Source organism: Bacillus sp. 05T21 (assembly GCF_056396785.1).
In genome coordinates this window covers 115,343-230,685 of record NZ_JBFTMD010000006.1, presented here as the reverse complement: position 1 = coordinate 230,685, position 115,343 = coordinate 115,343, and the positions used below count along the sequence as shown (strand labels likewise).

Annotated in this window: 115 protein-coding genes and 1 pseudogene (2 of these 116 running past the window's edge); 89 read left to right on the top strand and 27 right to left on the bottom strand. The window is 35.6% G+C overall.

The features are described from left to right. The 7 genes from AC1DKZ_RS14840 to AC1DKZ_RS14810 all read left to right on the top strand — a co-directional run. Positions 1-1,343 carry the 3' portion of an ABC transporter ATP-binding protein gene (locus AC1DKZ_RS14840; protein WP_476996531.1) on the top strand. 421 nt of this gene lie to the left of the window's left edge, so the window shows 1,343 of its 1,764 coding nt (coding positions 422-1,764); its start codon lies off the left edge, out of view; its stop codon occupies positions 1,341-1,343. Positions 1,344-1,543: 200 nt separating this feature from the next. Then, the gene (locus AC1DKZ_RS14835) at positions 1,544-2,590 is read left to right on the top strand and encodes a GH25 family lysozyme (protein WP_476996530.1); all 1,047 of its coding nucleotides are present in this window, start codon (positions 1,544-1,546) and stop codon (positions 2,588-2,590) included. Positions 2,591-2,729: 139 nt separating this feature from the next. Beyond that, positions 2,730-3,764, top strand: a complete 1,035-nt coding sequence (locus AC1DKZ_RS14830) for an NERD domain-containing protein (protein ID WP_476996529.1) — start codon at positions 2,730-2,732, stop codon at positions 3,762-3,764. Positions 3,765-3,888: 124 nt separating this feature from the next. Continuing rightward, the gene (locus AC1DKZ_RS14825; RefSeq protein WP_431182442.1) at positions 3,889-4,458 is read left to right on the top strand and encodes a hypothetical protein; all 570 of its coding nucleotides are present in this window, start codon (positions 3,889-3,891) and stop codon (positions 4,456-4,458) included. 220 nt (positions 4,459-4,678) lie between these two features. Beyond that, positions 4,679-6,406 (top strand): S-layer homology domain-containing protein, encoded by a 1,728-nt coding sequence (locus tag AC1DKZ_RS14820; RefSeq protein ID WP_476996528.1) that lies wholly within the window; start codon positions 4,679-4,681, stop codon positions 6,404-6,406. Positions 6,407-6,571: 165 nt separating this feature from the next. Then, positions 6,572-6,718 carry a BC1881 family protein gene (locus AC1DKZ_RS14815; protein WP_002033491.1) on the top strand — a complete coding sequence of 49 codons (147 nt, stop codon included), beginning with the start codon at positions 6,572-6,574 and terminating at the stop codon, positions 6,716-6,718. Positions 6,719-6,826: 108 nt separating this feature from the next. Continuing rightward, positions 6,827-7,582, top strand: coding sequence for a sulfite exporter TauE/SafE family protein (locus AC1DKZ_RS14810; protein WP_002128564.1), 756 nt, complete (start codon positions 6,827-6,829; stop codon positions 7,580-7,582). Positions 7,583-7,902: 320 nt separating this feature from the next. Here the strand turns inward: AC1DKZ_RS14810 and AC1DKZ_RS14805 are convergent, their stop codons facing one another. Next, a complete protein-coding gene (locus AC1DKZ_RS14805) occupies positions 7,903-8,103 on the bottom strand; it encodes a DUF3903 domain-containing protein (protein WP_476996527.1) in 201 nt (66 codons plus the stop codon). A 141-nt stretch (positions 8,104-8,244) separates the two neighbouring features. Here AC1DKZ_RS14805 and AC1DKZ_RS14800 point away from each other — a divergent pair, with 141 nt between their 5' ends. Next, positions 8,245-8,658 carry an NUDIX hydrolase gene (locus AC1DKZ_RS14800; RefSeq protein WP_242248016.1) on the top strand — a complete coding sequence of 138 codons (414 nt, stop codon included), beginning with the start codon at positions 8,245-8,247 and terminating at the stop codon, positions 8,656-8,658. Between the two features lie 13 nt (positions 8,659-8,671). On the opposite strand, the gene AC1DKZ_RS14795 is transcribed toward AC1DKZ_RS14800, so the two are convergent. Both AC1DKZ_RS14795 and AC1DKZ_RS14790 read right to left on the bottom strand, forming a co-directional pair. Further along, on the bottom strand, positions 8,672-9,349 hold the full coding sequence (locus tag AC1DKZ_RS14795) for an LrgB family protein (RefSeq protein WP_002137763.1): 678 nt from the start codon (positions 9,347-9,349) through the stop codon (positions 8,672-8,674). Next, positions 9,346-9,711 carry a CidA/LrgA family holin-like protein gene (locus AC1DKZ_RS14790; RefSeq protein ID WP_000872360.1) on the bottom strand — a complete coding sequence of 122 codons (366 nt, stop codon included), beginning with the start codon at positions 9,709-9,711 and terminating at the stop codon, positions 9,346-9,348. The genes AC1DKZ_RS14795 and AC1DKZ_RS14790 overlap by 4 nt, the downstream gene beginning before the upstream one ends. Before the next feature lie 151 nt (positions 9,712-9,862). Between AC1DKZ_RS14790 and alsR the strand changes: the two genes are divergently transcribed. The 4 genes from alsR (at position 9,863) to AC1DKZ_RS14770 (ending at position 13,546) form a co-directional block, all read left to right on the top strand. Then, on the top strand, positions 9,863-10,771 hold the full coding sequence (alsR, locus tag AC1DKZ_RS14785) for an acetoin biosynthesis transcriptional regulator AlsR (RefSeq protein WP_002033496.1): 909 nt from the start codon (positions 9,863-9,865) through the stop codon (positions 10,769-10,771). A gap of 253 nt (positions 10,772-11,024) precedes the next feature. After that, positions 11,025-11,600 (top strand): ABC transporter permease, encoded by a 576-nt coding sequence (locus AC1DKZ_RS14780; RefSeq protein WP_476996526.1) that lies wholly within the window; start codon positions 11,025-11,027, stop codon positions 11,598-11,600. A 94-nt stretch (positions 11,601-11,694) separates the two neighbouring features. After that, complete coding sequence (locus tag AC1DKZ_RS14775) at positions 11,695-12,606, top strand: ABC transporter ATP-binding protein (RefSeq protein ID WP_002014392.1); 912 nt, start codon at positions 11,695-11,697, stop codon at positions 12,604-12,606. Next, a complete protein-coding gene (locus tag AC1DKZ_RS14770) occupies positions 12,599-13,546 on the top strand; it encodes an ABC transporter permease (RefSeq protein WP_002128553.1) in 948 nt (315 codons plus the stop codon). The genes AC1DKZ_RS14775 and AC1DKZ_RS14770 overlap by 8 nt, the downstream gene beginning before the upstream one ends. Positions 13,547-13,567: 21 nt before the next feature. On the opposite strand, the gene AC1DKZ_RS14765 is transcribed toward AC1DKZ_RS14770, so the two are convergent. Beyond that, positions 13,568-14,728 carry a M20 peptidase aminoacylase family protein gene (locus AC1DKZ_RS14765; RefSeq protein ID WP_476996525.1) on the bottom strand — a complete coding sequence of 387 codons (1,161 nt, stop codon included), beginning with the start codon at positions 14,726-14,728 and terminating at the stop codon, positions 13,568-13,570. Positions 14,729-14,816: 88 nt separating this feature from the next. Further along, positions 14,817-15,725, bottom strand: coding sequence for an EamA family transporter (locus AC1DKZ_RS14760; protein ID WP_002033502.1), 909 nt, complete (start codon positions 15,723-15,725; stop codon positions 14,817-14,819). A 492-nt stretch (positions 15,726-16,217) separates the two neighbouring features. On the opposite strand from AC1DKZ_RS14760, the gene ccdA reads away from it, so the two are divergent. Next, positions 16,218-16,925: a cytochrome c-type biogenesis protein CcdA gene (gene ccdA / locus AC1DKZ_RS14755; RefSeq protein WP_001152684.1), complete on the top strand. Its 708-nt coding sequence runs from the start codon at positions 16,218-16,220 to the stop codon at positions 16,923-16,925. Between the two features lie 90 nt (positions 16,926-17,015). Continuing rightward, positions 17,016-17,522, top strand: coding sequence for a CcdC family protein (locus AC1DKZ_RS14750; RefSeq protein WP_002014224.1), 507 nt, complete (start codon positions 17,016-17,018; stop codon positions 17,520-17,522). A 551-nt stretch (positions 17,523-18,073) separates the two neighbouring features. Here AC1DKZ_RS14750 and AC1DKZ_RS14745 read toward each other — a convergent pair. Further along, positions 18,074-18,505 carry a DUF2621 domain-containing protein gene (locus AC1DKZ_RS14745; RefSeq protein WP_002165260.1) on the bottom strand — a complete coding sequence of 144 codons (432 nt, stop codon included), beginning with the start codon at positions 18,503-18,505 and terminating at the stop codon, positions 18,074-18,076. 103 nt (positions 18,506-18,608) lie between these two features. Beyond that, entirely contained in the window at positions 18,609-18,905 is a 297-nt protein-coding gene (locus AC1DKZ_RS14740; protein ID WP_476996524.1) for a hypothetical protein, read from the bottom strand. A gap of 254 nt (positions 18,906-19,159) precedes the next feature. Here AC1DKZ_RS14740 and AC1DKZ_RS14735 point away from each other — a divergent pair, with 254 nt between their 5' ends. Beyond that, complete coding sequence (locus tag AC1DKZ_RS14735) at positions 19,160-19,735, top strand: AAA family ATPase (protein ID WP_002137753.1); 576 nt, start codon at positions 19,160-19,162, stop codon at positions 19,733-19,735. Then, on the top strand, positions 19,732-20,304 hold the full coding sequence (locus tag AC1DKZ_RS14730; RefSeq protein WP_002137752.1) for a DJ-1/PfpI family protein: 573 nt from the start codon (positions 19,732-19,734) through the stop codon (positions 20,302-20,304). The genes AC1DKZ_RS14735 and AC1DKZ_RS14730 overlap by 4 nt, the downstream gene beginning before the upstream one ends. 13 nt (positions 20,305-20,317) lie before the next feature. On the opposite strand, the gene AC1DKZ_RS14725 is transcribed toward AC1DKZ_RS14730, so the two are convergent. Further along, positions 20,318-21,265 (bottom strand): class I SAM-dependent methyltransferase, encoded by a 948-nt coding sequence (locus AC1DKZ_RS14725; RefSeq protein ID WP_476996523.1) that lies wholly within the window; start codon positions 21,263-21,265, stop codon positions 20,318-20,320. Positions 21,266-21,467: 202 nt separating this feature from the next. Here AC1DKZ_RS14725 and hutP point away from each other — a divergent pair, with 202 nt between their 5' ends. The 11 genes from hutP (at position 21,468) to AC1DKZ_RS14670 (ending at position 34,570) form a co-directional block, all read left to right on the top strand. Beyond that, the gene (hutP, locus tag AC1DKZ_RS14720; RefSeq protein ID WP_000926519.1) at positions 21,468-21,908 is read left to right on the top strand and encodes a hut operon transcriptional regulator HutP; all 441 of its coding nucleotides are present in this window, start codon (positions 21,468-21,470) and stop codon (positions 21,906-21,908) included. A 102-nt stretch (positions 21,909-22,010) separates the two neighbouring features. After that, complete coding sequence (gene hutH, locus AC1DKZ_RS14715; protein ID WP_063219752.1) at positions 22,011-23,528, top strand: histidine ammonia-lyase; 1,518 nt, start codon at positions 22,011-22,013, stop codon at positions 23,526-23,528. Positions 23,529-23,551: 23 nt separating this feature from the next. Then, positions 23,552-25,210 (top strand): urocanate hydratase, encoded by a 1,659-nt coding sequence (hutU, locus tag AC1DKZ_RS14710; protein ID WP_002033512.1) that lies wholly within the window; start codon positions 23,552-23,554, stop codon positions 25,208-25,210. 12 nt (positions 25,211-25,222) lie between these two features. Beyond that, complete coding sequence (gene hutI / locus AC1DKZ_RS14705; RefSeq protein WP_000887529.1) at positions 25,223-26,494, top strand: imidazolonepropionase; 1,272 nt, start codon at positions 25,223-25,225, stop codon at positions 26,492-26,494. Further along, positions 26,473-27,444: a formimidoylglutamase gene (hutG, locus tag AC1DKZ_RS14700; RefSeq protein WP_476996522.1), complete on the top strand. Its 972-nt coding sequence runs from the start codon at positions 26,473-26,475 to the stop codon at positions 27,442-27,444. Before hutI ends, hutG begins: the two co-directional genes overlap by 22 nt. Positions 27,445-27,736: 292 nt before the next feature. Continuing rightward, a complete protein-coding gene (locus tag AC1DKZ_RS14695; RefSeq protein ID WP_170935206.1) occupies positions 27,737-28,198 on the top strand; it encodes a CarD family transcriptional regulator in 462 nt (153 codons plus the stop codon). Between the two features lie 601 nt (positions 28,199-28,799). Then, a complete protein-coding gene (locus AC1DKZ_RS14690) occupies positions 28,800-29,927 on the top strand; it encodes an alkene reductase (RefSeq protein ID WP_404443956.1) in 1,128 nt (375 codons plus the stop codon). Between the two features lie 71 nt (positions 29,928-29,998). Continuing rightward, entirely contained in the window at positions 29,999-31,573 is a 1,575-nt protein-coding gene (locus AC1DKZ_RS14685; RefSeq protein WP_476996521.1) for a glutamate synthase-related protein, read from the top strand. A gap of 484 nt (positions 31,574-32,057) precedes the next feature. Further along, complete coding sequence (locus AC1DKZ_RS14680; protein ID WP_476996520.1) at positions 32,058-32,996, top strand: ring-cleaving dioxygenase; 939 nt, start codon at positions 32,058-32,060, stop codon at positions 32,994-32,996. 27 nt (positions 32,997-33,023) lie between these two features. Beyond that, positions 33,024-33,638 (top strand): alpha/beta hydrolase, encoded by a 615-nt coding sequence (locus tag AC1DKZ_RS14675; protein WP_002087830.1) that lies wholly within the window; start codon positions 33,024-33,026, stop codon positions 33,636-33,638. Between the two features lie 137 nt (positions 33,639-33,775). Next, positions 33,776-34,570, top strand: a complete 795-nt coding sequence (locus AC1DKZ_RS14670; protein ID WP_476996519.1) for a phosphotransferase — start codon at positions 33,776-33,778, stop codon at positions 34,568-34,570. A 114-nt stretch (positions 34,571-34,684) separates the two neighbouring features. Here AC1DKZ_RS14670 and AC1DKZ_RS14665 read toward each other — a convergent pair whose 3' ends face one another. Beyond that, entirely contained in the window at positions 34,685-36,217 is a 1,533-nt protein-coding gene (locus AC1DKZ_RS14665; protein ID WP_476996518.1) for a BA3702 family sensor histidine kinase, read from the bottom strand. 236 nt (positions 36,218-36,453) lie between these two features. On the opposite strand from AC1DKZ_RS14665, the gene AC1DKZ_RS14660 reads away from it, so the two are divergent. Continuing rightward, the gene (locus AC1DKZ_RS14660; RefSeq protein ID WP_242310463.1) at positions 36,454-36,825 is read left to right on the top strand and encodes a VOC family protein; all 372 of its coding nucleotides are present in this window, start codon (positions 36,454-36,456) and stop codon (positions 36,823-36,825) included. A 20-nt stretch (positions 36,826-36,845) separates the two neighbouring features. On the opposite strand, the gene AC1DKZ_RS14655 is transcribed toward AC1DKZ_RS14660, so the two are convergent. Further along, positions 36,846-37,655, bottom strand: a complete 810-nt coding sequence (locus AC1DKZ_RS14655; RefSeq protein ID WP_219303314.1) for a YitT family protein — start codon at positions 37,653-37,655, stop codon at positions 36,846-36,848. A gap of 143 nt (positions 37,656-37,798) precedes the next feature. Here AC1DKZ_RS14655 and AC1DKZ_RS14650 point away from each other — a divergent pair, with 143 nt between their 5' ends. The 12 genes from AC1DKZ_RS14650 to AC1DKZ_RS14595 all read left to right on the top strand — a co-directional run bounded on the left by AC1DKZ_RS14650 (position 37,799) and on the right by AC1DKZ_RS14595 (position 46,063). Then, the gene (locus AC1DKZ_RS14650) at positions 37,799-38,602 is read left to right on the top strand and encodes a protein phosphatase 2C domain-containing protein (protein ID WP_427327467.1); all 804 of its coding nucleotides are present in this window, start codon (positions 37,799-37,801) and stop codon (positions 38,600-38,602) included. A 15-nt stretch (positions 38,603-38,617) separates the two neighbouring features. After that, positions 38,618-39,070, top strand: coding sequence for a peptidoglycan recognition protein family protein (locus AC1DKZ_RS14645; RefSeq protein WP_404443967.1), 453 nt, complete (start codon positions 38,618-38,620; stop codon positions 39,068-39,070). Positions 39,071-39,087: 17 nt separating this feature from the next. Next, the gene (locus tag AC1DKZ_RS14640; protein WP_002033529.1) at positions 39,088-39,339 is read left to right on the top strand and encodes a DUF2164 domain-containing protein; all 252 of its coding nucleotides are present in this window, start codon (positions 39,088-39,090) and stop codon (positions 39,337-39,339) included. A 139-nt stretch (positions 39,340-39,478) separates the two neighbouring features. Beyond that, positions 39,479-39,781, top strand: a complete 303-nt coding sequence (locus tag AC1DKZ_RS14635) for an urease subunit gamma (RefSeq protein ID WP_001241327.1) — start codon at positions 39,479-39,481, stop codon at positions 39,779-39,781. Between the two features lie 14 nt (positions 39,782-39,795). After that, on the top strand, positions 39,796-40,125 hold the full coding sequence (locus tag AC1DKZ_RS14630; protein ID WP_427327465.1) for an urease subunit beta: 330 nt from the start codon (positions 39,796-39,798) through the stop codon (positions 40,123-40,125). Between the two features lies 1 nt (position 40,126). Beyond that, complete coding sequence (gene ureC, locus AC1DKZ_RS14625; RefSeq protein WP_476996517.1) at positions 40,127-41,839, top strand: urease subunit alpha; 1,713 nt, start codon at positions 40,127-40,129, stop codon at positions 41,837-41,839. 18 nt (positions 41,840-41,857) lie between these two features. Further along, positions 41,858-42,313, top strand: coding sequence for an urease accessory protein UreE (locus AC1DKZ_RS14620; protein ID WP_000582803.1), 456 nt, complete (start codon positions 41,858-41,860; stop codon positions 42,311-42,313). Next, positions 42,291-42,989: an urease accessory protein UreF gene (locus AC1DKZ_RS14615; RefSeq protein ID WP_427327477.1), complete on the top strand. Its 699-nt coding sequence runs from the start codon at positions 42,291-42,293 to the stop codon at positions 42,987-42,989. Before AC1DKZ_RS14620 ends, AC1DKZ_RS14615 begins: the two co-directional genes overlap by 23 nt. A 14-nt stretch (positions 42,990-43,003) precedes the next feature. Then, positions 43,004-43,621: an urease accessory protein UreG gene (gene ureG / locus AC1DKZ_RS14610; protein ID WP_476996516.1), complete on the top strand. Its 618-nt coding sequence runs from the start codon at positions 43,004-43,006 to the stop codon at positions 43,619-43,621. After that, positions 43,618-44,439: an urease accessory protein UreD gene (locus AC1DKZ_RS14605; RefSeq protein WP_002087810.1), complete on the top strand. Its 822-nt coding sequence runs from the start codon at positions 43,618-43,620 to the stop codon at positions 44,437-44,439. Before ureG ends, AC1DKZ_RS14605 begins: the two co-directional genes overlap by 4 nt. A gap of 18 nt (positions 44,440-44,457) precedes the next feature. Continuing rightward, a complete protein-coding gene (locus AC1DKZ_RS14600) occupies positions 44,458-45,090 on the top strand; it encodes an AmiS/UreI family transporter (protein WP_002087808.1) in 633 nt (210 codons plus the stop codon). Then, positions 45,077-46,063, top strand: a complete 987-nt coding sequence (locus AC1DKZ_RS14595; RefSeq protein WP_002128522.1) for a HoxN/HupN/NixA family nickel/cobalt transporter — start codon at positions 45,077-45,079, stop codon at positions 46,061-46,063. Before AC1DKZ_RS14600 ends, AC1DKZ_RS14595 begins: the two co-directional genes overlap by 14 nt. Positions 46,064-46,151: 88 nt before the next feature. On the opposite strand, the gene AC1DKZ_RS14590 is transcribed toward AC1DKZ_RS14595, so the two are convergent. Beyond that, the gene (locus AC1DKZ_RS14590) at positions 46,152-46,355 is read right to left on the bottom strand and encodes a CsbD family protein (protein ID WP_476996515.1); all 204 of its coding nucleotides are present in this window, start codon (positions 46,353-46,355) and stop codon (positions 46,152-46,154) included. 171 nt (positions 46,356-46,526) lie between these two features. Then, positions 46,527-47,063, bottom strand: a complete 537-nt coding sequence (locus AC1DKZ_RS14585; protein WP_219303306.1) for a GNAT family N-acetyltransferase — start codon at positions 47,061-47,063, stop codon at positions 46,527-46,529. Positions 47,064-47,215: 152 nt separating this feature from the next. Here AC1DKZ_RS14585 and AC1DKZ_RS14580 point away from each other — a divergent pair, with 152 nt between their 5' ends. The 6 genes from AC1DKZ_RS14580 to AC1DKZ_RS14555 all read left to right on the top strand — a co-directional run bounded on the left by AC1DKZ_RS14580 (position 47,216) and on the right by AC1DKZ_RS14555 (position 53,766). Further along, positions 47,216-47,419 (top strand): hypothetical protein, encoded by a 204-nt coding sequence (locus tag AC1DKZ_RS14580; RefSeq protein WP_012261408.1) that lies wholly within the window; start codon positions 47,216-47,218, stop codon positions 47,417-47,419. A 456-nt stretch (positions 47,420-47,875) separates the two neighbouring features. Then, positions 47,876-48,664 carry a helix-turn-helix domain-containing protein gene (locus AC1DKZ_RS14575; RefSeq protein ID WP_476996514.1) on the top strand — a complete coding sequence of 263 codons (789 nt, stop codon included), beginning with the start codon at positions 47,876-47,878 and terminating at the stop codon, positions 48,662-48,664. A 170-nt stretch (positions 48,665-48,834) separates the two neighbouring features. Then, the gene (locus AC1DKZ_RS14570; RefSeq protein WP_476996513.1) at positions 48,835-50,448 is read left to right on the top strand and encodes a long-chain fatty acid--CoA ligase; all 1,614 of its coding nucleotides are present in this window, start codon (positions 48,835-48,837) and stop codon (positions 50,446-50,448) included. Positions 50,449-50,571: 123 nt separating this feature from the next. After that, entirely contained in the window at positions 50,572-51,147 is a 576-nt protein-coding gene (locus tag AC1DKZ_RS14565; RefSeq protein WP_476996512.1) for a biotin transporter BioY, read from the top strand. A gap of 65 nt (positions 51,148-51,212) precedes the next feature. Next, positions 51,213-52,676 carry an acyl-CoA synthetase gene (locus AC1DKZ_RS14560; RefSeq protein ID WP_476996511.1) on the top strand — a complete coding sequence of 488 codons (1,464 nt, stop codon included), beginning with the start codon at positions 51,213-51,215 and terminating at the stop codon, positions 52,674-52,676. Beyond that, positions 52,669-53,766 carry an acetyl-CoA C-acyltransferase gene (locus AC1DKZ_RS14555; protein ID WP_476996510.1) on the top strand — a complete coding sequence of 366 codons (1,098 nt, stop codon included), beginning with the start codon at positions 52,669-52,671 and terminating at the stop codon, positions 53,764-53,766. The genes AC1DKZ_RS14560 and AC1DKZ_RS14555 overlap by 8 nt, the downstream gene beginning before the upstream one ends. A gap of 8 nt (positions 53,767-53,774) precedes the next feature. Here the strand turns inward: AC1DKZ_RS14555 and AC1DKZ_RS14550 are convergent, their stop codons facing one another. Continuing rightward, positions 53,775-54,356 (bottom strand): DUF6434 domain-containing protein, encoded by a 582-nt coding sequence (locus AC1DKZ_RS14550; RefSeq protein WP_002137719.1) that lies wholly within the window; start codon positions 54,354-54,356, stop codon positions 53,775-53,777. Between the two features lie 104 nt (positions 54,357-54,460). On the opposite strand from AC1DKZ_RS14550, the gene AC1DKZ_RS14545 reads away from it, so the two are divergent. Next, positions 54,461-54,889 carry an NUDIX hydrolase gene (locus AC1DKZ_RS14545; RefSeq protein WP_476996509.1) on the top strand — a complete coding sequence of 143 codons (429 nt, stop codon included), beginning with the start codon at positions 54,461-54,463 and terminating at the stop codon, positions 54,887-54,889. Between the two features lie 208 nt (positions 54,890-55,097). Here the strand turns inward: AC1DKZ_RS14545 and AC1DKZ_RS14540 are convergent, their stop codons facing one another. Then, complete coding sequence (locus tag AC1DKZ_RS14540; protein WP_476996508.1) at positions 55,098-56,300, bottom strand: alanyl-tRNA editing protein; 1,203 nt, start codon at positions 56,298-56,300, stop codon at positions 55,098-55,100. Positions 56,301-56,433: 133 nt separating this feature from the next. Here AC1DKZ_RS14540 and AC1DKZ_RS14535 point away from each other — a divergent pair, with 133 nt between their 5' ends. Together AC1DKZ_RS14535 and AC1DKZ_RS14530 are read left to right on the top strand one after the other, a co-directional pair. Beyond that, the gene (locus tag AC1DKZ_RS14535; protein WP_002137716.1) at positions 56,434-56,826 is read left to right on the top strand and encodes a hypothetical protein; all 393 of its coding nucleotides are present in this window, start codon (positions 56,434-56,436) and stop codon (positions 56,824-56,826) included. An 84-nt stretch (positions 56,827-56,910) separates the two neighbouring features. After that, the gene (locus tag AC1DKZ_RS14530) at positions 56,911-58,149 is read left to right on the top strand and encodes an MDR family MFS transporter (RefSeq protein WP_002014277.1); all 1,239 of its coding nucleotides are present in this window, start codon (positions 56,911-56,913) and stop codon (positions 58,147-58,149) included. A gap of 58 nt (positions 58,150-58,207) precedes the next feature. On the opposite strand, the gene AC1DKZ_RS14525 is transcribed toward AC1DKZ_RS14530, so the two are convergent. Beyond that, positions 58,208-58,588: an Hsp20/alpha crystallin family protein gene (locus AC1DKZ_RS14525; RefSeq protein ID WP_002014278.1), complete on the bottom strand. Its 381-nt coding sequence runs from the start codon at positions 58,586-58,588 to the stop codon at positions 58,208-58,210. A gap of 125 nt (positions 58,589-58,713) precedes the next feature. Then, a complete protein-coding gene (locus AC1DKZ_RS14520) occupies positions 58,714-58,857 on the bottom strand; it encodes a small acid-soluble spore protein P (protein WP_002014281.1) in 144 nt (47 codons plus the stop codon). 121 nt (positions 58,858-58,978) lie between these two features. On the opposite strand from AC1DKZ_RS14520, the gene AC1DKZ_RS14515 reads away from it, so the two are divergent. Next, positions 58,979-59,242, top strand: a complete 264-nt coding sequence (locus AC1DKZ_RS14515; RefSeq protein WP_002014282.1) for a hypothetical protein — start codon at positions 58,979-58,981, stop codon at positions 59,240-59,242. Positions 59,243-59,287: 45 nt separating this feature from the next. Continuing rightward, positions 59,288-60,013 (top strand): polysaccharide deacetylase family sporulation protein PdaB, encoded by a 726-nt coding sequence (gene pdaB, locus AC1DKZ_RS14510; protein WP_002066634.1) that lies wholly within the window; start codon positions 59,288-59,290, stop codon positions 60,011-60,013. A gap of 37 nt (positions 60,014-60,050) precedes the next feature. Here the strand turns inward: pdaB and sspO are convergent, their stop codons facing one another. Beyond that, positions 60,051-60,200, bottom strand: coding sequence for an acid-soluble spore protein SspO (gene sspO / locus AC1DKZ_RS14505; RefSeq protein WP_000518057.1), 150 nt, complete (start codon positions 60,198-60,200; stop codon positions 60,051-60,053). Between the two features lie 279 nt (positions 60,201-60,479). Between sspO and acnA the strand changes: the two genes are divergently transcribed. Together acnA and AC1DKZ_RS14495 are read left to right on the top strand one after the other, a co-directional pair. Further along, entirely contained in the window at positions 60,480-63,203 is a 2,724-nt protein-coding gene (gene acnA, locus AC1DKZ_RS14500; RefSeq protein WP_002014285.1) for an aconitate hydratase AcnA, read from the top strand. Positions 63,204-63,272: 69 nt separating this feature from the next. Next, positions 63,273-64,987: pseudogene (locus tag AC1DKZ_RS14495) on the top strand (ABC transporter ATP-binding protein). 22 nt (positions 64,988-65,009) lie between these two features. Here the strand turns inward: AC1DKZ_RS14495 and AC1DKZ_RS14490 are convergent. Together AC1DKZ_RS14490 and AC1DKZ_RS14485 are read right to left on the bottom strand one after the other, a co-directional pair. After that, the gene (locus tag AC1DKZ_RS14490; protein WP_476996507.1) at positions 65,010-65,333 is read right to left on the bottom strand and encodes a YmzC family protein; all 324 of its coding nucleotides are present in this window, start codon (positions 65,331-65,333) and stop codon (positions 65,010-65,012) included. Between the two features lie 21 nt (positions 65,334-65,354). After that, positions 65,355-65,573, bottom strand: a complete 219-nt coding sequence (locus tag AC1DKZ_RS14485) for a hypothetical protein (RefSeq protein ID WP_002137707.1) — start codon at positions 65,571-65,573, stop codon at positions 65,355-65,357. A gap of 481 nt (positions 65,574-66,054) precedes the next feature. Between AC1DKZ_RS14485 and AC1DKZ_RS14480 the strand changes: the two genes are divergently transcribed. The 4 genes from AC1DKZ_RS14480 (at position 66,055) to sspN (ending at position 68,253) form a co-directional block, all read left to right on the top strand. After that, positions 66,055-66,630, top strand: a complete 576-nt coding sequence (locus AC1DKZ_RS14480; RefSeq protein ID WP_002087785.1) for a TlpA family protein disulfide reductase — start codon at positions 66,055-66,057, stop codon at positions 66,628-66,630. A 222-nt stretch (positions 66,631-66,852) separates the two neighbouring features. Next, positions 66,853-67,800, top strand: coding sequence for a 3'-5' exonuclease (locus AC1DKZ_RS14475; protein ID WP_476996506.1), 948 nt, complete (start codon positions 66,853-66,855; stop codon positions 67,798-67,800). A gap of 131 nt (positions 67,801-67,931) precedes the next feature. Further along, the gene (locus AC1DKZ_RS14470) at positions 67,932-68,075 is read left to right on the top strand and encodes an FbpB family small basic protein (protein WP_002014298.1); all 144 of its coding nucleotides are present in this window, start codon (positions 67,932-67,934) and stop codon (positions 68,073-68,075) included. Positions 68,076-68,118: 43 nt separating this feature from the next. Then, the gene (gene sspN / locus AC1DKZ_RS14465) at positions 68,119-68,253 is read left to right on the top strand and encodes an acid-soluble spore protein SspN (RefSeq protein ID WP_000527988.1); all 135 of its coding nucleotides are present in this window, start codon (positions 68,119-68,121) and stop codon (positions 68,251-68,253) included. A gap of 76 nt (positions 68,254-68,329) precedes the next feature. On the opposite strand, the gene AC1DKZ_RS14460 is transcribed toward sspN, so the two are convergent. Next, complete coding sequence (locus AC1DKZ_RS14460) at positions 68,330-69,622, bottom strand: glycoside hydrolase family 18 protein (protein WP_002014302.1); 1,293 nt, start codon at positions 69,620-69,622, stop codon at positions 68,330-68,332. Positions 69,623-69,731: 109 nt separating this feature from the next. Here AC1DKZ_RS14460 and AC1DKZ_RS14455 point away from each other — a divergent pair, with 109 nt between their 5' ends. Further along, positions 69,732-70,151, top strand: coding sequence for an acyl-CoA thioesterase (locus AC1DKZ_RS14455; RefSeq protein WP_000495812.1), 420 nt, complete (start codon positions 69,732-69,734; stop codon positions 70,149-70,151). Between the two features lie 26 nt (positions 70,152-70,177). On the opposite strand, the gene AC1DKZ_RS14450 is transcribed toward AC1DKZ_RS14455, so the two are convergent. Next, a complete protein-coding gene (locus AC1DKZ_RS14450) occupies positions 70,178-70,468 on the bottom strand; it encodes a HesB/YadR/YfhF family protein (protein WP_476996505.1) in 291 nt (96 codons plus the stop codon). 109 nt (positions 70,469-70,577) lie between these two features. Continuing rightward, a complete protein-coding gene (gene plsY / locus AC1DKZ_RS14445) occupies positions 70,578-71,174 on the bottom strand; it encodes a glycerol-3-phosphate 1-O-acyltransferase PlsY (protein ID WP_002014306.1) in 597 nt (198 codons plus the stop codon). 225 nt (positions 71,175-71,399) lie between these two features. Between plsY and AC1DKZ_RS14440 the strand changes: the two genes are divergently transcribed. From AC1DKZ_RS14440 to AC1DKZ_RS14405, 8 genes are all read left to right on the top strand, one after another. After that, positions 71,400-73,256 (top strand): anaerobic ribonucleoside triphosphate reductase, encoded by a 1,857-nt coding sequence (locus tag AC1DKZ_RS14440; RefSeq protein ID WP_113936075.1) that lies wholly within the window; start codon positions 71,400-71,402, stop codon positions 73,254-73,256. Next, positions 73,253-73,705: an anaerobic ribonucleoside-triphosphate reductase activating protein gene (gene nrdG / locus AC1DKZ_RS14435; RefSeq protein WP_002137702.1), complete on the top strand. Its 453-nt coding sequence runs from the start codon at positions 73,253-73,255 to the stop codon at positions 73,703-73,705. The genes AC1DKZ_RS14440 and nrdG overlap by 4 nt, the downstream gene beginning before the upstream one ends. Before the next feature lie 18 nt (positions 73,706-73,723). Further along, a complete protein-coding gene (locus AC1DKZ_RS14430) occupies positions 73,724-74,401 on the top strand; it encodes a response regulator transcription factor (RefSeq protein WP_002087776.1) in 678 nt (225 codons plus the stop codon). Between the two features lie 203 nt (positions 74,402-74,604). Next, the gene (locus tag AC1DKZ_RS14425; protein ID WP_002087775.1) at positions 74,605-75,846 is read left to right on the top strand and encodes a S1C family serine protease; all 1,242 of its coding nucleotides are present in this window, start codon (positions 74,605-74,607) and stop codon (positions 75,844-75,846) included. A 79-nt stretch (positions 75,847-75,925) separates the two neighbouring features. Beyond that, entirely contained in the window at positions 75,926-76,339 is a 414-nt protein-coding gene (locus AC1DKZ_RS14420) for a CoA-binding protein (protein WP_193663220.1), read from the top strand. Between the two features lie 377 nt (positions 76,340-76,716). Beyond that, the gene (gene parE / locus AC1DKZ_RS14415) at positions 76,717-78,681 is read left to right on the top strand and encodes a DNA topoisomerase IV subunit B (protein WP_002087772.1); all 1,965 of its coding nucleotides are present in this window, start codon (positions 76,717-76,719) and stop codon (positions 78,679-78,681) included. 1 nt (position 78,682) lies between these two features. Continuing rightward, a complete protein-coding gene (gene parC, locus AC1DKZ_RS14410; RefSeq protein ID WP_002087770.1) occupies positions 78,683-81,106 on the top strand; it encodes a DNA topoisomerase IV subunit A in 2,424 nt (807 codons plus the stop codon). 289 nt (positions 81,107-81,395) lie between these two features. Beyond that, positions 81,396-82,427, top strand: coding sequence for an oxidoreductase (locus AC1DKZ_RS14405; RefSeq protein ID WP_476996504.1), 1,032 nt, complete (start codon positions 81,396-81,398; stop codon positions 82,425-82,427). 24 nt (positions 82,428-82,451) lie between these two features. Here AC1DKZ_RS14405 and AC1DKZ_RS14400 read toward each other — a convergent pair whose 3' ends face one another. Beyond that, positions 82,452-83,045 (bottom strand): TetR/AcrR family transcriptional regulator, encoded by a 594-nt coding sequence (locus AC1DKZ_RS14400; protein ID WP_242310427.1) that lies wholly within the window; start codon positions 83,043-83,045, stop codon positions 82,452-82,454. 164 nt (positions 83,046-83,209) lie between these two features. On the opposite strand from AC1DKZ_RS14400, the gene AC1DKZ_RS14395 reads away from it, so the two are divergent. The 6 genes from AC1DKZ_RS14395 (at position 83,210) to AC1DKZ_RS14370 (ending at position 91,954) form a co-directional block, all read left to right on the top strand. Continuing rightward, on the top strand, positions 83,210-84,103 hold the full coding sequence (locus AC1DKZ_RS14395) for an ABC transporter ATP-binding protein (RefSeq protein ID WP_476996503.1): 894 nt from the start codon (positions 83,210-83,212) through the stop codon (positions 84,101-84,103). Then, the gene (locus AC1DKZ_RS14390) at positions 84,096-84,902 is read left to right on the top strand and encodes an ABC transporter permease subunit (protein ID WP_098168396.1); all 807 of its coding nucleotides are present in this window, start codon (positions 84,096-84,098) and stop codon (positions 84,900-84,902) included. Before AC1DKZ_RS14395 ends, AC1DKZ_RS14390 begins: the two co-directional genes overlap by 8 nt. A 354-nt stretch (positions 84,903-85,256) precedes the next feature. Next, positions 85,257-86,969 (top strand): peptide ABC transporter substrate-binding protein, encoded by a 1,713-nt coding sequence (locus AC1DKZ_RS14385; RefSeq protein WP_215586720.1) that lies wholly within the window; start codon positions 85,257-85,259, stop codon positions 86,967-86,969. A gap of 284 nt (positions 86,970-87,253) precedes the next feature. Next, positions 87,254-88,969 (top strand): peptide ABC transporter substrate-binding protein, encoded by a 1,716-nt coding sequence (locus AC1DKZ_RS14380; protein WP_133116707.1) that lies wholly within the window; start codon positions 87,254-87,256, stop codon positions 88,967-88,969. 440 nt (positions 88,970-89,409) lie between these two features. After that, entirely contained in the window at positions 89,410-91,116 is a 1,707-nt protein-coding gene (locus tag AC1DKZ_RS14375) for a peptide ABC transporter substrate-binding protein (protein ID WP_476996502.1), read from the top strand. A 118-nt stretch (positions 91,117-91,234) separates the two neighbouring features. Further along, complete coding sequence (locus AC1DKZ_RS14370) at positions 91,235-91,954, top strand: class I SAM-dependent methyltransferase (RefSeq protein ID WP_476996501.1); 720 nt, start codon at positions 91,235-91,237, stop codon at positions 91,952-91,954. A gap of 38 nt (positions 91,955-91,992) precedes the next feature. On the opposite strand, the gene AC1DKZ_RS14365 is transcribed toward AC1DKZ_RS14370, so the two are convergent. Further along, positions 91,993-92,418 carry a hypothetical protein gene (locus AC1DKZ_RS14365; protein WP_476996500.1) on the bottom strand — a complete coding sequence of 142 codons (426 nt, stop codon included), beginning with the start codon at positions 92,416-92,418 and terminating at the stop codon, positions 91,993-91,995. 137 nt (positions 92,419-92,555) lie between these two features. Between AC1DKZ_RS14365 and AC1DKZ_RS14360 the strand changes: the two genes are divergently transcribed. The 9 genes from AC1DKZ_RS14360 to AC1DKZ_RS14320 all read left to right on the top strand — a co-directional run bounded on the left by AC1DKZ_RS14360 (position 92,556) and on the right by AC1DKZ_RS14320 (position 103,123). Next, positions 92,556-92,891 carry a hypothetical protein gene (locus tag AC1DKZ_RS14360; protein ID WP_002014341.1) on the top strand — a complete coding sequence of 112 codons (336 nt, stop codon included), beginning with the start codon at positions 92,556-92,558 and terminating at the stop codon, positions 92,889-92,891. 72 nt (positions 92,892-92,963) lie between these two features. Continuing rightward, complete coding sequence (locus tag AC1DKZ_RS14355) at positions 92,964-93,302, top strand: VOC family protein (RefSeq protein ID WP_002087749.1); 339 nt, start codon at positions 92,964-92,966, stop codon at positions 93,300-93,302. 255 nt (positions 93,303-93,557) lie between these two features. Beyond that, complete coding sequence (locus AC1DKZ_RS14350; RefSeq protein ID WP_476996499.1) at positions 93,558-95,654, top strand: vWA domain-containing protein; 2,097 nt, start codon at positions 93,558-93,560, stop codon at positions 95,652-95,654. Positions 95,655-95,737: 83 nt separating this feature from the next. After that, a complete protein-coding gene (locus tag AC1DKZ_RS14345; protein ID WP_476996498.1) occupies positions 95,738-99,100 on the top strand; it encodes a tubulin-like doman-containing protein in 3,363 nt (1,120 codons plus the stop codon). 57 nt (positions 99,101-99,157) lie between these two features. Beyond that, positions 99,158-99,292: a hypothetical protein gene (locus tag AC1DKZ_RS14340; RefSeq protein WP_002014348.1), complete on the top strand. Its 135-nt coding sequence runs from the start codon at positions 99,158-99,160 to the stop codon at positions 99,290-99,292. A gap of 73 nt (positions 99,293-99,365) precedes the next feature. After that, positions 99,366-99,614 carry a DUF1294 domain-containing protein gene (locus tag AC1DKZ_RS14335; RefSeq protein ID WP_476996497.1) on the top strand — a complete coding sequence of 83 codons (249 nt, stop codon included), beginning with the start codon at positions 99,366-99,368 and terminating at the stop codon, positions 99,612-99,614. 105 nt (positions 99,615-99,719) lie between these two features. Next, entirely contained in the window at positions 99,720-100,661 is a 942-nt protein-coding gene (rarD, locus tag AC1DKZ_RS14330) for an EamA family transporter RarD (protein ID WP_002014350.1), read from the top strand. 80 nt (positions 100,662-100,741) lie between these two features. Beyond that, positions 100,742-101,167 carry a divergent PAP2 family protein gene (locus tag AC1DKZ_RS14325; protein WP_000447809.1) on the top strand — a complete coding sequence of 142 codons (426 nt, stop codon included), beginning with the start codon at positions 100,742-100,744 and terminating at the stop codon, positions 101,165-101,167. 102 nt (positions 101,168-101,269) lie between these two features. Next, entirely contained in the window at positions 101,270-103,123 is a 1,854-nt protein-coding gene (locus tag AC1DKZ_RS14320) for a terpene cyclase/mutase family protein (RefSeq protein WP_476996496.1), read from the top strand. 74 nt (positions 103,124-103,197) lie between these two features. On the opposite strand, the gene AC1DKZ_RS14315 is transcribed toward AC1DKZ_RS14320, so the two are convergent. Further along, positions 103,198-103,347 (bottom strand): YfhD family protein, encoded by a 150-nt coding sequence (locus AC1DKZ_RS14315; protein WP_002066466.1) that lies wholly within the window; start codon positions 103,345-103,347, stop codon positions 103,198-103,200. Between the two features lie 133 nt (positions 103,348-103,480). Between AC1DKZ_RS14315 and fabG the strand changes: the two genes are divergently transcribed. After that, on the top strand, positions 103,481-104,221 hold the full coding sequence (gene fabG / locus AC1DKZ_RS14310; protein ID WP_002014354.1) for a 3-oxoacyl-ACP reductase FabG: 741 nt from the start codon (positions 103,481-103,483) through the stop codon (positions 104,219-104,221). A 50-nt stretch (positions 104,222-104,271) separates the two neighbouring features. On the opposite strand, the gene dhaS is transcribed toward fabG, so the two are convergent. Beyond that, complete coding sequence (gene dhaS, locus AC1DKZ_RS14305) at positions 104,272-105,756, bottom strand: aldehyde dehydrogenase DhaS (protein WP_476996495.1); 1,485 nt, start codon at positions 105,754-105,756, stop codon at positions 104,272-104,274. A 272-nt stretch (positions 105,757-106,028) separates the two neighbouring features. Between dhaS and AC1DKZ_RS14300 the strand changes: the two genes are divergently transcribed. From AC1DKZ_RS14300 to AC1DKZ_RS14275, 6 genes are all read left to right on the top strand, one after another. Next, a complete protein-coding gene (locus tag AC1DKZ_RS14300) occupies positions 106,029-106,307 on the top strand; it encodes a YhdT family protein (protein WP_002014357.1) in 279 nt (92 codons plus the stop codon). A 3-nt stretch (positions 106,308-106,310) separates the two neighbouring features. Then, positions 106,311-107,744 carry a sodium/pantothenate symporter gene (panF, locus tag AC1DKZ_RS14295; protein WP_002087740.1) on the top strand — a complete coding sequence of 478 codons (1,434 nt, stop codon included), beginning with the start codon at positions 106,311-106,313 and terminating at the stop codon, positions 107,742-107,744. A 134-nt stretch (positions 107,745-107,878) separates the two neighbouring features. Beyond that, the gene (locus AC1DKZ_RS14290; RefSeq protein ID WP_043313738.1) at positions 107,879-108,811 is read left to right on the top strand and encodes a nucleoside hydrolase; all 933 of its coding nucleotides are present in this window, start codon (positions 107,879-107,881) and stop codon (positions 108,809-108,811) included. A 117-nt stretch (positions 108,812-108,928) separates the two neighbouring features. Further along, on the top strand, positions 108,929-110,038 hold the full coding sequence (locus tag AC1DKZ_RS14285) for a serine hydrolase (RefSeq protein WP_002137672.1): 1,110 nt from the start codon (positions 108,929-108,931) through the stop codon (positions 110,036-110,038). Between the two features lie 101 nt (positions 110,039-110,139). Continuing rightward, a complete protein-coding gene (gene argH, locus AC1DKZ_RS14280) occupies positions 110,140-111,648 on the top strand; it encodes an argininosuccinate lyase (protein WP_002137671.1) in 1,509 nt (502 codons plus the stop codon). A gap of 66 nt (positions 111,649-111,714) precedes the next feature. Next, positions 111,715-112,548 (top strand): GNAT family N-acetyltransferase, encoded by an 834-nt coding sequence (locus AC1DKZ_RS14275; protein ID WP_043313737.1) that lies wholly within the window; start codon positions 111,715-111,717, stop codon positions 112,546-112,548. A 35-nt stretch (positions 112,549-112,583) separates the two neighbouring features. Here AC1DKZ_RS14275 and AC1DKZ_RS14270 read toward each other — a convergent pair whose 3' ends face one another. Next, a complete protein-coding gene (locus tag AC1DKZ_RS14270) occupies positions 112,584-113,333 on the bottom strand; it encodes a (S)-benzoin forming benzil reductase (RefSeq protein ID WP_002137669.1) in 750 nt (249 codons plus the stop codon). Between the two features lie 117 nt (positions 113,334-113,450). On the opposite strand from AC1DKZ_RS14270, the gene AC1DKZ_RS14265 reads away from it, so the two are divergent. Next, positions 113,451-115,343: the beginning of a DUF7507 domain-containing protein gene (locus AC1DKZ_RS14265; protein ID WP_476996494.1), read on the top strand. Its footprint extends 5,580 nt past the window's final position; the window shows 1,893 of its 7,473 coding nt (coding positions 1-1,893); it begins with the start codon at positions 113,451-113,453; the stop codon falls past the right edge of the window.

Below are 115,343 nucleotides of genomic sequence, written 5' to 3'. Positions count from 1 at the left end.
TATCAACATTCGTGAAAAATGTAGTCTTTTTAGTAGGGATTTTAGTAGCGATGTTTTTATTAGATGTAAAATTAGCGCTATTTTCGCTCATATTAATTCCGGTAATGTTTGCAATTATGGTGTTGTATCAACGGAAAAGTGCAGCTTTTTATTTAGAGGTACGTAATCAGCTGAGTATATTAAATGCAAAGTTAAATGAGTCCATTCAAGGTATGAATATTGTTCAGGTGTTCCGGCAAGAAAAGCGGATGAGAAAAGAATTTGAAGAAGTGAACAATAAACATTTTAGTGCTGGACGTCGTACATTGAAATTAGATGCATTACTTTTACGTCCAGCAACAGATCTTGTTCATATTGTAGCAATTGCGTTAGTACTTGGTTTATTCGGAATCGATGCTTTAAAGAGTCCTGTTGAAGTAGGGGTTTTATATGCTTTCGTTAACTATATTCATCGTTTCTTCCAACCGGTAAATGAGATGATGATGAAACTATCTTTCTTCCAGCAAGCGCTTGTTTCATCATCGCGTGTATTTCATTTAATGGATGATAAAGATTTAGCTCCTGTTCAAATGGGGAGTGAACAGCCACGAGTAGCTAATGGGGAAATTCAGTTTAAAGATGTTACTTTTTCATATGATGGAAAGCGGGACGTTTTAAAAAATGTATCTTTTCACGTAAAGCCAGGGCAAACGGTTGCTTTCGTAGGGCATACTGGTAGCGGAAAGAGTACGATTATGAATTTATTAATGAGATTTTACAATATTAAATCAGGAAATATTGTAATAGACGGAGTAGATTTAGAGAAGTTTGAAGAACAAGAAATTCGAAAGAAAATTGGTCTTGTGCTGCAAGATGCATTTTTATTTGCTGGAAATGTAAAGCAAAACATTCGTATGTATAATGAAGAGATTACGGATGAAGAGATAGAGGAAGCGGCAAAGTTTGTGCAAGCGAATACGTTTATTGAAAAATTACCAGAGCAGTATGATACAGAAGTTGTCGAAAGAGGAGCTGCATTTTCTAGTGGTCAAAGGCAATTAATTGCTTTTGCTAGAACGATAGCAACCAATCCGAAAGTATTAGTGTTAGATGAAGCGACGGCAAATATTGATACAGAAACAGAGGAGGCTATCCAAACGGCATTGCAGCAAATGCGAAAAGGTAGAACAACGATAGCGATTGCGCACAGATTGTCTACAATCCAAGATGCGGATCAAATATTTGTTATGCATGAAGGGGAAATTGTAGAAAGCGGAACACATCAAGAGCTACTTAGTAAACAAGGACTTTATTACAATATGTACTTACTGCAAAATAAAGGGATTTTACAAAAGGCCTTGTAATTACAAGGCCTTTTTTGAGGTGTTAAAAGTGTATTAATGGAGTTTCTGGTGGACGGTGTATTTTCAATTCCACTTTTTTCTTAAACGTCTCGACAAAATAAATATATTAGAACTTTATTACTCTAGCATAAACGTCGTGTCCACTAACTGAAGCTATACATATTGTATACGGAATAAAAAAATTTGATAGGAGTTTTTATATGCAAAATAGATCCAGTTCAAATGTTACGTTTATCGATGTGTCTCATTGGGAAGGAAGCATCGACTGGAATGCTGTGAAGTCATCTGGCATTCCAGCGGCGTATGCAAAAGCGACGGAAGGTGTGAACTATATTGACCCTACTTTCGTTCAAAATGTACAAGCTGCGAGAGATGCGAATGTATTAATTGGTGCATATCATTTTGCGCACCCAGAACAAAATGATGCCATTTCAGAAGCGAAATACTTTGTGAATATATTACAGAGTAATCAGACGGACTTAATCCCTGTTTTAGATTTAGAATCGCCAGCGGATACTAGCAATAGTAGTTTAACGGGTGCGACTATATCGAATTGGGCAAGAAGTTTCGTAAATTATGTGAAACAAGCTACTGGGAAAAATGTAATGTTATATACAGGAATTTGGTATATTAATGAATTTGGAATTAGCGGGTTAAGTGACATTCCACTTTGGATTTCCAAATATTCTAGTATACCGCCTGCTGATGCTGGTGGATGGACAGAGTGGACAGCATGGCAGTACACAGATTCTGGGCAAATTTCAGGTGTAGGAAATTGTGACGTATCAGCAGCTGTTTCATTAGAAGCTTTACAAGGAAATGGAGCAAGTGGTGGAGGGAATGTTTCCACGCCTAATAATGCGACTCCAGTATACGGAGTTGCTGTAATTAATGGAGAGAATGTGAATTTACGAAGTGGACCATCTTTACAGTCTAGTGTAATTCGCCAATTGAATCGTGGCGAATCATATGAAGTTTGGGGAGAACAAAATGGATGGCTCTGCTTAGGGACAAATCAGTGGGTATATAATGATTCAAGTTATATTCAGTATAAACATTATGTAGCAACTATTACTGGCGATAATGTGAATCTGCGAGATGCTCCATCATTAAACGGGAATGTTATAAGACAGTTACATCATGGTGAATCATATCGAGTATGGAGTAAGCAAGATGGATGGCTTTGCTTAGGGACAAATCAATGGGTATACTATGATTCAAGTTATATTCAGTATGGTGTACAATAAAGTGAATCTAAAAGGTATCTCGACTGAGGTGCCTTTTATGAAAAATATATAATTTTTACAAAGTATATATTGATAACATAGTATAATGTAATTGATATATGTTTAAAAATAATCGGAAATGAAATAAAGGAGTAATAATATGGAGTATGTGCTAATAGGTGGAATTTTAATATTATTAGCTGTAGTGTTTGTACTGTTTTATAAAAATAAACAGTTAGAATCAGAGAGTCAGCAAGTAGAGTTTGAAAAGAAACAAGCGATTGAAACGTATGAAAATGAGATTGCAGCTACGATTACAGGGCATAAAGAACAACAGGATACTTTAAAGAATATGGAACAGAAAAAATATAATGATTTACAAGTGAATACAGCTAGAGAACTTGAAAATATGCGTATGATGAAAAATCAATTGGCTGTTCAACATAGTAAAGAACGTAGTGAAATGCAAGATAAGCATAGTAGTGAAATACATATGTTTCAAAATTTAATTGCGGATTTACGAGAATATACCAAAAATGGTGCTGAAGTGAATGCGCATGAAACATTACATTATATGAAGCGAGGTTTCGTTGAGCAAGGAATAATACTAGAAGAAGAGTTTCATATTATACCGAACGTTTTTATGATACGCAATAAATATAGAGATAAACGTGACATAAATGATAATCGAATTCATCAACTTATCTTATGTAAAACTGGTATTTATCTACTTGAGACGAAAGAATGGACAGGGAAATTAATCCATGGCTTAACGAGAGAAAATGCGGGTATATATTCATTTATGATTGAGGAAATTGGTAAGTATCAACATGAAATTGAAAAAGAAGAGACATTTGAATTTATTACGGATGGAACTTCATTAACTTTGCAAGTAAGAAATGAAGGGAATCCAGCGTATAAAGCGAATATGCTATCTCAAATTTTATATAATTGTTTGGAAGAAATGCAAGTAGATATTGTAAAGGAAAAAGTAAAACCAATTGTATATTTTGAAAATGAGAGTGGAAAAGAAGTTATTGATCTTTCTAATGAAGAATTGCCGAGATTTAAAGATAGAGAGCAAATTGTAATGTTTTTCAGAAATGAAGTTTTAACAAGTAAAGTAATATATACAGCACGAGAACTACAAAAGATTAGAGATATGATTGGCCAGATGAATTATGTTGCGAAGTGAAAAATAAAGTAAAACTTTAATTAGTGGGGGTTTATGGGCAACACGACTTCTACCCTTTACAGCCGAATTTTGAGGTGGGAGTCTAACTGCCCGCAAATAGCGGGATAAAGTAGGTGTTATTTGGGTGGAGAAAGGTAAAAGCGCTATATTGTGGGGAATGTTGTACATTTATTTTTGTTTGTATATATTAATGTACATTGCGTTTATTTTCGTTATTGATATGGTTCATGTGTCATTGAGTGTAATGAGTATTTTGGTGGTAGTAATGCCTTTTATTTTATTAGTTATTATTCAAAAGTCTATCTTACATGTTTCGGCAAGACGTGATAAAGGTAAGAAACAACTGTTCACTATAATGATGGTAGGTCTCATTCCATTGCTAGTATGCACCGTACAATTAAGTATAAATAAATACACTTCAAATTTTAATCAGGATCGGTGGTTAAATTATGAAGAAAAACGAGTACATATGGTAGATGACCTATTACAGGAGCATAAATTGATAGGGAAATCAAACGAGGAAATTACAAAATTGTTAGGGACCCCTATGAAAACGAGAAGTTGGGCAGAGGGAATTACTACTTTGTACTATCTTGGGAATGAACGTGGTTTCATTCCTATAGATAGTGAATATCTTGTTTTGCAATTTGATAAAGATGGTAGAGTTATAGAGTATAAGGTACAACGAGATTGAAATAGTGAGAGGAGAAGCTATATCTTTTATAGCTTCTTTTCTATATTCTAATATAGAAAAAGTAGGCAAATAGTAGTCATTCCTATCTATACGAATGAGATAGAGTTTGTTATATTGTAAAGGGTTATTTAGTTTAGAAGTCTGCTAGATAGCCTTAAATATTTTAGATTAGGGAGGGAAGTTAACACGAATTAAGATATAAACGTGTTAAATAATTAGTATGAAAAAAGAATTTTATAATGTTTTAGCTGCATCAATTGTATTTAGCATGGTAACGATTCCAAGTTTTTCCTATGCAGACACAGTAGAAAAGACCGTAACAATTTCAACAGACGATCAAGCATTAAAAAGTATTGAAAGCCATATGAAAGATGAAGATGGACGTGGAGAGAGCAAAGGAATAACAAATGAAGTACAAGGAGATTTTTTTGTACATATAATAGGTTCAGCATCTTTATTTGATTCTGCTGAGTTACAAAAAGCGACAGGTGTTCAGCTTTCTAATCAAGTAGTGAAAGCCGAAAAACAAAAAGGAAACGCTTACTATATACAAACAGAATCTGGAGCTGGGTGGATACAAAGTAGTGAAGGAAATGTAGAGGTTAAGGAAGTTTATCACTTGGCAAACGAAAAATTAGTAATTAATGAAGAGACAGCTACATATTCCGCACCATTTAATTCATATAAAGACGAAAAAGTGTTACAACCGCAAACAATTATTGCAATTGGACAAGTTGGAGAGTGGTTCCAAGTCCAAATAGATAATGAGGTGAAATGGATTTATTCACCTTCAGCAAAATTTGAGGGTACAAAAGCATCTCTTATTCAAAGCACAACTCCAACTCGTACGAAACGTGCAGCGGTTATGTATACTGCACCAATAGAAGAGAAAACAACGGATATTTACGGTGTACCATTAAAGGAAATGATTGTACCAACAGGTAATGAAAATATCCGTCCAGGTTATGCGATGAAACCAAAATACATTACAATTCATGAGACGGATAATTATAGTGTTGGAGCAAATGCTAGAAACCATGCACAATATTTATACAGCCAAGCAACAGGAACGACTGATCGTTCAGCATCTTGGCATTTTACAGTAGATGATAAAGAAATTTATCAACATCTACCATTAAATGAAAATGCTTGGCATGCTGGAGATGGAGCAGAAGGAACTGGTAACAGAGAATCAATTGCAATTGAAATTGCTGTCAATCAAGATGGTGATTATAATAAAGCTGTGGAAAATGCTCGCAAACTAGCAGCCTATTTAATGGGGGAATTAAATATTCCCTTAGAAAATGTGAAAAAACATCAATTTTGGAGCGGAAAGAATTGTCCGGCCATTATGATAAGGAATAATGCGTGGGAGCCATTTTTACAGGGAACGAAAGCTTATTATGATACGAATCATAAAGATGATATAACTGGCGGTTGGTATGAAGCAGATATTCGTGAATTAGATAAAAGAGGTATTATGGTTGGAGACGGGAAGGGTTCTTACTGGCCAGAACGTCTTGTAACACGTGGTGAATTTGCGAATTTAGTTTCAAGATCATTGCAATTACCAGAGGGGAAATCGAATTTTAAAGATTTAAGCACAGCCCATCCATCGTTAGTAGATGGTATTAATCGTGCAGCTAGTGCTGGGATTATAAGTGGACGAGGAAATGATATATTTGCTCCGAATGATACGATTAAACGTGATGAAGCTGTTATTATGATTGATCGTGCATTGCAATACAAAAATATAAAAGGTAATTTAGTTTCATTACCATTTACGGATCAAAATTTAGCGTATGATAAACAGGCGGTTCAACGTGTTTATGGGTTAGGTATTGTAAAAGGGAATGAGAATAATGAGTTTATGCCAAAAGGTTCTGCAACACGTGGGGAATCGGCAGTATTTATTAATAGAATGTTAAAAGTAATAGAGAGTAAATAATGGAAAGGCATTCGCTTTGGCGAGTGCTTTTTATTTTTCAATATGTTATAGAAAGGGGATGTGAATTTTGGCTGGAATAAGGAATGAAAGTGGAGGTGATGCATATATTTAGATGCATTGGGTAATTTTTTGTAATTTCGTATAAAATGAAAAGGAGGTAGGGCGGTGAAATCAATACCGACTGATGTCCTGAGTAAGGAATTGATGGAAAGAGAAGGGGTTATATCTATTACAGTGATGGAATTTGAAAAGATAGAAGTGGCCGGAGTAGTTGTTTCTGGTCCAGCTGTTATTTTGATTAATCAAGAGTAAGTACATATTATTAATATAGAAAAGTAGAAAGAGCATCCGCTTAGGGTGCTTTTTGTTTGTATAGAAGTGTGTATATGATAGATAATGGGGATATTGGAGGGGAATTATGTGGCAATTATTATAACAATGTTATTAATGGGAGTTTTATTAGGATTTGTCGGAGCAGGGGGAGCAGGATTTATCATCGCGATACTCACTCTAGTATTCCATATCCCTATTCATGTTGCTCTTGCAACATCTTTAACTGCGATGGCATTTACGACATTATCTGGAGTAGTAAGTCATTACCGAGAAGGGAATGTTGTGCTTGTAATAGGCGGAGTTGTTGGGGGATTTGGCGCGTTTGGATCCTATATTGGTTCAAAGTTTGGTTCGTTAATACCAGCACATCTGTTGCATTGGTTTACAGCTGGTATGTTATTTTTATCGGCAATTTTTATGTTTATTCGGTTGATTATGTTTCAAAAAAGATCACAGTCGTCTTTAAAAGGGCATAAAGAACTTTCGAAAGATAACGTGATTAAATGTATATTCCTCGGATTGGTGACTGGAATTTTAGCAGGTGCATTTGGTATTGGCTCAGCACCTTTTATCCAACTCGGATTAATGGTTCTATTAGGTTTAACAATCCGTCAATCTGTAGGGACGACAATGCTCGTTATATTACCAATCGCAATTGGAGGTGGGTTTGGATATAGTTCGGAAGGGTATTTAGATTATGTATTATTAGTACAAGTTTTAATCGGGACAATGTTAGGAGCATATATAGGAGCTAAGTTTACAAATTATGCACCTCGCATGCTTCTAAGGTTTTCGATGATTATGACACCAATATTAGCTGGATGTATGTTGTTAGTAGATTAAAGAGAATATATAGAAATCTATTAATATATTTTACGAATGAATTATGTAAGTAATTCATATTTCTCATATAAAAGGATTTGCTTTAATATAATGAGTATAAAGTTCGAGTATTCGAAGTATTACTTGAATTATATCCCTATCCCTTTTCTAAAAATGCGAACAAGTTTTGCCCTATTCTATTCAATAGTTTATTGTATAGAAATATATTGTTCGATGACCATTATGGAACGCACATAATGGGTAAATCCCGATCCTTAAAGAGGATGCCCCTAATCTTCATGTGAAAATATGATCGGATAAGAAAGCTGGCCAATTTATGGTCAGCTTTCTTTTTGTTCAATGAGTAAGCCTTCTTTAATTTCTGTTTGCAATAATAAAGTTTTTCCGAAGCGACGTTTACATTCAGCTCGTACTTTTTGAATGGCTAGTAGCTGAGAAGTAGCAGGCACTGTGACAACGGCTTGCCGAGGTTTTCGGTTTTCTTCACAAAAAACACATTCCACAATATATTTAGAAATCATAATTTCATCCTTCCGGTTTGAATTTCTAAGAAGGGACTGCTCATGAAGTTGATGTAAACTTTCGGCATCTTTTTACTTATTTCCTCTTTTTTCAAAGGGGAAATAAAAAAGAAGACGAATTTTAGTAGGGGAGGGATGTATATGGAGAGATGGATAGGTACGGCAGCTATTTGTATGAATGAAAGAAATGAAATTTTAATGGTATTGCAAGGAAAAGAAGGGGAAGAAAAAAGGTGGTCTGTCCCAAGTGGAGGACTTGAAAAGGGAGAAACACTAGAAGAATGTTGTATCAGGGAAGTTTGGGAGGAAACAGGCTACAATGTGGAGGTTGTAAATAAAATATACGAAAAAGAAGGTATTACATACGGGATTCCGGTGTATGTTCATTATTACTTTGTTAAAAAAATAGGCGGTAATATGAAAATCCAAGATCCGGATGAGTTAATACATGAGATTGATTGGAAAGGGATACATGAAGTTGGAAAATTAGCATTAGCTTTTCCGGAGGATTACGAGCTAATATACCGATATATAAATAAAAAAGCAAGTGTGTAAATACTTGCTTTTTTTAGTGTATCCAAGATAAGAAAAGTGGAACGATAACTAAACTAGCTCCAGCTGTTAAAAGCATTGATAAACTTGCAATTGTACCTTCTACAGGACCGATTTCAAATGCTTTTGATGTTCCAGTCCCATTCGCGCTAGTACCTAGCATTATACCTTTTGCGAGCGCTGTTTTAATACGGCATATGCGTATGAGTGTAGGACCGAATAAAGCTCCAGTTAAGGCAGTTAATACAACGAAAACTGCTGTTAATTGTGACATGCCGCCAATCATTTCTGAAATAGCCATTGCAATAGGTGTTGTTACAATGTGCGGTGCTAAACTTTGTTCTATTGTAGAGTCAATTTGAAAAAAATTAGCTAGTAGTGCGGAAGTAATAACAGATAGAAAAGAACCGACAATGACATTAATTAAAATAGCAGTGCCGTGTTTTTTTAATAGATCAAAATGTTTATAGATTGGCCATGCGAAAGCAACTGTTGCAGGTTTTAATAATTCTGTTAGCCAATGACTACCAGATTCGTAGGTTTCGTATGGTGTATCTAATCCAAGTAATAAAGCGATTAAAATGATTGGGCATACAAGAAGGGGAGAAAGCAAACTCCAATTCCAGCGTTGATACATTTTTTTAGATACCCAATATGTGAATAGTGTTAATAGTAAACAAAGAAAGCCGATCATTGTGTTGATCCTTTCCGCTTTAATAGCAATTCTGTTAAAAGTCCTGTTACGAGAGTGACACAAAGTGTACTAATCACGATAATTAAAATGAGATCGATTCCATACTGTGATAATGTATCTTTGTAACGAATGACAGCGACTGCAGAGGGAATGAAAAATAAAATAAGTTCTTTTAATAAAAAGTCTGCACCGTCTTGTATCCATTCTTTTTTCACTATATTAAATTTTAATGAGATTAACAATAAAAAAATACCGATTATACTTCCTGGAACTGGGAGGTGTGCCTGTTTTGCAATCCATTCACCTGTCCAAGCGAAACAAAATAATAATAAAATTTGTCCGCTTAACTTCCACCATTTCATACAGTAACCACCTCTTTGTTTTTTACATAAAAATTGTAAAAAAGAATTAACAATTTATACTATACGTTCATTCGAAATATTTGTCTAATATATATATTATATGTTATTAATATATTAGATGTATTAATCGAAAGTGAAAAGGGTGTCCAAAATGGAATTACGGCATTTGCAATATTTTGTTGTAGTGGCAGAGGAATTACACTTTGGACGAGCAGCTGCTCGTTTACAAATGACACAACCACCGCTTAGTCAACAAATTCAGCAATTAGAAAAAGAAATGGGAGTTATGTTATTTTCAAGAACGAAGAGAAAGGTTGAATTAACAGAAGCAGGAGAAATGTTTTTAAAAGAAGTAAAAAAAGCGTTTGAACAAATTGAAAAAGCAGTAGAAGTTGCACAAAGTGCTCAAAGGGGAGAAGTTGGATCACTTTCAATTGGTTTTGTAGGTGCGGCGATATATGATATTTTACCGTCAATCGTCAGAGAGTATAGAAAGAAATTTCCGAGAGTGTCTGTAGCATTACATGAATTGTCCACACCGGATCAGGTGCATGCACTTCATGATAATCGAATTGATATTGGATTTTTACGTCCGCCAATTCCAACGCAATTACTTGAGTTAGAACCAATTCAAAAACTTTCATGTACGTTATGTTTACCGAAGGCACATCCTCTTGCTGAAAAGGACGAAATACATATCGAAGATTTAAGGGATGAACCGTTCGTATTTATTACGAGACCAGTATGGCCAGCGTTATATGATACAATTTTATCGCTTTGCCGTGATGTAGGTTTTAGTCCGCACATTGTACAAGAAGCAACGGAGTATCAAACTGTTATGGGGCTTGTAGCGGCAGGTATTGGAATTACGGTAATACCTGTATCCGCAAATAAATTGTATAAAACAGAAGTTGTATATAAAGAGTTATGTGATTCTAATTTTGTTGCAGAAATGTCAGTGGCTTATAAAAAAATGAATAACAATCCAGAGTTGTTAGAGTTTTTGAAAATTGCAAGAGAGAAAAAAAGGATTGAAGTGGAAGATGCGAAGGCTGAATAGTTGATGGAGTTACAAGGCAGTCATGATAATTAAGTTATATAAAGATTCACCTCGTTAAACAAAAAACGGAAATGTAACTAAAGTGCATTTCCGTTTTTTGTTTTTTATTCAATGCTAAAGAGGTAAATATGCTTGGTTTCTAGGACTAAAGGCTTAGTAAAGATTCCGATTGAAGTGCGATGTTTAAAATGTCATATTTTTATACACTAGTAGTATAGAATGCGTATGTTATGAAGCAAGGTAGGGGGAAATTATGTCTTTATTTCGGTTAGCGAGAAAAAATATACAAACATTTGCTGCCCAAAGGTTAAAACAATTTATGTGGATTGCTATGAATACAATGCTTTGTTTTTTTATGATATCATTCCGATTTAATGAAGCTGTAATAAGTAAAGCGGAATATACACCTATGTTTGTAAAGTGGTTTTATGCTATGTTTCTATTTATAGTTTTTGTGTGTATTTTCGTTACATATAAAATGACAACCTCTCTTTTACAGGTAAGAAGAGAGGAGTTTAAATCGTATGAAGTAGTGAAGATGACAAGAAAAGAAATGTCATGTTTATTATGTCAGGAGCAATTATTAACTTACGGAGGAGCTTTTGTTTTCGGATTAATTCATGGTATGTTATTTTTGAAATTATTTATTATTATTTTTATGAAAGCAGTAGGAATCCAAGGGATAACCAATGCACCGATTCCGATGTATGCGGTAGTGATAACGGCAGTTGTTATGATAACCGTCATTATAATATCAATGTGGCAATGTTGTAGGTTTACACAAAGGTTAAAGGGTGAAAAGTCATATGAAACGAGGAGAAAGGCATGAGAAATCATGGCTTTTTCTTCATTTTACACATGTTATTAATCATGATACAGTGGGAAGAACTGAAAAAAAGAGTTAAGAAGAAAGGTTGTATGGAATGATAAATGAGCAAGCGATCGTAAAAGTTGATCGATTAACAAAGCGAATTGGTTCAAAGACGTTAGTAGAAAATATTAGTTTTGAAGTGAAAAAAGGTGAAGTAGTTGGCTTATTAGGACCAAATGGTGCTGGAAAAACGACATTAATGCGAATGATGGTCGGAATGATCCGTATGACAGAAGGGGAAGTATGGATTGATGGTCAATCTGTAAAACAGCAATTTGAAAAAACTGCTGCGAAAATTGGTGCTGTAATTGAGACACCAGAATTTTATCCTTTCTTAAGCGGCTATGAAAATTTAACATATTTCGGACGAATGAATGGGAATGTGACTGAAGAGCGTATCGATGAAGTAGTGCAATTGTTAGGAATGGGACAAGTAATTGACCGTAAAGTAAAAGCATATTCACTCGGTATGAGACAGCGTTTAGGAATTGCTCAGGCACTTATACATAATCCAGATGTATTAATACTAGACGAACCGACGAACGGATTAGATCCTAGTGGTATACATGAAATGCGGATGTACATAAAGAAAATTGCGCATGAACAAGGAAAAGCTGTTCTTGTTTCTAGTCACTTACTCTCAGAAGTTGAATTAATGTGTGACAGGGTTATTATTATTCAGCATGGAGAATATGTCGCAACACAAAATATTCAAAGTGATAAAAAGGAAGAAACAGAAGAAATACATATACGTGTAGATGATGCGAATAAAGCGGCAGAGGTTTTAGAATACGATGTTTTAGTAAAAGAAAACGAATTAATTATAAACGTGAAAGATGAAGAAGTTCCAAATATTCTTCGTACATTGATGGAGAAAAACATTCAAGTTTATCGTGTATATGAAGAAAGAAAAACGCTAGAAGAGCAGTTTTTAGAATTAACAGGAGGAAAAGATATTGTTTAATTTAGTTTATAACGAGCTGTATAAAATATTTAAGCGAAAGCGAACGATTATTCCTTTTGCAGTTATTGCGGTATTAATTATTGGATTAGGATGGGTTACGGTAAAATATTTAGAGCCAGAAACAAAAGGGTGGAAAGCGGATTATACAGAACGCACTGTAGAAATTGAGAAAAAGCTCGGCATGAAAAAAGAGGATATTTTAACAGAAAAGTCAGGAGACGAGCTTGTAAAGGAATACCAGCTTAAAATGAAGCATTTAGATACGAATACAGCGCCAGCAAGTAGTTCTCCGCTTTCATTTATGAGAGATACAGGTTTTATCGTATTTCCAATTTTACTTCCGTTTATTCTCGTATATGCGAGTACGATTTTTGCGAATGAATATAGCTGGGGAACATATAAATTTTTAACAATTCGTCCAGCGAGCCGATTTAAAATTTTAACATCTAAGTTTTTGGCAATCGTTATATTTGCGGCATTATTATTTATATTTAATATGATTTTTTCCGTATTATGCGGGTTGATTATTTATAAATTCCAACAACCAGCTTGGGCTGAATTTGTCGTTCAAAATGGAAATATAATAAAACAAAATATTTTCGTAGAAGCAAGTAAATATTATATTTTATCTTGGTTACCAACTCTTGTGTATGCTGCATTTGCCTTTATGATTTCCGTTTTAACGAGATCGAGCGGAGGTGCAATCGGGATTTCTTTATTTCTTGCATTATCAGGGGGAATAGCGCTAATTCCGGCAGCAAGATATGAATGGGCGAAATATTTATTACCAGCGAATACAGATTTATATGGGCTTTTAAAGGGTGGAAGCTTTATTGATGGAGTAACATTCCCATTTGCTTCTTGTATGCTTCTTCTATACTTAGCTGTATTTTTAGGGGTTTCCTATACTGTATTTATAAAACGAGATTTAACAGCATAAGCAAAAGCCGTTAAGGGTAACTTAACGGCTTTTTGTTTGTAATAATTGATGAATAGCTTCTTCGGCTAATAGGGCGAAATACTCTGCGCTAATAGGCAATGCTTTTTCATCTACTGTAAAAGCTGGATGATGCCATTCATGTGTACCACTTGTTCCCATAAAGACGAATGAGCCTGGTATTTCTTGTTGGTAAAAAGAAAAGTCTTCTCCTGCCATTGATGGTGTAGGAGAGATAACGTTTAGATTCATTTTCTCTGCAATATGAATAGAAAAATCAGTGAGTACTTTATCGTTTTGAACAGCAGGAGGACCTGGGTAAAATCGAAATTCTGTTTTTACACCTAGTGCATTAGAAACGCCTTTAATGATACGTTTCATTAATGCCGGAATCTTTTCACGTGTTTCAGCTTGGAATGTACGGACAGTTCCTTCTAATATTGCTTTTTCGGGAATAACGTTCCACGTATTCCCTGAATGAATGTTTGTTACACTTACGACAGCGTTATGAGAAGAACTAATATTTCGGCTTACAATCGTTTGAAGTGCCATAACGATTTGAGATGATGCAACGATAGGATCGACGCCGGCATCAGGCACAGCTGCATGTGTACCAACACCATGGATTTCAATTTCAAATCGATCAACTCCGGCCATTAGTGGCCCATCTTTAATACCGATTGTACCTACTGGTAAATCAGGTTTATTATGCATACCGAAAATAGCTTGCACGCCACGTAAATGCCCAGCTTCAATAACTTTGCAAGCACCATTACTACTTTCTTCAGCTGGCTGGAATATAAGGCGGACAGTTCCATTAAGAGAAGCTTCTTTTTCTTTTAATAAGTAAGCCGCACCCAATACAGCAGCTGTATGAAAATCATGCCCACAAGCATGCATTTTACCTTGTATTTTTGAAGTGTATGGAAGGTCTGTTTCTTCCTGAATAGGAAGGGCATCGATATCAGCACGAAGCGCTACAACCGGTCCTTTTTTATTACCAGAAATTTCAGCGATAACTCCTGTTTCTAAATTGGAATCAATAATAGTGATATTGGCCTCGTCTAACCAATTTTTTATCGCTTTTGTTGTTTCAAATTCTTCGTATGATAGTTCTGGATTTTCATGTAAATACCGACGAATGGAAATAAGTTTTTCTGTTAATTGATCAGGAATAGATGCCACTTATTATGCCCTCTTTCTTAAGTGAAGTATTTGTATTAATTATACAATAATAAAAGAGAGGATTCTCAAATGAAAATCCTCTCTCGTTTTATGCTGCAACTTTTTTATGAGTATGCTGTTTTTTATAACGTCCACGCATTGCGTATGCAATTTGCGGAATTGCGATACCGATTAAAATAAGTGATACACCGATCCATTGTGACGATAGTACAGCTTCTTTTAAAACGAATACAGACATAATTGTTGTAACTGGCAGTTCTGCTGCACCAAGAATAGTTGCTAAGCCAGAACCGATTTTTGGAATGCCAATTGTAAAGGCAATGGACGGAATAACGATACTAAATATTCCTAATCCTAAGCCGTATTTCCAAAGGCCTTGAGAGATCGCCCCGTTAAAAATAAATGTTGGCGGGAATACGATCATGACTAAAGTTAAAGCGCCAGCCATTAAAAGGACACCGCGTGTTAATGAAGGTACTTCAACGGCAACTTTGCCACTTACGAAAATGTATGTTGCAAATGTAACAGCAGATAATAAACCTAAAATGATTCCAGTCGTATCGAAATCACCAGCTGATGTTTCTAATAACCCACTTGATAAAAATGTACCTGCAAGTAAGAAGATTACTGAAATAACTTTTTCTCTGGAAGGTAATGTTTTTGTTGCGACTGCTTCAATGATAATCCCAACCCAAACGAACTGGAATAAAAGTATAATTGCAATAGAAGCTGGTACAGTTTTTAAAGAAGCGTAATAAAAAATTCCAGTAAAACTTGCAGACGTTCCTGCGACGAATAAAATTAACATTTGTTTTAGTGGAACACGATGTCTAGAAAATAGAAGTGTAATAGCAAGTAAAATAATCCAACCGAACAAATACTGGCTACCAATTACCTCTCCAAGTGAAAACCCTTCTGCATATGCAAGTTTAACAAAAATAGCTAAAACCCCATAACTACACGCTCCTAATAAAACTAAAAGAGAATAACGAAGCATGAAAAATTCCTCCCATCTATATGAACTTGTTCCGTAACGGACATATATAACTAGATGGAAGTATACAAAATTAAAAATGAAGGGTCAAATGAAAGAAAAGTGCAAAATTTTATAGAATAATAATAAAAGTATGATATTTATGCATAATCTTGAAATTAATAATAATTAAAGTATTGTAAAATCAGCTTTATGTTGTATAAAGACAGCATTTGAAAAAAAATTTTAAGGCCAATAGGTGTGAAGTCAATTGTAATGTGCTAATCATTTGAGAAACTGTGGAACCTTTGTTATGTTAGTAACAATTAGAAAGAGTTTCATAATTCAATTGAGATTTTTCTATATAATAGAAGGGAATGAAAACGTTTTATTAGAAAGTGTGTGAAAGGGTAGTTTTTCTTATTGTCATGTTGGAAAAGTGAATTCATGAAATGTCCATAGTATTTTCAATTGTTTTTGCTACAATATTGAAGAGGAGAGGAGAGGAGTGGAATAATGCAAGATATTAGTATTTTTTTAGCGTTTGGAGCTGGGTTCTTATCGTTTATATCCCCATGTTGCTTACCGCTTTATCCGGCATTTTTATCATACATAACAGGTATGTCGGTTTCTGAATTGAAAGAAGAAAATGCAATGCTTCGCAAAAGAAGTATGATACATACAGCGTTTTTCTTACTTGGTTTTTCAATTATTTTTATTGCAATTGGATTTGGTACAAGTTTTATTGGAGGCATCTTTACAAATTATAAAGATTTAATTAGACAGTTAGGTGGTATATTTATCATCGTGTTCGGTCTTATTATTGTCGGTGTGTTTAAACCGAAGTTTTTAATGCAAGACCGTAAATTTACGTTTAAAAATCGTCCGAGTGGTTATTTTGGTTCAGTTTTAATTGGATTGGCATTTGCTGCTGGATGGACACCTTGTACTGGGCCTATATTAGTGTCTGTAATTGGATTAGCTGCAACAAATCCAGAATCGGCAATGATTTATATGATTGCTTACATACTTGGATTTGCTATCCCGTTTTTCGTACTTTCATTCTTTATTACGAAAATGTCTTGGATTAAAAGAAATAGTATGAAATTCATGAAGATTGGAGGATACGTTATGATTGTCATGGGTATCTTCCTATATTTTAACTGGATGACGAAAATTATCGTATATTTCTCAAGTTTATTTGGTGGTTTTACCGGTTTTTAGTATTATTCTGTGAAAATGTTGGAAATACTAACGGAAAAGCATATAATAAAATTATATTTTGCATATAGCCACAAAAAAGGATGAGAAAATATGAACATAGTTCTGTTATCAAGTATCGTTGCTGTTTGTATGGCTGTCGGTGCGATGTTTATTCGTTTAAAAGCAGCTAAGAAACCTGCAACATTGAAAAAAATTATACTTCCCCCATTTTTTATGAGCACGGGAGCGTTGATGTTTGTTTTTCCTGAATTTCGATTAACTCCAGCAGAAATGTTAGAAGCAATTGGCGTCGGTTTGTTTTTCTCTATTTTTCTTATTAAAACATCTAAATTTGAAATTAGAGGACAAGAGATTTATTTGAAGCGTTCAAAAGCATTTGTTTTTATACTAATTGGATTACTTGTCGTGCGGATTGTATTTAAAACATACTTAAGCCAATCTCTTGATTTAGGACAACTTAGTGGCATGTTCTTCTTACTTGCGTTTGCAATGATCGTTTCATGGAGAATTGCAATGTACCGTTCCTTTACGAAATTACAGAAGGAAATGGAAAAAGAAGATGGTTTTTATAATGAAAAAGATATGAAGTTAACGTAAAGAGTGTTATATGTATAAAGAAACAACGTCTGATTAGACGTTGTTTTTTGTTAATCACTGAAAGGTAACTTCCTCAATTCTAGTTGTGATGTATAAATTGTCGACCATCGAAGAAGCAATTTAAGTTTGACGTTACGAATGGACCGATATAAGGAATACTATTTGGTTTGAAGTTTTATCATCGGTAATTGGTGGCTAAGTTAGATTAGGTTGGATCGTATAGGAGACGTTCCTTCATTAACAATTACTCCACTTGATGGTACTGATACAACATGAAAGTGGAATGTTAATGACGAAATTTCGCTTAGCTTAAGTGTCTTGAGCCGAATCTAATATTGCAAATATAAATGCAACAGGATCAATTGCTGCGAATACAACATATACCTCTGTAAATATTACAGGTACTGGTGATACGATTTATACGAGTGCTGTAGGGTTACAGATAGATTTAGCGAAAGCGAGATTAATTGCTACAAAATCAGTAACTGTAAGTTGAGCTTATAAAAAAGATTGCTATAAAATAGCAATCTTTTTTATAAGGAATAATGGGCTTACTTTGCAAGTAAAGTTTTATAGTTAGAATAATCAATCTCTTTTTCTTGTAGTTTCTTAATTAAAAATTTATGATCGCGCTTCGGTGTGGCAACGATATATCCTTGTATGATTAAATCTTGTGTAATTTTTGGAGCGTTTTCCTTTATTGCAAGTTCCCCAATTTTACCGGCAATTTTTGATTTGGCAACATCACGAAATAGTTCAGGAACGGGACTTACTAGTTCTTCTAACAATTGTTTTTGTTCGTCAGCCCATAAATGTCTCGTTTTATTTATGTAATGCTCTTCCCAATCTAAAATGGACATACCGTCTTCTTTCGGTAATCGTTTTAAAAATTTTCTGAACATAAAGTATCCACCGATAGACATAAGTCCTAATAAAATAACAGTCCATAATACAATAAACCAACTGAACCATCCTTCGAGCAAGTGTATCCCCCCTTAATGATTGCGGTTTTCTTTTATTCATATTATAAACAGTGAGATTCATAGAAAGCAAGAACGCTTGGTCAATTTGACCAAGCGTTGTAGTTTAAACGAAGTATAGTTGTTCAACACATAAAATATCATTGTCATTTTCTACATATTCAATGATGAGTGTGCCAACTTTACGATCTTTATCTTCAGTTGTGAAAATAGAGTAAGAAGTAAAACGTGCTGTTGATAGGCCGCTTATATGTGTAGGTAAAGGAATGTAGTCGTTATCGCGGAAGAATGCCATTAGTTCAATATCTTCAAATTCTTTTCGGTCAACTTGTTTGTTTGTATAGCGGCGTTGAAGTTGTTTTAAAGATGCATTCCAAGAAATTGCTTTTGTGTCGTATACCATTGTTCTATCTCCTTACTGTATGTAATTATTAAGAACATACGTTCTAATCTAGTATACTCTTTTTATAAGAAAAGGGAAAGCAAAAAATAATGTAAGCTTGGATTTCCAAGCTTACATTATTGATGCGTCCGTCATAATCTCTATTTTTTATTATAAGTTACATAAGAATAAGAAACAAGATGATATATATCTTGTTGATAGTTTTCAAAATTCTGTTTATTATTTATGTATTACAGTACAAGGGAATGAGAGAGATGACATACGTAATTTCACTCCAAGGACCGATGGCAAGTGGAAAAACAACATTGGCCAAAAGCTTAGAGCGATGTGGGCTTTCAGTTATATATGAAAACCCTTATCCAATTGTAGAAAAGCGGAAAGAATTAAATTTGGATATTTACACAAAAGAGGGGTTTATTACAAATCAAAAAATGTTTATTGAAGCAAAAATAAAAGAGTTTCAAAATGTGAAATCAGTCATGATTTTTGACCGCGGACCAGAAGATATTGAATTTTATACACTCTTTTATCCGAAGATGATAGGGAAAGAGTGGGATATAGAAACAGAATTAAAAGATGAATTGTATAAATTAAGAGAATGCCGTTCGGATGCAATTTTTTATTTAGATGTTTCGAAAGAGAGTTTGTATGATAGGAGAAATAATGATAGGACAAGAAATCGAAGTACATTTGAGGAACAATTTAAATTAGTAGAAGTTGAAAAAGAATGGTATAAACAATTTCCCGTAACTTATGTGGACACTAATATATTATCAGTGGACGAATTAGAGGCATATTTTATAGGGTGGCTAAGGGAGAAAAGGCTATGAAAAAAATATTATTATTCGTATACCCGACATTTGCAGAGTTTGAAATAACGGTAGCAACAGCATTGCTGAAAAAGAAATATGAAATCATTACAGCGGGTTTAACAAAAGAAATGATTATAAGTGAAACAGGCTTACAAGTACAGCCGCATATAGAATTAAGTGAAGTGCGTGTAGAAGAATATGAGGGGATTATCATTCCGGGCGGAGATGAAATACATATGAAAGAGGCGAAACCGCTTTTTTCAGTTATTCGTCAATTTTCTGAGCAAGGAAAATTAGTGGCAGCGATTTGTGCTGGACCGTATGCGTTAGCAAGAGCAGGTTTATTTAAAGAAATCTCTTATACAGTGACTATAGATTATCAAAAATTAGATTGTTTTCCAGTAGAAAATTTTGTGTATACAGAAGTTGTACAGCACGCAAATATTATTACAGCACAAGGACATGCATTTGTGCCATTTGGACTAGCGATTGCCTCCTATTTTGGAGTAGTGAATGAACATAATACAAATTTTTATAGTGGAAAGGGCAATATAATGATGGAGAATCTTTTACCGGAAAACGTGTAAAAGCTAGCGAATGCTAGCTCTTTTCTTTTTTACATCGATAAATCACTAACGTTTTCGGATCGCGCCATACACCGTTGTGAAGTGATAAATCATTTTCTATTTCTTCTTTTAGCCATTCCTTCATTTCGGTGTGAAGGGACATATTATCAGGTATATTCAGCGACGGGAACATGCTAGAAATATAGTTAACGATTGGAGTGGCATGATGAAAAACGAGTGCATTATGAATAATTGTTTCTTCAACAGTTGAAAAAATAGATTGTAGTATCTCTTTACCATTTTCTAAACAAAATGGAGCTACAGCTGGTGATGTTTTCGGTAAGTCAAATGCGTCTAGCATACTGTTACACATTTCAACTATACGAGGCATTGAAACTTTAGAATTTGTTGTAGCTAAAAGTGAGCCACCGGGACGAATTACTTTATGGAATCCTTGAATTGTTTTTTCGACATCTTTCATGTGGTATAACATATGCCTTGCGATTATCAGGTCATAACAATTAGCTTCGAAAGGAAGTTTACTAGCATCACCGAGTTTCCATTCAATCGTATTATTCGTTATAGCGGCTTCAGAAATCATGGTTTTCGATTGATCAAAGCCGGTTAACTGGCCTTTATGACCATTAGTTTGCAAAAGGGAAAGAAATTTTCCGTTAGCACACCCGACCTCTAATATTTTTTCTTCCCCTTGGAGTTGTAAATGTTCAATGACGACTTCATCTACATTCACTTGTTTTTCTTCGTAATGTTTATGCGTATCGATACGTGTTTGTAAATGGTCACTAACGTTGTATTGACGTTTTACATCATTCATTTTTTCACATTCCACCTTTATGCAAAATTGCTGAATCGCATGTGTTAATACGTCTGTTTTATTTAAACCTTCGTAATGGAGTACGTCTTCAAACCTTGTAAGTAATTTTTCTTCAATCCGAAAATGAATATCTTTTCGCTTCGCCACTGAAATTTCGCCCCTTTGTATCTGTTAGTGAGACTATAGCACGCCTGAAAAAAATCTGTAAATAAATTGTGTACACAAGTACAAGTATGAGAGGGATAAAAAATTGCTTGAATAATATTTTAAACTATTGACGATTTAACCGTTTTCATATATTCTTAAATTAAGTAATATTCAAATAATTCAAAAGAAATGAGAGAGTCACATGCTTCTTCAAGGAACACATCGAATTGGTCGTATGGCCATGCTGTTGGCACTTGCGGATGAGAATGAAAGTCCCGTATTATCTATTCCGAAAGGTTGGAAATATTGTACTGGGAAAGTTGGTTCTATGAATTCGCAAAAAGTAGTAGCAGCAATGGAAACAGCGGCTAAGAGCAACCGAGTTATTGAAACAGATGTTTACAGAGAAACACATGCACTTTATCATGCAATTATGGAAGCTTTGTACGGAGTGACGAGAGGTCAAATTCAGTTAGCAGACGTTCTTCGTACAGTAGGACTTCGCTTTGCGATTGTGCGCGGTACACCATACGACGGAAAAAAAGAAGGCGAATGGGTTGCTGTTGCGCTTTATGGAACAATTGGTGCACCTGTAAAAGGATCTGAGCATGAGGCGATTGGTTTAGGAATTAATCACATATGATTTGCCCATAGTCTATTAGTTAGAAGGGGGCCTTATTTTTTAGGACAGGAGTCTGTCTTAAAAAGATAAGGTCCCCTTTTGCCTTTATAAGGAGGAAAAAGAATGATTACGTTAACAGGACACACATTGACAGTTGAAGAAATGAAGAGGTTGTTACTTGAAGGTGAAGGTGTAACAGCTTGTCCAAATAGTATGCAACAGGTAGCAGAGTGCCGCGAAGTAGTTGAGAAAATCGTAGAGGACGGAAAAGTCGTTTACGGTATTACAACTGGATTTGGAAAGTTTAGTGATGTGCTTATTCAAAAAGATGATGTAAAAGCACTTCAGCACAACTTAATTCAGTCACATGCGTGCGGAATAGGCGATCCATTCCCTGAAGAAGTATCACGCGGTATGTTGATTTTACGAGCTAATACGATGTTAAAAGGAGTATCGGGTGTTAGACCACTTGTTGTAAACATGCTTCTTGAGTTTGTAAATCGTAAAATTCATCCAGTCGTTCCGCAACAAGGATCACTTGGTGCGAGTGGCGATTTAGCACCTTTATCTCACCTTGCTCTCGTTTTATTAGGTGAAGGTGAAGTGTTCTACAAAGGAAAACGAGTTCATGCGATGGTTGCTCTTACAGAAGAAGGACTTGAACCTATTGAACTTGAAGCAAAAGAAGGTCTTGCGTTAATCAATGGTACGCAGGCAATGACAGCGCAAGGGGTTCTTTCTTATATAGAAGCTGAAGCAAGTGCTTATCAATCAGAATTAATTGCATCGATGACAATGGAAGGATTACGCGGCATTATTGATGCATTCGATGAAAATGTTCATAAAGCGCGTGGTTATAAAGAGCAAGTCGAAGTGGCAAGCAGAATTCGTGATATTCTTCATGATAGTAAACTTGTGACAAAACAAGGAGAACTTCGTGTACAAGATGCATATTCACTTCGTTGTATCCCGCAAGTTCACGGTGCTTCTTGGCAAGTTTTAAATTATGTGAAAGAAAAATTAGAAATTGAAATGAATGCAGCAACAGATAATCCACTTATTTTTGATGGCGGTGAAAAAGTAATCTCTGGTGGTAATTTCCACGGACAACCAATTGCATTTGCAATGGACTTCTTAAAAGTAGGGATGGCGGAGCTTGCAAATATTTCAGAGCGCCGTATTGAACGCCTAGTAAATCCGCAATTAAATGACTTACCACCATTTTTAAGTCCAGAACCAGGACTTCAATCAGGTGCCATGATTATGCAATATGCAGCGGCTTCACTCGTTTCAGAAAATAAAACGTTAGCTCATCCAGCGAGTGTAGATTCAATTCCGTCTTCAGCTAACCAAGAAGATCACGTAAGTATGGGAACAATCGCTTCACGTCATGCGCATCAAATTATTCAAAATGCAAGACGCGTTCTTGCAATTGAGATGATCTGTGCGATGCAAGCAGCAGAATATCGCGGAATTGAAAACATGAGTACAGTTACAAAAACGTTCTATCATCAAGGTCGTCAGCAAGTGCCATCTATTACAAATGACCGTATATTCTCAACGGATATTGAAAATATCGCGCATTGGTTAAAAACGAATTATTCAATAAAGGAAAGATTGGATGTAAATGCAGCACTATAAAACGAGAAAAGGGAGAGATTGAAATGGAAAAAGTACAACAAACAATTCGTGCGGCAAGAGGTACTGAGTTACAAACGAAAGGATGGGTTCAAGAAGCTGCACTTCGAATGTTAATGAACAATTTAGACCCTGAAGTAGCTGAAAAACCAGAAGAATTAGTTGTATACGGCGGAATTGGCCGTGCAGCTCGTAACTGGGAAAGCTACCATGCAATTGTTGATTCATTAAAAACGTTAGAAAACGATGAAACGTTACTTGTTCAATCAGGAAAACCAGTTGCAATTTTTAAATCACATGAAGATGCGCCTCGCGTTCTTTTAGCGAACTCAAACTTAGTACCGAAGTGGGCGAACTGGGATCACTTCCGTGAATTAGAGAAAAAAGGTCTTATGATGTACGGACAAATGACAGCGGGTAGCTGGATTTACATTGGGACACAAGGGATTTTACAAGGAACATATGAAACATTTGGTGAAGCGGCACGTCAACATTTCGATGGTTCATTAAAAGGTACTGTAACGATTACTGCTGGTTTAGGTGGCATGGGTGGCGCACAACCGCTTGCTGTAACGATGAACGGCGGTGTTGTAATTGCTATTGATGTAGATAAGCGTAGTATCGATCGTCGTATTGAAAAGAGATATTGTGATAAGTATACAGAATCATTAGAAGAAGCATTGGCTATTGCAAACGAATATAAAGAGAAGAAAGAGCCTATTTCAATTGGATTATTAGGTAATGCAGCAGAAATTTTACCTGAGTTAGTAAACCGTAATATTATCCCTGACTTAGTTACGGATCAAACTTCTGCCCATGATCCATTAAACGGTTATATTCCAGTAGGTTACACAGTAGAAGAAGCAGCGAAGCTTCGTGAAGAAGATCCAGAACGTTACGTACAATTATCAAAAGAAAGTATGAAAAAACATGTAGAAGCAATGCTTGCAATGCAAGAAAAAGGCGCGATTACATTTGATTACGGAAATAACATTCGCCAAGTTGCTTTCGATGAAGGATTAAAAAATGCTTTCGATTTCCCGGGATTCGTTCCAGCATTTATCCGTCCATTATTCTGTGAAGGAAAAGGACCATTCCGCTGGGTAGCACTTTCTGGTGATCCAGAAGATATTTATAAAACAGACGAAGTTATTTTACGCGAGTTCGCGGATAATGAGCATTTATGTAATTGGATTCGTATGGCACGTCAGCAAGTTGAGTTCCAAGGTCTTCCATCACGTATTTGTTGGCTTGGTTATGGCGAGCGTGCGAAATTTGGCCGCATTATTAATGAAATGGTGGCTAATGGTGAATTATCAGCACCGATCGTTATCGGCCGTGACCATTTAGATTGTGGATCAGTAGCATCTCCAAACCGTGAAACAGAATCTATGAAAGACGGTAGTGATGCAGTAGCAGACTGGCCAATTTTAAATGCATTAATTAACAGTGTAAACGGTGCAAGCTGGGTGTCTGTTCATCACGGTGGTGGCGTTGGTATGGGTTATTCACTTCACGCTGGAATGGTTATCGTTGCAGATGGAACAGAAGCAGCGGCAAAACGTATTGAACGCGTATTAACTTCTGACCCTGGTATGGGTGTTGTTCGTCACGTTGATGCTGGCTATGACTTAGCGGTTCAAACTGCGAAAGAAAAAGGCGTTAACATCCCAATGATGAAATAAGGAGGCAGAAACATGCTGGATACTTTACTAATAAATATCGGTCAATTACTAACAATGGATCAAGAAGATGGCTTGTTAAGACGGGAAGCGATGAATACGCTTCCTGTTATTGAAAATGGTGCGGTTGGAATTGAAAATGGTGTAATTACTTTTGTTGGAACAGCGGAAGAAGCTAAAGGATTACAAGCGAAAGAGGTTATTGATTGCGGCGGGAAAATGGTGTCTCCTGGTCTTGTTGATCCGCATACTCATCTTGTATTTGGTGGATCTCGTGAAAATGAAATCGCGCTAAAACTACAAGGAGTTCCGTACTTGGAAATTTTAGAACAAGGTGGAGGTATTCTTTCAACTGTAAATGCAACGAAACAAGCGTCGAAAGAAGAACTTGTTCAAAAAGCTAAATTCCATTTAGACCGTATGCTATCTTTCGGAGTTACAACTGTAGAAGCGAAGAGTGGTTACGGATTGGATGATGAGACAGAATGGAAACAATTAGAGGCAACTGCACAATTACAAAAAGAGCATCCAATTGATTTAGTTTCAACATTTTTAGGTGCTCATGCAGTTCCGAAAGAGTATAAAGGAAGATCGAAAGAATTTTTACAATGGATGCTAGATCTATTACCAGAAATGAAAGAGAAGCAATTAGCTGAGTTCGTTGATATTTTCTGTGAAACAGGTGTGTTCTCTGTAGAAGAATCAAAAGAATTTTTATTAAAAGCGAAAGAGCTTGGCTTTGATGTGAAAATTCATGCAGATGAAATCGACCCTCTTGGTGGTGCGGAAGCAGCGGCTGAAATTGGTGCAGCATCAGCGGACCATTTAGTTGGCGCTTCTGATAAAGGAATTGAAATGCTTGCGAATTCTAATACAGTAGCAACTTTATTACCAGGAACAACTTTCTATTTAAATAAAGAAAGCTTCGCACGCGGCCGCAAAATGATTGATGAAGGTGTTGCAGTTGCTTTAGCTACAGATTTTAACCCAGGTAGCTGTCCAACTGAAAACATTCAGCTTATTATGAGCATTGCGATGCTGAAACTGAAAATGACACCAGAAGAAGTTTGGAATGCGGTAACAGTGAACTCATCTTATGCCATTAATCGAGGCGATGTAGCTGGGAAAATTAGAGTTGGTCGTAAGGCGGATTTAGTTTTATGGGATGCTTATAATTACGCTTACGTACCGTACCATTACGGCGTAAGTCATGTAAATACAGTATGGAAGAATGGGAATATCGCATATACAAGAGGTGAACAATCGTGGAGCACGGCCACTATTTAAAGAAAAATGCAAAGTTTATCGATCGGGAAGTGACGAAATGGAGCGAAATGATTAAAGATTGGGAGGAAGGCGTAGAAATATTCGGTGCTGCCTTAATTGGAGCACCCCTTTCTAAACCATCTATTAGTCATTCAGGAGCATGTTTTGCACCAAAAACAATTCGTTCAATGTTGGATGCATATAGCACGTACGCAATTACAGAAGAACACGATATGAAAGAAAGTGTTCTTCATGATTGTGGTGATATTACGATGCATGTGACAGATATAAAAGAGAGTCATAACCGAATTGCGAAAACAGTTGGTCACTTGACGAAAGTAAATCCGAAAATGATACCAATCGTTCTTGGTGGTGACCACTCGATTAGTTTTCCGAGTATAACTGGTTTTGCAAATAGTAAAGGGAAGGTCGGTATTATTCAATTTGATGCCCATCATGATTTACGTAATTTAGATGATGGTGGTCCATCAAATGGTACACCGTTCCGTAGTTTGCTAGAAAATGATGTGATTACAGGAAAACAACTCGTTCAAATTGGGATTCGTAATTTTTCAAATGCACAAGCGTACCATGAATATGCAAAAGAGCATGGCGTGACAGTGTATACAATGAAAGATGTAAGAGAGCGAAAAATAAAAGATCTTATTTCAGAAAGTATTGAAGTATTAAGAAAACAAGATGTGACTTCTATTTATATTTCTCTTGATATGGACGTACTAGACCAAGCGTTTGCGCCAGGCTGTCCAGCAATTGGCCCTGGTGGGATGGATAGTACAACTTTACTTGATGCAATTGAATTCCTTGGTAAAGAGCCACTCGTTCAAGGGATGGATATAGTAGAAATTGATCCAACTCTTGATTTTAGGGATATGACGAGTAGAGTAGCTGCGCAAGTGATTATGAGTTTTCTTTTAGCGCGAGAAACGATTTGTAAACAGGTTAGTATATAAGCGAAGGATCGTGTGTGAAGTTTTGAAGCAACCGTTTTTGTCATTATATAAAAATACATCGCTACTTATATGTAGTGATGTGTTTTTTTTGTTTTACAAGGTATATAAAATTGGAGAAAATGGGTGTGGAAATGTAACAAAATCGCGGGTTTTTTAGTGTTTCTGTACAGATTGAATTTTTATGTGTAAATAAATTGACATAGAAAATAATTTTGTGATATTATAAAAATTTTGCTAAAAAAATAAATGTGTGTTAAGATTGAGAAGGTTACCATATATGGAGGTGGATTATTTGTTTCAAATTGGCGATAACATCGTTTATCCAATGCACGGAGCAGGTATAATTAAAGCCATAGAAGAAAAGGAAATCTCAGGAGAAAAAAGACAGTATTATGTTATAAAAATGTCGGCTAGTAATATGGAAGTAATGATTCCTATGGGGAAAATATTGAGTTCAAATATACGACCAGTTACAGATATAAAGGCATTAACAAACATAATAGATATTTTTCAGCATGGGGAATCAGATAGATTACTTACGTGGAAACAAAGGTATAAATTGAACACTGATAAAATAAAAACGGGTAAAATACAAGAAGGTGCTGAAGTTGTACGTGATTTATTACGTATGCAGAAAGAAAAAGCACTTAATGCAAGCGAAAAGAAAATGTTAGATAACGCACATGAATTTTTGATTAGTGAGCTGGGATTAATTGAAGGTATCACAGAAAATCAAATAAAAAGCTTTTGTTAAGATTCATTGTAGATAATGTATTACATCCCAAAAAAGATCTTGAATTTTTTGGGAATATAATTATAGAAAATCAATCATTTCAAAGACATTCAACTCTTTCAAACCACTTTTAGAGCATTAACCTCTTTTGTTATTACTACAATTTAATCCATTTTTATTTTTTAATTTCTTTTACGAATGTTCGAAGTTTAATTAAATAACTCGATAAAATAGTTACTTGATTTTTGCAATCCTGATTCACACTGGCACGGACGAGGAGCCGTAAGGATGAAAGAGAGGTAGGGCTTTCATTGTTTTAGGTATATAAGTTATTATTTTTAGAAGAATACTGAACCACTCCCACTTCTATTGTTAAGAGATTTTCCATATGTGAGGAGATAATAATTGTTTATTTTCTTTATTTAAAAGAGATAAACGAATTGTTAGCCTTATATGGTCAACTAAAAAAGGTTTCCTACTTAGGAAACCTTTTTAATTTTTGTTTTTATCATTCTATTTGTTTAATATTCGAATCTTTAATGGTAAAGACGTATAAATTGACGTTACTATCTAAAAGTAAGTATGATGCGATTATAGTTAGATTTTTTTAGGGGGAAGAAAAATGACAAGTTCAAATAATAAAGCGGCAAGTATTTATGAAGGAACAAATATAAACGCTTGGGGGTCTTTTGAAAATATTGAAGAAACGAAGTTATTTCATCCGATTCAAATTGGATCTTGGTCTCTTCGTAATCGCATAGCGATGGCACCGATGACGAGATGTTTTGCAAATAATGAGACTGGAGTCGTTGGTGCTGACGTAGTCGAATATTACCGAAAACGTGCTGCTGATGGGATTGGATTAATTATTACAGAAGGAATTGTCATTAGCCCGAGAGCAAAAGGGAATCCAGGAGTACCAGGTATTTATACACAAGCGCAAGTCGATTCTTGGAAACCTGTTACAGAGGCAGTACATAAAGAAGGCGGAACGATTATTGCTCAAATATGGCATGTTGGACGTATGAGTCATCACGAAATAATTGGTGATCAAATGCCGCAAGCACCTTCTGCTATTGCTGCGGAGGGGAATGTTCCGCGTTTTCGTAAACCATTTGATACACCAGAAGCAATGACAATAGAAGAAATAAAAGAAGTTATCGGTCAATATGCACAAGCCGCAAAGAATGCGATAGAAGCTGGATTTGATGGTGTAGAAATTCACGGTGCACACGGATATTTAATTGACCAATTTACTTATGAATTTGCGAATAAGCGTACTGATAAATACGGCGGTGATTTAAAACAAAGGTTAACGTTTATGAAAGAAGTTGTTCAGGCTGTAATTGAAGCAGTTGGAGCTGATAAAACGCTTCTTCGCTTCTCTGCCTTTAAAGGTGATAATCCTACTTATATGTGGGAACATCCTGAACTTGCAATTGAAACGTTTGTAAATATGTTTAAAGAAGTTGGATTAACGATGATTCACCCTTCAACGATGAATTATACGCAAGTTATTGCTGACGGCAAGAATTTTCATCAATTAGTAAGAAAGTATTGGGATAGTACTATCGTAGGAGTAGGTAATTTGAATCCGAAAGAGGCAGAAGAAGCACTGCAAGAAGGAACAATTGATGTAGCGGCGTTCGGAAGACCATTAATCGCTAATCCAGATTTTGTTCAGCGAATTAAAAATGCTGAAAGTTTGGTTGAATATGACGCGAAAGAGCATCTTGCTACGTTAGTGTGAATAAGGATAAAAAGAGAACACATGGAGTGTTCTCTTTTTATTATGGAATTTCATATATAGGGGGAAGCGGAATGAGTGAAGCGCTACTCATTATTATTAGTATATTGCTCTTTTTGATGCTACTTTTAATTGTCTTTTTTATCATTACATTTTTTATTAAAAAACGGACGCATCATTCTATATTAAAACTACATCCATACTTAGGTAGAATGCGCTATTTGCTCGAAAAAATAGGCCCGGAATTTCGGCAATATTGGTTTGATCATGATACTGACGGAAAGCCCTTTTCGCGCTACGATTTTCAAAGTGTTATGTTTCTAGCAAAATACCGTTCTGAAATACTTGGTTTTGGATCAAAACGAGATTTTGAGGAATCTGGCTATTATATTGCTAATACATTATTCCCCACATTAACAGATGAATTAAGTGTGAATCTCACGCAAGAACGTGAGGGGAAAAAATATATGATTCATAAAGAAGGGTTATTTTCAAGAAGAGAAAAATTGACAGCGGATACAACAAACCTTTGGTTGTATGAAGAAGAAGATGCAATTATAGTCGGCGAAAATCGTAAATATCCATGGAAACTGTATGGGATGTTTGGAGCGTCAGCGACATCTTACGGTGCGATTGGAGAAAATTATATTTTATCAGCTGGGTTTGGTGCAAAAATGGCAGGTGGTTCGTGGATTAATACTGGGGAAGGGGGCGTCATTCCAGAACATTTACATACGGGTGCAAATATCGTTGCCCAAATTGGTCCGGGATTATTTGGATACCGTGACGAGGACGGGGATTTTTCGATGAAGGAATTTATGGAGAAGGCGAAAGAAAGTAATATTAAAGCGTTTGAATTGAAATTTGGGCAAGGAGCAAAAATACGTGGTGGTCATTTAGAAGGACAGAAGGTAAATGAGAAAATCGCTTCCGTTCGGAAAGTACGAGAAGGAGAAACGATTAATTCGCCAAATCGTTTTTCATTTATTAGTAGTGCCGCAGAGGCTTTATATTTTATTCAAGATTTACAAGAAAACGGTGGTAAACCAGTGGGCATGAAAATTGTAATTGGTCAACAGAAGCCTTTGGAAGATTTATTAAAAGCAATGAAAGAATTAAACATCTATCCAGATTTTATTACAATCGACGGTTCAGAAGGTGGATCAGGGGCAACATATAAATCGATGGCAGATAGTATGGGGCTTCCGCTTATACCGGCATTACTTACATTTATTGATACAGCAAATCATTACGGTGTCAGGGATAAATTAAAGGTGTTTGCCTCCGGGAAATTAATCACGCCAGATAAAGTAGCGATTGCTTTAGCTATCGGTGCAGATGCCGTAAATTCAGCACGTGGATTCATGATGGCAAGTGGTTGTATTATGGCACTTCAATGTAATTCAGGGCAATGCCCATCTGGGGTTGCAACTACGAATCCACACTACCAAAAAGCATTAGATCCGTATGAGAAAAAATGGCGAGTAATGAACTATGTTATTAGTATGAGATATAGTTTGTTTTCATTAGCGGCAGCAGCAGGGGTAAAGAGCCCGCGCCACTTAACGAGAGAGCATATTGTGTTTAAAGATGAGATGGGGAAAGTAGTTCCACTTTCGGAATTGTTTCCTTCCGTAATTGGGAAGTAAATATGTAGCTGAACAAAAAAAATCAAAAAAGTCATACATTTGTATGGCTTTTTTGGTTATGGGAAAAGTAGAAATTTATTACATGAATGTTCCCGCTTTTCGGTTGCTCTTTTTCAAACAAATTGTTTGATGGAGATGGGTTATCAGAATATTGTTTTTGATAAAAAAATGAAATGATATCCGCATTGACAATAAAAACTAATTAGACTATAATAAATCTCGAATTCAAGATATTTTTTGAAGGATAGTCAAAATCATAAAATCAATATTTAAAATATAATCATAAGAACTGTAGTTTTTTTGTGAAATATCTCGAATTCGAGATATTTTTTGAACTAAATGAAATGTGTTAGTTTTTTAGAGAAATACCTCAATTTTGAAAAAGATAGTATTGCGGATTGAACTTTATCATATGGACAAAATGAATAATGAATTTTAGCGAATAAACGTTTTTTGTAATGAAATAAAAAAAGGGGTGGAGAAAGTGGAAAAGAAAACGATGGGAATTCATCACATTACAGCAATCGTAGGACACCCACAAGAAAATGTAGATTTTTATGCAGGTGTATTAGGATTGCGTTTAGTAAAACAAACAGTGAATTTTGATGATCCAGGTACGTATCATCTTTATTTTGGTAATACAGGAGGAAAGCCTGGAACAATTATTACGTTTTTTCCATGGGCAGGTGCTCGTCAAGGTATTATTGGGGACGGTCAAGTAGGCATTACGTCTTATGTCGTACCAAAAGGTACAATGGAGTTTTGGGAAAATAGATTAGAAAAATTCGACGTACCGTATACAAAAATGACTCGGTTTGGAGAACAGTATATAGAATTTGATGATCCACATGGTTTGCATATAGAATTAGTTGAAAGAGAAGAGGGCGAATTAAATAATTGGACTTTTGGGGAAGTTACGCCAGAAGTAGCAATTAAAGGATTTGGCGGTGCTGTTCTTTTATCTGCACAACCTCAAAAAACTGCTGAATTGTTAGAGCATGTTATGGGTCTTGAGAAAGTAGGAGAAGAGGGAGATTTTATGCGGTTCCGTTCTTCTGCTGATATTGGAAATATTATCGATTTGAGATTATCAACAATTGGACGTGGGCAAATGGGTGTTGGTACAGTTCATCATATTGCTTGGAGAGCGAGTGATGATACTGATCAATTAGACTGGAAAGAGCATGTGTCTCGCTTTGGATATGGTGTAACCCCTGTACAAGACCGAAACTATTTTAACGCAATTTATTTTAGAGAACACGGCGAAATCTTATTTGAAATTGCAACAGACCCTCCTGGTTTTGCCCATGACGAATCTTTAGAGACGATGGGTGAGGAGTTAAAATTACCGGATCGATATGAACAACATAGAAAACAAATTGAACAGACACTCTTACCATTTGAAGTGAGAAATCTAGATTAAAGTGATTGAAAGGGGAAAAGGAATATGATGAAACATGTTTTTCAAAAAGGAAAAGATACGTCAAAACCAGTGTTGTTATTGCTTCATGGTACAGGAGGAAATGAATTAGATTTATTACCGCTTGCAGAAAGAATTGATCGGGAAGCTTCTGTATTAAGTGTTCGTGGAAATGTATTAGAAAATGGGATGCCTCGTTTCTTCCGCCGATTAGCAGAAGGTATTTTTGATGAAGAGGATCTTGTTTTCCGTACGAAGGAATTAAATGAATTTTTAAATGAAGCAGCAAAAACATATGAATTTGATAGAGATAATATCGTAGCTGTTGGGTATTCAAATGGAGCAAATATTGCGGCGAGCTTATTATTCCATTACGAAAATGCATTAAAAGGTGCAGTCCTTCATCACCCAATGGTGCCTAGAAGAGGAATAGAATTACCTAATTTAGCAGAGAAATTCGTATTTATCGCTGCTGGAACAAATGATCCAATTTGTTCACCTTCTGAGTCAGAGGAATTGAAGATGCTATTAGAAAATGTAGATGCTAATGTAACAATGCATTGGGAGAATAGAGGACATCAATTAACGATGAATGAAGTAGAGAAGGCAACAGAATGGTATGAAAAAATATTTTCACATGCATAAATAGTAGACTAAATCGAGTGTAAAATCATAAAGATTTTATACTCGATTTTTTTGTTGCAATTTAAGGGGTTAAAAGAGAATAGGAAAGTTATGTTAAAATATAAAGAAAATGTAGAATAATGGAGGGGAACTATTAGATGTCAAACTACGAAAATGAAGAAATGCTAACGGGAGGGAATGTCTCAAACGTATATCGTTCGGAAGATACTGTTCGACGAGAATTAAAGCAAGGCAGTACCAAAATTCATAAGCTATTAAATCATTTGGAAAACAAAGGTTTTAGTTATGCACCAAAGTTTTTAGGTATTGATGATAAAGATAGAGAAATATTATCATTTATTGAAGGAGAAGCTGGTAATTACCCTTTAAAAGAGTACATGTGGTCTAATGATGTTTTAAAAGAAATAGCGAAGATGCTCCGTCTTTATCATGATGCTGTGAGTGATTTCCCGTTATCAGATGATTGGAAACCGATGGATAATACTCCAAATAAAATAGAGGTTGTATGCCACAATGATTTTGCAATATACAACATTATTTTTAATAACGAAAAACCAGTAGGTATTATTGATTTTGATGTTGCTGGTCCTGGACCAAGACTTTGGGACATAGCCTATACTCTTTACACTTGTGTCCCATTAAGTAGAGTTTATTATATGGAAACAGATGAGGCGGTTTATTATAATTCATTACAGCATGCAGACCGCATAAAGCAAAGAGTTAAATTGTTTTTTGAGTCCTATAAAAGTGATGGCATCGCCGAGGATTATTTGGAGGTGGTACTTCTACGATTAGAAGGATTATGTAAATACATGAAAAGAAAAGCACTAGAAGGCGATATGAACTTCCAAAAGATGATAGATGAAGGGCATCTTGAACATTATGAAAATGATATTCAGTTTATTCGTAAACATGGAAAAGAGTGGATTTAATAAAATAAATCGTATACAAAAATAAAGCTCAGAGTCATATAGGGACTTTGAGCTTTTTAGTGTAGATGTTTTCCACAATAACTGAACTACTTATAATATCTTGTAGATGTATAGTTAAGAGTTTGGTACAGGATGAGCTGTAGCAATCGGTAATTGGATATCGACAGTTGTTCCTATGTTTAATTCACTGGAAATGAATAATTTCCCGTGATGCTCTTGAATGATTTTATAGCACATCATTAAGCCAAGGCCAGTTCCTTTTTCTTTCAAGCTATAAAAAGGTTCGCCAAGACGAGCCATGCGCTCTTCAGGAATCCCACAACCTTCATCCATAATGCGTATTGAAACAAAATCATTTTCTAACGAAGTTGTTTGAATGAAAATGTTACCACCATCAGGCATCGCCTCGATTGCATTTTTTAATATGTTAATCAAAACTTGTTTTAATTGATTACTGTCACATTGAATGTCAGAAATATAATCGAAATGATCCATGATGATATGAACGCTATGCATAATTGCTGTTGGTAAAATAAAAGTTACAACTTCTTCAATTAATGTTTGTACGTTGCATGTATGAATAAATAACACTTGTGGTTTAGACATCGCCATAAATTGGCTTGTTATAGATTCCATTTGTGAAATTTCACTCAACATAACGTCCACATACCATTTATTTTCCTCATTTATTTCTGGATGTAATAACGTTAAAAATCCTTTTAATGAAGTGAGCGGGTTTCTAATTTCATGGGCAATTCCAGCTGTCAGTTGTCCTACTACTGCAAGTTTTTCGGATTTCCGTAATAACTTTTCAGTTTCTTTTAGTTCGGTAACGTCTCTTCCCATCACTATAAGACCTTTGCGTGAGCCATCAGGATGGAAGAGTGGGACTTTTGAAATGCTTAAAACTAGGTCGAAATCATTTCTATGTATAATAAATTCCTCTCCGTGAAGAATTTGTCCTTTTTGCCATGTTAGTTCATCGACTTCTTCACAATGCAAAAAAGATTCGCGGTATGCTTCGTTATATTGAATGAGTTCATTATCTCTTTTTCCATGATAAGGAACGTTATGGAAATTGAAACAAGAAAGCGCATAGTCATTCGCTTCAAGCCAGCGTCCTTCATGGTCCTTAAAAATAACAAATGCAGGCATTGAATTCATTAATGTGCGTAATCGTTTCTCACTCTCTTGTAATACTTTCTCAATTCTTTCTGATTTTTCAAGGGGTTTCATAATGGCGTATACACCTGTTAAACGGTTTTTAACAAAAATAGGAACTAATTTTGTTACGACATCTAGTAAATATCCGTCTTTATGATAAATAGAGACGATATACTCTTTTTGATTGTCAGCTGCAGCATTTTTTATGTATTGTAGCACTTGATCAGAAATATGTGCTTCTAAAATAGAAGTGATTGTTTTCCGCTCTAATTCGTTAGAAGTATAACCTAATATTCTTTCCGCAGAGGGGTTAATATGTAAAATAACTCCTTCTAAATTCAATGAAATAATACTATCAGGGTTATGTTCAAAAAGAGATGCATACATTTCTGCTAAAGAACGATTTTGTATATGGTTTCGCAAGCGCTCCGATACGTTTGGGTGACGCTTTTTTTGAGTAGATGAATGTTTTTTACGACTCATAATATTTCCTCCGTACAACTAGCATCTAAAAAAGATGAATCTAGTACTAACTATAATATAGGTGCAATGTGTATTTCTATAAAAAATGGAAATTATATAATAAATTTTCTTTTTTATTTTTAGTGGAAGGTAAAAAAAGGTAGTAATAAGAGAATCTTATATTGCTTTATTAATATTTTCTAAGTTACATGAATGTATTTTCGTTATAACATTAGAATAGAAGAGGGGGAAGGAATATGAAAAATTATATTCAAGGAATTGATCATGTACAAGTAGCGGCGCCAGTAGGATGTGAAGAAGAAGCACGAGAATTTTATGGTAATAAAATTGGTATGGAGGAAATCCCAAAGCCAGAGGAATTAAAGAAGCGTGGTGGGTGTTGGTTTAAGTGTGGAAATCAAGAGATTCATATCGGAGTTGAGCAAAATTTTAATCCAGCTAAAAAAGCGCATCCAGCTTTTTATGTTTTGAAAATTAATGAATTTAAACAAGGGTTAATAAAGCGAGGTATTGAAGTAATAGATGATCATGCGCGACCAGATGTAATCAGATTTTACGTGTCAGATCCGTTTGGAAATCGAATTGAATTTATGGAAAATAAAAACTAGGTGGAGATCCACCTAGTTTTTTACACTTTTCTAAACAATCCTAATACTTCAACGGTCTCCGTAATATTAACGAATGCATGAGGATCAATTTCCGAAATCGTTAGTTTCATACTTGCTAATTCTTCACGTGAAACGACTGTCATAAGTACACGTTTTTTCTCGTTTGAATAAGCACCTTCACCATCAAGTAACGTAATGCCACGTACTACAGTTGAAAGAAGCTTTTTTTTCATTTCTTCCGCTTGATTTGTTACAATCATAAGTGTAACTTTACGATGTTTTGTATGAACGGCATCAATTACTTTACCAGTTACATAAATTGAAAGTAAGCTTGTAAGGGCAACATCCCAAGTGAAGAAAAATCCTGCAATGACAACAACAACTGTATTTAATGCAATAAGGAATCCACCAAGTTTAATATCTCGCTTGCGAGATAACAACATACCGATAATATCAAAGCCACCAGTTGAACCATGGCAGTTAAAGACAAGACCAATACCAGCGCCGGCGATGACACCGCCAAATACAGATGATAAAAGTGGGTCTGTTGCTACGACTTTTATTGGAACATAGTATAATGCAACAGATAATACAATTACAGAAACAACAGTGTTAAAAATTACTTTTTTTCCAAGACCTATGTATCCTAAAATAAGGATAGGTAAGTTCAATACAAAGTTAATAATACCTGTGTTTACAGGGGTTACAATCCCTAAAATAATAGCAATTCCGCCAATTCCACTACTTAAAATTTTATGGGGGATAAGGAAAAGATTAAAGGCAATTGCGATAATAATAGAACCAAAAATAACACCAAGAAATCTGACCATCTCTTTCCCGTCCTTCACTAAATAATCATATTATTTCAAGATTATATATGAAATTGAAAGTTTTCGGGAAAAACAGTTTATTTCGGAAAATTAGATTAATCTAAATAGTTAGAGTGTTTGATAAATTGGGAGGGGATACAGATATGAAGATAACGACGTATCAACAGAAGAGTCTTTTAAAACAAGAGTGTGAGGATTCATTTTTTTGTAATGAAGATAAAATAATTTACGGTGTATGCGATGGAGCAACACCCTTAGTTCCATTTTGTGATGAAGAAGGACATAATGGAGCATACATCGCTTCACATTTATTTGCAAGTCATTTTACTTCGCTACGAGAGATCAATAGTTTACAAGATGAAGTTGCAAAGGCGAATGAATTATTGCAAAACAAGATGCTAGAGTACAAGGTTGATACGAGAAAAAAAGACCATCTGTGGTGTACATGTATTGCAGCAGTTCAAATAGAAGGCGATAAACTTGAATATGCACAATTAGGTGATTGTATGATCGTTGCAATACTTCAGGATGGAGCGATAAGAGTATTAACGAAAGATACAGTTAAGGGAATTAGTAAACGCGCAAAAAAGAAGAGAGAAGAGGATCGTAAAAAAGGATTACCAGTCCCGGAAGAACATGTTTTTCAAGATGTTCGGGAGCAGCTGAAATACAACCGCTATCTTGCGAATGTGCCACACGGTTACGCAGTTGCAAATGGGATGAAAGAAGCGATGACTTATTTACAACATGGAGAATTACATGTAGCTGATGTAAGTGGGATCTTTATTTGTTCGGACGGATTGTTCCATCCGGAGTGGTCGTTAGAACAAATTGTGATATATATAAGAAAGAATAGTATAAAAGAATATGTAGCAATCATTGAAAGGCTAGAAGGAGAAAATAGAATAAGACCAGATGATAAAACAATTATTATAATTGATTTTTAAGGGGAGGAAGTTCAAATGGAAATTAAATGTGTAAATTTAACATTTCAAAATGAATTAGTTCCTTTAGAGAAAGTAAATAAACTGATTGTCCACCATACGTCAGAAGATGGATGGGATGTGTATAAAACCCACGAATTTCATCAAAAGGTAAGAGGATGGAGCGGGATTGGTTACAATTATTTTATTGAAGAAGATGGAACTGTAGTCGAAGGGCGAGGGTTACATATTGGAGCACATGCGAAAGATAATAATAGTGATACAATAGGAATATGTATGACGGGAAATTTTGATAAATATGATCCAAATACTGCACAAATGAATTCATTATATTCTTTATGTAAAATGTTTATGAAGCAGTTTGCCATAGAGAAAGGAAATATACTCGGCCATAGGGAGTTAGAAGGGGTTACAAAAACTTGTCCAGGAAATCGCTTTTCTATGGTAGAGTTAAGAAAAGTATTATCTTAAATATAGAGGAGTAACGAATGATGATGAACATAAAAATAACGAATGATAAAAAAGAAGAGCTTGTAGCACAAATTCAGCAATTTTTCGTTGAAGAAGATTTAGATGAAATTGGACGCTTCCAAGCAGAACGTTTAATAGAAGAAATGATAAAGTTAGTAGGACCATTTGCATACAATCAAGCAATTGGAGATGCAAGAAAACTTGTAAGTGAGAAATTAACAAATATTGAAGAAGATTTGTATGTGTTAGAGAAGAATGAAGGGAAATAAAAAAAGACTAGAAATTCTAGTCTTTTTTTATTTGATTAGCAGAAAAAAACATGGAGAAAACACGGAAAGGACATTGGAAGTACATCTTTTATTTTTAGAATATTCTTAGTTTTAAAATATTTTAGAAAGGAAGATTGTAATGAGATTAACTCCAAGAGAAATTGATAAACTGCTGGTAGTTGTTGCGGCTGATTTAGCTTATCGACGAAAGGAGAGAGGGCTTAAGTTAAACTATCCAGAAAGTATCGCTATTATTACGTATGAAATTTTGGAAGGAGCAAGAGATGGTAAAAATGTAGCGGAATTAATGGAGCTTGGAAAAAATATTTTAAGTGCTGAAGATGTTATGGATGGTATTGCAGACATGATATCAGATATTCAAGTTGAGGCAACTTTTCCTGATGGAACAAAATTAGTAACTATTCATCAACCAATTCATTAAAGGAAGTGAATGTTATGATCCCAGGGCAATATATCCTTGCGGAAGAAGACATAGTATGTAATGGAAATAAAAAAGCAACGAAAGTTAAGGTGTTAAATCAGGGAGATAGACCGATTCAAATTGGATCTCATTACCACTTTTATGAAGTGAATGAGGCGTTAAAGTTCAATCGTAGTGTAGCAATTGGACAACATTTAAATATTCCAGCGGGTACAGCGGTAAGATTCGAGCCTGGGGATGAAAAAACGATTGAATTAGTTCCATACTCAGGGAAGCAAGAAGTATATGGATTTAAAAATAAAGTGGATGGCGATATTCAATCTTACAAAAAAAGAGGGAGATAGCATGAGTTTTAAGATGTCACGTAAACAATATGCTGATTTATATGGTCCAACTACAGGAGATTCTATTCGTTTAGCGGATACACAATTATTCGCACATATTGATCGAAATTACACTGTATATGGTGATGAAGCTGTCTTTGGTGGAGGAAAATCAATTAGGGATGGTATGGGACAAAATTCGCAACTTACAAGGGAACAGGGTGTTGTGGATGTTGTTATTACGAATGCAATTATTATTGATTATACAGGAGTATATAAAGCGGATATTGGTATAAAAGATGGAAAGATTTCAGCAATTGGTAAGAGTGGTAATCCTTCAGTTATGGATAATATTGATATCATCATTGGAACATCAACGGAAGTAATTTCTGGCGAGCGAAAAATCGTTACAGCTGGAGGTATTGATACACACGTGCATTTCATATCCCCACAACAAATTGATACAGCATTAGCTTCAGGTATAACAACTTTAATTGGTGGAGGAACAGGACCGGCAGAGGGTACTAAGGCAACTACAATAACGCCTGGATCTTGGAATTTAAGAAAAATGCTAGAGGCAGCAGAAGCTTTTCCTATAAATCTTGGGTTTTTAGGGAAAGGAAATAGTTCAAGTTTACCTGCCCTGGAAGAACAAATATTTGCAGGAGCTATTGGATTAAAAATTCATGAAGATTGGGGAGCGACTTCTTCAGCAATTAATCACTCGTTACAGATTGCTGATAAATATGATATTCAAGTTGCTATTCATACTGATACGTTAAATGAATGTGGTTTTGTGGAAGAAACGATAAAGGCTATTGATAATCGTGTTATTCATACGTACCACACTGAAGGGGCTGGTGGTGGGCATGCACCAGATATTATAAAGATTGCTGCACTGAATAATATTTTACCTTCTTCAACGAACCCGACCTTGCCATATACAGTGAATACGTTGGATGAACATTTAGATATGCTCATGGTATGTCATCATTTAAAAGCAAATATTCCAGAAGATGTAATGTTTGCGGATTCAAGGATTCGAAAAGAAACAATTGCGGCAGAGGATATTTTGCAAGATTTAGGGGTTTTCAGCATGATTAGCTCTGACTCGCAGGCGATGGGGAGGGTTGGAGAGGTTATTATTCGCAATTGGCAAACCGCCGATAAAATGAAAAAGCAGATTGGTAGTTTAGAGGGAGATAAAGAGTATAACGATAATAATAGAATTCAACGCTATATAGCTAAGTATACAATTAATCCAGCTATTACACACGGGATTTCAGAATATGTCGGCTCTATTGAAGTTGGGAAATATGCAGACCTTGTAATATGGGATCCACAATTTTTCGGTGTTAAGCCAGATATGGTTTTGAAAAACGGGATGGTAGTGATGGCATTAATGGGAGACGAGAATGCTTCGATCCCCACACCACAACCATATTATGAAAAAAAGATGTTTGGTGCATATGGAAAAGCGGTACAGTCAAGTTCGATTACATTTGTATCTAAAGTAGCTTATGAGAATAATATTAAAGAAAAATTAGGTTTAAATAAAGTTGTATTACCTGTTAGAAATACGAGAGAGATTTCTAAGCAAGATATGAAGCTGAATAATGCAACACCAGAAATTGAAGTAGATCCGCAGACATATGAAGTTAAAGTTGATGGACAAGTTATTACGTGTGAAGCAGTAGATGTATTACCTATGGCTCAAAGATATTTTTTATTTTGATATAACGGAGGAGATAAAATGATTATTGAAAAAATTAATAACAACGTATGCAATATGAATGATTTTGCAAATACAAAAAAGCATCTTGATAGAATATTGATTTCTAGTGAGCTTTTACTAAAGAGGGTTCAGAAATTATATTCAGAATCTGGTTTTGAAATTGGGGTGTCTTTAGATAATGGAGAAACATTAAAGAACGGTGATATTTTATATGAAGATGAACATCGTATTGTATATATTGAAGTGTTACCAGAAGAGGTAATTGTAATTACTCCAACGTCAATAAAAGAAATGGGAATTATTGCGCATAACTTAGGAAATAGACATTTGCCAGCACAATTCGATGAAGGGTGTATGATTTTGGCGAACGACTACTTAGTAGAAGATTTACTCAAAAAGGAAGGTGTTCCTTATCAAAAAGAAAATAGAGTATTACCCAAACCGTTCAAGCATGCTTCACACAAACATATTTAACCTACTTAACCTACTCCAAATTAGTGATTCGAACTTCCCAACAGGAAGTTTTAGTCACTCTTTTGGATTAGAAACATTTATTCAAGAGGGACAAGTTACAAATAAAGGAGAATTTTTCAAATGGATTAATCGATATGTAAAAGTGCAATTAACACACACGGACGGCTTAATTTGCAAATATACTTACGAAGCCACTAAGAATAATGATGGAAAACAAATTACATTTTTAGATGATTTAATAACAGCACAAACATTGCCTTTTGAATGTAGAAGAGCAAATAGAATGATTAGTAAAAGTACTTCTAAACTATTGTGTGAACTGTTCTCATTTGCAAATTTAAATATATACAAAGAAGATGTTATGGGTAATAAATTACAAGGTCATCCGAGTATCGTATACGGAATATTAGGGGCGGAATTGAAAATGACAGTAGAAGAAACACTCTTAGTTTTCTTATATTCAAGTGTTGGAAGCATAATTCAAAATGGTGTGAGAGCCATTCCTCTTGGACAAACAGATGGTCAAAAACTATTACAAGAATGCCATGAATTGATCTGTGAATCTATTGATAGAATTCAAATACTTTCATTAGATAATTTTGGATTGAATGATCCTGAATTCGAAATAAATCAAATGCAACATGAAGATGTAAATGTAAGAGTCTTCATGTCATAGGGAGGAAAAATAAAATGATAAAACCTATTAGAATTGGTATTGGTGGCCCCGTAGGTGCTGGGAAAACAATGTTAGTTGAAAAGTTAACAAAATATTTAAATACAGATTATGAAATTGCAGCAATTACAAACGATATTTATACGAAAGAAGATGCAAAGATTTTATTGAAAACGGGTGTTTTACCAGAAGATAGAATTATTGGTGTAGAGACAGGAGGGTGTCCACATACAGCAATTCGAGAGGATGCTTCTATGAATTTTGAAGCAATTGAAGAGCTCATGATTAGACATAGTAATTTAGATATTATTTTTATTGAAAGTGGGGGTGATAATTTAGCTGCCACATTTAGTCCAGAGCTAGTGGATTTTTCAATTTATATTATTGATGTAGCACAAGGAGAAAAGATTCCTCGTAAAGGTGGACAAGGAATGATCAAATCTGATGTATTTGTGATTAATAAAACGGATTTGGCACCTTATGTAGGGGCTGATCTTGGAGTTATGGAGCAGGATACGAAAAATTACCGACATAATAAACCATATTTTTTTACAAATTTGAAGGATGAGGAAGGCTTACAGGGATTAATGAATTGGATGCGACAAAACATCATGTTAGAAGGATTGAAGAAATGAAAGCCCCTACAGGTGTCTTAAACATTGATGTGATGGAAAAGAGACATAAAACGGTACCTATTAAAGTTTATCATAAAGATGCCTTAAAAGTAACGCAGCCAATATATTTGGATGATTATGGTAGAGCATATTACTATATCATGAATTCTGGTGGAGGTTATTTAAAAGGAGACTTCTATTCTATAAATATAAATGTTCATGAAGATGCGAAAACATATATAACAAGCCAATCAGCAACGAAAGTTTACAAGACTCCAAATAGTTATGCTTTGCAAGAATTGAATGTTTATATTGGTGAAAATGCTGTTATGGAGTATTTACCAGATCCGTTGATTATGTACAAGGATGCAGCATATAAGCAAAAAACAAATATATATATGCAAAATAATTCTACATTGATTTTATGCGATTCAGTTACGCCTGGTTGGTCTCCAAATATGGAGAAGTTCACATACCAGTATTTTGATTCGCTAACAAAAATATATATGGAAAACAAACTTGTAGTTTACGATCATCTATTGTTAAACCCTTTCAAAGAGTCGCTAGATCAAATGGGAATATTAAATCAATATTCCCATTATGGTACTTTCATGGTTATTAATGAGAACATTACAAATGATTTAATTGCAGCATTGAAAACTTCGCTTTCTAACACTAACAATATGAAGATTGGAATATCTTCTATGCCATGTAAAGGCTTTGTCATACGCATACTTAGTCATAATACAGAGGATATGGAGTCTATATTTTTTCAGTGTCATCGTTTTGTTAGAGAGAATTGTCTGCATGAAGAATTAACATCCTATCGAAAATATTAAGTAGGAGAAGGGGATACTATGACTAATGTGGGATTATTATTTGTCGGTGCAGTTCTATTTATGAATGCACTAGCAGCTTTTAAACTCATTGATAGCAAAAGTGTAGGGTACTTCAATTTATTTGTAGGGGCATTACAAACTTTGACACCACTATATTTATTATTTACAGGAAGTCAATCTAATGAGTGGACTATCCTATCTAATGGAACCATTTTTTTATTTGGTTTTACTTATTTATATGTTGGCCTTACGAATATATTAGAACTTGATTCTTCAGGTGTAGGCTACTATTCTCTTTGGGTTGCTATTATTGCAACGGTTATGGGAATAGCGAATCAATTACATGAGAGTGGAAGTCTACAAAGTACAATAATTTGGTTCTTTTGGGCGTTCCTTTGGTTTTTATTTTTCTTGCAAGATGGGTTGAAAAAGAAGATTCATATTTATGTAGGGATTGTTTGCTTCATTGAATCTTGGATTACTGCAACGATACCAGCCCTGTTAACACTTACAAATCATACAGGCATGTTAAATGATTTTGTAATTATTTTAGTGACTATTATAACGATTGTAGTTTTTATTATGGCACTTTTCTTTTTCAAGAGTATTCAATCTAAAGTAGAAAGGGTTAGTAACTATGTGGAAAAGTGAACTGAAAAAAGCAACTAATTTTTTTGTTATTATTATATTTCTTCATGTGCTTGGAATTCTCTTATTATTACCTGCACTGTATAAAGGCAATAGCATAATTGGAATGGCTATTATTGCATATTCTTTAGGATTGCGTCATGCGTTTGATAGTGATCATATTGTCGCAATTGATAATACTGTTCGGAAATTAATTGAAAAAGGTAAAAACTCACAGGGGGTGGGGTTTTACTTCTCATTAGGACACTCTACTGTAGTATTTGTGATGATCGTATTAATTGCTTTAATTGGAAAAACAGCAAAACATGGAATGGAGAGTTTTTCTACTATAGGCGGTATTATCGGCACAATTGTTTCTAGTACATTTCTTATTATTATTGGGCTTACCAATCTGTTGTACCTTATTAAAGTGTTACGAAGCCAAGAGGATAAGCAACCAGAAAACTTAGGATTTATATATCGTTTCACGCAGCGCTTATTTAGGTTTATTGATAGTCAAAAGCAATTGTATATGATCGGTTTTTTATTTGGGCTTGGTTTTGATACAGCAAGTGAAATCGGATTAATTGCTCTTTCTACAGTAACTGCAACAAGTCAATCTATCCCGCTTGTAAGTATATTTGCTTTTCCCATTTTGTTTGCTGCAGGAATGTCGTTGATGGATACATTAGATAGTACATTCATGAATACGAATTATAAGTGGGCAATGGAAAATAGTCGAATTAGAAATTCATATAACGTATTAATTACCTCAATATCTGTTATAACGGCTTTTTTAATAGGGGGTTATCAACTATTATCTTTACTTATTGAAAGCTATAATTTACAGGGACCGTTTTGGAATCTCATTCAGGTAGTTAATTTTGATTATTTGGGTATATGTCTTGTTGTATTCTTTATTATTTCTCTTATTGTTTTTGCTGTATGGAATAGAAATGCATTTAAAGAACCACTTACAAAGAGTATAGAGAAATAAAAATATACCGTGTGATATTTGGTTAATTATGTATATAAACTGAAATAAAAAACACGCTAGATGAAAATGCATCTAACGTGTTTTTTTATTATTTATGTTCCTTATATTCATGTGCTTTTTCTTTTATATTACCAACCGTATCTTTAGCAGTGCCTTTCACCTTATCCCATTTTCCCTCGGCTTGTAATTTTTTATTGTCAGTTACTTTCCCGACAGCTTCTTTTACTTCACCTTTTACCTTATCAATGGCACCTTCTACTTTTTCTTTTAAACCATGATCATGCTTTGTCATACATTTCTCCTCCTTGTATTTTGATTAGAATTCTCTTTTCATATTGCAAGTTGAATGATGTATCTAGTAATAGCGTAACAAATTTAGTTTGAATATTCAAATGAGTAACAGGATAGAAAGGTAATTGTCATAAAATGTATACATTCGTAATAGAAAGAAAAAGAAAGTTAATTATATGTCTTTCGCAGTCCATATTGATTTTGTATAAGCAATTTTCATATGGGCACGTTCCATATTATTTTGACTGCCGCTACCGAATCTTGCTTGTCCAACTATTAAATTACAATTGGATGCAACAGCGGTCTCAATTCGTTTTTGAATTAATAAGGTATGACAACCTTTACGTTGAAATTCTGGCAAAGTAGCAGAAGCAGCTAATGAAGCAACACCTTTATTTATATAAAGTACCCCTATACTAGCAGGAGTGTTTTGAACTTCGGCTATGAAAAAATGCCATCCTGGTTTATTGTAAAGAATTTCATTATTTTGACGAACACCATTTTTTGTAAAGGTAACGCCTTTTACTGTGTTAAAAGCAGGACCAGCAATTATTTTTGATGAAAAGGCAGTGGCACTCCCGAACTTTTTCATTTGTACTTGCATTGGGTTGCCGCTTATTGTTTGTAGTGCCTCTAATCTAGAAGAAAGCATATGTATTTCTGCGTTTTCAATTTCTTGTGCTGTATTGACTGTCATAATTGTACTCATACGATTCCTCCGTCAATTAATATAGTTCATAGTACATATACGATTTTTCTTCTGAGATTCCTGTTGAAATGTAAGAGAATAAGAGGTTTTTTGGAAGGGAAATGGAAGCGAACTGTCGAAGGGAGTGGAAACAGATTAAAGGTGGTGCTCTCATGAAACAGAAAGACGTGCAGACATGCTCTCATTGCGGTTCTCAAAACATAGGAGAAGGTGAGTTTATCGGTTATGCACAAATACGGAAAAAGGAAACGATGTTCACATCTTCACCAGTGGATGCTTATATTTGTACAGATTGCGGGAATATCCTTTCATTAAAAGTACGGAATTATGAAAAGTTTAAGCAGAAGCCGTTATGATTGTTAAGAAGTGGTAATATAAAACGTCGTATACGAAAGATCTTACATTAAGTTAATTTAATATAAGTGACATTTTACATATATATGAGTACGCCTTAAAAAAAGAGATAAAAAATATACTGTATGAGATACTCATCATTCATTACATGACACAGAAAAATATATAGAAGAAAAAGTAGTCATCTTAGAATGGTTCATAACGAAAACTCCTTTAAATGAATAAAGGAGTTTTTTTGTTTTTTTATAACAATAATTCCCTTTAATTGTTATAATTGGTCATTGAGAGTAATTATTTTATTAACGCCATAATTATAGAAGAAAAACAGCTAAATCGTATTTAAAACCGCTATATAACACAATCGCAACCGTAAGTTGACAAAGTGCAACCACAGGAAGATAGAGATAAGAGCAATGTTTACCTACAATTTAGTTAAGAAAACAAAGGGGGACACACATATGGAATTTGGTGAGAAGCTTTTTAAATTAAGAAAGGAAAAAGGCCTTTCTCAAGAAGCGTTAGCTGAGAAATTAAACACAACAAGACAAGCGGTTAGTAAATGGGAAAATGGTCAAGGTTTTCCTGAAACCGAAAAACTAATAATGATTGGAAATGTATTTGAAGTATCTCTTGATTACTTATTAAAAGAAACTGCTGAGCAAAGTAATGAAAAGGAAAATGGTTATTATGTAAGTAAGGAAATGGCGGAAGGGTATATAGTGTATGGGCAAAAAATTTCTAAATATATCGCATTAGGATTTAGCTTGCTTATTTTATCTACAATACCGTATTTATTATTTAAAGAAAATGCAACAATGTCTACATTCCTTGTCATTATCATTGCTGTCCTTGGAATTGGAGCAATGATGGTACCTGTAACTATAGAAGAGAGTCGATACAATGTATTAAAAAAAGAAGAATTACTATTTGATCCAAACTTTTTAAAAGAATTGACAAAAAGATATGCGACTATTAAAAAGAAGTATGCTGCAGTAGTAATTGTTGGACTTTGTTTCATAGCAGCAGGAACGATACCATTTTTATTTGAGAAAAAACGAATTACTTCAGGAGAGCTCGTGCAGTATTATCCTTATTGTGTTGTACTTATTGCTATCGGGTTTTATCTTTTTGTTCGTGTTTTAGGAGTGTTAGAGACGTATCGGATTTTAGTAGAAAATAAAGAATATAGTAATCGTGTCATTTTTAAATTAAAAAAGAAAGTAAGAAAAAAGGTAGATAGTTTTTAAATAGGAGAGAACCATGTTTTGTATCGTATGTATTCAAAACATGGTTTTTATTTATTAGAATTATTTCCAAAGAAATAATTCAGAAAATACAGAAAAATATCGTAATTATTTGTAGAAGTCTGTTATAATATACAGAAATGAAAACGCTTTAAAGGGAGGCTATAAACAATATGATGATGAATGTACCGCTAACAATTAGTTCTATGATGGAAAGAGCAGAGAAACTGTTTTCGAAGAAAGAAATTGTTTCACGGACACATGATACAGTTACGACGTTAACGTATAAGCAGTTAGGTGAAAGGACGAGAAGACTTTCAAGTGCGCTAAAAAAATTAGGAATTAAAGAAGGCGAGCGTATAGGAACGTTAGCGTGGAATCATCATCGACATGTGGAGGCGTATTTTGCTATTCCAGGTATTGCTTCCGTTTTACACACAATTAATATTCGTTTATCTCCTCAACATATTTCATACATTATTCAGCACGCAGAAGATCGCATTTTACTCATTGATGAAGATCTCGTACCACTTGTTGAAAATATTCAATCACAATTATCAACTGTACAAGCCTACATTATTATGACTGATAAAGACGAACTTCCAAAAACTACACTGGAGCCTGTATATCATTATGAAAAGCTATTAGAAGAAGGCGATCCCAATTTCCAATTTGTAAAAGATATTGATGAAAATACACCTGCTGGTATGTGTTATACGTCAGCGACTACAGGGAATCCAAAAGGTGTTGTTTATACGCATCGTAGTACGGTTTTGCATTGTATGGCACTCGGTTTAGCCGATACAGCTGCTTTATCGGAAAGTGATGCGGCTATGGCAATTGTACCGATGTTCCATGTGAATGCTTGGGGGCTTCCTTTTGCAGCTACTTGGTTTGGAACTAAACAAGTTCTGCCAGGACCAATGTTTACTCCGAAAATTTTATTAGAGATGATTCAAACTGAAAAAGTAACGATAGCAGCAGGTGTGCCGACAATTTGGCTAGGTGTATTACAAGAGTTAGAAAATAATAGTTACGATTTATCTAGTATAACGAGAATATTATGCGGTGGTGCTGCTGCACCGAAAAGCGTTATTAAAGCATTTGAGCAAAAATATAATGTTCCTTTCGTACATGCATATGGTATGACTGAAACAAGCCCACTCGTAACACTTGCACGTTTAAAAAGTTATGAAACAGAATTATCATATGAAGAGCAATTAGAAATCCGCTCAAAACAAGGATATCTTGTCCCTGGTGTAGAGATGAAAGTAGTCGGTACAAACGGTGAAGTGAAGTGGGATGGTACTGAGATGGGAGAGTTATGTTTACGAGCACCTTGGATCGCTGAAAGCTATTATAACGATGATCGTACTGTCGAAGGTTTTCGTGATGGTTGGTTATATACAGGAGATGTCGTTACGGTTGATGAGGAAGGCTGCGTGAAAATTGTTGATCGTACGAAAGATGTTATTAAAAGCGGAGGAGAATGGATTTCTTCAGTGGATCTTGAAAATGCTTTAATGGCACATGATGCTATATTTGAAGCGGCTGTCGTTGCAATTCCTCATCCGCAGTGGCAAGAACGCCCAGTCGCCTGCGTTGTTCAAAAGAAAAATAGTACGGTTACAAAAGAAGAAATATATGAGTTTTTAAAACCGCAGTTTGCTAAATGGTGGTTACCGGACGATATTGTATTTATGGAGGAAATTCCGAAAACATCTGTTGGGAAGTTTTTAAAGCAGGCGCTTCGAAAAGAACTTGAGCATTTGCATAAAGAGAAATAACCAAACTTTTATTTGTAAACTTATTTTTAATTATGGTTGACAAACGTCGAAGGGAAAGATAATATAACTCCTATAATATGTTATCTAAAATCCATTTCAAGTTTACAAATAGGAGAAGCAAATATGAATACAAAAAACTTAGTTTTCGTCGCTTTATTTAGTTCTATTATGGGAGTGTTAGGGTTAATACCTCCAATTGCTCTTGCTATTACACCAGTTCCAATTACATTACAATCACTCGGTGTTATGCTTGCTGGTGGGTTGTTAGGCTCACGTCTCGGTGCGTTAAGTCAGCTTATTTTCTTACTTATAGTTGGAGTTGGAGCACCATTACTTGCTGGTGGACGCGGGGGGCCAAGTGTATTTGTTGGACCAAGTGCAGGATATTTACTTGGTTATATCGTTGGAGCATTTGTCATTGGATATTTAATTGAGCGTTTACGTGAAGTTTCTATTATAAAAGTACTATGCATTAATATAATTGGTGGTATTTTCGTAGTTTATGTATTTGGTATTACTGTACAAGCTTTCTTAATGGGGGTTTCCGTATGGGAAACGATGAAAGTAAGTGCTGTGTTCTTACCGGGGGATTGCATAAAAGCAATTATAGCAGCAATTCTTGTGACAAGATTACATCGCTCATTGAAACATATTATTACGCCTGCTCTAAAGAGTGGGAAATATACAAATGCGAGATAAGAAAGAGAAGAAACACGTTCATTGCGTGTTTCTTTTTATTATTTTGTAGAGAAAGGACATCTCACATGGGAATTACGAAAGAATATAAAAAACATGCCTCTTTACAACCAAATAAAATAGCGCTAAAGGAAAATGATCGAGTTTTAACATATAAAGAATGGTTTGAGTCAGTTTGTAAAGTAGCAAACTGGTTGAATGAAAAAGAATCGCAGAATAAAACGATAGCAATTTTATTAGAGAATAGTATGGAATTTTTACAAATATTTGCAGGTTCCGCAATGGCTGGATGGGTTTGTGTGCCGCTAGATATAAAATGGAAACGAGATGAGCTTAAAGACAGACTAGTGATTAGTAAACCGGATGTTATTGTGGCGGAGCAGTATAGGCTTAGTGATATATCGTGCGAAGAAGGGAGGATTATTGAGATTGAAGAATGGAAAGAAATGATTGAGAACTATCTTCCTGCATATCATTCTGTAGAAAATGTACAAAACGCTCCTTTTTATATGGGATTTACATCAGGATCGACTGGAAAAGCAAAAGCGTTTTTACGTGCTCAACAGTCGTGGGTACATAGTTTTGATTGTAATGTATATGATTTTTATATGAAAAAGGAAGATTCTATTTTAATAGCTGGGACGCTTGTGCATTCTCTTTTCTTATACGGGGCAATAAGTGCATTATTTCTAGGACAAACGGTACACATAATGAGAAAGTTTGTACCAGTTCAAGTGCTATCTAGTATAAAGATAGAGAATATTTCTGTAATGTATACAGTTCCTACAATGCTTGAGTCCTTGTATAAAGAAAATAAAGTAATTGAAAGTGAAATGAAAATTATTTCGTCAGGAGCGAAATGGGAAGCTGAAGCAAAAGAGAAGATGAAGAATGTGCTTCCTTATGCAAAAAGATATGAGTTTTATGGTGCGTCTGAGCTAAGCTTTGTAACGGCATTGGTTGATGAAGAGAGTGAAAGAAAACCGAATTCAGTAGGGAAACCTTGTCATAATGTACAAGTTCGAATATGTAATGAAGCAGGAGAAGAAGTACAGACAGGTGAGGTAGGAACTGTGTATGTGAAAAGTGATCAGTTTTTTATGGGCTATGTATCGGATGGAGCTATAATCCCGCAATTGTCCGAAGGTGGCTGGATGACAGTGCAGGATGTGGGCTACCAAGATGAAGAAGGCTTTATATATATTGTTGGTAGAGAGAAGAATATGATTTTATTTGGAGGAATCAATATTTACCCAGAAGAGATAGAAAGTGTGTTATATACGCATCCAGCTGTTGAAGAAATTGTTGTTGTCGGTATAAAAGATAGTTACTGGGGTGAAAAGCCTGTCGCTATCGTAAAAGGAAGTGCTACAAAGCAACAATTAAAGAGTTTTTGCTTACAACGATTATCATCTTTTAAAATACCGAAAGAATGGTACTTTGTTGATGAAATACCTTATACAAATAGCGGGAAAATAGCTCGCAATGCAGCAAAAAGTATGATTGAAAACCGGGAGAAGATATATGAATAGGGCGGTTATTGTAGAAGCGAAAAGAACACCTATTGGTAAAAAAAACGGGATGTTGAAAGATTATGAAGTTCAGCAATTAGCAGCACCACTTCTTACGTTTTTAAGTAAAGGAATTGAGAGAGAAATAGACGATGTTATATTAGGGAATGTTGTTGGACCGGGAGGTAATGTTGCAAGATTATCTGCTTTAGAAGCTGGGCTTGGTTATCATATACCTGGTGTAACGATTGACCGGCAATGCGGCGCTGGATTGGAAGCAATTCGTACTGCGTGTCATTTTATTCAAGGGGATGCAGGTAATTGTTATATTGCTGGGGGCGTAGAGAGTACAAGTACGTCACCTTTTCAAAATAGAGCGCGGTTTTCGCCTGAAACAATTGGGGATCCTGATATGGGAGTGGCAGCTGAGTATGTTGCAGAGCAATATAACATAACAAAAGAGATGCAAGATGAATATGCTTGTCTTAGCTATAAAAGAACGCTGCAAGCATTAGAAAAAGGATATATACAAGAAGAGATATTACCTCATTATTTTAATGGATTATTAGATGAATCTATAAAGCGAGAAATGAATTATGAAAGAATGATTAAGAGAACGAAACCTGTATTTTTACAAAATGGAACGGTAACAGCAGGGAATTCGTGTGGTGTAAATGACGGGGCATGTGCTGTTCTTGTAATGGAAGAGGGGCAAGCTCGGAAATTAGGGTACAAGCCAGTTCTTCGTTTCGTTCATAGTGCTGTAGTTGGAGTTGACCCAAATCTTCCAGGAACTGGTCCGATATTTGCCGTACAAAAACTACTTAGAGAAATAAATTTAGTAATAGAAGATATTGATTGTATTGAGATGAATGAAGCGTTCGCCGCTAAAGTTGTTGCATGTGCGCAAACGTTACAAATTCCGTATGAAAAGTTAAATGTAAATGGTGGTGCAATAGCACTTGGTCATCCGTACGGTGCGTCTGGAGCTATGCTTGTAACGCGCTTGTTTTATCAGGCTAAAAGAGAGTATATGAAATATGGAATTGCTACATTAGGAATGGGGGGAGGGATAGGGCTTGCTCTATTATTTGAGAAAGTAGAAAACTAGCAAGATAACTAGTTTTCTATTTTTTCAGGAATATAGGCGTTGTTACCAGGCTTTGCTTTTATTTTGTTCCAAGCAGCGATAGCATCAGCTTTTGATTTTCCTTTGTTATTTGGGTCTTCGAAAAAGTCGCGAGTAAAGCGATTGTATTCAAACTGTGTACCGATAGTTGTTTTATAGGATGGTTCTTTTTTACGTTCGTTTTCTTCGTACCAAAACGTTATCGCGTCTTCATATGTTTTTCCAATATTCTCTTTAAAAAACTTTTGAAGAGCTACTGTAAAGCGAAAGTTTGCTCCAATTTTTTCTTTGAAAAAAGCACGCACATCTTCACTACAGCGGTGATTTTCAGTAATAATTGTTTGAAGAGAAAGATCTTTATAAGAGAGGGAAGCTTTACTCACTTTTTGATGAGAACTGTTTTTTAATACTTTACCCGTAGTTAAATAATGTGAGATACGCCCGCTTATTTCAATCTTAGAGCCACTAGCTGGTAAATCATGCTTACGACAAAATGTTTGGAGTTCTGCTTTTAACCAATAATAGTTTTGGAAATCTTCAAGAGATATAGACTTTGTTAAAGGTGGGCGCATGCATATAACAACTTCTTTCTTCCATAATTTTCTTTAATTATAAAACATACGTTCTTTTTGTGGAAGGATTAATTTATAAATTTAATGGGAAGAGGAGATTACATATGGAAAATGTAATGCAAGTTCGTGTTACTGGAATTTTAATTGAAGATGAAAAAGTATTGTTAGTAAAACAAAGAGTCGCTAATCGGAATTGGTCTTTACCTGGAGGAAGAGTAGAGAATGGTGAAACGTTAGAAGAAGCGATGATTCGAGAAATGAGAGAAGAAACCGGATTAGAAGTTAAGATTAAGAGACTACTCTATGTTTGTGATAAACCAGATGCTATCCCATCTTTATTGCATATTACATTTCTGCTTGAAAGGATTGCAGGTGAAATCAAGCTTCCGTCTAATGAATTTGATCTTAATCCAATTCATGATGTACAAATGGTAGCGATAGAAGAATTGAGTAGATATGGTTTTTCTGAGAAGTTCATTAAACTTGCATCTGAAAAGTTCTTGAACGTAGGAAGTTATCAAGGGTTAAAATAAAATATTGGTTTGTAAACATAAGAGGAGGCTGTTATTTTAGAACAGCCTCCTCTTACTCTATAAGTTGTGTTTATTGTCGTATTTTGTTGGAAAATCGATATTTCTTATAGAATCGTTCATATAATTTCATTTACTGTACTACTGTGCACGAAGCAGAAAAGAGAAGTGGATGTCACACAGTTCAATGACATCCACTTCATAAAATAATCTACACTGCTGACTGTAAAGAAGAAACAAGTTGATTTAAAAACTCATCCCCACTCATAATTGCTTTTCCACCGCCGCGAGCATTCTTTTTATTTCCGCCACCTTTTCCTTCAATAGAAGGGAGGGCATCTTTTAAAAGTGTATTCATATCGAGTGTCACTGCTTTACCACAAGCGAGAATACATTGTAATTTGTCCTCATTTTCAATAACGAAATATGTAATTGCGTGTTCTTGTTGTTCCGTAATAATAGCAGACAGTTTTGCAATTTCTTGCATAGGGCGGTTTGTAAATACTTTAGAAATAAGTATTCCACCGTGTATTTCTAAAGGCAGTTGCAGTAGTTCATTTGCTTCTACAAATAATAGTTTTTCATTCATTGCTTGTACTGCCTTTTCGTTTTCTTTTTGGGAGGTAAGAAGTTGTGCCACTTTTACTGGAATATCAGTTTCGCTACTGTTCAATTGCTTAGAAACATCTGTTAATATTTGTTGATGTTGTCCCATTAATTTAAGAGAACGCCAACCAGCAATAAATGTTAAGCGTATACCACCTTTATTGCGCTCCCATCCTAGTACTTGAATAGGGCCTACTTCACCTGTATGTTTCGGGTGTGTTCCACCACAACCGTTGTAGTCATAGTTTTCGATGATAACAACCCGTATATTTTCTGTCATAGTCGGTTCTTTGCGAAGGGGTAATGCTTTGGCCTCTTCTAAGTTCATCCATTTAATACGAATAGGGTGGTTTTCAAAAACAATTTGATTAGCAATTTGTGCGGCCTTCTCAACAGTTTCTGTAGAAAGGTTAGCAGTTTCTAAATCAATGGTTATAGTTTCTTTTCCAAGATGGAATCCGATCGTCGGTATGTTAAAATGATCCCAAAAAGCAGCAGATAAAATGTGCTGAGCTGTATGTTGCTGCATATGATCAAAACGGCGCTCCCAATCTATTTTACCCTCTACTTCTTCTGTATGTAATTGTTCTATTATAAAATGACGAATTTCTCCATTTACTTCTTGAACGTTACTTACCGGAATACCATTTAAGGTTCCAGTGTCGTGTGGTTGCCCGCCGCCTGCTGGATAAAATGCAGTTTCATTTAAGACAACATATAAGTTTCCTTCTGTATCATGCTCTTGTTTTATAACTTTAGTTGTAAAGGTTTGCTGATAAGCATCGATGTAATATAATTTTTTCTCCAATTTTCTTTCCCCTTTCGTGTTAGCTAGTTTCATTGTAAAGCAATTGAAATTAGTTTCCTAATATTTCAGAAGAAAGAAACTTTTTTTAGAATTTTCTTGCTATAATAAGAAGAAAATGCGGGGGGGAATGAAAATGCCATATGAAAACGGCGTAGATAAATTGCTTAGTTTAAGCAGAAATATTTCCGAATTATATCGAGAATTAAATGAGATGACCCGGATTTTAACGGATTGTAATCGAGAAAGTGTGAAATTTGATCGGTTATATGTAAAGGAGTTACTTTGGAAAAAAGAAGATGTGATAGAGAAGTATGAACAATTACTCGTCCAGCTTTGTATTAATGAATGCTTTGATTTAAAAAGTGTAATTACTGGCGAATATAAGTATACATATGAAGAAGTAGAAAGCATTGTTTTAGAATTTAATGAAAAGTATAACGTAGCTATTTTGATTAAAGATGTTTGTAAAGAACTACAGTTTACATATGGAATTGATATGGAAATAACGAGAACAGCTCGGGTATAAACATCTCAAGTATAGAAAAAGGAAAAAGAAAGCAGATCCTTTGCTTTCTTTTTTTATGTAGGAAAAGGGAGAGTAGGTTTAAAGATGAAGGGGAAGTTACAAAATATTCATCCACTTGGAATGAGTATCATTATAGGGACATTATTTGCTAGGTTTGCAACTTCAATGAGCATTCCTTTTTTAGCGATTTATTTAACGACTGTTAAAGACGTATCGGCTGGAATGACCGGTGCTATCATTGGAACGAGTGCGCTTGTTGGAGTATTTGCTAGTTTTATTGGGGGCAATTTATCTGATCGATTTGGTCGAAAGATGATTATAATATGGTCCATGATTGTTTGGGTGTTTGTATTTATAGGATTTTCAGTTGCAGAGCATGTTTTGAGTTTCTTTCTATTAAACGCTTTGAATGGCTTATGTCGTTCTTTTTTTGAACCGACATCAAGAGCTTTATTATCAGATTTAACGAAACCAGAGTATCGTTTACTCGTATATAATTTGCGTTACGGTGCAATAAATGTTGGAGTAGCGATGGGTCCACTTGTTGGATTACAGATTGGAAGTGCAAAATCAACGATTCCTTTTTTAGTAGCCGCTGGAGTGTACATTTTATATACAGTTATATTAGCGTTTCAATTTAAGAAATATCCACTTGATAAAAAGAAAGTAGCTACAGAAAATCCGGTCACAATGTTAAGTGCGGTTCGGATTTTGCGAAAAGACATAGTATTTTTAGTTGCTTTAGTCGGAATCATTTTGAGTAATAGTGGTTTTTCACATTTAACGACGACACTATCTCAATATTTTGCAAACGCACATATATTTCAAGATGGAGTAAAGTTGTTCTCATATATGCTAACTTTAAATGCGATTACAGTAGTAGTTATTCAATACCCTGTTATTCAAATGTGTAAAAAGTATACGCCGTTAGCATCTATTATGGTTGGAACGTTATTTGTGAGCGGGGGATTGTTTGGATTTGGACTAGTAGAATCTATGTTAGGGGCTGCTATATGTACAATTATTTTTACATTCGGAGAAGTATTAATGTTTTCAATGACAGATGTATTTATTGATGAGATAGCTGTTCCACATTTGAAAGGGACATATTTTGGAGCTATGGGATTTTCAGGAATTGGAGTAGTAATTGGTCCTTGGTTTGGCGGGATACTTCTCGATCATTATGGATATCAAAATGGCTTTATAGTATTTTTAATATTAGCTATATTTTCAAGCATAGCGTTCCCAGTTCTTTTAGTGACAAAAGGTTTAATGAAAAAAAGATATATTAGAAATTCTAAAATAGAAATACATGCGAAATAACATGAGCCCGAGCAAACTAAAAGGTTGCTCGGGCTCATGTTTGTGTTTATAGTAATCCTTAATTTGAAAAAAGAACTTTCTTTTCATGTTTATTGGCAACTTCGTTTTTGGAAATATGAATGGCTAAACATCCATTCTCTAAACAGGCTAGCATCTTGTTATAAATGATATTAGTAGGTAAAGGAACAATCCGCTGTAAAGAAGTGTTTTTATAAAGTATACAAATGTTTAGGCCTGTCTCCATCTTTTTAATGAGTACATTTTGTGCAGTTGCATTTGGTACATCTGTTTCCAAAATGTATTCTTGTTCTGTTTCACAAAGGTCAATATGAATTTGATTTGGAAAACTAAAGTTGCTACAAGAATCAGAACAAAATTGATCCATCCATTCTTCGAAACCATCAACATGAAAAAGACAATCCTTCTTTTTCTTGCCCATGAAAGACACCCTCCGTAAAATCTCAATTCATACTATGTTATGCATGAATGAAATAGAGGTGAAGAACAAATAGAAAAATATAAACATTTTATGTGAAAGATACAGTGTGTGTGAATGCTTTTGCTTTACATATCATGATGTGCATGATTTTTTTGACGTGAATGATTACGATTTTTAACTTTGTGAGATCCACTTAAAGGTTCGGGCTGTCCAGAAGATTGCCCTTTTTTCTCGTTTTGACGATTAGATTGATTATTGTTTTTACCCATTGTATTTTACACCTCCTCTCCCTATTTAGAATGAGAGAAGTTTGCGAATTTATACGAGAATGTTTTTTGAGAAACGGGTAAAGATAAGTAGGACTAACTCATATAGGAAGGGGAAAGTGTTATGCCATATCATAAAGATAAGCAACAGGCTTTTCAGGCCGCGCAGCAAGGGGTTGTTCAAGCGGAAAATATATTCAATAATATTGTGAAAAATGACCCGAATTACGGCCATGATTTAAAAGAGTTACGCCAAGAAGTGCAAGAGGCGTACGAACAAATTCAAAATGCACTTGAAGTAGCATCAGAAACGCAGCGTCCACAACTTGAGCAATATGAAAGTAATCTCCAAAATATTATGCGAAATGTAGATCAAATAGAAAAGTGAAAAGGTTGTTGTGAATTCAACAATCTCATTACTTTTAGTGCTACTATGCTGAAACGAAAAATTATTCTATCAATTTTTTCTTTAATTTGTGCAGTACATATATTTCAAGTGGACAAAGTGGAAGCTAAAATGTTGTTAAGAAAAGAGCTAGAGCCAACTGGCTATGTAACATGGGAAGTACCAAATAATGAAAAAATTATCGCAATTACATTTGATGATGGACCGGACCCAACTTATACACCGCAAGTATTAGAGTTATTACGTCAATATAAAGCGGAAGCGACTTTTTTTATGATTGGCTTTCGAGTTCAGCGTAATCCGTACTTAGTAAAGCAAGTGTTGAAAGAAGGGCATGAAATCGGAAATCATACGATGAATCATTTGTATGCGAGTAATTCATCAGATGAAAAATTAGAACATGATATTTTAAATGGAAAGAAATATTTTGAAAAATGGGTGAAAGAACCTTTATTGTTCCGTCCGCCAGGTGGATATATTAATGATGCTGTATTTACTACGGCAAAAAAAGCTGGGTATCAAATTGTTCTATGGTCATGGCATCAAGACCCTCGTGATTGGGCGAATCCAGGTACAGAATCCATAGTAAATCATGTTGTGAAAAATGCTAAAAGTGGAGATATTGTACTGTTGCACGATGGAGGAAGTGATCGTAGTCAAACAGTGGCGGCATTAGCAAAAATTTTACCTGAGCTGAAAAAGCAGGGTTATCGATTTGTAACAGTTTCGGAGTTGTTACGTTATAAACATTAGAGAAAATCCCAAAAGGTATACCTTTTGGGATTTTTCGTTACTGATTCTTTTTTCGTTTTTTATTATTTTGTCGCTCTGCCGGAGTTAAAGGTTCATTTGCGAACTCTTCGTTATAACCAGTTCCTTGTCCTTGTGCGGATGCAGCATTCATTCCTGAAATAGTATGATTTGCTTTTCGTTTACCCATTTTTTCTCACCTCTATAATATTTTTTATAGATGAATCATGAGTTGTTCATAACATATATGAACGTAAAGTAGAGTGCTTTACTTTACAATAATAGTATTTATAAGGAGCATGGACACTATTCAAATTTAGAAAGATAAAGAAAACTTATTATAATCCATAAGTTTCTTATTATTTACTTATTTAGAAAGTTGTAATAAGATATTATCGTAAGGTATTGAAAAGTTTGTCTACATTTTATATTCAGACAAATTAGTCACGTTTAACAGGGGGGAAACATAATGGTCAAACATAATCCATTTCAATCACGTGCAACTTTTGAACTAGATGGAAAGACGTATCATTATTATCAATTGAAAGCGCTTGAAAACGCAGGGGTTGGCAACGTATCTCAATTACCATATTCCGTGAAAGTTTTACTTGAATCTGTACTTCGTCAAGTAGACGGACGCGTAATTACAGAAGAACACGTTACAAATTTAGCGAAATGGGGAACGAAAGATGTTCAAGATATCGATGTTCCGTTTAAACCATCTCGCGTAATCTTACAAGACTTCACAGGTGTTCCAGCTGTTGTAGATTTGGCTTCGCTTCGTAAAGCAATGGCAGACATGGGTGGGGATCCTGACAAAATTAATCCTGAAATTACTGTAGACCTTGTAATTGACCACTCTGTACAGGTTGATAGAGCGGGTACGGCAGACTCGCTTGCATTCAACATGGACTTAGAGTTTAAACGTAATGAAGAACGTTATAAATTTTTAAGCTGGGCACAGAAATCATTTGATAACTACCGTGCAGTTCCACCAGCAACAGGTATTGTACACCAAGTAAATCTTGAATATTTAGCACCGGTTGTTCATGCGGTGAAAAATGCTGAAGGTGACTTAGTTGCATACCCAGATTCATTAGTTGGAACAGACTCACATACAACAATGATTAATGGTATCGGTGTTCTTGGATGGGGCGTTGGTGGTATTGAAGCAGAAGCAGGAATGCTTGGACAGCCTTCATATTTCCCAGTACCTGAAGTAATTGGTGTGAAATTAACTGGTACACTTCCAAGTGGTACAACAGCAACTGACGTTGCATTAAAAGTAACACAAGTATTACGTCAAAAAGGTGTAGTTGGTAAATTTGTTGAGTTCTTCGGTAATGGACTAAAGAGCATGCCTTTAGCTGACCGCGCAACAATTTCAAATATGGCACCAGAATACGGTGCAACTTGTGGATTCTTCCCAATCGACGACATTTCATTAGAATACTTACGTTTAACAGGTAGAGATGAAGAGCAAATTCGCGTTGTTGAAGAATATTGTAAAGCAAATGGCTTATTCTATACAGCAGACAGCAAAGATCCAATCTATACTGATCTTGTTGAAATTGATTTAAATACAATTGAATCTAATCTTTCTGGACCGAAACGTCCGCAAGATTTAATCCCACTTTCAAATATGAAAGAGGAGTTCCATAAAGCTGTTGTAGCACCAGTTGGAACACAAGGACTTGGATTCAATGAGCAAGAGTTCGATAAAGAAGTGAAAGTTACATTGAAAGATCAAGAAGTAACGATGAAAACAGGTGGAATTGCAATCGCTGCAATTACAAGCTGTACAAATACGTCAAATCCGTACGTGTTAATTGGAGCAGGGTTAGTTGCGAAGAAAGCAATTGAAAAAGGACTTAAAGTACCTGGTTACGTAAAAACATCGTTAGCACCAGGATCTAAAGTTGTTACAGAGTACTTAGATAAGTCTGGTTTAACAACGTATTTAGATCAATTAGGTTTCCAAACAGTTGGTTATGGCTGTACGACTTGTATCGGTAACTCTGGTCCATTAGCAGAGGAATTAGAAGAAGCAATCGCAGCAAATGATTTATTAGTAACATCTGTTTTATCTGGTAACCGTAACTTTGAAGGTCGTATTCACCCACTTGTAAAGGCAAACTACTTAGCATCACCACCACTTGTTGTGGCATATGCACTTGCAGGTACTGTTGATATTGACTTGAAAAATGATGAAATCGGTAAAGATGTAAATGGTAATGCTGTTTACTTTAATGATATTTGGCCATCAGCTAAAGAAATTGAAGATGTAGTTCAAAGTGTTGTTACATCTGAATTGTTCAAAAAAGAATATGCACAAGTATTTAACAGCAATGAACGCTGGAATGAAATCCAAACTTCAAATGAAGCTTTATATACTTGGGATAATGATTCAACATACATTCAAAACCCACCGTTCTTCGAAGGATTATCTAAAGAGCCGGGTGAAGTTGAAACGTTATCAGGTTTACGCATAGTTGGTAAATTTGGTGATTCTGTAACAACAGACCACATTTCACCAGCAGGTTCAATTGGTAAGCACACGCCAGCTGGACGTTATTTACTAGAAAACGGCGTACAACCAGTTGACTTTAACTCTTACGGTTCTCGTCGTGGTAACCATGAAGTTATGATGCGTGGTACATTCGCAAACATCCGTATTAAAAACCAAATCGCACCAGGAACAGAAGGCGGATATACAACATATTGGCCAACTGGTGAAGTAACATCTATCTATGATGCTGCTATGAAATATAAAGAAGATGGCACAGGCCTTCTAGTTGTTGCTGGTAAAGACTACGGTATGGGAAGTTCTCGTGACTGGGCTGCGAAAGGTACAAACTTATTAGGTATTAAAGCAGTAATCGCAGAAAGCTTCGAGCGTATTCACCGCAGTAACTTAGTATTAATGGGCGTATTACCATTACAATTTAAAGATGGCGACAGTGCTGAAACATTAGGTCTTGTTGGTGATGAGTCATTTGAAATTCAAATTGACAAAACGGTTAGACCACGCGATCTTGTAAAAGTAGTTGCAATCGATGCAGAAGGCAAAGAGAAGCAATTTGAAGTAGTGGCTCGTTTTGATAGTGAAGTTGAAATTGACTACTACCGTCACGGTGGTATCTTGCAAATGGTTCTTCGTTCGAAAATCGAAGAGTCTAAAGTGTCAAACTAAATAATTGAAATGAATGATAAGGAAGCTAACATTTGTTAGCTTTCTTACTTTATGTACAGAGGGAAAGGGATGAAACCACTTGGTTTCATCCCTTTCCTTTTATTATGCAAAATTGGAGGAATGACAATGAATGAGTATAGAAGAATAATGTTGCCGCTGTTGCAAGAAAAGATATTGCTAATTAGTGCGATTTGTAGCGGAATAGTAGCTGCCATTTTAAATTTATCCCGTCCGCTATTTATGGGGCTAATTGTAGATAACCTTATTCAGCGGGACTTAAAAGGTACGTATGTATATATTGCTTTGTTTGCGGGGAGCCGCTTTTTGATGTGGGTGAACAATCTGTTATTTGATTATGTAAGCTCAAAAGTAAGTCAGCGAATATTACGAGAGAAGCGTATAGATGTATTACGTCATTTTTTCTTATTACCGTTTGAAGAAAGTGAGAAGGTAAAACAAGGGGAGTTAGAAACATTAGTCGTTTCTGATATTCCGAATTGGGTAAGGTTATATGGATCTATATTAATAGAATACATCCACGCCATTGCACAATTTATTGGTGCGTTCATAGCTCTACAACATATCGATGTACAGTTCATATGGTGGATAACCCCGTTTTTATTTTTAAGTGCAATTGTTCCAATGATTATGGGGGAAAAAGTAAGAAATATTGCAAGTATTGCTCAAAAAAATCAATCAAGTGTTGTAGAGATGATGTCACAGTTTGTAAAAGGTATACAAGATTTACGTAGTTTACAAAAAGAAAAATGGGCAATTCATTTGTTTAAAGGAGTGACGGTACAATCTTATAAAACAGAAGTAAAGAAGACGATGATACAACATTGTATTGGGATAGTTGGAACGGTAATAGAAACAGGAGCATATATAGTTGTTCTTATTGTGGGAGCAAAAAAAATAATAAAAGGGGATATGGAAGTCGGTTCGCTTGTGGCGGTATTAGCTACAATTGAGATGTTATTTTTCCCCGTTCGTTATGCGAGTGATTTATTGATGATGACACAAGTTGCTATTGCTTCGGCAAATCGAGTTTTTGGCTTTTTAGATATACCGGCTGAATACAGAAATGTAGAAAGAGCGATGGGAATGAAATTAACAAACGTTTCATTTCAAGAGAACGGTGAAGAGAGATGTAGAATTAAAAATATACATTTGCAAATTAATCCTGGCGAACTCGTTATTATTGTAGGAGAAAGTGGTGCAGGAAAAACAACGCTTTTAAAATTAATAACGGGTTTGTATAAACCATCTAACGGTAGCATTGTTTATTATGGTAATGGGGCTCGTATGACTACAGTGTGGCAAGAACCTCGTTTCTTTCGTACGACAGTAAAAGAGAATATGTATTTTGGGGAAGGGGTCTTAGAAAAACAGTTAGAAAAAATATTGAACTTGTAAATGCGAAGTCAATTATTAGGAGTTTATCTAAAGGGATTCAGACTGTACTACATAAAAGCGGTGAAGAGTTTTCGGGAGGAGAGAGAAAGCGTCTTGCGTTATTGCGAGCGATTGTATCAAATCCGAATCTCATTATTCTAGATGAACCGACTGCGGGATTAGATCTGAGCAATCAAGAAGTGGTTTGGAATATGCTTAGAGGGCTAGAGGGGAATGTAACGAGAATTGTGACGACACATGATGTCGAGAGGGCGATGATAGTAGATCGGATTGTTGTCATGAAGAATGGGATTATTGTGGAATGTGGGGATCCTAGAGAATTATTAAATTGTAAGTCATTGTTTAAAGAGATGCTAATAAAAAGATAAGAGCTATATAGCGCTCTTATCTTTACTCGGCATTATTAAGTTGATACGTATAGGAATCAGGGGCATTAGTACTAAATTCTTTGACTAGAGTAAGTTGATTCGTATCTGGATTATATTTAAAGATTTTGATTGTACGTTCGCTACTTAGTGATGGATTATATTCTTGAATAGCAAATGTATTTTCAGCAATCTGTGTCATATTACTGGTTGAAACGTTTTCTACGGCATCATGATTTGTAGAAATTTTAACAAGTCTTTCACCGTTGAAAAATAAAAGAACGATTACTAAAACAACTAAACATATTCGTATATAGCGAAGTTCTTTACTTATAGGATGTTCTCCCAAAAATAATCATCCTTTCTATAATTATTGTATAGTAGTGGTGGTGATAGTCATTGTGAAGAAACTAAGAATACCGAGGCCGGCTAAAAGGATAAATGAGATTAAAGCGATATAGAGACAAATACGTCCAACTTGCTTTTTTTCAGGATCTTTACTGAAGAGCGAGATGATCCAAGTGATAATCCCGATTGGGGAAAATATAAAACTAAGAATATATAATAGTATTTTTTCAAATAAATTCATAAAAATCCCCCTTTTTGAAAGTTCTACATGTGCAGTTTTCTTCGTATTAGCGCTGCCGTTATGTAGGAAAGTACAGAATAAACAGCACTATAAACAATCCAAGCGTCTAAGTTTTGTAAAGCTAGGTGTATATTAAATTTAGAGACGATAATGAAAAATATAAGTGGAACAGTAAAAGAAATAATAATTGCAGCCCATTTGAATTTGTATAGTAAGGTGCTAAAAAAAATACATAGTAATGGTAAAGTGAAAAAAACAAAAGTGAAAGGGTTGATAAGTAATTGTAAAATACATATCACCTCGCAAGTTTTGTATTTATTTCTAATTATATGATAAAAAGGGAAATATTTCATCTGTACTATAAATGTTCTAACTATTTCGACTGTGAATATTTCCAAGCTTGTCCGTATAAGCTAAAATAAGGTATATAGTATGTAGTTAATTATGTTATAAGAAGATAAACACGTAAGGGTGATATAATATGTGGCGGAAGCTTACCATTATTGTAGTGTTACTTTGTTTAGCGGGATATGCAGCTTATGAACAGTTTGGTAAAGAGGATCAAGTAATGCAAGAAAAGCCTGCCAAAAGTGAAGCTGCTATGAAAGAGATTTTCGCAAGGAACGGTATTGAAATTGGAAAGAGCGCACCAGATTTTGAATTAGCAAAGATAGATGGAACGAATGTAAAGTTATCCGAGTTAAAAGGAAAGAAAGTTATTTTAAACTTTTGGGCAACGTGGTGTGGGCCTTGTCAGCAAGAAATGCCTGATATGGAGGCCTTCTATAAAGAACATAAAGAAAACGTAGAAATTTTAGCTATAAACTATACTCCTTCAGAAAAAGGAGGGGGAGAAGAAAAGGTAAGGAACTTCGCTAAAGAAAAAGGAATTACTTTTCCTATTTTATTGGACAAGAACATTGATGTGACAACAGCGTATAAAGTAATTACCATTCCAACTTCTTATTTTATTGATACAGAAGGTGTTATTCAAGATAAGTTTATTGGACCGATGACACAAAAAGAGATGGAAAAACGGATCGCGAAATTAAAATAATTAGTAAAAAGGCAGAGATGGAAATGGACCATTTCTGCCTTTTCTTTTTCATGGAGTGATGACTTCGTGATATGATAAAGAAAAACTTTAATCATAGGGGGATGAACATCCCCCCATGATTATTAGCCCGCACCAATCGGGCATTTACAGGTAGCCTGACTGCCCGCAAATAGCGGGGGAAAAGAAATGTAACTGTTAATAACAGATGAGGGAGTGTATGGATTGGGGAATGTATCCTTACCATTAGATTATGTTGTAATTGATTTTGAAACGACAGGGTTTAACCCCTATAATGATAAGATTATCCAGGTGGCAGCTGTGAAGTACCGTAATCATGAAATGGTTGATCAATTTGTATCGTATGTGAATCCAGAGCGTCCAATTCCGAGCCGAATTACGAGTTTAACAGGTATTACGAATTATCGTGTTTCAGACGCACCAACAATTGCAGAAGTATTGCCTTTGTTTTTGGCATTTCTAGATACAAATATTATCGTGGCACATAATGCTTTTTTTGATATGCGTTTTTTAAAGAGTAATGTAAATATGCTTGGACTACCTGAGCCTAAAAATAACGTTATTGATACTGTGTTTTTAGCGAAAAAATATATGAAGCATGCGCCTAATCATAAACTTGAAACGTTAAAACGAATGCTTGGAATTCGCTTAAGTTCTCATAATGCATTTGACGACTGTATTACGTGTGCGGCTGTTTATCAAAATTGTGCAGCTGTTGAAGAAGAAGGAAAAAGAAAAGCGAATAAGGAAGTACTTGATGAAACAGCGGTATTTGAAGCGGTAAAAGAAATGCTTGTACGAAATAAACGTGATATTGATTGGATTCGTTGTATGAATGTTGGGAGTTATTTAGATATAAAAGCTTTTTATCCAATTATAAGGTTAAAGGTCAAAGGGCGAAAGAAATATGTGTTAACAGAAAAAATGGAAGACGATGTAAGAGAAATTTGTACGAGCTTAACATACGAGGCAGCATTGAAAAGTGAGATTGGCAACACGAGAATTATGATTGACAGTGTAGAGGACATTTTGAAGCTAGAGAGCTACATTGTAGAAGAATACGATTCTGTATTACGAGCGCTGGATGAATATAGAGCAAATAAAGTAAATGCGGATGAAGAAATTAAAAAATATTTAAATATGATGGTGTAAAAAATCCCATGTGCAATATATGCGCATGGGATTTTTTATCAAAACATAAAATTTTCTTGCAAATCTGATTAAAGAGTTTTTCATTTGCTCATACTATGTAATAAGAAAGCGTTGAAGAAAGGGTGAGCAACATGAGAAGAAGTCGCCGTAGATCGTTTGAAGAACTTGTAAATGAAAATAAACAACAATTATTAAGCGATCGTGATGCAATGGATCGAATTGAAAAACGAATTGAAAAACGTTATGAAATGAAACTTTTTAAGCAGGCTGAATAATTCTTAACACTAGTACGATACTAGTGTTAAGGAGGCGATAGTAATGGGTAATCCGAAAAAAAATTCAAAAGACTTTGCACCAAATCAAATTGGAACACAATCGAAAAAAGCTGGTGGCAATAAAGGGAAGCAAATGCAAGACCAAACTGGCAAACAACCAATTGTTGATAACGGTTAAAAAAAGGAGAATGTCATCATTCTCCTTTTTGTGCGTTTGGATAATATTGTAAAAATATTCAAAAAGCTGACTTTCGTCAGCCTTTTTTCGTAATTGTAAAGTTTTCAACGAGTAAACGCCAATTTTGTGGGAATGGTAGACCAATCTTCCAATAGCTAATACCGCCAATGCCTTGTTCTTTCATTAAATTGAATTTACTTTGAATAGACCTCGAATCTTCAAACCAAACCTCGTGTTGTACGCCGTTTTCATCAAAGTAATTAAAATGTGGAGCTTGGGCTGTGAAATCATAGCGGATAGGAACATTGTATTTACGAGCAAGTGCAACAGCTGCGACAGAGCTAACTGCTTTTGCGGGTGGATTCCCTTGTTTGAACGGAAGTTTCCAATCAAATCCATATAAATTTTGCCCCATCATAATTTTTTGTGGAGGCATTTGAGATTTTGCATATTGAAGTACTTCCTTCACAGGACCAATAGGGGAAATCGCCATTGGTGGGCCACCTTGCCAACCCCAGTCGTATGTCATAATGACGACGAAATCAACAATTTGTCCTTGTGCTTTATAATCGTGAGCCTCAAAAAATTTCCCTTTTTGATTGGAACTTGTTTTCGGTACAAGCGTTGTACTTAATGTGTACCCGCTAGGTAAGCGTGTTTTCACATTTCGTAAAAAACGATTATAGGCTTCGCGATCTTCAGGTGCCACACTCTCGAAATCGAAATGAATGTCTCGCATGCCATATTTTTCAGCTGTTTGCAAAATGTTAGTAATAAACTTGTTTTGAATTGTTGCATCGCGTAAAATAACCGAGGTCAGATCGGCACTGAAATTTCCATTTTCGATATTTGTAATAACGAGCATAGGGATGGTTTTACCTTGCGTTGCAATATTAGCGATTTTCGCTGTTTCGGTTGGTTCTTTTAATGTACCGTCTCTTTTTGCTTCAAAACTAAAGTAGGCTAAATATGTTAAAAATGGGTTGATAGCACGTGTAGCAGTTACTAAACTTTCTTTTATCGGTATTGTTGAAGGTTGTAAATAAGCAATGGATTCTACTGCTCGTTTTGTTCCTTTCGGTATATATAATTGCTGTCCGACATGGAGAATAGATTTTAATGAAAGGTTATTAACTTTAGCTAAACTGGCGAGAGGAACGTTATACGTTTGAGAAATTCGATAAAGGCTGTCGCCAGGCTGTACATAATAATTATTGCCTTTCGTATTAACGATAAGTGCCTGACCAACAACGAGTGTTTCGGCTGGATTTAGTCCATTGTCTTTTACAATCTCTTCAGGTGTAGATCCATATTTTGAGGCTAAACTATATACGCTATCACCGCTACGAACAGTTACAATTTGAATCATGTGCTTGCCCCTTTCGGTAAAAGATTCACTGTTTTTATTTTATTTTTGATTCCACTGTATTATGATTAAATGTATGCAAGGGAACAGAAGTGAAAGAAGGCGAATAGAAATGTTTGTAGCAGAACATGAAGTTGAAATCCGTTATGCGGAAACAGATCAAATGGGTGTTGTTTACCATTCAAACTATTTAGTGTGGCTTGAACTAGGGCGCACGAAACTTATACAAGATTTAGGATTTTCATATGTTGAAATGGAGAAAGAGGGAATTATTTCTCCTGTGTTAGACTTACAAATTTCATATCGTAAAGCGATGCGTTATGGAGAAAAAGCTATTGTGAAAACGTGGGTTGATACTGTGAGCCCGCTCCGCGTTGTATATGGATATGAAATTTATAATGGTGATGGCGAACTTTGTATTACTGCAAGCACGACGAATATTTGTGCGAAAAAAGAAGGGTTCCGCCCTGTATCATTTAAAAAATTATATCCTGAGTGGTATGCGAAATATGAGGAAATTAAAAAGAAATAAAAAAGCGTGGCAGAAGCCACGCTTTTTTATTTTTCATAATTAAATTGAGGGAAATCATCACCGTCGTTAAGTGTAACTAATAAATTATGTCCATCGAAGAACCACTCATCATCGCTTTCAATAAAGAAGTTAATACCTTCTTCTTGAGTTTGAACAGCAGGGTGCGCAGGGTCATCTTTACGAATACCTAAAGAAAGTCCTTTTTGCACAGTACTGCAACCGCCGTATTGTACGAAAAGGCGTATTGTTTCACCCGATTGTAAGTTTAATTCGTTTTTATACCATTGTGCTGCTTTTTTTGTTACGGAAAGATTCATGTATAGTTCCTCCAAATTATGTTGCTTTTTCTTTTAGTATAAAAAATAACGCAAAAAGACGCTATTAATATGCTTCACGTTTTCTTTTTGCGTTATGTGGGTTACGATCTTATTTTTGCTTTTTTGAAAAGTTTGCTTTTGGTTCAGTTTTATTTATAATTCGTCCGATATTTGCACGGTGTTTATAAATAACCATACCTGCTAATAAACACATCGCAATAATGAAGATTTTATCCCCGCTAACAATGGATGCAATAACAGCAACGACAGCTGTTATCATAGAAGAAAGTGATACGTATCTTGTTGTAAATAAAAGGCTGAAAAAGACAACAGCTAATATTGCAAAAACAACTGGTGAATAGCATAATAGCACCCCAGCAGAAGTTGCAACTGCTTTCCCCCCGCGGAATTTTGCGAAGATCGGATAGACATGTCCAAGAACAGCGGCTAATCCAAACCATAGTGGGTGAATATCTGACCCGAAAATAATCGGTAGACCTGTTGCTAATGTACCTTTTAAAATGTCAGCAATTGTTACGATAAAACCTGCTTTTTTCCCTAATGTACGGAATGTATTTGTTCCGCCTAGATTACCGCTTCCATGCTCACGAATGTCGATTCCATAACCAATTTTTCCAACGACTAATGCAAATGGAATCGAACCGAGTAGATAGGCAACGATAAATAAAAGATATGTAATAACCATGAGTTCAGTCTCCTTTATACAAATGTGTTGATAAAGGGTAAAAAGAGTTTTTCCCATTTATTGTACCATACATTTGTAAAGAGCACATTTCTTTTTTATAAATGAAAAAGTCATTAATTTTTAAAAAAACTTTCACAGGAATGTTACATTTTTCACAGGAACAGAAGAACTATATGTTGTATGATTTTAATCAAAAGACAACAACATGTTGGTGGAGGGTTATGAATGTTGAAACAAAATGTACGTGGAGAAGAATTAATGAAAGTATTTGAGACAATTATCCACGGTAATGAACAAGATTTAATGCAGGAAAATGCAAATGTAGATGGTCGATCTCCAATGGGAGTAATGGGAACGTTCGCATCTGAGAGCGCAAAGTATTATGCAGTAGAAAAATTATTATCAGATCAAGTGAAAAAAGCGATAGATCAAAATATATTATATCCACATGATTTAGATTTTTATGCAACAGGAACGACGACTTGTTCGCAAATTCCGTTAGCGCAAATGCTAGCTAACGGTTTTCATACTGGCCATGGACATATGAGACAACCGCAAGACATTAAAAGTGCGTTGGCGCTTTCTTCAATTATTTTTCAGGCGAATCAAAATATGCAGCACGGTGGCCAATCGTTTGCACTCTTTGATATTGATTTAGCTCCATATGTGAGAAAAACAGTAAAGAGACATAAAAAACGACTACAGTCATATCCGCTTACGAAAGAACAAATAGAGGAATTTGCATGGAAAGAGACAGAAAATGATACGTATCAGGCGTGTGAGGCTTTCGTTCATAATTCAAATAGTATGCATAGTAGGGGCGGGGGACAAGTACCATTTATTTCTATTAACTACGGAACAGACACATCGAAAGAGGGAAGACTTTTAATTAAGCAACTTTTAAAAGCGACGCAAGCTGGACTTGGTAAAGGGGAAACACCGATTTTTCCTATTCAAATTTTCAAAATGAAAAAAGGCGTGAACTTTGAAGAGTGTGATCCGAACTATGATTTATTTGAATTAGCATTAGAAACGACCGCTGAGCGATTATTCCCTAACTTTTCGTTTTTAGATGCTCCGTTTAATGCTGTGCATTATGACGGTCGACCTGAAAGTGAAGTATGTTATATGGGGTGCCGTACTCGTGTTATGTCTAATATACATGGGGAAGAAACAGCAATTGGAAGAGGGAATTTATCGTTTACTTCTATTAATTTAGTGAAATTAGCGCTAATTAGTGGTTCAAAAGAAGCGTTTTTTGAAGCGCTAAGTTATTATTTAGATTTAGGCGTTAAGCAATTATTAGAGAGATTTGCTTATCAATGTACAAAGAGAGCAAGAGATTTTCAGTTCTTATATTCACAAGGTGTATGGCGCGGTGGAGAGACGTTACAACCTGAAGATGCTGTGGCACCGATTTTAAAACAAGGGACGTTAAGTCTTGGTTTTATCGGTCTTGCAGAATGTTTAGTAGCGTTAACTGGAAAGCATCATGGAGAAAATGAAGAATCGTGGAAGCTTGGATATGAAATTATTTCCTTTATGAGAGAGAGAATGGATAAGGCGATGGAAGAACATCAACTCAATTTCTCTGTAATTGCAACGCCAGCAGAAGGGTTATCAGGAAAGTTTGTGAAAAAAGATAGAGAAGAATTTGGTGAGATTAGCGGTATAACGAACCATAATTACTATACGAATTCATTCCATATTCCAGTTTATTATAACATTCAAGCGATAAATAAAATTCGTTTAGAAGGACCTTTCCATGCCCTATGTAACGGGGGACATATTACGTATATTGAACTAGACGGAGCAGCTATGCATAACAAAAAGGCATTAAAGCAAATTGTGCAAGCGATGGCAGAGAATGGCGTTGGGTACGGTTCAATAAATCATCCTGTTGATCGTTGTAAGTGCTGTAGTTATCACGGAGTTATTGGGAATGAATGTCCAAGCTGTGGAAATGAAGATGAGGCTAATATAGAAAGAATTCGCCGTATAACGGGCTATCTTGTAGGAGATATGTCGAAGTGGAATAGTGCGAAACGTAGTGAAGAGATGGATCGGGTGAAGCATAAATGAAAGTTATGAATATCATTCATGATAGTGTAGTAGATGGAGAAGGGTTGCGGACAGTCGTGTTTTTTGCGGGCTGTCCGCATCGTTGTTTCGGATGCCATAACCCGAAATCTTGGAATGTTTGCAATGGAACTGAAATGACGGTAGAAGAAATTGTGAAAGAGATTGAAAGTAATTCATTAACAGATGTAACATTTTCAGGTGGAGATCCATTCTTCCAAGCTGCTGAAGTGAAAAAAGTAGCAAAAGCTGTGAAAGATTTGAAAAAAAATCTATGGATGTATACAGGTTATACGTTAGAAGAGATACAGAGTTCTCGAAATAATGATATGATAGAGTTGTTACAGTATGGGGATGTTTTAGTCGATGGAAGATTTGAAATCGAGAAAAAAGATTTAACACTTCCATTTCGCGGAAGCTCCAATCAACGTATTATTCGATTGAAAGAGTAAAAAGGCGGGATAGATTATATGAATAAAACAGTATTACTTGTTGAAGATGAAAGAAGATTACGTGAAATTGTTAGTGATTATTTTCGTAATGAAGGCTTTGAAGTAATCGAAGCGGAAGATGGAAAAAAAGCGCTAGAATTATTTGCTGAACATACAATTGATTTAATTATGTTAGATATTATGTTACCAGAAATAGATGGTTGGTCTGTTTGTAGACGAATTAGAAAAGAGTCAGCGGTACCAATTATTATGCTGACAGCACGTTCTGATGAGGATGATACATTACTAGGCTTTGAACTAGGGGCAGATGAGTATGTAACAAAACCTTTTAGTCCGAAAGTGTTAGTAGCTCGTGCAAAGACGTTATTGAAACGTGCGGATGGAGCAGTAGGAGTATCAGAAGAAAATACTATGTCTTTAGCTGGAATAGAAGTGAATCGACTATCTAGAACAGTTTTAGTAGATGGTGAAGAAATTATATTGACACATAAGGAGTTTGAACTTCTTGTTTATTTAATGGAGAACAAAGGAATTGTGTTGTCACGTCAACATTTATTAGATCAGTTATGGGGATATGATTACTACGGTGATGACCGAACGGTTGATACACATATTAAAAAACTGCGAAATAAGCTAGGAGATAAGGCGAAGCATATCGGCACTGTTATTCGAGTAGGTTACAAATTCGAAGAATAACCTTTAAGCTACTATGCATCCCGGCTTTGGGATATAGCAAATTTACACTCTCCTTTGTAGGTGGAATGTACAAAAAATACTTTTCTTGTCTACAATGGTAGATAGGAGTATTTTTTTAATTGGATTTCACGATGAGTTCACAAGAAGGACACAAAATGTGACTATACTGAAAGTACGAATTCACCAGGGAGGGGAAATAAAACATGGGATATTACGACGGACCGAATTTGAATGAAGAGCATAGTGAAACGAGAGAAGTGAAAAAATCAGGTAGTAAAAAAGGATATTTTTTCACAGGTTTAGTTGGAGCTGTAGTCGGGGCGGTTTCGATTAGTTTTGCAGCACCGTACATGCCATGGGTGCAAAATAATGATGCAGCTGTTTCGTCATTCAATTCTAATAAACAAGTAGAAGGAACTGTAGTTCCAGTTGTAAATAAAGCGAAAAATGAAACTGATTTACCGGGAATGATCGAAGGCGCGAAGGATGTTGTTGTAGGTGTGATTAATATGCAACAAAGTGTTGATCCATTTGCGATGCAGCCGACAGGTCAAGAACAAACAGCTGGTACAGGCTCAGGTGTTATTTATAAAAAAGCAGGAAATAAAGCATATATCGTAACAAATAACCACGTAGTAGATGGTGCAAATAAACTTGCCGTTAAACTAAGCGATGGAAAGCAAGTCGATGCAAAATTAGTTGGTAAGGACCCTTGGTTGGACTTAGCTGTTGTAGAGATTGATGGATCTAATGTGAATAAAGTTGCAAGTTTAGGTGATTCCAGTAAAATCCGTGCGGGTGAAAAAGCAATTGCAATCGGTAATCCATTAGGATTTGATGGAAGTGTAACGGAAGGTATCATCAGTAGTAAAGAGCGTGAAATTCCAGTTGATATTGATGGTGATAAACGTCCTGATTGGCAAGCACAAGTTATTCAAACAGATGCAGCGATTAACCCTGGTAACAGTGGTGGTGCACTATTTAACCAAAACGGTGAGGTAATCGGTATTAACTCAAGTAAAATAGCTCAGCAATCAGTAGAGGGTATTGGTTTTGCAATTCCAATTAACATTGCAAAACCAGTTATTGAATCACTTGAAAAAGATGGAGTGGTGAAACGTCCAGCACTAGGAGTCGGTGTCGTTTCATTAGAAGATGTGCAAGCTTATGCAGTAAATCAATTAAAAGTGCCAAAAGAAGTAACAAATGGAGTTGTATTAGGTAAAATCTATCCAATATCACCAGCGGAAAAAGCTGGTTTAGAGCAATATGATATAGTAGTAGCGTTAGATGATCAAAAAGTAGAGAATTCACTTCAATTCCGTAAATATTTATATGAAAAGAAAAAAGTAGGCGAGAAAGTAGAAGTTACATTCTATCGCAATGGCCAAAAAATGACGAAAACAGCTACATTAGCAGATAATTCAGCTACAAAGAATCAATAATCGGAATAAAAGAAAGTCTCTTTCATGTTGAAAGAGACTTTCTTTATCGGATATACTAAAGGAATAGGAGGGATAAATTATGACAATTGAAAACCCAACTCGTACGGAAATTGGTGAAGTATTAAAGAAAAGTAAAACGATTGCAGTTGTTGGATTATCAGATAAGCCAGAACGCACATCGTATATGGTTTCAAAAGCAATGCAAGATGCTGGGTACCGCATTATTCCAGTAAATCCAACAGTAGATGAAGTACTCGGAGAAAAGGCGGTTTCTTCACTGACGGATATTAAAGAACATGTTGATATTGTAAATGTGTTTCGTCGCTCAGAATTTTTAAAGGATGTTGCGGAAGAGTTTGTAGAGATTGATGCAGATGTTTTCTGGGCACAATTAGGAGTACAAGATGAAGATACATATAAACTTTTACAAGAAAAAGGCTACACAGTAATAATGGATCGTTGCATTAAAGTAGAGCATGTAATGACAAAATAGTATAGATTTTAAAGATAGAAAGATTGATTCAGCCCTCGCTTTTTACATAAGTAGGGCGGATGAACGAGGTGTTCATCATGAGATTTTTTAAAGGCTGTTTTTGGGGATTGTTACTTGTTATCCCATTTTGGATATTGATCATTTGGATCATGATAAAGGTTTGGAATGTATAATGTTGGAATACATATCCATTTCTCGTTGACAAACGATTATTTTTCTGAAATAGTAGCCTAGAGGAATCCTTGTGAAAAAAACAAGGATTTTTCTATTGAAAATAGTATATAAAAGAGATAAGATAACTTGCCAAAACTATAGTCGAGGCGTTATTCTATAATAGAAACATATGTTCTGATTTGATTAGGAAAGGGGCAAGGAGTTTGGCGAAGCATCAGTTCCAATATAATGAAGATGCAATTCAAGTGTTAGAAGGACTTGAAGCCGTTCGAAAACGCCCGGGTATGTATATCGGGAGTACGGATAGCCGTGGATTGCATCATTTAGTATATGAAATAGTAGATAACTCCGTTGATGAAGCATTAGCGGGATTTGGCGACGAAATTTCTGTCGTAATACATAAAGATAATAGTATTAGCGTAATTGATAAAGGGCGAGGAATGCCTACGGGAATGCATAAGCTTGGAAAGCCGACACCTGAAGTTATTTTAACTGTACTTCATGCTGGTGGTAAGTTTGGCCAAGGAGGCTATAAAACGAGTGGTGGTTTACACGGTGTTGGGGCATCAGTTGTAAACGCCTTATCAGAATGGCTAGTAGTAACGATTAAGCGAGATGGTAGCATTTATGAACAACGCTTTGAAAATGGTGGTACTCCTGCAACGACGTTAGAGAAAATCGGGAAAACGAAAGAGTCTGGTACAACGATGCACTTCAAACCAGATACAACTATTTTCAGCACAACAAATTATAATTATGAAACATTATGTGAGAGATTACGTGAATCTGCATTCTTATTAAAAGGAATGAAAATCTCGATAAAAGATGAACGTAATGATTTAGAAGATGTGTTTCATTATGAAACAGGAATTGAGGCTTTCGTTTCATACTTAAACGAAGAGAAAGATTCGATTCATCCAGTTGTATATTTCTCGGGTGAGCAAAATGGAATTGAAGCAGAGTTAGCGTTTCAGTTTAATGATGGTTACTCAGAAAACATTCTTTCGTTTGTAAATAATGTACGTACAAAAGACGGTGGTACACACGAAGCTGGATTTAAAACAGCAATGACACGTGTGTTCAATGAGTATGCTCGTAAAGTTTCTTTATTAAAAGAAAAAGACAAAAATTTAGAGGGTACAGATATTCGAGAAGGATTAGCTTCGATTGTTTCTGTACGTGTACCAGAAGACGTACTCCAGTTTGAAGGGCAAACGAAAGGGAAACTAGGTACAAGTGAAGCTCGTTCTTCAATTGATGCAATTGTATCTGAGCATTTAGCTTACTTTTTAGAAGAAAACCCGGATGTAGCTACACTTCTTGTGAGAAAGGCAATTAAAGCAGCACAAGCACGTGAGGCTGCTCGTAAAGCGAGAGAAGAAGCGCGTACTGGTAAGAAGAAGAAAAAATCAGAAGGTACTTTAAGCGGGAAGTTAACACCTGCACAATCACGTAATCCTCAGAAAAACGAATTGTATTTAGTAGAGGGTGACTCGGCTGGTGGTTCAGCAAAGCAAGGGCGAGATCGTCGTTTCCAAGCGGTGCTACCATTACGTGGTAAAGTAATTAACACGGAAAAAGCAAAGCTTGCTGATATTTTTAAGAATGAAGAGATCAATACGATTATTTACGCAATTGGCGGCGGCGTAGGGAATGAGTTCGCGGTTGAAGATATTAACTACGATAAAGTTGTTATTATGACCGATGCAGATACGGATGGAGCACATATTCAAGTGTTACTACTGACGTTCTTCTATCGTTATATGAAACCACTTATTGAAGCTGGTAAAGTATTTATCGCACTTCCACCTTTATATAAAGTAAGTAAAGGAAAAGGGAAAAGTGAAGTAATTGAATATGCATGGTCTGATGAAGAATTAGGTGGTGTAACGAAAAAGGTCGGTAAAGGCTACATGTTGCAGCGCTATAAAGGACTTGGCGAAATGAATGCCGATCAATTATGGGAAACAACGATGAACCCTGAAACACGTACGTTAATCCGTGTGAAGATTGACGATGCATCAAGAGCTGAGCGCCGAGTTACGACATTGATGGGTGATAAAGTAGAACCTCGTCGTAAATGGATTGAGCGTAATGTACAATTTGGTATGCAAGAAGAAGGAAATATTTTAGAAAATGAAATGATTATGGAGACGGAGGTGGAATAACATGCAGGCAGAGAAGTTTCATGACCTCCCGCTTGAAGACGTGTTAGGTGACCGCTTTGCACGTTATAGTAAATATATTATTCAAGACCGCGCGCTTCCAGATGCGCGTGACGGTTTAAAACCGGTACAAAGACGTATTTTATATTCTATGTATGTAGAAGGAAACGTACATGATAAAGCGTTTCGTAAATCAGCTAAAACAGTAGGTAATGTTATCGGTAATTATCATCCACATGGTGATTCCTCTGTATATGAGGCGATGGTCCGTTTAAGTCAAACTTGGAAAGTACGTAATGTTTTAGTTGAAATGCACGGAAATAACGGTAGTGTTGATGGGGATCCAGCAGCGGCAATGCGTTATACGGAAGCACGTTTATCACCAATCGCATCTGAGTTATTACGTGATCTTGATAAAGAAACAGTAGAATTCGTGTCAAACTTTGATGATACGAGTGAAGAGCCTATTGTATTACCGGCAATGTTCCCGAACTTATTAGTGAACGGATCTACAGGGATTTCCGCTGGTTATGCAACAGAAATTCCACCGCATCATCTTGGAGAAGTAATTGATGCTACAATGATGCGTATCGATCAACCGAATAGTTCTGTGGATGACTTGTTAACAGTTATTAAAGGACCAGATTTCCCTACAGGTGGTATTATACAAGGGATAGATGGCATTAAAAAAGCGTATGAAACAGGTAAAGGTAAAATTATTATTCGCGGAAAAGCAGAGGTTGAAACGATTCGTGGCGGGAAGCAACAAATCGTTATTACAGAAATTCCGTACGAAGTAAATAAAGCGAATCTTGTTAAGAAAATGGATGAATTACGTATAGATAAAAAGCTAGATGGAATTGCTGAAGTACGTGATGAGACAGATCGTACAGGTCTTCGTATCGTTGTAGAATTAAAAAAAGAAGCGAATGCTGAAGGTATTTTAAATTATTTATATAAAAATACAGATTTACAAATTCCATACAACTTTAATATGGTAGCGATAAATAATCGTCGTCCGACACTTATGACATTACCTAAGATTTTGGATGCATATATTGGACATCAGAAAGAAGTTGTTACAAGACGCTCACAATATGAATTAAGAAAAGCAGAAAATCGTCAGCATATTGTAGAAGGTTTAAAGAAAGCATTATCAATTTTAGATGAAGTGATTGAAACGATCCGTGGGTCTAAAGATAAGCGTAATGCGAAAGATAATTTAAGTGCGAAATTTGGATTTACAGAGGCGCAGTCAGAAGCAATTGTTTCACTGCAATTATATCGTTTAACGAATACAGATATTACAGCGCTAGAGCAAGAAGCAGCGGAACTTAGTAAGAAAATTATAGAGTTACAGTCAATTTTACAAAGTGAAAAAAGACTTTTTCAAGTTATTAAAACAGATTTGAAGAGAGTAAAGAAAACATATAGTGATAATCGCCGTGCGATAATTGAAGAGGAAATTGAAGAAATTAAAATCGATGTGGAAGTTATGATTCCGCAAGAAGATGTCATCGTTACTGTAACGAAAGAAGGCTATGTGAAACGAACAGGTTGGCGTTCGCATAATGCATCGAACGGGAAATACTTCGGTATGAAAGAGGGTGACATCTTACTTGAGCGTTTCGATACAAACACGACAGAAACCGTTCTTTTATTTACGAACAAAGGAAATTATATTTATCTTCCTGTGTATGAAATGCCAGAAATTCGTTGGAAAGATTTAGGTCAACACGTTGCGAATCTTGTTTCACTCGAGCGAGATGAATCGTTAATTTGGGCAACAGTCGTACCGAATTTTGAAGAAGAAAAACGATTTATCGTATTTGTTACACGAAACGGTATGATTAAGAAAACAGAATTAAACCAATATAAAGTACAGCGTTATTCACGGGCATTCGTTGCTGTAAACTTGAAAAAAGATGATGAAGTTGTTGATATATTTGCGACAGATGGGACAAGTGATATTGTTCTTGCAACACATGGTGCATATGCACTTGTATTCAATGAAGAAGAAGTAAGTCCAGTTGGTGTCAGAGCAGCTGGTGTGAAAGCAATTAATTTAAAAGAAGATGACTATGTTGCTTCTGGTAAACCGTTAAATGGTGAAAAAGATCAACTTATTCTCGTTACGCAGCGAGGTGCTGTGAAACGTATAAAGGCATCGGAAATTGAGAAATCAACGAGGGCGAAGCGAGGCCTTGTAATTTTTAAAGAGTTAAAACGTAATCCGTACCGCATTGTCGGTATTGAAATTGTTCGAGATGATGAATTAGTTTACATGAAGACAGAGAAACACATTGTAGAAGAAATTGATCCGAAAGCGTTTCGAAATAAAGACCGGTATAGTAATGGTAGTTTAGTACTAGATGTTAATGATACTGGTGAAGTAATTGAAACGTGGACAAAAAAACGAACAGAGTAAATGTGAAAAAACCTTGCTAGTGTATAACTAGCGAGGTTTTTAGTTATGAAAAGGTATGTATGAGCAAAACGTTATGTATATAAAAATAATCTTGTTATAATAATGAGATGAAATCGTTCTCATAAAGTGAAACTTTAATCAGTGGGGATTTTCTTTATCCCCACTGATTATTAGTTGAACCAATCGGGCTTTTACGAGCAGTTGATTCCTCACCTAATTTCTTTGCTTTCGCTGAATTTTGAGGTAGGAATCTTACTGCCCGTTAAAGCGGGATAAATGGAGGGGCAACATGAAAAAAATAGGTGTAGGGATTGTAGGATTTGGATTTTCTAGTACAACATTTCACATCCCGTTATTACAAACGATAGAAGAATACGATATTCGTGCTATTTTATCATCAAAAGAAGAAGTAGTGAAACAAGCATTACCAAATACTGAAGTTGTTGGTACAATTGATGAATTAGTAAACCGAGCTGATATTGACTTAGTGGTTATTACTTCGCCGAATACAACCCATTTTCCATATGTAAAAGAAGCAATTGTACACGGCAAGCATGTTGTTGTGGAAAAACCATTCGTTGTTTCAATTGAAGAAGGAGAAGAACTTATTTCATTAGCGAACCGACATAATGTCGTTTTAAGTGTGTATCATAATCGCCGTTTGGATAATGATTTCTTAACGATAAAGAAATTATTACAAGAAAAAAGAATAGGGAATGTATACGCATATGAAGCGCATTTCGATCGTTTCCGCCCACATGTACGCGATCGCTGGAGAGAAAAGAACTTACCAGGATCAGGTATATTATATGATTTAGGATCGCATTTAATGGACCAAGCATTATCATTATTTGGGAAACCAGATGCGATAAGCGCAGATGTAATAAAACAACGACCAGGTGCAGAAGTTGATGATTACTTCCATGTTGTACTTCACTATGGAGTGAAGCGCGTTATTTTACATAGTAGCAGTTACGTAAAGCAAGCTGGACCACATTTTACACTGCATGGAGATAAAGGTTCTATCGTGAAGTATGGTATGGATTCACAGGAAGAACAATTAAAGACTGGAATGAAGCCAGGGGATAATGGTTATGGAGCAGACTCTGAAGAGAATTTTGCTACTTTAGAAACAGGAGAAAGCTTAGAGCGTATTCCAACAGAAGTCGGCTGCTATGACATGTATTATAAAGGTGTAAGAGATAGTATTGTAAATGGTGAGAAACCACCTGTAACAGCAGAAGAAGGGTTGGAAGTTATTAGGATTATTCAATTGGCAATTGAAAGTAGTGAAACTGGTAGAGTCATTTTGGTAAAATAAAAAAGACACGATTATGTGTCTTTTTTATTTTTGCGGAACGGAAAGTCCATAAAAAAACATCGTAACTATATCTTGTATATGTTTTTCTCGATCTCCTTCAAGAAGCTGTGCCCCGAAATCATCACCTAATTTAGTGAACATTTGAATGTACAGTAACATCATTTCTTTTGAAAGATGAGGATTAATTTCATTTTTGCGCTGTGCTTGTTCTAATATTTCTAAATACCAAGGCAGAATTTTTTCGTGTTGATAACTATAAATAAATTTTCGGAGCTCTTCGTCTTTTTGCATCATTTGTAGTAGCATATCAGGCTGAAATAACCCGCCCGTATTCATTTTTCTTACAATCATTTTTTGCATCATATCATGAAACGGTAATTTTTCTTCCGCAAGCTCTTTATAATATTGAAATTCAGATATTATAAATTCTTGTATAAGCTCCCTAAATAATGCATCTTTACTTCCAAAATGATTATAAATTGTAACTTGAGAAACGTTTGCTTTTTTTGCAATATGTTCTATTTTTACTTCATTAAATCCGCGTTCTGAAAATAATGTAAAGGCCGCATCTTTAATGGCACGTTTTTTCTTTTCTTTCACTTTTTCAAAGCCGTTCAATACAATCACCTCATTTAAAATATACAAGAAAAAATAATTGAAAACAATAATTTTGAAATATGGACATATAAATATTTCAAAAAGTTGTTGCGAATATGAAAGATGAGGAGTACAATAATTTTGAAATATCACATGTTAAATATTTCAAAAAATGAGGTGGATTTATGATTTCAGTTCAAAATGTTACAAAACAGTTTTCAAATGGAAAAGGCTTGTTTGATATTACATTTGAAGTGAAAGAAGGGGAAGTTTTTGGCTACTTAGGACCAAATGGTGCTGGGAAATCAACAACGATTCGTAATTTAATGGGATTTATAAAACCGACGGCTGGTAAAGCGACAATTTTCGGATTAGATTGTTGGGAAGATGCTGCGAAAATTCAAAGAGAAGTTGGCTATTTACCAGGAGAAATTTCTTTTATTGAAGGAATGAATGGATTAGAATTTTTAAATTTGATGCAAGGAATGCGTGGGTTAAAGGAAACGAAGAGACGTGATGACTTGATAGAGCGTCTGCAATTCGATGTGAAAACACCAATTCGAAAAATGTCTAAAGGAATGAAACAAAAAGTAGGTATAGTTGCGGCATTTATGCATGATCCAGAAGTGCTAATTTTAGATGAACCGACATCAGGACTCGATCCACTTATGCAGCAAATATTTATAGATTTAATATTAGAAGAAAAGCAAAGAGGGAAAACGATTCTTATGTCATCGCATATTTTCACTGAAATTGAGAGAACTTGTGACAGAGTAGCGATTATTAAAGATGGTTGCCTTGTAACAGTTGAAAATATTCATGATTTACAAGAAATGAGAAGACAGGTGATAGATGTAACAGTATCATCTCAAGAAGAAATCGAGTCTCTTAAACAATGTGATTTACAATTCGAGGCTGTGAAAGGGAAAACAGCATCAATTATTGTACAAGGAAACTATCAAACTGTTTTACAAATACTTTCAAAATATAATGTAACTGCACTTCAAACAAGAGCAATGGATTTAGAACATTTATTTATGCATTATTACGATAAGAAAGAAGGGATAAAGCATGAATAAACAATTATTTTTAGCTAGTTTGAAAGAAACACAAAAAAGTATTTTGAGTTATGCGACTGGTGCAGCTCTTTATTTATGGCTATTAATTTGGATATTCCCATCGATGGTATCAGCGAAAGGGTTAAATGAATTAATAAGTGCCATGCCTGATAGTGTAAAAAAAATCGTTGGAATGGAAAGCCCAATTCAAAATGTAATGGATTTTTTAGCTGGTGAATATTATAGCCTGTTGTTCATTATCATTTTAACAATTTTTTGCGTCACGGTTGCAACGCATTTAATTGCTCGTCATGTAGATAAAGGGGCGATGGCATATTTATTAGCAACACCTGTATCCAGGGTGCAAATTGCAATTACACAAGCTACTGTTCTCATATTGGGGCTACTAATAATTGTAATTGTTACTTATGTAGCTGGTATATTAGGTGCAGATTGGTTTTTAAAAGATAATAACTTAAATAAAGAATTATTTTTGAAAATAAATGTAGTTGGAGGGCTTATATTTTTAGTAGTTAGTGCTTATTCATTCTTCTTTTCTTGTATATGTAATGATGAAAGAAAGGCACTTAGCTACTCAGCCAGTTTAACAATCTTATTTTTCGTATTAGATATGGTAGGGAAATTAAGTGATAAGTTAGAGTGGATGAGAAATATATCTTTATTTACATTGTTTCGTCCGAAAGAAATTGCTGAAGGAACATATAATATATGGCCAGTAAGTATAGGCTTAACTGCTGGAGCGCTTTGTATCTTCATAGTAGCAATTGTAGTGTTTAGGAAGAGGGATTTACCGTTGTAAATTAGAAAGTCCACTGAGAAAGTGGGCTTTTTTCGTTTTTGTAGGAAAGAGATTTCTAAAGTATACATTATTTATTAGACAATCTACAGTCTATTTATTGGAAATCATCATTAACACTATTAAATTAGTGTATATGTAACGATAATAAATGATGTAAAAAAACTATATGGAATTTTTATGAATATTACTGTAAAAAAATAATTTTTTAATAATTTTCAATAATAACACTTTACAAATTTTAAAAAATTAGTAGAATAAGAAGTAGTAAGAATCGTCTGATAAATATATAAAGAAAAACAGAATTATCAGAAAATTCTTAAATAGCTATCGTTTAGAATTAGGGAGGGTACAAAAATGAAAAAGAAAAAAATGAAAAAACTAACAGCAGTTGTAGTACCGGTTTTAGCAATGAGCATGGCACTAACAGCATGTTCTACATCAGGTGGAGATAAAAAGACAAGCACAAATTCTAGCTCTAGTGGAGATAGTAAATCAGGAGAAAAACTAGCAGCGAAACAAGTATTAAATCGAACAGAGACAAATGAAATTCCAACGATGGATACTTCGAAAAATACGGATACACTTGGTTCACAAATTTTAGGAAATACAATGGAAGGTTTATATCGCCTAGATAAAGATAATAAGCCAACCCCAGCTGCCGCGGAATCTAGTACGAAAAGCGAGGATGGCAAAAAATATACATTTAAATTACGTAAAGATGCAAAATGGTCAAATGGCGATCCTGTAACAGCGAAAGACTTCGTATTTGGATGGCAACGTTTATTAGATCCAAAAACAGCTGCTGAGTATGCATTTATCGCATTCCCAATTAAAAATGCAGAAGCGGTGAATAAAGGTGAAAAACCTGTAACGGAACTAGGAGTAAAGGCAGTAGATGATACTACTCTTGAAGTTGAATTAGAACAAGCAGTACCATACTTCTTAAACTTAGTAGCATTCCCATCGTACTATCCATTAAATGAGAAGTTCGTGAAGGAAAAAGGAGATAAATACGGTTTAGAGTCTGATACAACAGTTTATAACGGACCATTCGTTCTTACTGATTGGAAACATGAACAAGGCTGGAAACTAAAGAAAAATGATCAATATTGGGATAAAAAGACTGTAAAATTAGATGAAATTAATTACAGTGTAGTAAAAGAAGTAGCTACAAAGGTAAACCTATATGATACAGGTGCAATTGATTCTGCACTTTTATCAGGAGAATTTGTTGATAAGTATAGAAATAATAAAGATGAGTTTGGGACTTATTCACAAGTAAGCACTTACTTTATTCGTATGAACCAAAAACGTGGTGGACAAGATACACCATTAAAGAGTCAAAAATTACGTGAAGCAATTGCCTACTCTATTGATAAGAAAAATTTAGCAAATGTTATTTTAAATGATGGATCTAAACCAGCAGACTTCTTAGTGCCGAAAGGATTAGCAACTGGACCAGATGGTAAGGACTTCCAAGAAACGTTTAAAAACGGTATCAAACCAGATGCGAAAAAAGCAGCCGCTGCATGGGAAGAAGCGAAAAAAGAACTTGGAAAAGATCAAGTTACAATTGAGCTATTAAACTATGATACTGGTAATGCGAAAAAAGTTGGAGAATATGTTAAAGATCAAATCGAGAAGAATTTAAAAGGTGTAACAGTTAATATTAAACTTCAGCCGTTCAAGCAAAAACTGAAATTAGAAACAGAGCAAGATTATGATATTTCATATGGCGGTTGGAATCCAGATTATGCGGATCCAATGACATTCTTAGATATGTTTGAGTCTAAGCATTCTCATAACCAAATGAGCTTCTCTGATCAGAAGTATGATGAAATGATTAAAAAAGCTGGTGGAGAATTAATGGGTGATGCGAAGAAACGTTGGGAAGAGCTAGGACAAGCTGAGAAATTACTTCTTGAGAAAGATGTAGCAATTGTGCCTTTATACCAACGTGGTGATGCATACGTTCAAAAATCGAATGTAAAAGACGTTGTTCACCATAACATCAGTCCAGAGTATAGCTTTAAATGGGCTTATGTAACCGAGAAAGACGGGAAATAATAGAATTTAAAAAAGGCATTGCAAAAGTGGCTAATCTACTTTTGCAATGCTTTTTTTAGTGTAATTAAATAGAGAAGAATAAGGGGTATAGTATGTAAATACAGTAGATGAGGGATAAATCATACTAAATTACGAAGAAAAAATCTGAATATTTAAAATAAAACTATTTACAAACACAGAAAATAGAGTAGAATAATATTAGTTATAATTTTCTGAAAAGTAAATCCTTAGCAAGGGGTCTCTCAAGGGTTGGTATTGTACATATAATTGGGGAGGGTATAAAAATGAAGAGAAAAAAGATGAAAAAGTTAACAGCAGTTGTAGTACCAGTTTTAGCGATGAGCGTTGCATTGACAGCGTGCTCTGGGTCAGGTGGAGAGAAGAAAACGACTACTACATCTAATAGTGGGGAAGAAAAAAAATCTGATATTAAATATGCAGCGAAGCAAGTATTGAATCGTACGGAAAATCAAGAAATTCCGACGATGGACACTTCTAAATCTACTGATACGTTAGGGGCACAAATTTTAGGGAACACGATGGAAGGATTATATCGTCTTGATAAAGATAATAAGCCTATTCCAGCTGCTGCAGAATCAAGTACGAAAAGCGAAGATGGTAAAAAATATACGTTTAAACTGCGTAAAGATGCGAAATGGTCCAATGGAGACCCTGTAACAGCGAAAGATTTCGTATATGGATGGCAGCGCTTACTTGATAAAAATACAGCTGCAGAATATGCGTTTATTGCCTACTATATTAAAAATGCAGAGGCAATTAATAAAGGTGAAAAACCTGCAGCGGAATTAGGTGTAAAAGCGGTAGATGATTATACACTTGAAGTAGAATTAGAAAAACCAGTACCATATTTTTTAAACTTATTAGCATTCCCGTCATACTATCCATTAAATGAAAAGTTTGTAAAAGAAAAAGGAGATAAGTTTGGTTTAGAAGCAGATACAACGGTGTATAACGGACCATTCGTTATGTCTTCATGGAAACATGAACAAGGATGGCAGCTGAAGAAAAATGATAAATATTGGGATAATAAAACTGTGAAATTAGAAGAAATTAATTACAGTGTTGTAAAAGAAGTGGCTACAAAAGTAAATTTATATGATACAGGATCAATTGATTTCACACTACTATCAGGAGAGTTTGTAGATAAATATAAATCGAATAAAGATGAGTACGGTGAGTATGCAGAATCAAGTACATTCTTCTTACGTTTAAATCAAAAGCGTAATGGACAGGATACACCGTTAAAGAGCAAAAAACTGCGTGAAGCAATTGCGTTATCAGTTGATAAAAAGGGCTTAGCAAACGTTATTTTAAATAATGGATCAAAAGCAACAGATCAATTGGTTCCAAAAGGGCTTGCGACAGGACCTGACGGTAAAGATTACCAAGATACGTTTAAAAATGGTCTGAAACAAGATACGAAAAAAGCAGCAGCTGCATGGGAAGAAGCGAAAAAGGAACTTGGAAAAGATCAAGTTACAATTGAATTACTAAGCTATGATGATGGAACTGCGAAAAAGATTGCTGATTATGTTAAAGATCAAATTGAGAAAAATTTAAAAGGTGTAACGATTAATACGAAAATTCAGCCGTTCAAACAAAAATTAAAATTAGAGTCAGCGCAAGATTATGAAATCTCTTATGCAGGCTGGAGCCCAGATTATGCGGATCCAATGACATTTATTGATATGTTTGAATCGAAGAGCCCATATAACCAAATGAGTTATTCGAATCCGAAATACGATGAAATGGTGCAAAAAGCAGGTAATGAATTATTATCTGATCCGAAGAAGCGTTGGGAAGCGTTAGGAAAAGCAGAAAAATTATTCCTTGAAGAAGATGCAGGATTAGTTCCTTTATATCAAACAGGAAGATCATATGTAATGAAACCGAATGTAAAAGGCGTCGTTAAACATAACATCAGTCCAGAATATAGCTTTAAGTGGGCGTATGTAACTGAGGATGGCGGGAAAAAATAATATAGAGGCATTTTAAAAGTGGCTAAGCTGCTTTTGAAATGCTTTTTTGTATGATTGGAGAACAAGGCACATGAAAATTTTGAGAAATGTTGAGGTTGCTTTTAAAATTCTACTGTAGGAAATTAGAAAAGAGTTCAACAATTGGATAGATAAATGATAGCAGAGAGTTCATATTGATGAGAAAAATATAGAACTTAGTAATAGAGAAGAATAAGAGGAGGTATGTTTACATATAGTAGATGGGGGATAATTCATATAGTAGTAATAGTAAAATAACAAGTTACTATCATAAAAAAATAAACTTTTAGAATGTTCTTAAAAATACTTTACAAAACTGAAAAAAATAGTAGAATATTAATTAATAAGAATTTTCTGATAAATAAAGTTGGTAGAAATCTCTAAAAGTTAGTAGCGTACATATAATTGGGGAGGGTACAAGAATGAAGAAAAAGATGAAAAAGTTCACGGCGGTTGTAGCGCCAGTATTAGCGATGAGTATGGCGTTAACAGCATGTTCTGGGTCTTCCGGTGGGGAAAAGAAAACGACTACGACGTCTAATAATGGTGGGGAAGAGAAGAAATCTGATATTAAATATGCGGCAAAGCAAGTGTTAAATCGTACAGAAACGAATGAAATTCCGACGATGGATACTTCAAAAAATACAGATACACTTGGCTCGCAAATTTTGGGGAATACAATGGAAGGTTTATATCGCCTTGATAAAGATAATAAGCCAATCCCAGCTGTAGCAGAATCTAGTACAAAAAGCGAGGATGGTAAAAAATATACATTCAAATTACGTAAAGATGCAAAATGGTCAAACGGTGATCCTGTAACTGCGAAAGATTTCGTATTTGCATGGCAACGTCTAGTAGATCCACAAACAGCTGCTGAGTATGCATTTATTGCTTACTATCTTAAAAATGCAGAAGCAATTAATCAAGGGAAAGCAGAAGTTTCTACGTTAGGCGTAAAAGCAGTTGATGATTATACGCTTGAAGTTGAATTAGACAGACCGGTACCATATTTCTTGAACTTAATGGCATTTGCATCATACTATCCGTTAAATGAAAAGTTTGTAAAAGAAAAAGGGAAGAAATACGGTTTAGAGTCCGATACAACAGTTTATAACGGTCCATTTGTGCTTACTGATTGGAAACATGAGCAAGGTTGGAAGTTGAAGAAAAATGATCAGTATTGGGATAAAAAGACAGTGAAATTAGAAGAAATTAATTATAGTGTAGTAAAAGAAGCAGCTACTAGGGTGAATTTATATGATACAGGTGCAATTGATTTTGCACTTTTATCTGGAGAATTCGTTGATAAGTATAGAAATAAAAAAGATGAGTTTGGAGCATATTCGGAAACAAGTACGTTTTACTTACGTCTAAATCAAAAACGTGGTGGGCAAGATACACCGTTAAAGAGCAAAAAATTACGTGAAGCAATTGCATTATCGGTTGATAAGAAGGGTTTAACTAATGTAATTTTAAATGATGGTTCAAAACCAGTTGATTACTTAGTAGCAAAAGGTTTAGCAAGTGGACCAGACGGTAAAGATTTCGCAGAAACATTCAAGAATGGTTTAAAACAAGATTCCAAAAAGGCAGCAGCAGCTTGGGAAGAAGCGAAAAAAGAACTTGGAAAAGATCAAGTGACAATTGAATTATTAAATTATGATACTGGTAATGCGAAAAAAGTTGGGGAGTACGTGAAAGATCAAATTGAAAAGAATCTAAAAGGTGTAACAGTAAATATTAAACTTCAACCATTTAAGCAAAAACTAAAATTAGAATCAGATCAAGATTATGATTTCTCATATGGCGGCTGGAATCCAGATTATGCGGATCCGATGACGTACCTTGATATGTTTGAAACAAAGAACTCTCAGAACCAAATGAGCTACTCAAATTCAAAATATGATGACATTATTGATAAAAGTAAGACAGAATGGATGGCTGATGCAAAAAAACGTTGGGCAGAGTTAGGGAAGGCAGAGAAATTGTTACTTGAAGAAGATGTAGCGCTTATACCTTTATATCAAAGTGCTAAAGCATATGTTATGCAACCAAATGTAAAGGGAATTGTGAAACATAATATTAGTCCGGAATATAGTTTCAAATGGGCGTATGTAGAAGAGAAATAATAAAAGAAAAAAGCATTTTCAAGTTGCGGTATTATAGCACTTGAAAATGCTTATTTTTCTGTGCACTATTTTTTTATGGATGAATATATGTATTATAGAAAACTCAAAGGAGAATCTCATGAAACGAAACACATACATCGATTTTCTAGCTTATTACGGAATAGGGAGTGCTCATCCTGGTGGTTTTACGTTAACGAAGCAATTGCTATCTCAATTGCCACTTAGACACGGAGCAAATGTTCTTGAGATAGGTTGCGGCACAGGGAAAACAGCGGCGTATATGACAAAAGAATTGGGTTATAAAGTGACAGCGGTTGAAAAGAATGAAATTATGATTCAAAAAGCGAAAGATAGATGGTTGTTTGATGGTTTAAATATACAATTGATTCAAGGCGATGTAGAAGGGTTACCGTGTTTAAATGATTATTTTGAGCTTGTACTCGGAGAATCTATACTCGCTTTTACAAATAAAGAAAAGGTTATTTCGGAATGTTATCGTGTATTACAAAAGGATGGGAGACTTGTTGTCATTGAAATGATTACCGAAAAACATATTGAGAAGAAAGAGGAGGAAAAGATTGGACAGTTATACGGTATGAAAGAATTATTAACTGAGAATGAGTGGATTCATTTATTTCAAGCAGCAAATTTTAAAAGAATTACAATTGCGGGTGGCGGAACTATTGCAGAAACAGTTGCAGGACATGTGGAAGAGCCAGAGTGGAATGTATCACCGTTTATTCCGGAAGAATTGTATGAGGCGTGGGTGCAACACGAACAAGTACTGCTTATGTATCAACATATTTTAGGGCATCGGATTTTTATATGTGAAAAATAGAAAAAGAGTTGGCTAAAGATAGTCAACTCTTTACTATGTTAGATGAAAAATAATGCAGCCAAAGTAATTCCAAAAATAAAGCCAAATCCGAGTTCAAGGCCCCAGCCACCGCCAAAGCCACAACCGCCGCAACCACGACGGCCACATCCGCAGCCACCGAATCCACCACCGAATCCACCATCGAATCCACCATCGAATCCACCATCGAATCCACCACCACATCCAAATCCACAGTTATCACATCTGCTAAGACCGCCGCAAATATCACATCCGCCGTTTGAATATGCGCCATGGTATCCAAATCCTGTATCAAAAGATGAACGCTGCTGTACTGGCTCAATCCAAACAGAATCATTTGTCACGTCTATTATTTTTCCTAAATGGATATGACCATCACGATCTTCAATTCGAACAACTTTTCCGAAATAACGTTGGCATGTATTATAACATTTTTGTCTATGCATGTTCTTTCCTCCTTCCGTATTACCGTAATACGATATGTAAGCAGGACAAGTGCGGCTTGTATGAATGACCTATCTATCATAATTGTTATACGAAAGGGGAAATATACGAACAGGATACATAACGAGGAGGAAGAGAAATGAAATCTACAGACCAATTTCAGACGTACGAAGTTCCTTGGGAGGAATTAATAGAAGCACTGCGAGGTGAAATGAAGAAACAAGTAGGAGCGGATATTATTGATACGGTCGTATGTAATTTGAAAGATGGTTTTGAAGTGTATACATATGTGCAGGGTGATTTGGATTTCGAGTATACAGAAGCTCTTGAACGAAAATATGGGAGTGACGGGAAAATCCCTAATTTGTTAACAGTTATGCTGGTAGCTAGCATTTATAATACGGGTGAAGAGAATATACGTTTACATGCAGATAATAAAGATAATCCAATTGTTGAGGTATATGTGAAGCAATGAAACACGCTGTGAAAGGCGTGTTTTTTATTTATATGATAAAATGTTAGAAAATTAAGAAAGAAGGCGAGTGAATTGAAAATTAATCATCTTAATTTAACAGTTATAGATGTAACAGCTGCTAGAGAGTTTTTAGAAAAATATTTTAGTTTAACTTGTAGTGGAACAAGGGGGAATGCCTTTGCGGTTTTGCGGGATAATGATGGGTTTATATTAACTTTAATGAAAGGGAAAGAAGTTCATTATCCGAAAACATTTCATGTAGGATTTCCACAAGAAAATGAAGAACAAGTTAATAAAATTAATCAAAGATTGAAGGAAGACGGATTTTCAGTCGAACCGCCTAAACATGCACATGCGTATACGTTTTATGTCGAAGCACCTGGAGGATATACAATTGAAGTGATGTGCTAATTAAAAATCAAACTTTTTGTTAGGAGTTTTTAATTTTAAAAGTAGGAAAAGTCTGTTTTAAGGGTGGAGCTTAAACAGGCTTTTTTACTTATATAATTGGATAGAAAATGCTAGAAGGAATATTACCAAGTTATATATCTATTTACATAATAAAGTTATGGTTCGTTCGTTGTCCTAAAATACAAGTCATATATCTTGTTTCCCCTCATAAATTTAAACATAGGAATTTGTCTACAAAGGTGGCGAAGCCTCATCATGAAAATTCGAATTTGTGCCACGTTCATATTGTTTCTATTTATATGTTTACCTTTTTCAGTTTTTGCAAAAGGAGAGGAGGCAAAGGAAAGGGTCGTTTCACTTGTATATGATGATTCGGGCAGCATGAGAAATAACGATCGCTGGAAGTATGCCAATTACGCCTTGCAAAGTTTAGTTGCGCTATTAGATGAGAAAGATAAATTTTCTTACGTTCCAATGAGTAAGCCAAATGATCCGTTAAACATTTCGTTAACAAAGGATCAAAGGCAAACAGAAATTAATGGAATCGGCGCGTGGAAAACATATTTAAATACTCCATTTAGCGCAGTAGAAACGGCGATGCAATCTATAGAGAAGGAAGCAGATATAGATGGGAAACGTGAATTTTGGCTTATTGTATTAACTGACGGGGCATTTAATGATTTGGAGAAAGATAAGATTGGCGGAAAAGAACAAATTACACAGAAGTTAGCACAGTTTAAGAAAGAGATGGATTCTAAAAAGATCTCTTTACACCCAGTCTTAAGCACGATGGAAGAGGATTTAGGGCAGCAAGAAAAAGAGCAGTTAAATACGTTTAAAGAGATTTGGAAAAAAGAAATGAATGGAGTTGTCATGCCGTCTAGCGGTGAGGATGGTATTGTACAAAGTGTGAATCAAGTGGCAGCATTAGTTGCAAATCGTGATCCATTTTCTTCTGTTGAATCGATTGTCAAAACGAAAATAGTAGGGAAAAAAGTAGAGATTACAACACCGTTTCCATTAAAGCGTATGACGCTTGTACGACAATCACCTTCTTTGTCTAATTATAAAGTTATGCAACTTTCCAAACCGTTACAATTGCAGTCTTCTTTTTCTATACATGCACCAGGAGAAGCTAAATTATTCGGAAATATAGTGCATGTAAGTACAGCGAATCAGGAAGTGATTAAGCCAGGGACATATACGATAGAAGTGGATCAGGACATTGAGAAAGAGGGATTACAAGTACTTGTTGAACCAGCGCTTAATTATACTGTTTCTACGTACGACAAAGATGATAAAGATAGAAAAAATGTTGAGAAAATGTATGAAGGTGTGACAGCTGTTATTGAAGCGAAACCTACTGAATTACCAATTCAAACTTCTTATTTCGAAGCAGAAGTAGAAATAGACGGAAAGCAGTATCCGATGAAGTGGGATGATAAAAGACATGTGTTTTATTACGAGACACAGGTTGGTAAAGAGTTAGTACGTGGGAAAGTCCATATGAATATAAAGGGATTTTATAGACAGACGAAAGAATTCAAGATTGAACCAGCTGAAAAACCAAAATTAACACTTCAAGCTGTTACGAAAGATTATGAAGAAAAGGTAACAAATTTAGAAAATAGTAAACCATTTATTTTACAGCCCCAGTTAAATGGTAAACCGATGACAGAAGAGGCTGTAAAGAAACTATTAAAATCTACTGGTGTCACATCGAATCAATCGATCAACTATGAATTAAAACAGCATGGTAGTCAAGTTTATGTTTATCCTCGACCTTATTACTCCGACACATTCAATTTTACAGATACCGGCACCGTAGAGGCTACCATCACGATCAATGATTCAAAATTACAAGAAGTAAAGGAAAAGATTGTACTGCACATTGAAAATGCGCCGTTTTTTGAGAAGTATGCGCTCGTTTTTAAATTTGTAATTCCTATTACTTTATTACTTTTAATAGTAGGAATTATTATTTTAGGATGGATTGTTCGTCCGAGATTTCATCGGAAAGCATTACTATATTACGAATGGGATCAAGAAGTAGCGAAAGATTGGCTTTATCAATCTGAACCAGAGTTACTTAAAAATAAATGGTGGAAGCACTATTTTGGCATTCCATTCCGAGCAGAAAGAAAGACGGTGCAATCTGTAACATTAATAGCGAAAAAAGGATCGAAATCTATATTTGTAGCAAAAGAATCGCAAGTAGTTGGGATGATTATTGATGGGATGTTTATAACAGAGGAAGAGGTTGGAATGGAGCATAAGACGTTGTATCCAAATGAACTTTTAGTAATTGATAGAGGATATGGTAAGGAGATTTACCGGTACGAATGTGAATAGTAGATAGGGTGTAAGAGGGGCGGAGGAGGCCCGGCTCTCTTTATTCTTCTTTTCAAACAAGCAAGAATAGGAAGGTGGTTCACATGACATTACAAGTTCCAACAATTTTAATTGGCTTAGGTGGAATCGGTAGTACTGTCACACATCAAATATATGAAAGATTACCTGAGGAGCGTCGTAAAAAGGTAGCGATGCATGTATTTGATACAGATGTGAATACATTGAGTAAATTTGATCATATTCGGAAGTTTAAGACGCAAACGAGCTCGAGTAAAACACCGAGAGAGTATATTGCGGGAGATCCAACGATTCCAGAGTGGTTTCCGATGGACCCGACTATACTTGATAAACCGTTAACAGAAGGGGCTGGACAGTTACGCGTCATTTCACGGTTAGCGTTACGTGCAGCGATGAAAGAAGATAAACTCACATCGTTTTGGCAAGAAATCGAGAAGATTTTTCCAGTTACAAGTGATCAGACCGAATATGGTGTACGTGTCATTATTGTAACATCACTAGCCGGCGGAACAGGCTCAGGGATGTTTTTACAAATCGCATTATATTTGCGTGAGATGCTCCGGAAGAAATTGCAGCATCATAACATTTTAATTCGCGGTGCGTTTTTAATGCCAGATGTTTTAGTTAAGACGAGAACGGTTAGTGCGAAAGAGTTTGAAACTGTGCAAGCGAATGGTTATGCATCGTTAAAAGAGTTGCACGCTATTACGCTTGGATCGACTGGTGAATTATCCAAACGAGGCGGCGTAACGATTGAATTAGAATATCGTCCTGATCAAGTGGATGAAGATGGAAGAACAAATCATACGATAAAGCAGCATCATTTACCGTACAATTATTGTTTTTTATATGATTATGAAAATTTACATGGGCACCATTTGCACAATTTATCGGATTATATGGAGCAAATGGCAAATACGATTTATTTACAGTTATTTAGTCCAATGTCTGCAAATCATTTTGCACAAGAAGATAATCAAATTCAGCAATTGGCAGAATCGAGTGGGAAAGGGAGATATTGCGGAGCAGGAACGGCGAAGCTCATTTATCCGTATGAGCACGTTTTGAAATACTGTGCTTTAAAATGGGCGGTGCAAGGTTTAGATGAATCGTGGCTTCATTTAGATCAACTGTTTCAAGAGAAGAAGCAAAGATACGATCAAGATGTAAAACGTGGTATGCAGCGTGAAAAGCCAGAGCGCGGGAAAAGTTATTTAGAAGACTTAGAGCATCTTGCTACTCGGCCAGAACAAGCTCATATTTTTTATAGACAAATGTATCATGAAACACGTGAAGGGGCAGAGGCTGGTAAGCTCGGTGTTGCAAAATCAAAATTGTTTTTAGATGCTGTAGAGAGTTACGTACACCGTACAGTGCAAAAAGATGAGGAATTAAACCGCCTGCAGCATGAGTGCAAAATATCGGCTGCGAAGCTTAAAATGATGGAACAAATGAAGGGGGAAGTAGCGAGAGTTGATCATGCGGTTCGTTTATATGCTTATGCCATTCCGAGCCGTGTACATGAGCATGTGACTACTCTTTTATATGACATGATCGAATCAGATCGTTTTACACCGAGTGGCTCAGAAGGACAGTCTTATCAATTAAATACATGGTTTTTAAAGAAAACGGATCCTGTCCATCCAGTCGCAGCACGTTTTATGCTGTATGAAATTCGAAAGCAGTTAGTAGAGAAGATGAATCGACTGCATGAAAATAATGAACAAAAGCGTAATTTAATTCAAAACTACGATAAGAAATTTAATGTGAGTAATATTGATGGAACGGTAACGGCTGTTCGCCGCGTTGAAATTGCGCAGCAACAAGGCTGGGTCGGGAAAATGTTTTACAATCAGCAACGTGTGTTCAAAAAAGAATTTGAAGATATCGTAACGCAATATGTCCACAAATTAAGTGAGTATCGTAAAGAAATGTTATTAGAACTCGTGTATCAATCGCTATACCAAGCAGTTGATAAAATGATTCAATATTGGGAAAGGTTCTTTGATAATTTACACGAAACACGTGAAAATTTATTGTTTGAAATCCAAAAGCGAAGCAAGGAATTTGAGGGGAAAACGAACCCGACGAATGTATACGTATTAGCTGAAGAGAAATTGCAAGAAAAGATTTGGCAAGATATGCAGCAGCATTTAAATTTAGGTGTATTACCGAAAGATATATCGTCCGAAATTTATATGAGCTTGTACGGGGAATATTGTCGTGATGCGAAAGCCGAAGAAATTCAGTCGAAAAAGGTGGAAGACTTCTATCGTGAACATATATTGAGTTATTGTTATGACGAACTTCAAGTGCGCTATCGTGACAAACTAGAGCTTAATATCGTTGAAGCATTGCGAAAAGAAGCAGATTTCAAGAAACGTGATCGTGATGAATACGTTCGTGAAAAAATTGAAGATCTTTTCCATTTAGCAAGTCCGTTCGTTCCGAAAGTTTCTCATCATAGAGAGTTACAATATTGGGGCGTACATCCTTCTTTAAAACAAGAATTGCAAGAAGAGTTATTGCAAGAAATGTTTAAAGAAAAAGATACGGTAAACGAGGCGTTTTCACCATTTGAAGTGATTTGTTATCGTGCTCATTACGGATTATCGCTACAAGATTTTCCTAAGCTTTCATCTGGACATATTGCGAATGGCTTTATGAACGATAAAGGTGATTATTTTCAATCGTATTATCGCCGCGTGAACAAATTAAATAGTAAAAAATCTAGTTTGACGCCGCATTTAGATAAATATTGGCACTTACCAGCCTTTATGCCAGACTTGAATGCAACGCAAACGAAGTTAGATTACGATAAATGTAATCGTGCTCTTCTGTACGCGTATATGTATCGCTGGATTAGCCTAGTGGCTGTTGATGGACAGTTCGTGTATCAATATAACGGTGTTGGCCGTAGCTTTTTAATTCAGTCGATGGGGAAAAATATTTCAAGTGAAAGTTATAAGTTGCACAGAGCATTGCTTCATAATCCGTTTATTTATGAAAACATCTTGTCACGATTTGAAGAAGAACAAGAAAAGGCAATGATACAAGGTGGACATTTATATACACATGCATTTGTATTAGGCGCTCAAGATATAAGATGGCTCCGTAAAGAGCATGTTCATAATATTTTAGATATGATTTTAATGTATGACCGTGAGGCAAAATATGACCCGACGTTAGAGGAAACATCTGACGATTTGTTAAGGCTATTCCTTGATGAAATTGAGCTGTATTTCCAAAACTATTACGGAACAGGTGCAGATATGGTTGCGAAGAAAGAGAAAGAGATGTTTATGAAACAATTGTGGGATCGTTCGTATGCGAAAGGGTATGTGGATCCAAATAGTGCGCCTTATAAAAAATGGCAAAATATATTACATGTTCCCGATGAAGAAGAAGTGCCAAAAACGAATGTATAATGAGTGAAAAGGGAATCCTTAAGAATGACAATACAACTTTAGAAATGAGGGATTCCGATGCCATTTTTAGGAAGTGTATATCAAATATTTGGATTATATCCAGAAATTTATTATGGAATGATTTCAGCGGAAATCGCTGAACAACAAATGGAAGAACAGAAAGAACAAGAAAATCAAGAGACTGAATTATAAAACCATGCAGGCTACTCGCCTGCGTGGTTTTTTCGTGTTACAATAAAGCGAATTTTTTAAGGGAGAGAATAAGATGAAATGGATATACTTTATTATTATTAACGTTATAGCATTTAGTATGATGGGGCTTGATAAGCGAAAAGCGAAGAAAAAGCAGTGGAGAACGCCAGAAAGTACGTTGTTTTTATCAGCTGCAGCTGGAGGAGCGGTTGGAGCTTGGGTTGGTATGTATATGTTTCATCATAAGACACATAAAAGTAAATTTGTCTTCGGTATTCCAGTGCTCGTTATTATAACAGTAGGAGTGTTTTTATACATATAAAGGATTTGCAAAAGGAATGTCGAAAGAAATGCAGATTGAATATTGGTAAAGTAAGCATGTGAGACTTTATAATGAAGAAAAAAAGAGAAGAGGAGAAAAAGGAAGATGGGGAGTCAAACAGCAGAGCAAAAGCAGGGGATTATATATGCAGCAGGTGCGTATACGATGTGGGGAGTCCTTCCGATTTATTGGAAATGGGTGGAGGAAGTACCGGCAGATGAAATATTAGCGCATCGCATCGTTTGGGCATTTGTTTTTATGTTGTTAGTTTTAGGAGTAACGAAGAGGTTTCGTCAGTTTGGTGGGGAGTTAGTGGCCCTTTTTAAACGACCTAAATTATTAATGTCATTAACAATCGCTTCGGTACTTATTAGTGGAAACTGGTTTGTATACATATGGGCCGTAAATCATAACCATGTAATCGAAGCAAGTCTTGGGTATTATATTAATCCACTTATAAGTATTTTACTTGGTACAGTTGTTTTAAAAGAGAAGCTTAATTTTTGGCAATATGTTGCGGTTGGTTTAGCTGGATTGGGCGTTGTTATTTTAACGATACGTTTCGGATCAATTCCATGGGTCTCTCTTTCACTTGCTTTTTCATTTGGATTATATGGATTAACGAAAAAATTATTAAATTATGATGCAACAATTGGGCTTACGATGGAAACGATGTTAGTGACGCCATTTGCACTTATATATTTGTTTATGACAGGAGTTCATGGCTTTGGTTCGTTCGGTTCTATTTCGGCAATATCAACGTTTCTTTTAATAGGGGCAGGTATTGTTACAGCGTTACCACTCTTTTATTTTGCTAAAGGAGCACAACTTATTCCGCTCTATATGATAGGGTTTTTACAATACATCGCGCCGACTATTAGTTTAATTTTAGGTGTGTTCGTTTTTGGTGAACATTTCACATCTACTCATATGATTGCGTTTTTCTGTATATGGATTGCTTTATTTGTCTTTTCAATGGCGAAAACAAAGTTTCTACTACAGAAGCAACCAAAATTCATTAAAAATAAATCAGCAAAAGTATCATAATGCGTAGTATTTTCTACGCATTTTTCTTTATACTTATATTATATAGAAATTCCATTATAGTCAGTGAGGAGCTGAAAAACATGGAAACAATTTTACATAATGATCCACTTATAGCAGCTATAATTTCTTGGTTTTTAGCACAGTTAACGAAAGTCGTTTTTAAATTAATAAAAACAGGCGAGTTTGATTTTGCTAAGTTCTTTGCTTCAGGTGGAATGCCAAGTTCGCATGCTTCGACTGTTACTGCACTTGCTACAGGTGTCGGAGTGGTGGAAGGTGTGGAGAGTCCAATATTTGCGGTTGCCGCTATTTTTGCCATTATTGTTATGTACGATGCTTCAGGAGTAAGGCTTGCGGTAAGTAAGCAAGCGAAAATATTGAATGATTTTTTTCATGGTAGACAAACAGAATATAAAAAGTTAAATGAGCTCGTTGGACATACACCGTATCAAGTTGTTGTTGGTGCACTATTAGGAATTGTTGTCGGGGTTGGGTATTGTTTGTAAGCAGGATGTGTGTAATACACGTTCTGCTTTTCTTTGTTTTCATACATATTTAGATGAGTTTTCGAATATCGTATACGGACTTAGAAAGGGTGGGTGAGCGGTGTGCTACTATATGACAAAGTGCATGAGGAGATAGATCGGAGAACGACTGCACTTCAAACGATGCAAAGGCAAGACGGAACGTGGCAATTTTGTTTTGAAGGAGCTTTGCTAACGGATTGTCACATGATTTTTTTACTCAAATTATTAGGGCGAAATGACGAAATAGAACCGTTTGTGAAAAGGTTAGTATCTCTTCAAACAAATGAAGGGACTTGGAAATTATACGAAGATGAAAAGGGAGGGAATTTATCCGCGACGATTCAAGCATATGCTGCTTTACTTGCTTCGGAAAAATATTCGAAAGAAGATATGAATATGAGGCGAGCTGAAATGTTTATTAAGGAACACGGGGGAGTTTCTCGTGCTCATTTTATGACGAAATTTTTATTAGCGATTCATGGAGAATATGAATTTCCTGCGCTTTTTCACTTTCCAACGCCAATCTTATTTTTAAAAGATGACTCCCCCCTCAGTATATTTGGGCTAAGCAGCTCAGCGCGTATACATTTAATTCCGATGATGATTTGTATGAATAAGAGATTCCGTGTAGAGAAAAAGTTATTGCCAAATTTAAATCATATTGCAGGTGGGGGTGGGCAATGGTTTCGAGAGGAGCGGTCTCCGCTGTTTCAATCGTTGTTAGGTGATGTGAAAAAGGTAATATCTTATCCATTATCGTTACATCATAAAGGATACGAAGAAGTAGAGCGCTTTATGAAGGAGCGTATAGATGAAAATGGAACATTATATAGTTACGCCAGTGCTACGTTTTATATGATTTATGCTTTGCTTGCATTAGGGCACTCTATTCAGTCTCCAATTATTGAGAAAGCTGTGACAGGATTAAAATCTTATATATGGAAGATGGACAGAGGAAGTCATTTGCAAAATTCTCCTTCTACCGTATGGGATACCGCTTTACTTAGCTATTCATTGCAAGAAGCTAAAGTTACAAATGAAAATAAGATGATTCAAAGGGCGACGGAGTATTTATTGCAAAAACAACAAACTAAAAAGGGAGATTGGAGCGTACATGCATCATCACTTGTAGCTGGCGGTTGGGGATTTTCAGATGTTAATACGACGATCCCTGATATAGACGATACTACAGCTGCCCTTAGAGCGTTAGCGCGAAGTAGAGGGAATGATAGAGTAGATGATGCGTGGGGAAGAGGTGTGGAATGGGTAAAAGGATTGCAAAACAATGATGGAGGCTGGGGAGCTTTTGAACGAGGGGTAACGAGCAAGTTACTATCGAATTTGCCGATTGAAAATGCGAGTGATATGATAACCGATCCGTCCACACCAGATATTACAGGTAGGGTGTTAGAATTATTCGGAACGTATGCACCGAATGAATTGCTTGAAGAGCAAAAAAAGAAAGCTATCAAATGGTTAATGGATGTACAGGAACAGAATGGATCATGGTATGGAAAATGGGGGATATGTTATATATATGGGACATGGGCAACGATGACAGGCTTACGTGCATTAGGAGTGCCTTCTACTCATCCATCGTTGAAAAAAGCAGCTTCATGGCTCGAACATTTGCAGCATGAAGACGGAGGGTGGGGAGAATCCTGTCAAAGTAGTGTAGAGAAAAAATTTATTTCTTTACCTTTTAGTACGCCGTCACAAACAGCGTGGGCACTTGATGCACTCATTTCTTACTACGATCAAGAAACACCGATTATTCGAAAAGGAATTTCATATTTGCTCGCGCAATCTACTATGAATGAAAAATATCCTACTGGTACAGGGTTACCGGGGGGCTTTTATATTCGCTATCATAGTTATGGACATATATATCCGTTACTTGCTTTAGCGCACTACGTAAAGAAATATAGAAAATAAACCGAGAGATACTCTCGGTTTATTTTGATGGGTAGTAGGTCCCTGTTGAAAAGAATAAGGAACGTTGTAGTTCCTTATTTTTCTGTTGATTGGCGTTTTTGACGTGCATCAGCGGCATTTGCACGTGCGTTTGCTTCTAAGTCATTGTGGTCAGCGAGTTCGCGAGCGAACTCAACATCAATGCCATCGGCAGCTTTGTTTCGATTTACATTCTTTTTTTTCATTCGACACAATCTCCTTGTGTTTTATGCGGCGTTGCAAAGTTAGTTTGACACAAATAGACTTTTTTATACAAAGAGGATTTGGAAAGCATAGAGCCGAAATATACAATATAACTAATAGAAATGGGGGATAGAGATGGAATTGTTGAATGGGAAAACAGCTGTTGTAACGGGTGCTGCGCAGGGGATTGGAAAAGAAATCGCACGAGTTTTTGCAAAACTAGGGGCCAAAGTATTAATTAGTGATGTAAATGAAGAGAAGCTACAAGAAACGACACGTGAATTATCAGATGAAGGGTATGATGTGAGTTTATATCGATGTGATGTGAGTAATCAAAATGAAGCGAAGTCGTTAATTGAATATGCGGTGCAAAAATTTGGTACATTACATATTTTAGTGAATAACGCTGGGATTACAAAAGATGCAATGTTACATAAGATGGAGAAGTCTGCTTGGGAACAAGTATTACAAGTGAACTTAACTGGCGTTTTTTATTGTATGCAGCCAGCACTTCTTTATATGAGACAACAACAGTATGGACGGATTATTAATATTTCTTCTATTAGTAGGGAAGGAAATATTGGACAAGCAAATTATGCGGCTACAAAAGCAGGGGTTGTAGGCTTAACAAAAACAGCAGCGAAAGAGGTTGGAAGTTTTGGTATTACGTGTAATGCGATTTGTCCAGGGTTTATGGATACTGATATGACAAAAACAATACCGGATAAAGTAAAAGAGAAAATGGTTGGAGCGATTCCAGTTGGAAGAATCGGAACGCCGGAAGATATTGCAAACGCAGCTGCCTTTTTAGCATCAGAGTATGCGTCTTACATTACAGGAGAGGTATTAAATGTGAGCGGTGGGTTGCAAGTGTAAATGAATACATAATGAAAAGAACCTGACCGAGTAGGTCAGGTTCTTTCTCGTTAATTTAAGTTAATCCAAACGCTCTTCACTTCTGTATAGTTGTTCAGCGCGTAAGATCCCATTTCGCGGCCAAGACCGGATTGTTTAAATCCTCCAAATGGAGATGCTGCATCAAAGACGTTATAACAGTTTACCCATACAGTACCAGCACGTACTTTACTTGCAACATAGTGTGCTGTTTTAACATTTTCTGTCCACACACCAGCCGCTAAGCCGAATTGTGATTTATTTGCACGTTCAATTACTTCATCAATATCGTTAAAAGGTATTGCAGAAATAACTGGACCGAAAATTTCTTCTTTTGCGATCGTCATCTCATCATTTACATCAGCGAATACTGTAGGAGAAACGAAGTAACCTTGGTCGAATGGTTTGTTTCCTCCGCAAAGTACTTCAGCACCTTCTGCAATTCCTTTTTCAATATAACCCATTACACGTTTTTGTTGTTCTTCAGAAACGAGAGGTCCGATTGTAGTTTCTGGATTTAGACCAGCGCCTTGAGTTAATTTTTTTGAATATAGAACGAGATCAGCCATGACATTATCGTACATTTTCTTCGGAATAAATAAGCGTGACCCAGCACAGCACACTTGTCCTTGGTTAAACATAACGCCAGAAAGCGCAGCTGGAATCGCTCGAGATAAGTCAGCGTCTGGTAAAATAATATTTGGTGATTTACCACCAAGTTCTAATGTAACGCGTTTTAATGATTCAGATGCTTGTCGCATAATTTGTTTACCGACTGGAGTAGAACCAGTAAATGCAATTTTATCAACGAGTGGATGATTAACAAGTGCTTGTCCAGCTGATTCACCGAATCCAGGAACGATATTAATAACACCTTTCGGGAATCCAGCTTCTTCAATTAATTCAGCTAAGTATAGAGCGGATAGTGGAGTTTGTTCTGCAGGTTTTAAAACGATTGTACATCCTGTAGCAAGCGCAGCTCCCATTTTCCACATTGCCATAAGAAGTGGGAAGTTCCAAGGGATAATTTGACCGACGACACCAACAGCCTCATGGCGTGTATAGTTAAAGTAATCACCGGAAACAGGAATTGTTTGACCAACAATTTTCGTCGCCCAGCCAGCATAATAGCGCATATGCTCAATTGCAAGTGGTATGTCTGCCGCCATTGTTTCACGGATTGGCTTTCCGTTATCTAACGTTTCGAGCTGTGCGAGCTCTTCTTTATGCTCTTCCATTAAATCAGCGAGCTTGTACATAAGACGGCTGCGTTCAGCAGTGCTCATGCGTGACCAAGGACCTTCATCGAAAGCCATTCGAGCAGCTACCACAGCTTTATGAATGTCTTCGCGACCAGCTTCAGCAACGATAGCGAGTGTTTCACCAGTTGCTGGGTTAGGAGTTTTAAATGTTTTTCCGGAAGCGCTTTCAATGAACGCTCCGTTCACATATAGTTTCTTTGTGCCTTGAAGAAATTTCTCTACCTTTTCATGAAGATTTACAGCTAGTTGACTCATTGTATAACCCCCTTGAAAATATAATTTAAACGCAGTACGAGACGGCGTTTATTCCGAAATCAAGGATGTGGGAACTAGATGAAAAGCCTCTACTTAAAATCATAAATAAAAAATGCTGAAAATTCAAATTTCATTTTCGTTACAATTGTAAAAAATATGTAATGAAACATTGTATTCTATATAATTACAAAAAATCCTGCGCGTTTTTGTTTTCTAGTAGGAAAAACTAGAAAAACAGTGGTACAATTATACATCGTGAGAGGAGGGGGAAAATGAAGAATTATCATGATGATCCGCGCTTTCGAGTTGCCCATAGAGAAGCGTTAATTGGTCTTGGATTAGCTATTATTAATTTTATAATATGGTATGGATTTGCTTATGGGCTTGGAAGTAAGGATCCGAGTGAATATACATATGTATTAGGTTTTCCAGCATGGTTTTTTTATAGCTGTATCGTTGGATTTATCGTAATGGTTATTTTGCTTATTTTAGTTGTTCGTTTTTTATTTCAAGATATTTCACTCGATGAGGAAGAAAAAAGTGAGGAATGATAGATGAATTGGTATGTAATAATCCCAATGATAATTTCTTTTATCGTTGTGTTTTTAATTGGTGTATATGCATCAAGACGTGTACAAGCAACCGCTAATAATAAATTTTTACAAGAATATTTTCTTGGTGGGCGTGAACTTGGTGGCTTATTATTAGCTATGACGATGATTGCTACGTACGGTAGTGCAAGTAGCTTTATCGGCGGGCCTGGTATTGCTTACAATATGGGTCTTGGATGGGTGCTGTTATCAGCGATTCAAGTTGTAACAGGATATATCGTTTTAACGGTTATTGGTAAAAAGTTTGCTATTATCGCTAGAAAGATGGAAGCAATTACGCTTATTGATTATTTAAAGGGCAGATACAATAATAAAGCGGTAGTTGTTCTTTCTGCTTTATGTATTATAATCTTTTTGTTCTCAGCAACAGTAGCCCAGTGGGTTGGCGGAGGACGATTAATTGAGTCGCTAACAGGACTTTCCTACACAACGGCACTATTTTTATTTACATTTTCTGTACTTGTGTATGTGTTAATTGGTGGATTTCGTGCAGTCGCTTTATCAGATACGTTATTAGGAATCATTATGTTAGTCGGAACAACAATCATTTTAATTGCTACTGTCATTGCTGGTGGCGGAGTTGAAAAGATTATGCAGGAACTTATTCAAATTAATCCGAATTTAATAACACCGTTCGGAGCGGATGGAAGTTTAACGAAATCATATGTCACATCATTTTGGATTTTAATTGGGATTGGTGTCGTTGGATTACCGCAAATTAGTGTGCGTGCTATGTCTTATAAAAATTCAAAAGCTATGCACCAAGCATTAATCATTGGAACGGTTGTCGTCGGTACGATTATGATTGGTATGCATTTAACAGGTGTGTTTGCAAGAGTAGTCCTTCCAGGCATAACGGTACCAGATAAAGTAATGCCGCTACTCGCGATGGAAGTGTTGCCACCTTGGTTAGCTGGAGTTTTCTTAGCTGCACCAATGGCAGCGATAATGTCTACTGTGAACTCATTATTATTACTTGTAAGTTCGTCAATTATTAAAGATATATATGTGAACTACATAAATAAAGATGCCGCGGATAGTACGATAAAGAAAGGTAGCCTATTGATTACTGGTATCGTAGGATTACTCGTATATGCTGCCGCTATTAAGCCACCAGACTTTTTAATTTGGTTAAATTTATTTTCTTTCGGTGGTTTAGAAGCAGCGTTCATTTGGCCGATTGTGTTAGGTTTATATTGGAAAAAAGGAAATGCAACTGGAGCTCTCGCATCTATTTTAGTTGGAGTAGGTTCCTATATGTTTATTCACCTTTGCTACCCTAATCCATTCGGTATACATACAGTTGTTTTCCCGATTTGCTTTGCATTTATCTCTTATATAATTGGTAGTATGGTTACGATGAAAAAAGTAGCATAAAAATATAGAAAAACGTAGGGATTTCTAATATGAAGTTCCTACGTTTTTTGTTTATACAAAATTTATCTTTTTCATTCTGTATTCCGTCATGTATTCATAAAGTAATAACAATTGATGGGATGGAGTTGAGGTCTATGAAAAAAATATTATTTTTAGGAGACCCAGGAATTGATGACTCTTTAGCAATTATGTATGGATTATTGCATCCTGATATTGATATTGTTGGAGTAGTAACTGGATATGGGAATGTAACGCAGGAAAAGGCGACGAGTAATGCGGCGTATTTATTGCAAATAGCTGGCAGGGAAGATATACCTGTTATTAATGGTGCTAAAATACCTTTGTCTGGTGATTTTGTGACGTATTATCCAGAAATTCACGGCGTAGATGGCTTAGGACCTATTAAACCCCCAAAAGCTTTTTCACCAAATATAAAACCCTTTTGTGCATTTTTCGATATTCTTGAAAAGTATAAAGGAGAATTAATTATTGTTGATGCTGGTAGGTCAACAACATTGGCAACAGCTTTTATTTTAGAAAAACCGATGATGAAGTATGTGAAAGAATATTATATAATGGGCGGTGCGTTCTTAATGCCTGGAAATGTTACACCAGTCGCAGAGGCGAATTTTCATGGTGATCCTATTGCGTCACAATTAGTTATGCAAAATGCAAAAAATGTGACAGTAGTGCCGCTTAACGTTACATCCGAAGCAATTATTACACCAGAGATGGTAAAATATATTACGAAAAACTCTAAAACAAGTTTTAATAAGTTAATCGAACCGATATTTACGTATTATTATAAAGCTTATAAAAAGTTAAATCCCAAAATAACAGGTAGTCCAGTACATGACGTTGTTACAATGATGGTAGCGGCAAATCCATCTCTTTTAGATTACGTGTATCGTCGTGTTGATGTAGATACGGTTGGAGTTGCGAAAGGGGAAAGTATCGCTGATTTTCGCCCGCAACCTGAAGCAAAAGCGTTGAAAAATTGGGTTAAAATTGGCTGGTCTTTACATTATAAAAAGTTTCTAGAGGATTTTGTGAAAATTATGACGTAGACATAATAGGAACATACAAGTTAAAATAATGGAGATGATTATTTAAATAATCATCTCCATTATTTTGTTTTTAAAAGATAAATAGAGAAGAGTTACACAATAGGAGAGGAATTTTACTTGAAAAAAACTATAGTATGCGCAGTGGTTGTGGGTATTTTTGTTTTGCTAATATCAGGTAACTTTTTAGTGAAAAAAGTTTGGAGTTCAAATAATGATGATGCGGAATATATAGCATCCTTTATTGAAGAACATAAAGATGAAAAAAATAGCGCGCTTCTAGTAAAGAGAAATGATAAAGTTGTTTATTCTGTAAATCCAAATGTTGTATTGCCAGTTGCTAGTACGATGAAATTAATTGTGGCGCTTGAATATACGAAACAAGTTACCGAAGGGAAAATTGATCCGTCTAGTTTCGTCTCAATTAATGATGTGAATCGTTATTATGTACCAAATACAGATGGTGGTGCACAAGACAGGTGGCAAAATTATTTGCAAAAAACAGGGAAGATAACTGAAGGAGCGGTTTCTTTAGAAGAAGTTGCAAAAGGAATGGTTAAGTTCAGTTCAAATGCAAATACTGAATATTTAATGGAATTGTTAGGGCTAGATAACATTAATCGAAATTTACAAAGCTTATCGCTCCCTGCACACCAACCACTATTTCCGATTGTTTCATCATTATATATTCCAGGATATTTGCATAAAGAATTACATGTTCCAAAATATAAAATAGAGAAAAAGTTAAAAGAAATGTCCCAAGAGCAATATCGAGAGTATGCCATGATTATTCATGAACGCTTAAAAAAGAAGGGACCATTATTACAGAAGGAAATTCCTCTTTATTTAGAGGAACGATACGACAAAATTTGGTCGGATAGATTGCCTGCTGCTTCGGCAAATGATTATATGGTATTGCTTCAAAAGGCAAATCATAAGGGTGGTCTTACAGAAGCTGAAGAAAAAGTGTGGGCGAATATCGTTGAAACAGATATGAGCGCAAAGAAATATCGTAAAACATTCAGGCATGCTGGACAAAAGAATGGTTATACACCATGGACGGTAACTAAAGCAGTTTATGCAATGGATAAACGCGGAAACTGTACAGAAATTGTTTTCTTAGCAAATAATTTAAATGAAGATGACAGTGCTGAAATACGTAAACACTTAGCAAATTTACATTTCCAAGTGTTGCAAAGTGATAAGTATGATGCGACTTTTATTAAATAAACTCGGTGCTATAAGCACCGAGTTTATTTTTACGTACAAGCACTTTTTTGCCATCCCTGGGTATGATGGGTAGTAATACTTAGGTGAGAGGGGAAAAGGTGATGAAACAGAGTAAAGAAGAGTTTATAAAGAGTGAAGGCGCTGATTTCCCTGGGAAAACATATGTGGATTGTGTATTACAGCATGTATTTGATTTTCAACGCAATTATTTATTGAAAGATATGTTTCAAGTGCATAGGGCACATATTATTATGTTAACTGAAGAAAAGTTGATGAAAAGAGAAGAAGCTAAAGTTATACTAGCAGCACTTAAAAAGGTAGAGGCAATTCCCAAGGATAGATTATTATATACGGAGCAGCATGAAGATCTTTTTTTCTTAGTTGAACATTTGCTTTCTCAAGAAGCAAAGTGTGAATTTGTAAGTAATATGCATATCGGTAGAAGTAGAAATGATATGGGTGTAACGATGTATCGCATGAGTTTACGGCAATTTGTATTGCGGTTAATGGAACATCATTTATTGCTGCAAGAAAGTATGCTGGAGCTCGCCAGTGAACATATGGAAACAATTATGCCCGCGTATACACATACCCAACCAGCGCAGCCGACAACATTTGGTCATTATGTTTTGGCAATTTACGATACGATGCAACGAGATTTAGAAAGAATGAAAAAAGCGTATCATCTTTTAAATCATTCTCCAATGGGGGCAGCTGCCCTTTCTACAACAAGCTTCCCAATTAAGCGAGAACGAGTGGCGCAGTTACTTGGGTTTACAAATGTAATTGAGAACTCATATGATGCTGTTGCTGGAGCGGATTATTTATTAGAAGTTAGCTCGTTACTAATGGTAATTATGACGAATACGAGTAGGTGGATTCATGATTTTTTACTATTAGCGACGAAAGAATATGATGGGATTACTGTAGCGAAGCCATATGTGCAAATAAGTAGTATTATGCCGCAAAAACGAAATCCTGTTTCAATAGAACATGCCCGTGCTATTACGAGTAGTGCTTTAGGGGAAGCATTTACTGTATTTCAAATGATTCATAATACACCATTTGGCGATATTGTCGATACGGAGGATGACTTGCAGCCGTATTTATATAAAGGAATCGAAAAAGCGATTCGTGTTTTTTGTATGATGAACGCAGTTATTCGAACGATGAAAGTAGAAGAGGAAACGTTAAAAAGTCGTTCATATAAACACGCGATTACGATTACAGATTTCGCAGATGTTTTAACAAAAAACTATGAAATACCATTTCGGCATGCACATCATGCAGCAAGTGCGATTGCGAATATGTCATTGGAGCAGAAAAAGGAGTTACATGAATTAAATTTCAAAGATATAAATGTATACTTACAAGAAAATTTGAAAGTAAATTTATTAGAAGAAGAGTGGAAAGAAATTATATCGCCAGAAGCTTTTATTCAAAAAAGAAATGTATATGGTGGACCGAGTAAAAAAGAGATGGAGCGTATGATTAAAAATCGAAAAGAGTCATTTCAAAAAGAAGAAGAGGTATTTGAAAAGGAAAAACAAAGAATTTTACAAGCTGAAAATGATTTGAATACGTTAGCTTCGAATATTATTGAATCGTAAAAGAAGGATTTAATGAATTAATCGCCAATACTTAATTTAAATATAAATCGAGGGAAGAGATTGTCGATGATTCAACTACATGTATATGAAGAGATTCTTAATTTTACAGAAGAGGTTACACCATTTTTAGAGAAGAATGAGCAGGAAAATAATCTCATATTAGGTGTATTACAAATGGTCCAAGAACCGATATTTATAGGAGTAGCAAAACAAGAGGAAGAAATTGCAGCTGTATTTCTTCAAACAGAAGAAAAGAAACAAATAATTGTTGCTACGTCTGAGATTTCGGCAGTAGCTATTAAGGAACTTGCAAAAGAGTTAACGAAAGTATATCCAAATATTCCTGGATTGATTGGTAATAAAAAAATCGTACAGAAATTAGCGGAAGAGATTGCAGTGTTAGAGAATAAGAAAACTAATATTGCAATGGAGCAAGGTATATATGAATTAAAACAAGTAAAGAAAAAGTGGAACGGAGATGGAATCTTTCGAGAAGTAAGTAGTGATGAGCTAACATTAATAGAGCAGTGGATATATCAATTTTGCGAAGATGTGAAGCTTCCTACTACGAAAGAAGAAGCGAAACAAACTGCTCATACATTAATTACTAATCATCGTCTATTTGGTTTAGAAGTAGACGGGAAGATTGTTTCTGTAGCTGCAAAAACGAGACCGACTACAAACAATATAACAGTTAATTTCGTATATACACCGAAAGAAGCTCGGAAAAAAGGGTACGCATCTAGTTGTATCGCTGCACTTAGTCAACGTATGTTAGATGAAGGCTACAAAACAACGACATTATATACGGACCTGGCAAATCCAACATCAAATAAAATTTATCAAGAGATTGGTTATGAGAAGATGATGGAGTCTGTACTCATATTTTTAGAGAAATAGAATGAAAAGGCACGCTATTATAGCGTGCCTCTTTGTTATTCATCAATTCGAATTACTTCACCCTGCGGGAAATTCTCAGTTTCTAGTAAGTTACGAATAGCTTTCGCAACATATTCAGGTGACAGTAGCTTTCCTTCTTCTTTTAATGCGGTGAATCGATCTAAGTTAATAAAGTCTTCCTTATTTGTTTCACGAATTTGTGCTTGCATATTTGTATCAACAACACCAGGTGCGAAAGCGACAGTTTTTACAGGATATTCTTTCTCCACTTCTTCAGTAGCTACGCACTGTGTAAACATATTTACACCGGCTTTCGTTGTACAATAAGCTCCCCATCCGAAATAAGGATTTTTTCCTGCGCCAGATGAAATATTTATAACGCGTTTATCTACTTTCCAGTCTTTCGTATGTTTCATGAAAGCGGAAGTAAGGATCATCGGTGCAAGTAAATTAATGTGAACGTTCGTAATGAATTGGTCGCTTTCTGCTTTTTCAATCGGCTTCATAGGTGCAACTGTACCCGCATTATTAATTAAATGAATAGAAGATACATTGTCTTCTTTAATAGATGAAATGATTTCGTTAAAGTTAGTTTCTAAATTATGTACATCTTGAAGATCTAAGGGATGGAAAATGCATTTGCTGTTATATTGTTCTGCGAGTTTAGTAAGCTCTTTATTTTCTCTTCTAGAAATAGAGATGATACTCGTGTTTTCTTCTAACAATTGCGCGGCGATTGCCTCACCTAAACCTTGTGAAGTTCCTGTTACGATAACGTAGCGCATAGTGTAATAAACTCCTCTCCATATATGTGGAATTTTGTTGGACAACGTACGTTGCATAGTTTGTCTACATTTTATAGTATAGAGCACTTTTTACTATAAATGAAATGAGATGATTATGTGCCTTTTATGAATCGCTTTACAACGACAGTACCTGGTGCAGTCACGTTCACTGGGAATACGTTAGGGCTTAGCCCTACATCGCCTGCGCCAGGTAATATTTTTGGTACACTTGCTGTATTTACAACGGTAAATACAGCGCTACAAGTACCAGGATTCCCAGCAGGAACAACGGATGAATGGCAATTGAATTCTTCAAGTGCAATTTTAAATCTTCCGGCGGGGAGTAGTGTGTTATATGCGGAATTAGTTTGGGCTGGTACTTACCGGACTGATACGGAAGATGTTTTACCGTTTTTAAATGATGATATTACATTTACAACACCATCAGGGACGTTTGCTGTTACGCCAGATCCCGCTACCGCGCAGCAAGGTTCAGTAGGAAAGCAGTTTTATTATGCTCGCTCTGCTAATGTAACGAATCTTGTAAGTGCAGGTGGGGCAGGCGCATATACAACAGGTGCCGTGCCAGCTGCAAGAACTTCAGCTGATCCAACAATCAGTCGTTCTGCTGGTTGGACACTTGAGGTTGTTTATCAAAATGCAAGTTTACCACTTCGGAATTTGTCAGTATATGCAGGCCAAGAAATTATCGATGCTTCATCCCCGCCAGTTGATGCTACTATTTCAGGGTTTGCTACTCCAGCTACAGGAGCTGTTACAGGAAGAGTGCTCGTAACTGTTCAAGAAGGAGATTCTAACATTTCTGGAGATCAACTTCGCTTTGGTCCGAATGCAAACGCTACAGTTGCATTATTCGGACCGAGAAATCCCGCAAATAATTTCTTTCAGTCTCAAATTTGTAATGATATTGGGGAATTAGATACAACCGGGACGTTTGGAGATTTGAATCAGCCGTTAGGGATAGCTTTGGCCGTTCGAAGACAAGGGTGGGATATTACAAACGTAGATGCTTCATCGTCATTAGTTAATAATCAAACTTCAGCAACTGTTCGTTTCGTTACAAATGGTGATGGTTATGCGGCAGCTGGTTTTGGTGTTCAAATTGATGCGACGGGGCCGATTATAAATCCTGTTAAATCAGTTGATAAAACAGTTGCAGGAATAGGAGATATTCTCACCTATACGATTACCGTTCTGAATACAGGAACAGGAAGTGCAGAAAACGTTGTATTACAAGATAGTATTCCGAACGGAACAACATTTATAGCTGGTAGTGTAACAGTAGGTGGAGTAACACAACCGAGTGCGAATCCCGCGAGTGGGATAAATTTAGGTACAATCCCAAATAACACGCAAAGAATTGTTACATTTCAAGTTCGAATAACATCGTTTCCGAACCCAAATCCTATTTCAAACCATGCAATGGTGTCGTACCAATTCCGTCCTTTCGTCGGAAGTCCTCCTATCACAAGTACAGCTTCTTCAAATACAGTACAGACGACGGTAAACCGTGCAAATCTAAGTTTGCAAAAATCTGTAGATCTACAGACGGCAACACTTAATGACATATTAACGTACACAGTGAATGTCACGAACAATGGGAATGTCGCTGCAAATAATGTTATTTTTGTCGATAGTATACCTGCTGGAACAATGTTTGTAACAAATAGTGTTACGGTAAATGGAGTAGCTCGACCAGGAGCGAATCCCGCAAGTAGTATTAATCTTGGAAGTATTAATGCTTCGCAAACGACTGTAGTACGCTTTCAAGTTCGAGTGACATCTAATCCTCTTGTAAATCCAATTCCGAACCGTGCAAGTGCAACGTTTAACTTTATTCCGGTTCCTGGTCAACAACCAGTTTCAGGCCAAGCGACAAGTAATACAGTATTTACTACAATAAATATAGCTGATATAAGAACGAGAAAAACAGTGGATAAAGCTTTTGCGACGGTTAACGACGTTCTTACGTATACCGTTACAATTGAA

What these genes read in the sequence shown, in the direction of transcription:
- AC1DKZ_RS14835 (WP_476996530.1), top strand. Translation starts at nt 1,544, where the DNA reads ATGCAAAATAGATCCAGTTCAAATGTTACGTTTATCGATGTGTCTCAT.
- AC1DKZ_RS14830 (WP_476996529.1), top strand. Translation starts at nt 2,730, where the DNA reads ATGGAGTATGTGCTAATAGGTGGAATTTTAATATTATTAGCTGTAGTG.
- AC1DKZ_RS14820 (WP_476996528.1), top strand. Translation starts at nt 4,679, where the DNA reads ATGAAAAAAGAATTTTATAATGTTTTAGCTGCATCAATTGTATTTAGC.
- AC1DKZ_RS14805 (WP_476996527.1), bottom strand. Translation starts at nt 8,103, where the DNA reads ATGATTTCTAAATATATTGTGGAATGTGTTTTTTGTGAAGAAAACCGA.
- AC1DKZ_RS14800 (WP_242248016.1), top strand. Translation starts at nt 8,245, where the DNA reads ATGGAGAGATGGATAGGTACGGCAGCTATTTGTATGAATGAAAGAAAT.
- AC1DKZ_RS14795 (WP_002137763.1), bottom strand. Translation starts at nt 9,349, where the DNA reads ATGATCGGCTTTCTTTGTTTACTATTAACACTATTCACATATTGGGTA.
- AC1DKZ_RS14790 (WP_000872360.1), bottom strand. Translation starts at nt 9,711, where the DNA reads ATGAAATGGTGGAAGTTAAGCGGACAAATTTTATTATTATTTTGTTTC.
- alsR (WP_002033496.1), top strand. Translation starts at nt 9,863, where the DNA reads ATGGAATTACGGCATTTGCAATATTTTGTTGTAGTGGCAGAGGAATTA.
- AC1DKZ_RS14780 (WP_476996526.1), top strand. Translation starts at nt 11,025, where the DNA reads ATGTCTTTATTTCGGTTAGCGAGAAAAAATATACAAACATTTGCTGCC.
- AC1DKZ_RS14775 (WP_002014392.1), top strand. Translation starts at nt 11,695, where the DNA reads ATGATAAATGAGCAAGCGATCGTAAAAGTTGATCGATTAACAAAGCGA.
- AC1DKZ_RS14760 (WP_002033502.1), bottom strand. Translation starts at nt 15,725, where the DNA reads ATGCTTCGTTATTCTCTTTTAGTTTTATTAGGAGCGTGTAGTTATGGG.
- ccdA (WP_001152684.1), top strand. Translation starts at nt 16,218, where the DNA reads ATGCAAGATATTAGTATTTTTTTAGCGTTTGGAGCTGGGTTCTTATCG.
- AC1DKZ_RS14750 (WP_002014224.1), top strand. Translation starts at nt 17,016, where the DNA reads ATGAACATAGTTCTGTTATCAAGTATCGTTGCTGTTTGTATGGCTGTC.
- AC1DKZ_RS14740 (WP_476996524.1), bottom strand. Translation starts at nt 18,905, where the DNA reads ATGGTATACGACACAAAAGCAATTTCTTGGAATGCATCTTTAAAACAA.
- AC1DKZ_RS14735 (WP_002137753.1), top strand. Translation starts at nt 19,160, where the DNA reads ATGACATACGTAATTTCACTCCAAGGACCGATGGCAAGTGGAAAAACA.
- AC1DKZ_RS14730 (WP_002137752.1), top strand. Translation starts at nt 19,732, where the DNA reads ATGAAAAAAATATTATTATTCGTATACCCGACATTTGCAGAGTTTGAA.
- hutP (WP_000926519.1), top strand. Translation starts at nt 21,468, where the DNA reads ATGCTTCTTCAAGGAACACATCGAATTGGTCGTATGGCCATGCTGTTG.
- hutH (WP_063219752.1), top strand. Translation starts at nt 22,011, where the DNA reads ATGATTACGTTAACAGGACACACATTGACAGTTGAAGAAATGAAGAGG.
- hutU (WP_002033512.1), top strand. Translation starts at nt 23,552, where the DNA reads ATGGAAAAAGTACAACAAACAATTCGTGCGGCAAGAGGTACTGAGTTA.
- hutI (WP_000887529.1), top strand. Translation starts at nt 25,223, where the DNA reads ATGCTGGATACTTTACTAATAAATATCGGTCAATTACTAACAATGGAT.
- AC1DKZ_RS14690 (WP_404443956.1), top strand. Translation starts at nt 28,800, where the DNA reads ATGACAAGTTCAAATAATAAAGCGGCAAGTATTTATGAAGGAACAAAT.
- AC1DKZ_RS14685 (WP_476996521.1), top strand. Translation starts at nt 29,999, where the DNA reads ATGAGTGAAGCGCTACTCATTATTATTAGTATATTGCTCTTTTTGATG.
- AC1DKZ_RS14675 (WP_002087830.1), top strand. Translation starts at nt 33,024, where the DNA reads ATGAAACATGTTTTTCAAAAAGGAAAAGATACGTCAAAACCAGTGTTG.
- AC1DKZ_RS14670 (WP_476996519.1), top strand. Translation starts at nt 33,776, where the DNA reads ATGTCAAACTACGAAAATGAAGAAATGCTAACGGGAGGGAATGTCTCA.
- AC1DKZ_RS14665 (WP_476996518.1), bottom strand. Translation starts at nt 36,217, where the DNA reads ATGAGTCGTAAAAAACATTCATCTACTCAAAAAAAGCGTCACCCAAAC.
- AC1DKZ_RS14660 (WP_242310463.1), top strand. Translation starts at nt 36,454, where the DNA reads ATGAAAAATTATATTCAAGGAATTGATCATGTACAAGTAGCGGCGCCA.
- AC1DKZ_RS14655 (WP_219303314.1), bottom strand. Translation starts at nt 37,655, where the DNA reads ATGGTCAGATTTCTTGGTGTTATTTTTGGTTCTATTATTATCGCAATT.
- AC1DKZ_RS14650 (WP_427327467.1), top strand. Translation starts at nt 37,799, where the DNA reads ATGAAGATAACGACGTATCAACAGAAGAGTCTTTTAAAACAAGAGTGT.
- AC1DKZ_RS14645 (WP_404443967.1), top strand. Translation starts at nt 38,618, where the DNA reads ATGGAAATTAAATGTGTAAATTTAACATTTCAAAATGAATTAGTTCCT.
- AC1DKZ_RS14640 (WP_002033529.1), top strand. Translation starts at nt 39,088, where the DNA reads ATGATGATGAACATAAAAATAACGAATGATAAAAAAGAAGAGCTTGTA.
- AC1DKZ_RS14635 (WP_001241327.1), top strand. Translation starts at nt 39,479, where the DNA reads ATGAGATTAACTCCAAGAGAAATTGATAAACTGCTGGTAGTTGTTGCG.
- AC1DKZ_RS14630 (WP_427327465.1), top strand. Translation starts at nt 39,796, where the DNA reads ATGATCCCAGGGCAATATATCCTTGCGGAAGAAGACATAGTATGTAAT.
- ureC (WP_476996517.1), top strand. Translation starts at nt 40,127, where the DNA reads ATGAGTTTTAAGATGTCACGTAAACAATATGCTGATTTATATGGTCCA.
- AC1DKZ_RS14620 (WP_000582803.1), top strand. Translation starts at nt 41,858, where the DNA reads ATGATTATTGAAAAAATTAATAACAACGTATGCAATATGAATGATTTT.
- AC1DKZ_RS14615 (WP_427327477.1), top strand. Translation starts at nt 42,291, where the DNA reads ATGCTTCACACAAACATATTTAACCTACTTAACCTACTCCAAATTAGT.
- ureG (WP_476996516.1), top strand. Translation starts at nt 43,004, where the DNA reads ATGATAAAACCTATTAGAATTGGTATTGGTGGCCCCGTAGGTGCTGGG.
- AC1DKZ_RS14605 (WP_002087810.1), top strand. Translation starts at nt 43,618, where the DNA reads ATGAAAGCCCCTACAGGTGTCTTAAACATTGATGTGATGGAAAAGAGA.
- AC1DKZ_RS14600 (WP_002087808.1), top strand. Translation starts at nt 44,458, where the DNA reads ATGACTAATGTGGGATTATTATTTGTCGGTGCAGTTCTATTTATGAAT.
- AC1DKZ_RS14595 (WP_002128522.1), top strand. Translation starts at nt 45,077, where the DNA reads ATGTGGAAAAGTGAACTGAAAAAAGCAACTAATTTTTTTGTTATTATT.
- AC1DKZ_RS14590 (WP_476996515.1), bottom strand. Translation starts at nt 46,355, where the DNA reads ATGACAAAGCATGATCATGGTTTAAAAGAAAAAGTAGAAGGTGCCATT.
- AC1DKZ_RS14585 (WP_219303306.1), bottom strand. Translation starts at nt 47,063, where the DNA reads ATGAGTACAATTATGACAGTCAATACAGCACAAGAAATTGAAAACGCA.
- AC1DKZ_RS14580 (WP_012261408.1), top strand. Translation starts at nt 47,216, where the DNA reads ATGAAACAGAAAGACGTGCAGACATGCTCTCATTGCGGTTCTCAAAAC.
- AC1DKZ_RS14575 (WP_476996514.1), top strand. Translation starts at nt 47,876, where the DNA reads ATGGAATTTGGTGAGAAGCTTTTTAAATTAAGAAAGGAAAAAGGCCTT.
- AC1DKZ_RS14570 (WP_476996513.1), top strand. Translation starts at nt 48,835, where the DNA reads ATGATGATGAATGTACCGCTAACAATTAGTTCTATGATGGAAAGAGCA.
- AC1DKZ_RS14565 (WP_476996512.1), top strand. Translation starts at nt 50,572, where the DNA reads ATGAATACAAAAAACTTAGTTTTCGTCGCTTTATTTAGTTCTATTATG.
- AC1DKZ_RS14560 (WP_476996511.1), top strand. Translation starts at nt 51,213, where the DNA reads ATGGGAATTACGAAAGAATATAAAAAACATGCCTCTTTACAACCAAAT.
- AC1DKZ_RS14555 (WP_476996510.1), top strand. Translation starts at nt 52,669, where the DNA reads ATGAATAGGGCGGTTATTGTAGAAGCGAAAAGAACACCTATTGGTAAA.
- AC1DKZ_RS14550 (WP_002137719.1), bottom strand. Translation starts at nt 54,356, where the DNA reads ATGCGCCCACCTTTAACAAAGTCTATATCTCTTGAAGATTTCCAAAAC.
- AC1DKZ_RS14545 (WP_476996509.1), top strand. Translation starts at nt 54,461, where the DNA reads ATGGAAAATGTAATGCAAGTTCGTGTTACTGGAATTTTAATTGAAGAT.
- AC1DKZ_RS14535 (WP_002137716.1), top strand. Translation starts at nt 56,434, where the DNA reads ATGCCATATGAAAACGGCGTAGATAAATTGCTTAGTTTAAGCAGAAAT.
- AC1DKZ_RS14530 (WP_002014277.1), top strand. Translation starts at nt 56,911, where the DNA reads ATGAAGGGGAAGTTACAAAATATTCATCCACTTGGAATGAGTATCATT.
- AC1DKZ_RS14525 (WP_002014278.1), bottom strand. Translation starts at nt 58,588, where the DNA reads ATGGGCAAGAAAAAGAAGGATTGTCTTTTTCATGTTGATGGTTTCGAA.
- AC1DKZ_RS14520 (WP_002014281.1), bottom strand. Translation starts at nt 58,857, where the DNA reads ATGGGTAAAAACAATAATCAATCTAATCGTCAAAACGAGAAAAAAGGG.
- AC1DKZ_RS14515 (WP_002014282.1), top strand. Translation starts at nt 58,979, where the DNA reads ATGCCATATCATAAAGATAAGCAACAGGCTTTTCAGGCCGCGCAGCAA.
- pdaB (WP_002066634.1), top strand. Translation starts at nt 59,288, where the DNA reads ATGCTGAAACGAAAAATTATTCTATCAATTTTTTCTTTAATTTGTGCA.
- sspO (WP_000518057.1), bottom strand. Translation starts at nt 60,200, where the DNA reads ATGGGTAAACGAAAAGCAAATCATACTATTTCAGGAATGAATGCTGCA.
- acnA (WP_002014285.1), top strand. Translation starts at nt 60,480, where the DNA reads ATGGTCAAACATAATCCATTTCAATCACGTGCAACTTTTGAACTAGAT.
- AC1DKZ_RS14485 (WP_002137707.1), bottom strand. Translation starts at nt 65,573, where the DNA reads ATGAATTTATTTGAAAAAATACTATTATATATTCTTAGTTTTATATTT.
- AC1DKZ_RS14480 (WP_002087785.1), top strand. Translation starts at nt 66,055, where the DNA reads ATGTGGCGGAAGCTTACCATTATTGTAGTGTTACTTTGTTTAGCGGGA.
- AC1DKZ_RS14470 (WP_002014298.1), top strand. Translation starts at nt 67,932, where the DNA reads ATGAGAAGAAGTCGCCGTAGATCGTTTGAAGAACTTGTAAATGAAAAT.
- sspN (WP_000527988.1), top strand. Translation starts at nt 68,119, where the DNA reads ATGGGTAATCCGAAAAAAAATTCAAAAGACTTTGCACCAAATCAAATT.
- AC1DKZ_RS14460 (WP_002014302.1), bottom strand. Translation starts at nt 69,622, where the DNA reads ATGATTCAAATTGTAACTGTTCGTAGCGGTGATAGCGTATATAGTTTA.
- AC1DKZ_RS14455 (WP_000495812.1), top strand. Translation starts at nt 69,732, where the DNA reads ATGTTTGTAGCAGAACATGAAGTTGAAATCCGTTATGCGGAAACAGAT.
- AC1DKZ_RS14450 (WP_476996505.1), bottom strand. Translation starts at nt 70,468, where the DNA reads ATGAATCTTTCCGTAACAAAAAAAGCAGCACAATGGTATAAAAACGAA.
- plsY (WP_002014306.1), bottom strand. Translation starts at nt 71,174, where the DNA reads ATGGTTATTACATATCTTTTATTTATCGTTGCCTATCTACTCGGTTCG.
- AC1DKZ_RS14440 (WP_113936075.1), top strand. Translation starts at nt 71,400, where the DNA reads ATGTTGAAACAAAATGTACGTGGAGAAGAATTAATGAAAGTATTTGAG.
- nrdG (WP_002137702.1), top strand. Translation starts at nt 73,253, where the DNA reads ATGAAAGTTATGAATATCATTCATGATAGTGTAGTAGATGGAGAAGGG.
- AC1DKZ_RS14430 (WP_002087776.1), top strand. Translation starts at nt 73,724, where the DNA reads ATGAATAAAACAGTATTACTTGTTGAAGATGAAAGAAGATTACGTGAA.
- AC1DKZ_RS14425 (WP_002087775.1), top strand. Translation starts at nt 74,605, where the DNA reads ATGGGATATTACGACGGACCGAATTTGAATGAAGAGCATAGTGAAACG.
- AC1DKZ_RS14420 (WP_193663220.1), top strand. Translation starts at nt 75,926, where the DNA reads ATGACAATTGAAAACCCAACTCGTACGGAAATTGGTGAAGTATTAAAG.
- parC (WP_002087770.1), top strand. Translation starts at nt 78,683, where the DNA reads ATGCAGGCAGAGAAGTTTCATGACCTCCCGCTTGAAGACGTGTTAGGT.
- AC1DKZ_RS14405 (WP_476996504.1), top strand. Translation starts at nt 81,396, where the DNA reads ATGAAAAAAATAGGTGTAGGGATTGTAGGATTTGGATTTTCTAGTACA.
- AC1DKZ_RS14395 (WP_476996503.1), top strand. Translation starts at nt 83,210, where the DNA reads ATGATTTCAGTTCAAAATGTTACAAAACAGTTTTCAAATGGAAAAGGC.
- AC1DKZ_RS14390 (WP_098168396.1), top strand. Translation starts at nt 84,096, where the DNA reads ATGAATAAACAATTATTTTTAGCTAGTTTGAAAGAAACACAAAAAAGT.
- AC1DKZ_RS14385 (WP_215586720.1), top strand. Translation starts at nt 85,257, where the DNA reads ATGAAAAAGAAAAAAATGAAAAAACTAACAGCAGTTGTAGTACCGGTT.
- AC1DKZ_RS14380 (WP_133116707.1), top strand. Translation starts at nt 87,254, where the DNA reads ATGAAGAGAAAAAAGATGAAAAAGTTAACAGCAGTTGTAGTACCAGTT.
- AC1DKZ_RS14375 (WP_476996502.1), top strand. Translation starts at nt 89,410, where the DNA reads ATGAAGAAAAAGATGAAAAAGTTCACGGCGGTTGTAGCGCCAGTATTA.
- AC1DKZ_RS14370 (WP_476996501.1), top strand. Translation starts at nt 91,235, where the DNA reads ATGAAACGAAACACATACATCGATTTTCTAGCTTATTACGGAATAGGG.
- AC1DKZ_RS14365 (WP_476996500.1), bottom strand. Translation starts at nt 92,418, where the DNA reads ATGCATAGACAAAAATGTTATAATACATGCCAACGTTATTTCGGAAAA.
- AC1DKZ_RS14360 (WP_002014341.1), top strand. Translation starts at nt 92,556, where the DNA reads ATGAAATCTACAGACCAATTTCAGACGTACGAAGTTCCTTGGGAGGAA.
- AC1DKZ_RS14350 (WP_476996499.1), top strand. Translation starts at nt 93,558, where the DNA reads ATGAAAATTCGAATTTGTGCCACGTTCATATTGTTTCTATTTATATGT.
- AC1DKZ_RS14345 (WP_476996498.1), top strand. Translation starts at nt 95,738, where the DNA reads ATGACATTACAAGTTCCAACAATTTTAATTGGCTTAGGTGGAATCGGT.
- AC1DKZ_RS14340 (WP_002014348.1), top strand. Translation starts at nt 99,158, where the DNA reads ATGCCATTTTTAGGAAGTGTATATCAAATATTTGGATTATATCCAGAA.
- AC1DKZ_RS14335 (WP_476996497.1), top strand. Translation starts at nt 99,366, where the DNA reads ATGAAATGGATATACTTTATTATTATTAACGTTATAGCATTTAGTATG.
- rarD (WP_002014350.1), top strand. Translation starts at nt 99,720, where the DNA reads ATGGGGAGTCAAACAGCAGAGCAAAAGCAGGGGATTATATATGCAGCA.
- AC1DKZ_RS14325 (WP_000447809.1), top strand. Translation starts at nt 100,742, where the DNA reads ATGGAAACAATTTTACATAATGATCCACTTATAGCAGCTATAATTTCT.
- AC1DKZ_RS14315 (WP_002066466.1), bottom strand. Translation starts at nt 103,347, where the DNA reads ATGAAAAAAAAGAATGTAAATCGAAACAAAGCTGCCGATGGCATTGAT.
- fabG (WP_002014354.1), top strand. Translation starts at nt 103,481, where the DNA reads ATGGAATTGTTGAATGGGAAAACAGCTGTTGTAACGGGTGCTGCGCAG.
- dhaS (WP_476996495.1), bottom strand. Translation starts at nt 105,756, where the DNA reads ATGAGTCAACTAGCTGTAAATCTTCATGAAAAGGTAGAGAAATTTCTT.
- AC1DKZ_RS14300 (WP_002014357.1), top strand. Translation starts at nt 106,029, where the DNA reads ATGAAGAATTATCATGATGATCCGCGCTTTCGAGTTGCCCATAGAGAA.
- panF (WP_002087740.1), top strand. Translation starts at nt 106,311, where the DNA reads ATGAATTGGTATGTAATAATCCCAATGATAATTTCTTTTATCGTTGTG.
- AC1DKZ_RS14290 (WP_043313738.1), top strand. Translation starts at nt 107,879, where the DNA reads ATGAAAAAAATATTATTTTTAGGAGACCCAGGAATTGATGACTCTTTA.
- argH (WP_002137671.1), top strand. Translation starts at nt 110,140, where the DNA reads ATGAAACAGAGTAAAGAAGAGTTTATAAAGAGTGAAGGCGCTGATTTC.
- AC1DKZ_RS14275 (WP_043313737.1), top strand. Translation starts at nt 111,715, where the DNA reads ATGATTCAACTACATGTATATGAAGAGATTCTTAATTTTACAGAAGAG.
- AC1DKZ_RS14270 (WP_002137669.1), bottom strand. Translation starts at nt 113,333, where the DNA reads ATGCGCTACGTTATCGTAACAGGAACTTCACAAGGTTTAGGTGAGGCA.